This is a genomic window from Streptomyces sp. NPDC050732 (assembly GCF_040654255.1).
Classification (GTDB): domain Bacteria; phylum Actinomycetota; class Actinomycetes; order Streptomycetales; family Streptomycetaceae; genus Streptomyces.
Map to the genome: position 1 here is coordinate 1 of NZ_JBFAHP010000008.1, position 112,101 is coordinate 112,101.

Below are 112,101 nucleotides of genomic sequence, written 5' to 3' on the forward strand. Positions count from 1 at the left end.
ACCTGCCCGCAAGGTCCGAATCGGGGCCATGATCTTAGAGGCTCGCCCCAAAGTGGCTGCCTAAAGCCGTGGAGCCGACCGCCCCAGCCCCCACCTTCCCCACCCCCACCCCACCTCATCCTCTCCCCGCCTCCTGCTCACCGCGGCGAGTGGTGGTCCACGGTCGGCAGGGCGCTCCGGTGTCGGCGCGCTGGAAGCTCCCGCGGGGCTCGGCTGGCGGTCGGTCCTGCCCGGGTGCGGAACCGGGGGTGGTCTTCCTACTGCCTTCGAGGCGTGCGACAGGGGGCCGGCCACTGCCTTGTGGGGGTCGGCCATCCCGGCTTGGGGCCGTGGCCACGGGTAGTGGGTTAGCCCGCTGTGTGCCGCCGCCGCGATCCGGCCTATTCGGTAACCCAAAGCTTCTGTGACCTGCTGTGCGGCTCTCCCCTGTGCCCTATGGCCCGGTGCTGGGTTTTTGGCCGCTTGTGGGTGGTGACGGGCGGACGCCGCCACGCAGCCGGTGGCGGAGACATGGAGGCAGCGGGGCGGCGGCCGCCCGGCGCCGCCCCGCTGATGTGTGGCCCTCGGTCCTTGGATTGATCCCCTTTGGGGGCTGCTCGGGTCTGTGGTCTTGATGGGGTGTTTGTGTCCGTGCGTGCGTTTGAGGTCCTACGGCTCTTGAGGTCTTCCCCCTACAAGGCCGGATCGCGGCGGCGGTGCGCGGTGGGCTCACCCGCGTCACCAGGTGCCGAAGCCCCGGCCAAGGGATGGTTGGCGCTCGCGGCTGGCCATGGACGGCCGCGAGCGCAGCGAGCCTTGATGAAGTAGGGAAAGTTCTACCGCGCGGTTCCCCTGAAGAGCCTGCTAGAGGGCTGACATCGCCCCCACCAGCACGTTTATGTTCGTCCCGAACTGGCATATGCGTCTCTGGATGGAAGCATTGTCCCACTTGGGACATCAGTGGAGTATCGAGTCATGTCCACTCGACGAAGTAGGCAGCGGCGCAAGCCCGAAGCGCCGCAATCTCGATCTGGGCGCAACACCCCTACCAGTGCACCCCCATTGGCGTCCGGTGCCACCCCTGAGGAACGGCGAGCGGAGGCAGTGCGACGGATCATCGGCCCCGGCGAGCGTCGCCGCCTGCTGACAAAGGAGCTCCGGCAGGTGGAGGCCGAACTGCGCCCCGCGGTAGTTGATGCAGTCAGCGTCGGTCTCCCCTACCGCCGCATCGAAGAGCTGACAGGCATCCCACGGGCCACGGTCGCGCGTTGGGCGAAGCCGGATGAGTCCGCGAGTAACTGAACAAGCAGCAAGCGGGCCGTGCCCGATTGGAGCGGACACGGCCCGACCGATTCGAAGGAGTCCTAGCCATGTCGAATCGACCTGCCTCAATTCTGACAGAAGACCATGCGCCGGCGAACGAGCGTCTTCGTAACGCAATGATCGCCGCTAACCTCACCGTGGAGGGACTGGCATCCCACTTGGGGATCGATCCGAAGAGTGTCGACCGGTGGATCGCGACTACCCGCACCCCGCATGCGCGCAACGCTCATGCTGCGGCAAAGGCGCTCCGCACCGATCCGTACTACTTGTGGCCGATGCTGGATGAGCGGCATCGTTCCAGTGTGAGCCCACGCGATGAGTTGCTGGCCTGCTACCCAAGCCGTGGCGCAGTCCCGTACGACCTATGGCGTGCGACGCTGCTAGGCGCCACAAGCGTGATTGATCTCGTGTCTGCCAACGTGGTCTTCCTCGCCGATGCCGTCTGGGATCTCCGCAAGGTGCTGACCGAGAAGGCGGAGACCGGTGTACGCGTCCGCTTGGCCGCCTCGGCTTCCGACTCGAAGCGACTGGCCACGGTAGCGGACGTCTTCCCATCGCTATTCGAGGTCCCGGGCATCAAGGTTGTGGCGCACCCAGAGTTGCGGGCCGACCTGGTCCGAGCCGATGACGACATGTTGGTCACGACTCCGGTTGATGGGCTCGCACCTGCTCTCTCCCCTCTGCTGCACCTGCGCCGGATCGGCCCCGCACCGCTCATGGCGGGCTACCTGACAGCCCTGGATCACATCTTTGCCACGGCCACCCCGTGGCCACAGGAGCCGTGAACCGGCGACGGCCCAGAGACGGCCCGAGTCACCACCCTGACGGGAGCCGTAGTCACTCAGTTAGACACTCACAGGACGTCAGAGGCCCGATCCCACAGGAGGACCGGGCCTCTGACGTGCGCCAACCGCTCACCGGGTCGTACCAATCCGTTTATCGGATTGGTAATTGGGGGCGGAGGGTCGGCCCTCGCTGGCCCCTGCTTGGCCAGTACGTCAGTTGTGGGGCGGTCCGGGTGAGTCCGCCAGTGTCCGCAGCGAGCCACCCCGTCTGGCTCCCCATCTGGCTCCCTGTGTAGGCAGCGTCAGTTGCCGAGGGGCGTTAGTGCACTCTGATGCCCGCCTCACCGCACATTCACCGAAGGGGTGCATTCGGCATCCCGGGTAACGACGGGGGGCTGCTGACTGTAGCGGCCTGTGCTGCCGGATCCCTGCGCGCCCCCACCCGTCGGCACTGCACCCGTGCGCTGACTGGACCGTAACGCTGAAGGCATGCTGTCGCTGGCGACCTGGATCATGGCACACTACTCCTGGCTAATTGGGGTGACACTGTCTGTAGCCGGGGGGCTGCTGTGAGGGTTTCCGAGTATTACCGTCTTGGTCGCAACCAGGGGTCGCTTGACTTTGTCGATGTGGACACTGTGAACGACCTGCGAGCTTATGTTGATCCAAGTGCTATCCGCTACCTTCAGGATGACTGGGGATTGGACTGCATGCGGATGCTCACAACTTTCTTCGACAGTGTCCTGGACTCAGTGAAGGCGGGTGACAAGCGAAGGACGTCAGCTCTCCTGTCACGATTGAGCGAGCCCAACGAAACTCATCTCGGCATTTCGCGAGGGAAGAGCGCTGGACGAGGGTTCGGTCGCCAAATGGGACAGGATTTCGCTGAAAAACTCGCGGAGAGCGAGGCTGCCAGGTCCGGCCTCATTGAAGATCTTGAGGATACGGCTTTTTTCATTGGTGGCGTAGATAAAGATATCGTCTCAGATATCACCACCAATATCATTCGCGGTCCACTGATTGCGTATACGCAGCAGATGGCCAGTATGCTGGGCATTCGCCTTGAAGACGGTGTTGACAGTGGGCCCGTATGGAACCCGGATGTGCTTGAATGGGAACACGACTTCACTTCGCTTCCGATGCCTGATGGAGAAAAGCTCCTACTCGTTCCGAAGGCCATTGTGCGGCGCGATATGCACATGTCGCGTGGGGAGTACTACCGTCATCATCTCGCTCCGGTTCTTCAGAGTGAGGTGGCCGGCGGCGCAGCGCAGGGACTCCTCGAAGCTGTTCGCGCAGGTAAGAGAAAGTCTAAGAACCCCTACCCCACGAAAAAAGAGATCGGTTATATGTTCGGGAGTACCAAGCCCGACATTACCCGCGAAACGCTTAAGCGTCCTGGTGTTTACGAAAACTATCGTGATGTGAAAAAGCAAATCAAGCCGGCACCGCTTGGGCACACCGAATTGGCTGAATTGGCCGAAAGTCAAGGCGTACTTCCAGATTTCGACGCCCTTCTCAACTCCGTGCTACAGGTCCCCACTGGGTTTGAGAGCGCGAACGTATACCACAAGAAAACCGAAGCGTTGCTTACTGCCTTGTTTTATCCATCCCTGATTATGCCGGAGATGGAAGAGGATCTGCATGACGGCCGTAAGCGCGTGGATATCTCCTACACGAATAACGCTAAGGAAGGATTCTTCACTTTCCTGATCAGCCACAAAATTCCGTCAAAATACGTATTCGTGGAATGTAAAAACTACGGCAACGACATCAAGAATCCAGAGCTAGATCAGATCTCATCTCGCTTCTCACCGCTTCGGGGAAAGTTCGGGATTCTCGCGTGTCGTCGTTTTCAAGATAAGGAGCTATTTCTCCGACGCTGTCGCGACACTGCTCAGGATCGACGGGGTTTCGTCATTCCGTTGGACGATGAAGACCTCAAGATGCTAGTCAATGACGCACTTCATGCACTCAACTGGAAGCCTTCCGACCCGGCCCCCGAAGAGCCTGAGATCCCTCCTAGGGTGTCTGAATTCCCGTTGCTGCACCGTCGGCTGAAGTACCTGCACAGCTAAGCAGTCGCCATGCACCCCAGTCGCCCCCTAAGTCTCTTGCGCAGTGTCCCCCCCACGTGCGGTTGCTGGCGTGCAAGTGGATCGTGCCGCGGTGGGAACGGTCTCGTTGCCACGAGGTTTGCCACCCCTTGGCTTCGCTTGGGTTGGTGGCAGACGGGATGGGAGCTCCTGTATCTAGTCCCTCTGCCAGGGCTGGTGAGCAGGGACTGTCGACCCGGCGACGGTTGCTGTGTCAGGAGAAGGGAAAACCGCTCCTTAGCCCTGCGCGAGTGACGACCGCTACGCTGGTACGCACCACTTCAGGATGGAGAGTGCTCTGCGGATGGGCCCGAAGACAGCGAAGGTCTACGAGACGATTCGTGCACGGCTCGCTTCTGGCGAGTACGCCCCCGGTGACAAGATGCCCTCGGAGCGGATGCTCTCGGAGGAACTTGGCATCGGCCGGACGGCACTTCGGCAGGTGCTGGCCCGACTTCTGGCCGAAGGTGCTCTGGAGGTTCGCGGCAGAAGTTCATACCGTGTACCCGGCGCTGTGAGCGTCGAGAGGCCTGAGGGGTTGGAACCGTGGCGCATCCACGGGGAGCGGGATCTCTACGACAACCGCTGGGTCAAACTACAGCTCTGGGACGTGGAGCCGCCCGGAGTGGAGCGCTTCGAGCATCACGTGGTGAAGCTTCACCGCGTGGCTATCACAGCAATTCTGGACGACCAAGACCGCGTACTGATGATGTGGCGGTACCGCTTCGTTCCTCGGCAATGGGGTTGGGAGCTACCCGGCGGCATCGTGGATGAGGGAGAGACCCCCTCAGAAACAGCGCTCCGAGAAGTCGTGGAGGAGACGGGTTGGCGGCCGAAGTCCGTAGAGCACGTCGTCACATTTCAGCCCATGGTCGGCATGGTCGACTCGCCTCATGAGATCTTCGTGGGTCATGGAGCCGAACAAGTCGGTGCGCCCACCGACTTGGAGGAAGCGGGGCACATCGAATGGGTTCCTCTTGCCGACATTCCAGGGCTGATGGCCCGTGGTGAGCTGATGGGCTCTGGCACCCTCGTAGCGCTCCTCCACATCCTGGCGAGCCGCGGCAAGCAGGGAGCTACATCCGCGCGCTGAGCTTGTCGACGCGGCGTCGCTGCCGCACTGAACCAGTGCGGCTTGCCAGTAAACGCGCCTGCCGAAGATGGGTGTTCGCGTCGTCGTACTCGGATCGCGTCAGATGCGCTTGCGCGAGGTCTGCGTGAAGTCCGGCTTTTGCCCGCACAAAGGATGGGTCCGCCACCTCAAGTGCGTCGTACAGGCTGGTGACGGCCTCTTCGTCGCCAAGTAGAGCGAGGACGTTGCCGCGCCACCGGGTGAGGTGGGCGCCGTCGAGGAAGATGCTCAGCATGTCCGGGTCGCGGTCCTCGGAGCCCGGCGGAATGCTCGTCGTGGCTGCATCGAGCGCGCGCCGGCAGTCGTTCGGCATGCCGGCATGCGCGCACAATTCCGCTTCAGCCGCGAGCAACCACGCACGTAGACGTGGGGAACCCGCCTGGCCAAGGGTGCGTTGCGCGTCGCGGACCAAGTCGACACCGAGCGCCGGCCGACCTGCCTCGCAGAGGACGTAGGCCTGCTCTGCCATTGCGTGTGCGAGGTACATCGGAGCCTCAGCATCCCGTGCCGCGCGCTTCGCAAGTTCGTAGTGTCGCCACGCCCGCTCGACCGCCCCCGAGTCGATTGCCTGCCATGCGGCAAGGGTCGATGCCCCCGCGAGAGCAAGAGCTACGGGCCGACGTGCACTCGGTAGCACCGCGAAGTTCAGGGCGTCTTCGAGTGCTCCAAGGTGCCCCGTCATCTGGTCTACGAGCCCGGACGCGCCCATCTGGCGATCCATAGTGCGCAGTAGCTCAGTCTGATCATTGAACGTTTTCACCATGGATTTGCCCACGCTGCTGGCCGAGTCGATCCTGTTCAGCAGGTCGTCGTACCCATCGGCCATCGGCGGACCGGCCACAGGCGAACTACCGCGCAACTCCCTGTCTGTGACTCCGAGAAGCTGGCGGAGCATCGCCGCATAGCGGTCCGAGATGGTGCGCTTGCCGTTCTCCCACTCGGACACGTACACCCGCAAACTCGCGGTCGAGGCCACGTCGGTGACGTGACGTCGGGCATATTGCTCGATCTCGCGAACCAGTCGCTCCTGAGACCAACTGCGCGCCTTCCGCGCGTCCCGAAGTCCTGTGCTCACGGCCACCGCCTGGCGATAGGTCCACTCACTGGCCCCCCCAGCATGCCTCACATCGACGCAGGTCAACAGGGGTTAACAAGACCGGAGTTAAGCCTTGTTGGCTACCGGCTTGCCTGCCCGGAGCGGTGTTCTAGAGGTACACCGCGGAGGGCAAACGCCGCTCGATTCGGCGAACGCCCCTTGACGCTGGTGCGCACCAGATGCTTACCTACTGGTGCGCACCAGATCAAGGGATCGTCTCTGATCCGTAGTGCACAGAGCAAAGGGCGGGGACGCTGCAATCCCGCTAAAGGCCAGGGGTACTGGGCTTTGGCCCTACTGGCGAGGTGGCCCGGTGACCGCGAGCAACGGCCGGAGAGTGGGGACGAGATCCCCCTTGCAGTGCGTATCCCCTGTTCAGCCGCTTGAAGGAGTGGCAGTGAGTCGACGAAAGCGATGGGCGCGGCCGTGATTGACCGTCGCGGCGGCGCCGTTCCACCTCGGGTCCGTGAGCGCGAACCAGCGCTGCGGACAACCGGTCATCTTCGACCGCTTCGCGGCGGCTAGCGCCGCGCCGGTTGCCTCCCCCGTCCGTCCGGGCGCCCTGCGGGGCGAGCCCGTACGGACGGGGCTGAGGGGAGCCGGAATCTCTTCGCTCCACAACGGCGCGCGGCCCCGGGTGGCTAGACCCGGGGCCGCTGTTTGGGCCGTTCGCATCCCATCTGACCTCAGAGGAGTACGACCCATGAAGTGCATCGTTGCTGGTCATACCGCCGTTACCGCGAAGGAGTTCGCGGAGTTGGCGTTGGGCTTTGCCGAGTGTGCGGCGGGTTTCGACCCGGAGCTGTTCACCGGGGTTGCCGAGGAGTCCGCGGAGGAGCGGGCGGCGCGGTTGACGGTGGCCCGTGACGTGATTGCGGAGCTGCGGGAGGTCGACCCGGTGGCCGCGGCCTACGCCCGCGCGCTGCTGAAGGCGAGCGACCTGCCCAGGCAGGCGCCGCGGTCCCGGCGGGCGCGTAAGGCGTCGGTGCGGCGGTCGGGCGTCTGTAGCGGGCAGTTCGGGGCGGTGGCCGCATGATTCGCATCGTCACCGCTGCCCGGCTGGAACAGCTCGACTTCGACGCCCGTGCGGCTCACGAGCGCGCCCGGCAGGCGAACGGTGCCGCGAACGCCGCATTCGCCCGGCACGCCCGGGAGCTGTACGCGGCCACCGACCGTGCGGAGTGCGCGGACGCCTCGGCAGCGGAGTTGGGCAAGCTCCTGGCCGGCGCACTCGCGGAGCTGGCCGTGGCGCAGGAGGAACTGCTCCTGAAGGACATCGAGATCCGTCGGCTGCGTGAAGAGCTGGAGGCCGACCCTGTGGAGGGGCAGGCGCTCACGGTGCTGCTCCACTACGGCGAGCCCCACATGATCTACCGCTCGCGCAAGGATGCTCACGCCGACACCTCGACTCACGGTGTGGCACCGGGCAGTTGGGAGCCGGCCGGTGAACGCCCCCCGGCCGCGTGCACGTGGCGCTGCGAGGCGTTCATCTACGACGCCGGCTCGAACGGGTTCCGCCGGGCGTTCCTGCCTGCGCCGGAACCGGTGGGGGGTGCGGCGTGAACAGTGTTCAGACCCGTTCAGCCGAGCGCGCGCTGTCGGGCGGCACCTGGTTGATCGTGTGCGGGGCGATGCTCTATTCCATCCTCACCGTCACGCCGTTGATGGCCGCGCACACGGCCGCGGAGTGGGATTGGACGGCTCCGATCCTGCCGTTGGTGGTGGATGCCGCGGTCGTCATCGTGGTCAAGCTCGATGACGTGCTGGCCCGGTTGGGCGGGCACGGCGGGCGGTGGCCGACGGTGCTGCGGTGGATGACCGGCCTGATGACGCTCGCCCTGAACACCGCCGACTCCGCACTGAAGAAAGACCTGGTCGGCGTGGCGGTCCACGCGGTCGCCCCGCTCCTGCTCATCGTGACCGCGGAAACGAGCCTGGCCTACCGGCGCGCTCTCGCCGCCGCTGCGGCGGCCCTGAACGCCGCGCAGCAAGCCGAGCGCGAGCAGGCCGAACAGGCGGCCCGGGAACGGGCCGAACGGGCCCGGCAGGACGCCCGGGAGGAGCGCGAGCACGCCGCGGCACTCGCGCGTGAACAGCGCGAGCACGAAGCGGCCTTGGTCCGCGAACGAGCTGAGCGCGAAGAATGTCGGCTACGCGAAGAGCGCGCGGCACGCGAGCGAGCAGAAGCGGCCGAGCGGGAGCTCCGTGAACGCCGTGAACGCGAGCGTGAACAACGTGAACACGATCTCCTCGCCCGTGAACAGGCGGCCCGAGAGCGGGCGGAAGCAGAACAGCGGGAGCGCGTGGAGGCCGCCGCGCGTGAACAGCGTGAACAAGCCGAGCGACGCGCCCGTGAACGCGAGACGCTGCTGGCTCGCGGTCCCGCCCCGGGCAAGCTGCCCGAGGATGAGGCCCGCCGGCTCGTGGCCGCGGCATTCGAGGCGGGGGTCAAGGTGCGCGAGGCCGCAGAGCTGTGCGGCTGGTCGGTGGGCTGGGTCTCGACCCGCTTCGCCGAACTCCGCGACCCCGCCGCCGCTGCTGGTGGTGCCGCGCTGGCCATAGCGGGCCGCTGATGAGCACCGCGTTTGGCAAGTGCTTCGACCCCACCGGCGCCCGCTATGGCATCCCCACCTACCCCTGGCAATACGCCCCCGCCGGCCTGGCCACGCGCCGGCAGCTGCGGGCACGCGGGCTGCGGCCCGGCGGGCAGCCGATCGCCGGGCAGGTGATGCTGCGCCACCGCGGCCGCAAAAGCGGCGCCAAGGTCGCCTTCCTCTACCGCGTGGACCGCGCGGCGCTGGTACGGCCGATGACCTCCCGCAAGTGGGGTGCGCTCGCGCTGGCCATGCTCGCCCGGCGCACCTGCCCGGTCTGCGGCGTGATCTACAGCTACTGCCTGCCCACCTCACTCGGCATGTGCGTCCTGTGCGCGGATGCCGACCGGCAGCGCACCGCCTGATCTCTTCGACCCTGGAGCTTCGCCGTGAACATCACGCAATTTCGGCGTCAATGCGCCCTTTGGCTGCTCGCGCTGGCCTCCTCGTTGGGCCTGGCGGTATGGGTCAGTATCCGGCTCGCCTCCTACGACGTGCCGCTCACGCTGATCACCGCATGCGGCCTGTGCGTGGCCGCATGCACGCTGAACCTGCTGGAACGCCTCGCGGAAGCTCGCTCCACCACCCACCGGTGTCCCGCGGCCGGATGCACCTTCAAGGTCACCGTCCGTGGTGTGGATGCGGCAGAGAACCGCCGGTGGCAGGAGATCGCCGCCACCCACCCCACCCACGACGCCTGACCTGCACAGCACCCCTATTCGATCCCTCACTGTGAGGAGCTTTTGCTGTGTCCAGTCGTACCCGTACCCGCCGCGCCGTGAAGGTGCCCGCCGGGGCCACCACCATCCGTATCCCGCGCCAGCGCGGCCGCCGCCGCTCCGGTCAGCCGTTCATCGTCGTCCTGCCCGAACAGCGCTCTCTGACGCGCGAGTTACTCGGTTCGCTGGCCGGCGTGGTGTGGGCGCACCGCCGCCCGCTCGCCCCGACCGCTATCGCCCTGGTCGCCCTGCCGGCCACCGCGCTCCTGCACGTGCTGGTGTGGTGGTCGGGCCTGGCCCTGGCCCCGCTGGCGGTGGGCCCGCTGGTGTGGCTGCTGATCACCCAGCGCCGCCGCCCCGCCACCGGCAGCGTGCTGGGCTGGCGCATCGGCCTGGTCCTGCTCGCCTCGCTGGCCGCGGGCTGGGCCGCGCTGGCCGCGGCCTTCGGCCCGCTGGCCGGCCCGCTGGAGCTGGTCTGGCTGTTCACCCTGATCGCCGCACAGACCGTGTGGTTCATCGTCCGCCGCACGCACTGACCTGAGGGGGCCCTACATGGCACGCAACCGAGTCCACAACTTCCGCACTCAGCAGGCCCAACAGCCCTACCGGCCGCGCGGTAACACCAACGGCAGCTCCGGCGACAAGTCCAACAAGTTCGCCAACGCCGGAGCGGCCGCAGGCGGCTTCGTCGGCGCGATGGGCGGCTCCTTCGTCCCGCCGATCAACGTCACCGTGAACAACAACAAGAACGCTGCCCGCTCCGGCGGGGCTCGCTCCGACTCTCTGTTGCCGGCCCCGGAGTTCACCTCCCCGGCGCAGGTGCGCAACTACTGCAACACCCTGCGGGCGGCCGCGGTGACGCTGTCCATCGAGGTATCCATGGGCGCTGAAATCCTCAAAGGCGTGCTCGCCGCGGTGCCGGACCCCGAGGGCCGGGCGTTTGGCTCCCGGCTGCGGGCGGCGAAGGTGGCACGGAAGATGAACAAGGCTGCCGACGATCTGAAGTCCGCGGCCAAGAACGCCGCTGCCTGCTACTCCGCGTTCCAGCAGGAGTACGAGGAAGAGATCAACCGCGTCCGTCACCGTGCCCGCAAGCCCGCGCAGCCGGTCATGAACTGGGCCCAGCAGTAAGGAGACAGGCCGATGATGCGGCGTAGCGACAACGATGAACAACAGCAGCTCATGCAGCTGCTCGAAGCTCAGCGAGGCAATGCCGACGGTGGCGGCATGGGTGCCTATCTGGTGCACCGGGCCAAGCCGCACGTTCCGCCGTGGCTGGGGGTGGGCGGCATCGGCCTGGCCGGCTTCCTGGGCCACCTGCGGTGGGCGGACAGCACCGCCGCCGGCGTCGGCCTGACCCTGTCCTCGGTGGCGCTGTCCGCTGGCGCCTACGCCATCGGGAAGACGACCAGTAAGCAGCGTCGGCTGCACTCGGCGCTGACTACGGGGATGGCTTCGGCGTGGCTGACGGCCGCGTGCCTGGCCGGCCCCGCCGCCGGGCCGCTGGATGACCTCTACCTGATGGGCGGCCCGGCGGCCGCCCTGTCGTGGAACATCCGCATGCTTATGCGGCACAACCCCGACGGGTCCGGGGACGGCTCGGATGCTGGTCTGCTGGAAAAGGTGGGGTTGGCCCGCACGAAGCTGGGGGCGGGCAAGGTGGAGGCGAACCGGGTCACCGTGCCCTACTCGCTGCCCGCCGGGGAGGCGACCAACGAGGACGTGGGCAAGGCGCTGCCCAAGCTCGCGGGCGCGTTGGACGTGCCGCCCAACGCGGTGCGCTACCGGCCCAGCCCCGACTCCGCGCGCCGCGGTGAACTGGTCGTCGTCCCCGAGGACATGCTCAAGCAGGTCACCTGGTATCCGGGGCCGTCCAAGCCGGGCGGCTCGATTGCTGAGCCGCTGGTCATCGGCCTGTACGACGATGGGTCGATGCTCCTGCTCACGCTGCCGCAGGCGATCCACCTGCTCATCATGGGCGTGACCGGCGCCGGCAAGACGGAGGGTGCCCTGGACATCCTGGCGGAAGTCCTCACCCGTCGGGACGTGGCGGTGTGGCTGTCCGACCACGTCAAGAAGGGCCAGGATCTCGGGGAGGTCTTCCCGGCCTGCGACTGGGTGGCCACCACCCCGCAAGACACCGAGATCATGATTGAGGCGGTCAAGGCCGCCATTCCCGCCCGTACCGCCTGGCTGGGGGCGCACGGCTACCGCTCGTGGTGCCCCGAGGCCGCTGAGGTGCAAAAGGACCCGGCGCACTCATGCCGCAAGGACAAGGCTGCGTGCGGCTGCGAGGGTATGGCCTACCTGCTGGCCTGGTTCGAGGAGGCCGCCAACACCCTGGCGCGGTTGGACGACGACGTGTTCACCACGATCGCGCAGGAGGCCCGCTCCGCGGGGATCTCGCTGATCATTTCCATGCAGCGGGCCAGCGGCTACCAGATCAGCACCGACACCCGCGCCTCCCTGCCGTCCTCGCTGTGCTTCGGCGTGGACGAGAAAGACGCCAGCTTCGCCCTGCCCAGTGAGGTGCTGGATGCGGGCGCGAACCCCGGGGCGTGGAAAAACCGCAGGCCCGGCTACTGCTATCTCGTGGCCGCGGCCATCGAGGAAGAGCTGTATGCCAATCCGGCCCGCACCTTCCGCAACGACCCCGTGACCCTGGAATGGATCAGCCGGGAGTTCGCCGACCACCGCATGCCCCTGGACGCGGTGACCACCAGCGCGGCCGCCAGCGTGGCCGGCCGCGCCTACACCGACCGCGCCCGCCCGGAAAACCCGCTCGACGTTCTGCAGGAGGACGACATGAACGAGGAGCAGGCTTCCGGAGTGGACCCCGAGGACGAGCACATCGACCCCGAAGCGGAGCTGCCTGACAATCAGCCGGGCGACGACCAGCCGCTGTTCGGGCAGGAGCCCGGGCGTAAGCCCGACCCCGAGGAAGCCCGCCGACTGTTCGCCGACGCGCTCGCACAGTTCGAGTCTGAGGGCCGCATGATCGTGGGCCCGAAGGACTTCACCGACTGGTGCGACGCCCACCACCTGTCCCGCTCCTGGGTGTCCCTGCGGCTGAAGGACGCTGCTCTGGACGGCCGTCTGGAGCCGACCAACACCACCGGCCGGTGGCGCATCGTTCCTGCCTTGGCAGCGGCGTAACACCTCGTAACGCGTTACGGCCGCCTAACACCCAAACCCCTAGGCAGACGCGGTGTTACGCACCCCTCACACCACGCCGTAACGCCTCGTAACGCTGCCTCAATCTGCCATCACACCCACCCTCGGGGCCCCGCGTCACACCCTGACGCAGGGCCCCGTGGTCCACCCTCAGGGAGGGCCCGTGAACCACCCCGAGCGGCCCACGGCCGTGGAAGTCCACCACCCCATTCCCCTTACGCCGAACGACCCGTACGCGGCGCCGCTGGTTCCCGTGCAGCCGCACTTCGAGCGTCAGCCGGTGGTGTGGGTGCCCGACGCCTACGGGCGAATGGTCCCCATGCCCAAACACCTGGCCCCGCCCCCGGTCGCGCCCACCGAACCGCGCGACCTGTCCCCCCTGCCGCTGCTCGACCCCACCGCGCAACGCTTCATCGGCGCCGGCATCGGCGGGGGCGCGCTATCTGCCGGCCTCGGCTACGCCACCGGCCAAGTCCTCACCGCCGCCGCTGGCTTCACTTCCGGCGCCGGCATGTGGCTGCTCATCCTGGTCGTCGTCGTCCTGCGCGCCCCGGCCCGCGCCGCGTCCGGCGGGAGCACGGTCAACATCCGTAAGGCCGTGATTAAACGCAACCGCATCTACGGCTGACCGGCGGGGCTGACCGATGGCATACCGCGGAAAGATGCCCACCGCCTTCCTGGCCAGTGGGCAGATCCAGCCGACGGAATACCGGCGCTGGGCCGACGCCCGCCGACGCTTCGCCCACCGTGAGAAGGACCGCAAAAAGGTCGAAAAGCTGAAGGAATCCATCCCCCTGCACGGCCTCACAGAGCCGATCTTGCTCGGGGTCAGCGACCGCTACCCGGACGTGTACGTCGGGGACGGACACCACCGGGCCGTGGCCCTGATGGACCTGCGCATCTGCTCTTTCCCGTTCCGCTGGTACTGGATCAGGGACTTCGGCGTCCACATCGAACACGAGCCCTTCCCCTTCCACCTCCTGCACGACCCAGTGAAGGAGTAGCGCCATGACCTGCCGCTACTGCACCGGACACCACCCCACCCGCATCGACGCCTACCCCGCCGGTAACCCCCGCGCCTCTCTCGTGGCCGCCCACCGCGCCACCAAGGCCCGCACGGAAGCTCCCGGCTCGGTGCACGTCCACTACGACCTGATCACCGACACCTTCGCCGTCATCCGCACCGACCCCCGGGAGACCCGCACGTGAGCGCTTCAGTGATCGCCGACGGAACGCACAGCCCCGCCGACGAACTGCGGGCAGCAGCCCAGAAGCTGCGCGCCCTCGCCCTCGCCGCCAGCACCGCCACCGACGGGGCCCCTACCGCGAATTGGAACGTCAAGTACGAGGAGTTCCACCCTGGGCGCGGCCTCCTCTGCGGTGACTACATCATCAACGGGCGTGGTGAGCGCGTCGGCTGGCCGCTCCTGCACCGAGGTGGCAGCCAGTTCCGGACGACCTGCATGGCGCCGCAGCACGCCGAGTACGCAGCCGCCATGGGGCCCTCCGTCGGCCTGGCCCTCGCTGGCTGGCTCACCGAGGCCAGCACGACACCGTCCTGCATGTCTGACGGCGCCCTGGCCCTGGCCCGCGCTATCAACCATCCCGCCACCTGAACGATCAGGAAGGACACCGAACATGTCGTTCGGAGAGACCCCGATCACCGTCATCGGCAACCTGACCGCGGACCCGGAACTGAAGTTCACCGACAATGGCGCCGCCCTCGCGAAGTTCACGATCGCGGCCACCCCGCGCACCTTCGACAAGGCCACCAACCAGTGGAAAGACGGCACCACCACGTTCTTCCGCTGCGCCGCCTGGCGCACCCTGGCCGAACACATCGCGGACTCCCTGACCAAGGGCTCCCACGTGGTCGCCTTCGGCCGCATCCGCCAGCACAACTGGCAGACCCCCGAGGGCGAAAACCGCTCCATGCTCGCCCTCGAAGTCGACGAGATCGGCGCCAGCCTGCGCTTCACCAACGTCGCCATCCAAGCCAAGAACACCGCCCCCGCCGACGGTGCGGACGACGCGTGGAGCACCGACAAGCCCCCGTTCTAGCTACGCCAAGGACGGCCCCCTACGTCTCGCCAAAGCCGCGGGGCCGCCCTTGCCTACCTGCCTTCGCACAAGGCGGGAGCAGGGAAATACCAGCCTAGGCCGTTGCTGCCGGCGCGGGCAGACCCACAAAGCTCCCATCCGGCGTCCGGGTCACGAGCGCGATATCCAGCGATTCGAGCAGTGCCCGGACGTCCGCGGTGGGCTCATCCGGCAGCAACACGGCCAGCCGTAGGCCGGCCGGCACCTCCAGGTGGCGCTTGTAGTCGAGCAGCTGCCCGATCGCGGTGCGGACGTTGTTGCGTGTGGCCAAGCCCTTGGCCTCGTACAGGACGTTGTCCGTGGCGTCGTACAGGTCCGGCGTGAACGTGCTCGGTTCGCCCGGCACGGTGATCTGGAAGCTCTTGCACACATGTCCCTGGGCTTCCAAGAAGGCCTCGAAGGCGGTGCACAGCAGGCCTTCGCGGCGGTGCACCGTGCGGGGTCCACCGGGAATGTTCGCGGTGGTCTGCGGCGTGGTGTGCTGCTCGGTCTCCTTGTCCTTCGCACCGGGCTGCGCGGGGACCTTGGGCATCTTGGGCAGCTCGATCTGGGAGAACTTCTGTGCAGGCGCCTGCACGTCGCTCTCGATCACGTTCAGCACGTCCTCGGTGGCCGGCCGCAGCCGAAAGACGAAGACCCGACGCATCTGCTTCTCACTGTCGGGCGCCTGCCGCTCCACGTACGGCTCGGTCTCATCGAGCTTGACCTGGCCGACGTAGCGCTGCAGCACCAACTTCTTGCCCTTGACGCGGCCGTTGGAGACGAACAGGTGGACGCTGCGCCCGTTGGTGAGGGTGTCCATCAGGTACTTGTTGCCCCGCACCATCTCCTGATGCCCGGTGTGGCCGGCACCGGTGTAGAGGAACAGCGGGCCCACCTCATCGTCTTCGGCCCAACCGTCAAAGGTGTAGCCGTGCTTCGCGCCGGCCGCCGGGTCGGAGAAGACGAACACGGCATTCGACTTCGGCGCCGGCACCATGCCGCCGCTGTAGATCGATCCGCCGTAGGTCGCGGCGATCTCTTCGCGCGTCGTGATCTGGCCCGGCACAAGGTCAACAGAGGTCATGCGGCGAATCTAGCCGCTGCCACTGACACCCCGAACGCCAAGAGCGGCCCCCGCATCTCGCCAAAGAACCGGGGCCGCCCTTGCCAACCAGTCCGCAACAGACCTGTTGGAGGCATCCAGCATGACCGAACCCGCTGCCATTCCGCGAGGGGGCGCCTGCGGCTCGATGAAGCCGCCGTTCCCGTACTACGGCGCCAAGGCCCGCCTTGCCCCGTGGATCGCCGGCCTGATGCCCCGTGAACACCGCGTCTACGTGGAGCCGTTCGCCGGTTCCGCCGCGGTGCTCTTCGCCCGGACCCGCCCCGCCGCTCACGAGGTCCTCAACGATCTGGACGGCAACGTCACCACGTTCTTCCGCGTGCTGCGCGACCGTGAACAAGACCTCGTGCGCGCCCTGGCCCTCACCCCCTATAGCCGCCAGGAGTACCGCGCGGCCGCGCTGAGCGCCGTGAACCTCGATGACGTGGAGCGCGCACGCCGGTTCTTCGTCAGGACCTCGCAGAGCTTCAACGCGGCTGGCGCCGCCAACGGCAAGCGCGCCTCGTGGTCCAACGGCATGCGCCGCGGTTCTTCGCAAGCGGTCACCGTGGCCGACCTGGTGGAGCGGCTCTACGCCGCGGCGGAACGTCTACGCCGCGTGGTCATCGAAAACCGGCCCGCGCACGGGGTCATCTGCGCCTACGACGCACCGGACGCCGTGTTCTACTGCGACCCGCCCTACCTCGACTCCACCCGCACTGGGCTCGCGCGCAGCTGCGGTGGTGACTACGCGCACGACACCAACACCGAAGCCGACCATCGCGCGCTCGCCGAGGTCCTGACCAAGGTCAAGGCGACGGTGCTGCTGTCCGGGTACGACAGCCCGCTGTATGGCGAGCTGTATGAGGGCTGGTGGCGGGCCGCCATCACCGTGCAGCGGCCCACCAGCAACCGTAAGGGCCATACCGGGCCCTCTGCGGTCGAAGTCGTCTGGTCCAATCGGCCGCTCTCCCACCAGCCGGACCTTTTTGGGGAGGCGGCATGACCTGCAACCTTGCCCTGTACGCGTGGGCCCTGGAAGCCGTCCGCCGCGGCTGGTACGTCCTGCCACTGCGGCCGGGCGGCAAACGCCCTGCCCTGCACGGGGAAGCCGCCTGCCCTGGCACTGGCGAGTGCGCGCCCGGGCACCGCAAGTGGGAACAGCGCGCCACCACCGACCCCGACCGCATCCGTACCGCATGGGCCGCGGGTGCGTTCAACGTCGGGATCGCCACCGGCCCCTCCCGCCTGGTCGTCATCGACCTGGACCTGCCCAAGCAGGAGAAGGACAAGGGCTGTTCGGACGCGCCTAGCGGCGCGACGACCTTTACGGCGCTCTGCGAGCGCGCCGGCCAGCCGATGCCCACCACCTACACGGTGCGGACCGCCAGCGGCGGCCTGCACCTGTACTTCACCGCCCCCGACCACGGTCGGCTGACCAACACCGCCCGCACCCTGGCCCCGCTGGTCGACACCCGGGCGTGGGGCGGCTACGTCGTCGCCGCAGGCAGCACCGTCGGCGGCCGCACCTACGAGGTCACCGATCCGGCCCCGGTCGCGGAGCTGCCCGACTGGCTGCACCGGGCCCTCACCCCCGCGCCGCGGCCCGGACCGGCGCCGGCCATCGCGGCGGCCCGCAACGCCACCCGCTGCGCGCAGGTCGCCCTGGAACGCGAGCAGGCCGCCATCGCGACGGCCTGCGAGGGGGAGCGGGAACACCGGCTGTTCACCGCCGCCCGCTCGATGGGGCGCTTCGTGGCATGGGGCGACATCCCCCGCCACGTGGTGGAGGAGGCTTTTCAGGCAGCGGGGGAGGCGGCCGGCCTCAAAGCGTACGAGTGCCGCTCGACGCTGCGCAGCGCGCTGAACTGGTCGATTCGCACCGCGCGCCCGCGGGAGACGGCATGACCCCCGCCGCCCCCGCCACTGAAAAGCCCCTCCCCACCACCGCACCACGCTGTGCGCGCCCGTATCCGGCTGACCCCGACCGCAGGCGTGGCACGAAGAGCGATGCCGCAGGCGTCCTTTCAGCTCTTCCCCCCACGCCGCCGGCGCCCGCCACCTGCGGGGATAGCCGGTATCCCGTGGCGTGGCTGCTCATCACCGCACCCCGCGGCGTCACCCCCACCGCCACCTCCGTGTGCTGGTGCGGCCGTGACCGGTCCGCGGTCGGCCGCCACAAGGTGCTCGCCCTGATCACCGACCACGCCTACCACCGCACCGTCTGCCCGCTCCGTGCTCCCCAGGAAGGGAGGAACGCCGCATGACCAGCCCCAACCCGCCCGCGCCGTCCATCGACGGGGCGGCGCTGCTCGATGAGGTCGAAGCGTTCCACCGCCGCTTCAACATCTTTCCCACCGAACACGCCTACGTCGCCGTCACGCTGTGGGACGCGCACGCCCACCTCATGGACGCGCTCGATGGCACCGCCCGCCTGGCTTTCTTGAGCCCTGAACCGGGGTCGGGGAAGTCCCGGGCGCTGGAGATCGTGGAAACCCTCACCCCGCGCGCGGCGACCACTGTCAACGCCTCCGCGAACGCGTTGTTCCGGCTGGTTGCGGCCGACGGGGGCACCCCCACGATCCTCTTCGACGAGATCGACACCGTGTTCGGCCCCAAGGCCGGTGGGAATGAAGAGGTCCGCGGGTTCCTCAACTCCGGCTACCGGCGCGGCGCCAAATCGCTGCGCTGCGTCGGGGACGGCTCGAACCAGACCACGGAATGGTTCTCCTCGTTCTGCGCGGTCGCCATGGCCGGACTCGGCTCGCTGCCGGACACGATCCTGACCCGCTCAGTCATCATCCGCATGCGCAAAAAGGCCCCCAACGAGATGTGCGAGCCCTACCGGCGCCGCACCCACGAGAAGCAGGGCCACGCCCTGCGCGACCGGCTCGCCGAATGGACCGCCACCCTGCACGAGCAGATCGCCGAGGCGTGGCCTGAGATGCCCGAAGGCGTCTCGGACCGGCCGGCCGACGTGTGGGAGCCGCTGCTTGCGGTCGCGGATGCGGCCGGCGGGCACTGGCCCGAGCGGGCCCGCGCTGCCTGCGTCGCGCTCATCAAGGCCGCCACGGAAGGCAACGAAGCCTCTCTCGGGGTGCGGCTGCTGACCGACCTGCGCGACCAGGTGTTCGGCGGTGCCGACCGGATGCCCACCGCCGCCATTCTCGAAGTCCTCCACGGACTCGACGACGCCCCGTGGGCGGACATGAGCGACGACGGGCACACCAGCAAGCCACTCACTGCCCGTGCCCTATCCAAGCTCCTGAGCCAGTACGTGCGCCCCGACAACACCCCGATCCGGCCCCGCGGTATCCGGGTGGGCAGCGGCACCCCCAAGGGCTACTACGCGGAAGACCTGAGCGATGCGTGGGCGCGCTATTGCCCCCCTGCCCCCGGAGAATCCGCAACAGCCGAAACATCCGCAACACCGCAGGTCAACGGGGGTGAATCTGTGGCGGAAGGCCTCTTCGAGAGCCGCCACATGTCCGCGGAAAGCGACACACGCCCCCTCCGCAGCGTCGGCTGACCAACCGCAACCTGCCCGGTGCCACCGCGTTCGCGCGTGGCGGCACCTATCCGCAACACAACCGGCATCCGCCACAGATACAAGCCGCTGACCTGCAATGTTGCGGCGTGGCGGATGTTGCGGATCCCAGAGAAGGACCAGACGACACCGACCGCCTGCTTGGCAAGGAGGCACGTTGCGATGGGCACCAATGGCGCACCTGTTACGAGGCTCCTCTACACCCCGGAAGAGGCAGCCGAAGCTCTCGCGATAGGGCGCTCACTGATCTATGAGGAGATCCGACTGGGACGGCTTCAGACGGTCCGTATCGGCCGTCGGCGGCTCGTGCCCCCCGATTACGTCACTGCCTACATCGACCTCCTGAAGCGAGAGTCAGAGGCAGCTGCATAACTAACCAGGAAGGGCCACGCCAGGGCGTGGCCCTTCCTTCGTTTCTGAGAGGTATCAGGAATGACGGACGCGGACCGGAGGCGTAGAGCCGGCAACGGCGAGGACTCAATCTACTGGGACAAGGCGAAGGGGCGCTACATCGGTGCCATTTCGCTGGGATACACCCCATCCGGCACTCGTCGGCGCCCGAAAGTGTCGGGTAAGACCAAGACAGAAGTGCGCCGCAAGCTGCGCGAGCTACGTAAAGAGCTGGTCAACGGCGCGAAGGCTCCCGCCAACTACACCGTCACGCAGGCTGTCAACGACTGGCTCTCGCAGGGACTCAAAGGAAAGGAAGAGGGGAGTATCGGCACGTACCGGAGCCTGGCTAATAACCACGTCATCCCTTATCTGGGGAAAGCCAGGCTGCGGGACCTCGAAGCCGATGATGTTGACGAGTGGCTGGAGGACCGTGCGGAAGTGCTCGCGACTCAAACTCTTCGGATGGTGCGCTCGCTCCTCCGTCGGGCCATTACGCACGCGCAGAAACGTGGCAAGGCAGTAAGAAACGTGGCTCAGCTTGTCGAACTGCCGCAGGGGCAACCGGGACGACCGAGCAAGTCCCTCTCCCTTGAGCAGGGCGAGGCTGCGCTGCGTGCGATGGTTGGTACCTGGATTCACACATACGTAGTGCTGTCTCTCCTGGTGGGAGTACGTCCGGAAGAGGCGCGACCCCTCGCTTGGACACATGTCCAGCTGTCCGAGTCCACCAAGGGCAAGCCGCACGTAGACGTGTGGCGTTCCGTGCGCCGACATGGCGACACAAAGACACACAAGAGCCGCCGATCGCTGGCCATGCCGCGGCAGGTAGCTCTCGTGATGAAAGCGCACAAGGCCAGAGAGAAGGCCGCGTGCCGCGCTGCAGGGGAGGAGTGGACGGACGATCGGCTCGTCTTCCCGACAGCGACCGGGAAGCAACGGGACGCCGCGAGCGTGCGCAAGAGCTTGCGCGCGCTACTGAGGGAAGCCGGCTTCGAGAACCCAGGGGAGTGGACCACGCGTGAGCTACGGACGAGCTTCGTGTCCCTCCTGTCGGACCACGGGATCCCAATCGAAGTGATCGCACGGGTGATCGGCCACGCGGGAGGCAGCGTGACGACGGAGCGGGTCTATCGCAAGCAACTACGTCCCGTCATCGCTGACGGGGCGGAGGCCATGGACGAGATCTTCGGGGGTGACACGACAGAGGCGGACGTGCAGGACTATGAGCGCGAGTGATCCGAGTGCCGTGGCTCCCTAATTGGCTCCCCTCGCGCGAGGGGAGCCCCCCGAAAGTTCAGGCTGACGTGCACGAACCGCTCACCGGGTCGTACCAATCCGTTTATCGGATTGGTAAAGAACCCCCGCCGCGTCTGTCCCCGGCGCCCCCCAGGCGCAAAGATCCCCGTACCGATCGACAGTGTTCGAATCTATGTGCGGGAGGCCTCACTTGAGAAGGACCCCAGGGAGCAGGCGGCGGACGGCGGTGCTCGGATCCGCGGGTGGTCTCGTCGTGGCGACGCTGATAGCGGCCGGCGTCGCCGCCCCCACGGCGAACGCCGACGTCGACGCGGACACCGCAGCCGCCGCGGCCCCCTCCGGCAAGGACCGTGAGGCCCGCGGCGCCGCCATCGCCGCGCAGCGTGCCGCGAAGGCCGGGATCGACTGGCGGGACTGCCCCGCCGACTGGGGTCTGGAGAAGCCCATCCAGTGCGGCTGGGTCACCGTCCCGCTCGACTACGCCAAGCCGGACGGCCGGAAGATCAAGCTCGCCGTCGACCGCATCGGCAGCACCGGCACCAAGGACGAGCGCCAGGGCGCGCTCCTCTACAACCCGGGCGGCCCCGGCGCCTCCGGCCTGCGCTTCCCGCGTCGCGTCGTCACCAAGAGCAAGCTCTGGGAGAAGACGGCGAAGGCGTACGACTTCGTGGGCTTCGAGCCGCGCGGCGTCGGCCACTCGGCGCCCGTCTCCTGCGTGGACCCGCAGGAGTTCGTCAAGGCGCCCAAGCTGGACCCGATCCCTGACAGCGAGGCCGACAAGCGCGCCCAGCGCAAGCTCGCCGCCGAGTACGCGGACGGCTGCCAGGAGCGCAGCGGTGACCTCCTCCCGCACATGACCACGCCCAACACGGCCCGCGACCTGGACGTCATCCGCGCCGCGCTCGGCGAGAAGAAGCTGAACTTCCTCGGCGTCTCCTACGGCACCTACCTGGGCGCGGTCTACAGCACCCTCTACCCGACGCACGTGCGCCGCATGATCTTCGACTCCGTGGTCAACCCGCGTACGGACAAGATCTGGTACGAGGTCAACCTCGACCAGGACGTCGCCTTCGAGAAGCGCCTCATCGACTGGATGACGTGGGTCGCGAAGAACGACGCCGCCTTCCACCTCGGCGACACCTACGACAAGGTCCGCGCCCAGTGGGACAAGCTGCGCGCCACCGCGAAGAAGCAGCCCCTGGACGGCGTCGTCGGCCCGGCCGAGCTGCACTCCTACTTCCAGAACGCGCCGTACTACGACTCGTACTGGGTCGAGATCGCCACGAACTGGAGCAAGTACGTCGCCGGCGACCCGAAGCCCCTCGTCGAGGCGGCGAGCCCCGACATGGCCGACACCGCGGGCAACATCGCCCAGGAGAACAGCAACGCGGTCTACACGGCCGTCGAGTGCGCCGACGCCAAGTGGCCCCGCAGCTGGAAGAAGTGGGACCGCGACAACACCCGCATCCACCGGACCAGCCCCTTCTTCACCTGGGGCAACGCCTGGATGAACCTGCCGTGCGCGACCTGGTCGAGCAAGCAGCAGCGCCCGCTGGAGATCCGGACTCACAAGGGCCTGCCGCAGACGCTGATCGTCCAGTCCACCCGTGACGCCGCCACGCCCTACCCCGGCGCCGTCGAACTGCACAAGCGCCTGAAGGGCTCGCGCCTGGTCACGGAGAAGGACGCCGGTTCGCACGGCATCACCAACATCGCCAACCCGTGCCTCAACGACCGCGTCGACAGCTACCTGTTGACCGGCAAGCTCGACGCCTCCGACGTGACCTGCGCCCCGCACGCCACGCCGAAGCCGTAACGCGTACGACGCGGAGACGGACGGGCCGCCACCGGGGCGATTCCCAGTGGCGGCCCGTCGCTCGGGTCCATGACTCCGGACAGGCCCCGGAAAGCCCTCTCCTCGCAACGCTCCAGCACGGCAGACCCTTCACCGGACCTACCTGATCCTCGCCCGGACCAATCCGGTCGGCATGTCCAGTACGCGTCCGCCGGCCCCGGCCGGGGCGGCCTCGACATGGTTCTCCTCGACCAGGGTGCGAGGGCGGGGGAGCGGCGCTCAGCTCAGAGGCAGCTTCGGGAACTTGCGGCGCTCCCTCGCGCCCGCCGCCGCGCGCTCGCGCTCGGCCTCCGCCGCCTCCTCCGCCTTCACGACGGCCGCGTACTTGTCGACGTACTCCTGCCCGGAGAGCCCGAGGATCGCGTACATGATCTCGTCGGTGACGGCCCGGAGGACGGCCTTCTCGTTGTCCATCCCCACGTACCGGGAGAAGTCGAGGGGCTCGCCGAAGCGGATCGTCACCCGCTTGAGGTTCGGGACCTTCTGGCCCGGCGGCTGCGCCTCGAACGTGCCGATCATGGCGCACGGAACGACCGGCACCTGAGCCTTCAGCGCCATCGCCGCGACGCCGACCTTGCCCTTGTACAGCCGGCCGTCGTGCGAGCGCGTGCCCTCCGGGTAGATGCCGAGCAGCTCGCCCTTGCGCAGGACGCCGAGGCCCTCACGGATCGCCGCCTGCCCCGCCTCCTTGCCGGACCTGTCCACCGGGATCTGCCCGGCGCTGCGGAAGAACGCGGCCGTCAGCCGGCCCTTGATGCCCGGTCCCGTGAAGTACTCGGCCTTCGCGAGGAACGTGATGCGGCGCTTGATGATCGCCGGCATCAGGAAGTGGTCGGAGAACGACAGGTGGTTGCCGGCGACGATCGCCGCGCCGGAGTCCGGCACATGCTCAAGGCCCTCGATTCTGGGCCGGAACATCAGCCGGAGGAGTGGGCCGAGGATCACGTGCTTGAGCAGTAGGTAGAACATGGCGTCAGCCTTCCCCCTGGTCCCGGTGCCGACGCACAGTAGTCAATCGGTGGCGCGGATGCGAGAGCCCGTTCGGGCCCTTGCGCGGGGCCGAGCGGGGGAACGAGCGGCGCGGCGACTCGCCGGGCGACACGTACGAAAGGTGCCCTGGGCTCTCCCCGGCGTCGCCGACGCCACGGAACGTCACCGCCTCAGTCGGCACAGCAGTCGACGTCGCAGTCGTCGTCGCATCCGACCTGTATCTCGGAGGTTCCCCATGCGCCCGTTCGCCCTCGCCGCCGCCCTCCTCTCCCTCGGCTCCCTCGGCGCGCTCGCTCCCGCCCACGCGGCGGACGCGCCCGAAGCCCCGAAACGCGGCCTCTTCCTCACCGTCACGGGCGCCCAGAACACCTGGATCCGCGGTGTGCTGCTGCGCTGCGAGCCCGGGGCGACGGGGCCCCACCCGCAGGCGGCCAAGGCCTGCGAGGCGATCGCTCGGGCGAAGGGGGACTTCGACGCGCTGCCCGACGACCCGCACGCGTGCACGAAGGAGTACGAGCCGGTCAGCGTGAGGGTGACCGGCTCGTACAAGGGTCGGCCGGTCGGCTGGCGCAAGACGTACCCGAACGCGTGCGCCCTCGACGCGGACACCGGCCACGTCTTCCGCTTCTGAGCCCTCTGTTCTCGCGCTCCGCGCTTCGTGGCGGCTGTCGCGCGGGACCGCGCTCATGTGGCGCGCGACAGCACCATCGCCAGTGTGATCAGACCGAGCACGACCCAGCCGAACCACAACCAGCCGTTGCTTCCGAGCGCCGCTGTATAGGCCGTCACCATGACCAGGCCTCCGATGGTGAACCCACCCATGGTCTTCGTGGAACCGGGCATCGCTCAGCCTCCTCCCGGCAGTCCGCGGCGCCGACGCGCCCGGACCGCGGTCCGAAGACCATCGTGACCCGGGAAGACCCTCTGGCGCTAGCGTCCGCGAGCGGCCAGTGAGGCCAGATAGGCGTTGTACGCCTCCAGCTCCTTGTCACCGTCGCGGTCCGCGGCACGGTCCTTGCGGCGCGCCTCACGGTCCTCGGAGCGCCGCCACTGGAAGAGCAGGGCGACCAGGACCACCACGGACGGGATCTCGCTGAACGCCCAGGCGATGCCGCCCGCCGCCTCCTGGTCCTCCAGCGCGTCGATGCCGAGCGAGGCGGGCGGGTGCATGTACGTGCCGATCATCGGCTGCGTCGCCATCATCAGCGCGATGCCGAAGAACGCGTGGAACGGCATGCCCGCGAACAGCTCCAGCATCCGCATGATGTAGCCGGGCCGGTGCGGCCCCGGGTCGACGCCCATGATCGGCCAGAAGAAGACCAGGCCGACGGCGAGGAAGTGGACCATCATGCCGATGTGGCCCGGCTTGGAGCCCATCAGCGTGTCGAAGAGCGGCGTGAAGTAGAGCGCGTACAGGCTCGCGATGAACAGCGGGATCGTGAACGCGGGATGCGTGATGATCTTGATGTAGCGGCTGTGCAGCAGCCAGAGCAGCCACTCGCGCGGGCCCTTGCTGCCGCGGGAGGCGACCGGCAGGGCGCGCAGCGCCAGCGTGATCGGCGCGCCGAGCAGCAGCAGGATCGGCGACAGCATGCTGATCACCATGTGCTGCACCATGTGCACGCTGAACATGACCATGCCGTAGTCGTTGAGCTTGGTGCACATCACGAGCAGCACGGTCAGGATGCCGAGCACGAACGCGATCGTGCGGCCCACCGGCCACTTGTCGCCGCGCCGCACGAGCCGCGCCACACCCCACCCGTACAGGGCGAGCGCCACCAGGCAGCCGATGAGGAAGAAGGGGTCGGCCGACAGTTCGAGGCCTCGCCCCAGCGTGAACGGCGGCAGATCCATGTTCATGCCGTGCCCGCTGTGATCCATCCAGTGGCTCCTGATTCGTGCGGATTGTGCGACGTGTGTCCGCACCAGAGTAGAACCGCCCCCGGCCGCTGGTGCGACCGGGGGCGAGTAATACGCGGGTGACCGCGCTAGAGCACGCACTCCGCTTCGGCGTACCGCTCCTCGGGCACGGTCTTCAGCGTCTCGACGGCCTCGGCCAGCGGCACCATCGTGATGTCCGTGCCGCGCAGCGCGGTCATCCTGCCGAACTCGCCGCGGTGCACGGCCTCCACGGCGTGCCAGCCGAAGCGGGTCGCGAGGACGCGGTCGTACGCGGTGGGGGTGCCGCCGCGCTGGACGTGGCCGAGGATGACCGGGCGGGCCTCCTTGCCGAGGCGCTGCTCCAGTTCGAGGGAGAGCTGCCGGGCGATGCCCGCGAACCGTTCGTGGCCGTAGACGTCCTTGTCGCCCTCGTCGAACTTCATGGAGCCCGCGCGGGGCTTGGCGCCCTCGGCGGCCACGACGATCGCGAACTTCTTGCCCGCGGAGAAGCGTTCGCCGACCTTCCGCGCCAGTTCCTCGATGTCGAAGGGGCGCTCCGGGACGACGATGGCGTGCGCGCCCGCCGCCATGCCCGAGTGCAGGGCGATCCAGCCGGTGTGCCGCCCCATCACCTCGACGATGAGCACACGCTGGTGCGACTCCGCGGTGGTCTTGAGGCGGTCGAGGGCCTCGGTCGCGACGCCGACGGCCGTGTCGAAGCCGAAGGTGACGTCCGTGACCGCGATGTCGTTGTCGATGGTCTTCGGCACGCCGACGATGGGCAGGCCCGCGTCGGACAGCAGCCGGGCCGCCTTGAGCGTGCCCTCGCCGCCGATGGGGATGATCGCGTCGAGGCCGAGCTCGGCGACGTGCCCCCTGGCGCGCTCCACGCCGTCCCGCAGGTGCGCGGGCTGGACGCGCGAGGAGCCGAGGATCGTTCCGCCGCGGGCGAGGATGCCGCCCACCGCGTCGAGGTCCAGCTTGCGGTAGTCGCATTCCAGGAGGCCTTTCCAGCCGTCGTGGAAGCCGATGACCTCGTCGCCGTGGTCCACCACCGCGCGGTGCACGACGGAGCGGATGACGGCGTTCAGACCGGGGCAGTCGCCGCCGGAGGTCAGGACACCAATGCGCATGGCCCGGAATACCTTTGCAACGTGGGTCGGTGACCGGACCACGTCGTCCGGCTGGATCCCCGCCACCCTATAGGCGCCGGGGGGCGGGGCCGCACCTCGCGTCCGAAGGCTGGACGGCCCCGCTCACATGTGCGGGCGGGGCGTCAAGCGGGCTTCGTGCCGGGGTGTTACGCGGGCTGCTGCGCGGCGTTGATGCGCTCGGAGCGCAGCGCCTCGTACCAGCGGTCGTCCGTCGGCGGCAGCGCGTTCACATCGAGGGCCAGCTTGAGCAGCAGGTCCGCGATGAGCGGGTTGCGGGCGAGGACGGGGCCGTGCATGTACGTCCCGAAGACCGTGCCGTTGTACGCGCCCTCGGTGCCGTCGCCCGTGCCGTTGCCCCGGCCGAGGGTGACGCGGGCGAACGGACGCGCGGCCGGGCCGACGTGCGTGATGCCCTGGTGGTTCTCGAAGCCGGTCAGCGGGGGCAGGCCCAGCTGCGGGTCGATGTCGGCGAGCACGTCGCCGACGCACCGGTCGCCCTCGCCGCGGGTGGAGACCACGTCGAGGAGACCGAGGCCGGGCTCGCGCTGGCCGAGGTCGTTGATGAACTCGTTGCCCAGGATCTGGTAGCCGGCGCAGACCGAGAAGACGATCGCTCCGTTGCCCACCGCGCGCTGCAGGCCGCCGTCGCGGCGCAGCCGCTCGGCCGCGAGCCGCTGCGGGCGGTCCTCACCGCCACCGATCAGGTAGATGTCGCCGGAGGTGGGCACCGGCTGGTCGCTGCGCACGTCGTAGCGCTCGACCGCGAGGCCGCGCTGGTGGGCGCGGCGCTCCACGACCAGGGCGTTGCCTTGGTCTCCGTACGTGCTCAGCAGGTCGGGGTAGACCCACACCAGCCGCAGGCTGTTGTCGCTCATGCTCATGTCCTTATCCGGGCGGGTCAGTTGCCGACGCGGCGGCGCAGGTCCTGGAACGCGGTGTAGTTCGCGATCGTCTCGATGCGTCCCGGCGGGGCGAACTGCACCGCCTCGTCGACGCTGTCGCAGACGCGGAAGTCCAGGTTCGCGACCTCCAGGCGGACGGCGAGGTCCAGCTTGCGGTCGCCGAGCACGAAGATCGGGTGACCGGCGAGGCGGGTGTAGTCGACGTCCCAGAGCCAGGAGGTGTCCGTGCCGTCCGCCCCCCGGGCGTTCACGGAGAGGATCACCGGGGTCGGCGGCGGGTCGATCAGCGAAAACGTTTCGAGCCAGCCCGCCGGGTTCTTCGCGAGGAGCAGGCGCAGGTCGCGGCCCTGGAACTGCACCACGTCGTAGCGTCCGGCGACCGCCTGCACCTGGTACATCCGCTCCAGGGCGACCTGGGGCGGCACGCCGAAGACGGCGGCGACGGCGGCCGAGGTGGCGGCGTTGGCCTTGTTGGCGCGGCCGGGGAGCTGGAGGTGGATCGGCCAGGCCGAGCCGTGCGGGTCCAGGACGTGGTCGCCGGAGAGCACCCAGCTGGGCGCCGGTCGGCGGAAACCGCACTCGCCGCAGAACCAGTCGTCCCCGGGGCGCTGCATGACGCCACCGCAGGACGGGCACGACCAGGCGTCGTCCTTCCACTCCTGGCCGGCGGCCACCCACACCACGTTCGGCGAGGAGGAGGCCGCCCAGACGACCAGCGGGTCGTCCGCGTTGGCGATGACGACGGCCTTGGAACCGGCCAGGCCCTCGCGCCACTTCTCGGCGAGCATGCGGGTCTCAGCGGCGCGGTCGAGCTGGTCGCGCGAGAGGTTCAGCAGGGCGATCGCCTTGGGGTCGACGTCACGGGCGACGCCCGCGAGGTACTTCTCGTCGACCTCGATCACGCCGAACCTGGCGTCGGACCCGCCGGCGAGCGCCGAGGTGATTCCGGCGGGCATGTTCGCACCGAGCGCGTTCGAGACGACCGGGCCGCTGGCCCGCAGCGCCTCGGCGATCAGACGCGTGGTGGTCGTCTTGCCGTTGGTGGCCGACACGAGGACCACGTCCAGGTGCGTGGCGAGCCGCCCGAGCAGCTCGGGGTCGAGCTTGAGCGCGACCTTGCCGCCGATCACCGATCCGCTGCCGCGGCCGGCAGCCCGCGACACCGCCGCGGCCGCCTTGCCCGCCGTCACGGCCAGCTTGGCCCGCGGCGACAGCGGGTCCGTGTTGCCTGACATCTGTCGAGATCCTCCTTGCGTACGGCGCCGCGCCTGCCCCCGGCATCGTTTCGCTGCTCAGCCTATCGAGATCCACTGACAAGCCCGAATCACGGCACCACCTCGGCACCTCGGCGGTGCCGCTCCGTCCCCTGGACCGTACTCTTGCCGCCATGCGACACGGCACGATCCCGGGCGCCTCGGGGCGCGTACGACCTCTGACCCTGCTCGGTGACCCCGTGCTGCACACGGCCTGCGAGGAGGTCACCGACTTCGGCCCCGAACTGGCGCGCCTCGTCGAGGACATGTTCGCGACGATGTACGCCGCGCGCGGCGTGGGACTCGCCGCGAACCAGATCGGCGTGGGTCGGCGGGTCTTCGTCTACGACTGCCCTGACGACGAGGACGTCCGGCACCTCGGGCACGTGGTCAACCCGAGACTCGTCGAGGTCGACGGCGTGACGGTGCGCGGCCCGGAGGGCTGTCTTTCGCTGCCGGGACTCGAAGCGGGCACGCCGCGTTTCGACCACGCCGTGGTCGAGGGCGTCGATGTGCGGGGGGAGCCGGTGCGGGTGCACGGGACGGGCTGGTTCGCGCGCTGTCTCCAGCACGAGTGCGACCACTTGGACGGCGGTGTCTACACCGACCGCGTCACGGGCTGGCGGCGCCGCAGGGTGCTGCGGGCCGCCGCCAAGGCCTCCTGGAACTCCTGAGGGACTCGGGACCTGTCTCAGAACCCGGGACCGCCGACACGGTTGCCCGCCGCCGCGAGCCGCCCCCACAGCAGGTCGGCGAGGCTGCGCACCAACTGGGCGCGTGAGCACGGCCGTTCGCCGAGCCACCAGTCGCCCGCCGCGTGCATCATGCCGACGATGCCGTGCCCCCACACGCGGGCGAGCTGGGCGCTCTCCGGGCCGAGGTCGACGCGCTCCTCGATGACCTCGGCGAGCTCCTCGCCGAGGCGGCGCAGCAGGGGGGCCGAGTGCAGGCCGACGTCGAAGCCCTGCTCGCCGGGGGAGGGGGCCTCCGACGGATGCATGAGGAAGCGGTAGACCTGGGGGCGTGCCTCGATCGCCGAGAGGTAGGTGTCGAGCGTCGCCTCGACCCGCTCCCTGCGCTCGGCGGGCGCGTCGAGGGCGGCGCGCAGGGCTTCGAGGAGTGCGTCGGTGTGCCGCTTGGCGAGCGCGGCGTAGAGGCCGCCCTTGTCGCCGAAGTGGCGGTAGAGGATCGGCTTGGTGATGCCCGCCTCGGCGGCGATGGCGTTCATCGAGGCGCCGGGGCCGTCGCGGAGCACGACCCGGTCGGCGGCCTCCAGCAGCTCTCGCCGACGCCGCTGATGATCCGCGGACCGTGGCTGATCGGTCCGCTGCGTGGTCTCCATCGTTTCTCCCCGCCCGTGCTGAATCGGTGACGCACGCGCAACGTAACACCCGGCCGTCCGGGGGCACCGAACGGGCCGCCGGAGGTTGACATGGACTACTGGCCGGTAACAGACTGCGGTTACCGCAAGTAACGTCCCAGTCGATCGCACGTCGCGGTTGATCGCAGGTCCTGGAGGGGTCATGGCCGAGTTCACCATGGAGCTCAACGACGAACAGAAGGAAGTCCGGGACTGGCTCCACGGATTCGCCGCCGAGGTGATCCGCCCCGCGGCCGCCGAATGGGACGAGCGCGAAGAGACCCCGTGGCCCATCATCCAGGAAGCGGCCAAGATAGGGATCTACTCGCTCGATTTCTACGCCCAGCAGTTCTTCGACCCCACCGGCCTCGGCATCCCGATGGCCACCGAGGAGATCTTCTGGGGCGACGCGGGCATCGGCCTGTCCATCATGGGCACCGGCCTGGCCGCCGTCGGCGTGCTCGCCAACGGCACCGAGGAGCAGATCGGCACCTGGATCCCGCAGATGTACGGCGACGTGAACGACGTCAAGGTCGCCGCCTTCTGCTCCTCCGAGCCCGACGCGGGCTCTGACGTGGCGGCCATGCGCACCCGCGCCGTCCACGACGAGGCCAAGGACGAGTGGGTCCTCAACGGCACGAAGACCTGGGCGACCAACGGCGGCATCGCCAACGTCCACGTCGTCGTCGCGGTCGTCGACCCCGAGCTCGGCTCGAAGGGCCACGCCTCCTTCATCGTCCCGCCGGACACCCCGGGACTCTCCCAGGGCCAGAAGTTCAAGAAGCACGGCATCCGCGCCTCGCACACCGCCGAGGTCGTCCTGGAGGACGTCCGCGTCCCCGGCCACTGCCTGCTCGGCGGCAAGGAGAAGCTCGACGAGCGCCTCGCCCGCGCCCGCGAGCGCGCCAGGACCGGCGGCGAGCGCGTGAAGAACGCCGCGATGGCCACGTTCGAGGCGTCCCGCCCGGCGGTCGGCGCCATGGCGGTGGGCACGGCCCGCGCCGCGTACGAGGAGGCCCTGGAGTACGCCAAGACGCGCACCCAGTTCGGCCGCCCCATCATCGACAACCAGGGCGTCGCCTTCCAGCTCGCCGACATGCGCACCCAGATCGACGCGGCCCGCCTCCTGGTGTGGCGCGCCTCCTGGATGGCCACGACCGGCAAGAAGTTCGAGTCGGCCGAGGGCTCCATGTCCAAGCTGTACGCGAGCGAGGTCGCCAAGAAGGTCACCGCGCAGGCCGTGCAGATCCTCGGCGGCAACGGCTACACCCGCGAGTACCCGGTGGAGCGCATGCACCGCGACGCCGCGATCTACACCATCTTCGAGGGCACGAGCGAGATCCAGCGCCTGGTCATCGCGCGGACGCTGTCGGGGATGCCGATCCGCTAGCCCGCCGCGCGGGCGCGGACCGAGTAGATACCCTTACGGCTGGTACACATACGGCGTCGTCGTGCAGAGCGTGGTGAAGCCGAGGCGGTCCAGGATCGGGCGGCTGTCGGCGGAGGCGTCGACCTGGAGGTAGCGGTAGCCGCGCTCCACGGCGATCCGGGCGCGGTGGGCCACCGTCGCGCGGTAGATGCCCTTGCCGCGCCACCGAGGGTCGGTGCCGCCGCCCCAGAGGCCGGCGAAGTCGGTGCCGGGGCGGAACTCCATCCGGGCTCCGCACACCGGTCGGTCACCGGCCATGGCGACGACCGCGACGATGTCGTCGGGCGCCTCGGCGAGCTGGGCGAGCACGCGCCGGGCGAGGTGCTCGCTCAGCGCGGCGTCGCCCTCCCCGAAGGCCGCGAGGTGGGCTTCGGCCATGAGACGCACGCCCTCGGCGTCCGTCACCGGGAGCAGCCGCACGCCGTCGGGCAGTTCGGGTCCCGCGGGCAGCGAGGCGGCCTCGGCGACCATCACGGTCTCCACGGGGTCGGCCTCGAAGCCGGCCGCGAGGAGGCGCTCGGCGAGGTCGGCGGGCCGGTCGTAGGAGTGCAGCTTCCACTCGAACTCGCGGCCGACCTCGGTGTAGTGGCGCACCTGCTCCGCTATCACGGCGTCCGCGGTCGACGCGTCGATGTCGGCCCACAGGACGCCGTTCCAGTCGTGTGCCGAGCCGGTCACCCGCACGACACCGCCGGTCCGCTCGACCCGCGTGTCGCCGCCCTCGCCCTGCGTGTCGTGCCGAATCTGCCGGTCGTACGCGGTGAGTACCGCTCCATGATCCATGGGGTCACCTCAGCAGGGCGGTGGGGCGGCGGCAAGCGATTTAGAAGGCGCTAGGCCCGCCAGCGGCAGCGTGCGGCCGCTGTGGCGAAGCCGGGGCCGAAGGCGATGGCCGCGCCGGGTGCGCCGTCGTGCGGGGGATCGGCGTGGGTGCGTTCCAGGACGCGCAGAACGCTCACGCCACCGAGGTTTCCCTCGTGGCTGAGGGTGTCCGTGGAGTGCCGCGCGGCGTGTTCGTCCAGGCGCAGGGCCTCCGCCGTGTCGGCGATGATGCGGGGGCTGCCGGGGTGGATGACGGCGAAGTCGGGCTGCCGCGGCCCGAGCCACTCCAGGAGCGGGGGCAGCACGTCGGTGACGGCGGCCAGGACCTGTTTCGTGGAGTCGAAGTGGATGCCGTCCGCGGAGAGCCGGCCGCGCTGCCGTTCGAGACTGTCCGGCAGGACGTACTCGAAGGTGTCCTCGATGGTCAGTCCGGGGCCCAGCGGTGTGCCGGTGACGACCGTCGCGGCGGCCGCGTCCCCGAACAGCGCCTTGTAGATCATCGATTCGATGGTGGTGTCGCTGTGGTGGTAGATGCTGGACAGCACCTCGGCGGCCACCACGAGGACCTTGCTGCCCGGTCGCGCGGCGACGAGGTCGGCGGCGCGGGTGAGCGCCTGGATGCCGCCCGTGCAGGCCACCGTGGCGAGTGCGACGCGACGCAGGTCGGGGCGGAGGCCGAGCCGTGAGACCAGGCTGATGTCGAGGTGGGGGACGGCCCAGCTCGTGGTGTGCGTGGTGACGATCGCGTCGATGTCCCGTGCGGCGAGCCCCGCGTCGTCCAGGGCCGCGAGCGCGGCCCGTTCCGCCATGGCGAGCGCGTCGTCGAAGGCGGTGCGGACGCGCTCCCCGACGTCGGCGGTGCCGGAGACGGTGGGGGAGTCGAGGGGGCGGGTGAAGTGGCGGGTCCGCACACCGCTGTTGCCGATGACGCGGAGTATCGCCCGGAGGCGCGGGTGGTCGGCGTGGTGCGTGCTCACATCGTCGGCTATCTCGGCCGTGGTGACCTTGTGGTCGCCGACGACGGTACGGGGTCTGAGTACGTGAGCGGTCACGAGGCGGCTCCCCGAGGATCGGCAGAGCGGGTGGGGATGTGGCCAACGTACTGCAATGTGGTGAGATTGCCCTGTTGGGCGGAGTTTGCGCGGTGGGCCGGTCGGGGCCGGACGCGTCAGTCCGAGCGGAGAATGGACGCGCGCGAGTGGGTGCGCTGCGTCCCGCGGTGGAACACCAGGATCATCAGCCGGGAGCCGGGCGCCGTGAGGGGCTGGGCGGCACACATGGTGACCCAGCCGGGGCCTTCCAGGGCGTGCAGCAGGGGGCGCTCGTCCCCGTCGGGGTGCGGGTGGGAGTTGCCCGCGGTGTAGAGGTCGGCGATCTCGGGATCGGCGAGGATCTCCTTCTCGATCTGCCGCAGTATGTCGTCGTCGGGCCTGGTGGCGAGCGCCGCCCGCAGCTGCGGCAGCACCATCGGGGCCCAGGCGGTGTGCCAGTTGGTCAGCGTCTCGCGGCCGTGCGGGTCGAGGAGCATCCAGCGCAGTGTGTTACCCGGCACCTTGCCGTTCGGGAACATGCCCGCGAAGGCCGTGTTGCAGGCGAGCATCTCCCAGGACGCGTCCGTCACGTAGGCCATGTGCCCGATCCCGTCGACGGCCTCCTGCCAGACTCCGGGCACCTCCTTGCCGGAGGAGAGGTGGAGCGGTCCCGGCGGGTCCTGAAGCAGTGCGTAGCGGCAGAGGGAGACCCACTCCTGTTCGTTGAGCCCGAAGAGGCGGGCCACGTCCCGGAGCAGCGAGGTCGGCGGATTGGGGTAATTGCCGGACTCCAGGCGGTGATACGTCCCGAACGTGCGGTGGAGCAGCTGGTCGACCTGGTGCTGGGACAGGCCCGGGGCGCGTCGGCCCTGACCTGTGGGGCGGGCGAAGCCGTGCGATTCGGGGGCTATGAGGGCGCGTCGTTCGCGGAGCAGAGCGCGGAGCGCCGTCTTGTTCATGGTGGGTAATCCCTCTTGGTGCACGCCGAGTTGGAGCGTGATCAGTCTAAATATTCACATCGGCTTTGGTAGTAAACATTGCCCGAAGAAAACGATCAGTCGCTGGGGCATCATGGAGCGTGCGGGGTCACCGACCTGCAGGTTTGATCGTCGGGTGGCGCCCGTGCGCAACAGCGGGGCATCTTGTCCGGGGAGCCTGAGAATGGCTGAAATTCCCCGGCATTGGGTACCCCCTAGGCCTACTGGGGCCGATGCGGGAAGCGTGTGGGACAACTGTTCGTATTTCGGCCCGAACCGAGTCGTCGGAGTGGTCGGAATCGGAGCAGCGCAGGACCGCACGGCTCCACTTTCCGCGCTGGTTCCGTAGGATCCCGGCTGCGGTCGGTGCCGTCACTCGCCATTACGTAGCGGCCACGGTACCGGCCGCCCGTGGGTGTTCCCGGGCGGATGCCGTGGCCGCTCTCGCCGCAACTCCGTGGCCGCTCCCGGCCGGACCCGGTGGCCGGACTCGGCCGGATCCGCTCACATCGAGCGTGATCCCGGCATCCCGGCTCACCTCGATCGTGCCGGGCGGATCACGCGGCCGTGATGTGCTCCTCCGCCTGCGCCAGGATCTCCGTGACCCGCAGGCCGAACCTGACGTCGCACGGGTGCGCCGTGCCGCTGCCCGCGGACTCGACGAGCTCGTCGACCGCCGTCCGGAACGCCTCGCCCGGCTCCCACGTCGGCAGCACGACGGTGCCGCTCTCGCCGCGCAGTTCCACGGTCAGTCCCGCGCACTTCGCGGGCGCCGTCAGGCTCAGCGTCGCGGTGCTGGACGCGCCGCCGGTGTGCCGCAGGATCAGGTGGGCCGTGTCCCCGGGCCCCGGCGCGGCCGTCACGGCGCTCACGTCGCCCAGTACGGGCATCAGCATCGACAGGGCATGCGGGCCCACGTCCCACAGGCCGCCCCGGCTCGCCCGCCACGGCGACGAGAAGGCCTCGGTGCCGTCCGGGCCGTAGAACGAGCCGTACCAGTCGGCGCGGCCCGTGAACCAGCCGCCCGTGGAGACCTGTTCGGACAGCCAGGCCGACGTCTCGGAGGCGAAGCGCAGCGTGAAGAAGACCACGGACGCCACCCCGGCCCGCTCCACCGCCGCGGCGAGGTCGCGTGCCCCGTCGACGGTTGTGGCCACCGGTTTGTCGAGCAGCAGATGGCAGCCCGCCGCCGCGGCCCGCGCGGCGAGCGGCGCCTGTACGTCGGGCGGTACCGCGAACGCCACCGCGTCGCTGGCGGCGAACAACTCGTCCACGTCCGTGTACGCCGTCGTCTTGTGCGCGCCGGCGAGCGTGGCCGCCGCCTCGGGCCGGCGTCCCCAGACGCCGCTGAGGTCGACGCCCGGGTGCCGGGCCAGCGCGGGGGCGTGCGTGGCGGAGGCCCAGGGGCCCGTGCCCACCAGGCCGATACGGAGTCGATTCATGGGCGGCAGTATGACTGAAGCCGCTCCACGTGACCTCCCGCGGCGGGGGCCGCCCGTCCGGCGAGGCGGTTCACGGCCATGCCGGGGGCGATCCCGGGGCACTCCGGGCGGGACAACGGAATCTCCGATTCCATCGGCCGCGGGCCGAACTCCCGGCGGTGAATTGTAATTCACCTAATACTGCCCACCCCTATGGGGAATTTGAATTCACCATAGGGGTGGGGCCGGAGAGGCGATGGGATGGTGGGGGGAGATGCCATGGGCGCCATGAGGCCTGTTCCGGCACCGCCGGGTGACGTGCGAGGACCGCGCGTCACCCGGCTGACCGTTCCTGTCCTGGCCTTCGGTGGCATCCTCATGGCCGTCACGCAGACCGTGGTCGTGCCGCTGCTGCCCGATCTGCCCCGGCTGACCGGCAGCTCGGCCGGGGCCGTGTCCTGGCTGGTCACCGCGACGCTGCTGGCCGGTGCGGTCCTCACGCCCGTCCTCGGCCGGGCCGGCGACATGTACGGCAAGCGCCGCGTCCTGCTGCTCTCCCTCGGCCTGATGGCCGCGGGTTCGGTGCTCTGCGCGCTCACGTCCGACATCCGGCTGCTGATCGCGGCGCGCGCCCTGCAAGGCGCCTCCGCCGCGGGCCGAGCTCGCCGCGGGCATGTTGCTCGGGCTCGGCGTGATGTATGGCATCGCACGCGGCCCGCACCTGCGCGCTGCGGAGATCGACGAGATCACCGACCGGTACGCGCCCGCGGTGCAGGCGTTCCCGACCCCGCCCTGACCCCGGCCTTCGGCGCGACGGCGGCAGACCGGTTCGCGCCCCGTCGTACGACGACGACCGCCGCGAGCCCGACGGCCAGACCCGAGACCGTCTGCGGGCCGAAGGGCTCACCGAACATCAGGGCACCCCAGAGCGCGGTCACCGGAGCCATGAGGAACATCAGGGTGTTGACCTGGGTGACCCCGGAGCGCCGCAGGATCAGCCAGTACAGGCCGTATCCGCCGAAGGTGGAGAGCGCCACCAGCCATCCGATCGCCGTCCAGAACGACGCTTCGGCCGGCGGCGTCGCGGCCCCCGCCGCCAGCGCGAGCCCCGTGAAGACCACGGCACTGGTGACGCAGTGGACGGTCATCGCCACCGAAGGGCCGACCGGGCGGGGCGCGCGCCGGTCCAGGAACGTCGCCGCCACCAGCGAGAACATGCCGAGGAACGGCACGAGATACGCCCACCACGGGGCGTCGCCACCGCCGGCGAAGTCGGCGGCCGTGACGATGACGACTCCGCTCACGCCGAGGCCGAGCCCGATCCACTGGGTGCGGGAGACGTACTGGCCGAGCAGCGGCCCGGCGAGGGCTCCCGCGACCAGCGGCTGGGTGCCGTCGATCAGCGCGGTCGTCCCGCTGGAGACGCCGAGCTGGATGGCGTAGTACACGGTGAGGAGATAGCCGCTCTGCGACAGTGCGCCGACAGCCGCCTGCCGTCCGAGGTCACGCGCCGTCAGGCCCCGCCAGGAGGCGCGCGCGAGGACCAGGGCGACGAGCCCGAGGACCACGGCCAGGGGCAGGAAGCGCCACATCAGGACCGTCACCGCGGACGCGCTGCCGGCGCCCAGCTTGGCGCCGATGAACCCGGAACTCCAGGTGAGTACGAATGCGGCCGACAGCAGGACGTTCATGGATTCCTCCCCGTCGTGTCATGCGGCTGGGTGAGCCATGAGTAAACCGATCTGTATACCTCGCTCCGAAAGTGAGTATACAGATCGGTTTACTTTGGGCCTACTATGGATTCATGGGCGACGACAGACACGGAACGGAAGAAGGCGGAGCGGTGGCGGCGCCGCGGCGCATCGTCATGACGCCGGGCGCACGCCGCGCACTCGACGCCGCGGGGCGGCTCTTCTACCAGCGAGGCATCCATGCCGTGGGGGTGGATCTGATCGCCGCCGAGGCCGGGGTGACGAAGAAGACCCTGTACGACCGCTTCGGATCCAAGGAGCAGATCGTCGTCGAGTACCTCGCCGGGCGGGACGAGCGCTGGCGGGCCTTCCTCACCCCGTATCTGGAGGCCGCGACCTCGCCGGGCGACCGGATCCTCGCCGTCTTCGACGCTTCGCGGGACTGGGCCGATGAGTTCTCGGGCAAGGGTTGCAGCATGGTCAACGCGCACGCCGAGATCAGTGACCCCGCCCACCCCGCGTACCCGATCATCACCGGCCAGAAGGCCTGGATGCTCGCGCTCTTCACCGGGCTGGCGGGGGAGATCGCGCCGCGCGGGGCGGCGCGCCTGGGGCGGACGCTGATGCTGCTGCACGAGGGCGCGCTCGTGGCGCACGGGCTCCAGGTGTTCCCCGCCGCGGTCGAGCAGGCGCGCGAGGATGCCGCGAGGCTCCTGAAGGCGGCCGAAGGGGATCGTTGAGGATCGTTGACAAGTTTTTGCCGATGGCCGGAATGTTTCGTTCCGTCGCATGGGCAGCCCGCGTGCGGGGGCGGGCTGGACGGGCGGCGCTCCCGCTCGGCGCCCTCGACGCGGCTCTGGCCTTGGTAAAGAGCGGCTGGAATGGCCGGGGTCGGTGAGGTAGCCGCGCCCTCCGACGCATTGACCGTACGCAATCGGAGGCGCACGCTGCACACATAGGTGCTAGTTACACCTAGTTCGGCGAACGGAAGGAATGCGCATGTGCGGCATCACCGGCTGGGTCTCCTTCGACCGTGATCTGACGGCCGAGTCCACCACCCTGGACGCCATGACGGAGACGATGTCCTGTCGTGGACCCGACGACCGCGGCACGTGGACCGGCGGCCCCGCCGGGCTCGGACACCGCCGGCTCGCGATCATCGACCTGCCGGGCGGGCGCCAGCCCATGACCGTCGAGACACCGACGGGCACCGTCGCCCTGGTCTACTCCGGGGAGACCTACAACTTCACCGAGCTCCGCCGCGAACTGACGGGCCGCGGCCACCGGTTCACCACCGAGTCCGACACCGAGGTCGTGCTGCGCGGTTACCTCGAATGGGGCGAGGCCCTAGCCGAGCGGCTGAACGGCATGTACGCCTTCGCGATCTGGGACGCGCGGCACGACAGGCTCGTCATGATCCGGGACCGCATGGGCATCAAGCCCTTCTACTACTACGAGACAACTGACGGCGTCCTGTTCGGCTCCGAACCCAAGGCGATCCTCGCCAACCCGCTGGCCCGGCGCCGCGTCACCCTGGACGGCCTGCGGGAGATCTTCACGGTCGTCAAGACGCCCGGTCACGCCGTGTGGGACGGCATGCGCGAGGTCGAGCCGGGCACCGTCGTCACGGTCGACCGCGGAGGGCTGCGCCGGTACGTCTACTGGTCGCTGGAGACGCGTCCGCACACCGACGGCCGCGACGCGTCCGTCGCGAAGGTGCGGGAGCTCCTCGACGACATCGTGCGCCGCCAGCTCGTCTCCGACGTGCCGCGCTGCACGCTGCTCTCCGGCGGCCTCGACTCCTCGGCGATGACGGCGCTCGCGGCGCGTCAGCTGGCCGAGGCGGGCGAGACGGTACGGAGTTTCGCCGTCGACTTCGTCGGCCAGGCCGACAACTTCGTCGCCGACGAGCTGCGCTCCACGCCCGACACGCCCTTCGTGCACGACGTGGCGAAGTCGGCCGGCACCGAGCACCGCGACATCGTCCTGGACTCGCACGCCCTGGCCGACCCGGACGTGCGCGCCAAGATGATCCGGGCGCGGGACATCCCCATGGGCTTCGGCGACATGGACGCCTCCCTCTACCTGCTCTTCCGCGCCATCCGCGAGCACTCCACGGTGGCGCTGTCGGGGGAGTCCGCGGACGAGGTCTTCGGCGGCTATCTGCAGTTCTTCGACGAGACGGCGAGGACGGCCGACACCTTCCCCTGGCTGGTGCGGTTCGCCGACCACTTCGGGGACGACGCAGGCGTCCTGCGCCCCGACCTGACCGCCGCGCTCGACCTCCCCGGCTACATCAAGGAGAGCTACGCGACAGCCGTCGCCGGTATCCAACGCCTGGACGGCGAGAGTGACTTCGAGTACCAAATGCGGAAGATCTGCCATCTGCACCTGACGCGATTCGTCCGCGTCCTGCTGGACCGCAAGGATCGTGCGAGCATGGCCGTCGGACTGGAGGTGCGGGTCCCGTTCTGCGACCACAGGCTGGTCGAGTACGTGTACAACACGCCGTGGGCGCTGAAGTCCTTCGACGGCAGGGAGAAGAGCCTGCTGCGCGAGGCGACGGCCGATGTGCTGCCGCGGTCGGTCTACGACCGGGTGAAGAGCCCGTACCCGTCCACGCAGGACCCCAAGTACGCGGTCGCGCTCCAGGGCCACGTCAAGGAACTGCTCGCCCGGCCGGGCCACCCGGTCTTCGAACTGGTGGACCGGGAGCGCGCCGCGCGGGCCGCCGAGCGGGAGGCGCCGCAGATCACGCAGGCCTCGCGCCGCGACCTGGAGCGGACGCTCGACCTGGCGCTCTGGCTGGACCTCTACACCCCGGAGATCACCCTCACCTGACCCCCACGCCCCTGACCTCCACACCCCCGCCCCCCCACACCCCTGCCCCTCACCGGTCCCGCTCGCCTCCCCTGGCCTTCGGCTCCGCCGAGGCGGCGAGGGTGTCGAGGAACCGCTTGAGCGCCGGCGTCCCGTCCCTCCCCAGCCCCCGCTGGACCGGCGGAACGGTCGCTCCGCGCCGGCTGTCGGACGCCTGGCACGGGCCGGGCCGCTCCTCGGTCCGGACGGTCACGGCGCGGCGGACGAACTCGGCCACCGGCATCCCGAGGCGATCCGCGTGACGCACGATCGCGGCGTACTCATCGGGCGTGAACAAGACCTGCACAGGCTTGGCACCGTCCATGGACGCATGATGCCGCCCGGGCGTGTGTGACGCGGCGCGGTTGGCATATTCGCCCTCGAAGGCGTGAAAACAGGGGAAGACGCCCCCATGAATGGAGTGTGACCCCGACCGGACGGGGGAATCTCGGTCGGGGTCACAACATGTTCAACGATAAACCATGGATCGGCGTTCCTTGACCCGGGGGTCGGGGCTGTGACCTGCGTTACGCCAGGAACCGCCCCACTCACCGCCGTTGCGCGTCAATGCCCCGGCCTATCGTGGCGCCATGGTGCTCAGTGGCATAGGCAGGTCGGACGTTCTGCGCGCGGTCGAGGAGTGCGACCGACGCGGTCGGGACGTGTTTCTTCGCCGGTACGGCTTCAAGCCGTCCCGCAGCTATCTGCTGGTGGTCGACGGTCGGTACTACGACTCGAAGGCCATCGTCGGGGTCGCTCACGGCTACCTCCCGGGAGAGAAACCGCTGACCGCCTCGGAGTTCTCAGGCGGCCGCGATCACGCGGCGAAGCTGCTCGGTGCACTCGGATTCCAGGTGGTGACCCAGGAGGCGGTCGGTGAGATCACCGTCGATCGCTTCGTCGACCACATCACCGGCCTGCGCGTCGCCCACGCGGAGACGGGCCCGCGCCTCTACCAGCCGGTCGTCCTGCTGTGGGCCATCGGGCGAGCGTTCCACGGGGAGCCGCGCACGCTGCCCTGGAGCGAAACGAGCGCGGCCCTGAGCGGGCTGCTGCGGAACCACGGACTTCGAGGCGAGCGCGTCCGTCCCGACTATCCGGTCCTGGCCCTCTTCCACGCCGGGCTGTGGACGCTGGACGAGTACGAAGGGACGGTCCCGCCGGCGCACGGTGATGCCGTGCCCCGTCGTTGGTTTGCCGAACAGCGGCCGGTCGGAGGTCTGGTCCCACCCGCGTACGAGCTGATGTGCGCCTCGGGGCAGGCCCGCGTCGCGGCGGTTCAGGCGATCACGGACCGGTTCTTCGGCGGCCTCGACGAGGGTCCGCTGCTCGCCGATGTCGGCCTCTACGAGGAGTCGGTGGCGGACGACCGGCCCGGTGGCCGGGGCGCCGCCCCCGTGGCCGCGGCGCCTTCGTCGGCGGTGGATCCTGTCTCGTCGGCCGCGCAGTACGAACGGTTGTGCACTCTCGTGGAGCGGCGGGAAGCGTCACGTCACCAGCGGCGCCGTGAAGGCGTGTCCCGGGACCCGATCCGGTCGGGGTCCGCCCGGCGGGCGGTGCTCATCAGGAGCGAGGGGCGATGCGAGAACCCGGTGTGCGGCGGTCAGCCCGACGACGTGACGGACGCGGGCGATCCAATACTGGAGATCGACCACATCGAGGAGATCGCGGGAGGCGGCCGCGATCACCCGAGTCGGATGATCGCCCTGTGCCCGAACTGCCACGCCGTCAAAACCCGTGGCCGAACGCGGGCGGAACTGCGCGAGGCCTTTCTCGAAGTGGTGCGCGAACGGCACCGGGCCGTGCGGGAACGTCACCAGCGGGAGGGCGGACCGACCGCTACTGCATGAGCATGATCGCCGAAGCCGTCGTCCCCACGATGACGATGAACGTGCGCATCGCCAGGGGCGGGAGCTTGCGGCCGAAGCGGGCGCCGATCAGGCCGCCGACCGTGGAACCCGCGGCGATCAAGCCGGCCGCCGTCCAGTCGATGTCCGCGACGGCGATGAACACGACGGCCGCGACACCGTTCACGAGGGAGGCGAGTACGTTCTTCGCGGCGTTGAGGCGTTGCAGGTCGTCCGGGAGGAAGGTGCCGAAGAGGGCCATGAGCAGGACGCCCTGGGCCGCGCCGAAGTAGCCGCCGTAGACGCCGGTGACGAGGACCCCGCACCACATGGGGGCGCCGCCGTCGCTCTTCGCTTCGCCCCGGCGGTTCTTGAGTCTGCGGTTCAGCCAGGGTTGCAGCAGGACCAGGAGGCACGCGGTCAGGATGAGTGCGGGGACCACCGCCTGGAAGGCGTCCGCGGGGAGCCGCAGGAGCAGCAGGGCGCCGATGAGGCCGCCGATGAGAGAGGCTGCTCCGAATCGCAGTAGGCGTCTGAGCTGGCCTTTCATCTCGCGGCGGTAGCCGTACGCGGCGCTCAGCGTGCCCGGCACCAGGCCGAGGTTGTTCGACACGTTGGCGAGCACCGGCGGGAGGCCGAACGCCAGCAGGGTGGGGAAGGTGATGAGGGTGCCGGACCCGACCACCGCGTTGAGCCCGCCGGCCGCGACACCGGCGGCCCCGACGGCCACCATTTCGAGCGCTTCCACACGTCACCTTTCCCGAGTCGATGGCCCGCGCCCCGGGACTCCGTGAACCCCGGGTCGACGCCCGTCGCCGGGTCGCCGCCCGGGCCATCAACGATCTTGGTGCACGGTGAAAACCCAAGTCAATCCTCGGGTTTCCTTGTAGCCGTCCAAGGGATAGCTTCGCCCTCGTGACCCTCGACGACCTTCGCATCTTCATCGCCGTGTGCCGAGCCGGCAGCCTCAGCGCCGTGGCCCGCGACCTCTCCTGTACGCAGTCGGCGGTGAGCCAGCACGTCAAACGTCTGGAGCGGGAGCTCGGCGTCAGTCTCCTGGAGCGGCACGCCCGGGGTGTCGTGCCCACCTCGGCCGGGCGCACCCTGCGGGCGGCCGCCGCCGACGGGATCGGCGGCATTGACCTCGCCGTGCGCCGGCTGCGCGAGCAGGCGCGCGGCGACGGCGGCGCGGTGCGGATCACCACGGGGGCCACCTCCGTACGGCACTTCATGGCCGAAGCCGTCGTCGGCTTCCGGGACCGCTATCCGCGTGTCAGCCTGGAGTTTCAGACCGTGAGCTCCAGTCGCGGCTGCTTCGACGCGCTCGCCGCCGACGACCTGGACCTCGCCTGGATCACTCTCGGCGAACCCGTGCGCGGCATCGAGCAGCGGCCCGTCGTGGAGCTGCCCTGGGTCCTCGCCGTCCGCGCCGACGACCCGCTGGCCGGCCGCCGTCGCGTCGAGCCCGCGGAGCTGGCCGCGGCACAGCTCATCACGCCCCCGGAAGGCTCGACCTCGCGCGGCCGACTCGATGCGCACCTCGGCGAGTTGGATGTGGTGCTGCCGACCGTCACCAGCGTCGCCGACTGGGACACCGCCGTCCTTCTGGCCGAGCTCGGGCTCGGCCAGGCCGTGGTGCCCGCGTTGCCCGGCTGGCGCGAGAGCGGCCCCGCCGGGCTCTGTCTCGTCCCGGTCCCGGAGCTGCCGCCGCTCTCGGTGGGCTGGGCGGTGCGCCGCTGGGACGCGCTGAGCCCGCTGGCCCGCGCCTTCGCCGACACCGTCGCCGAGCACTGCGCGCCGCTCGGCGCGGCCCCCGCTCAGGGGGCGAGTCCGGCGGCGCGCGTCTGAAGGTAGTGGGCCTCGGGGCGGCTGAGGGTGCCCCGGGCCGCCAACTGGTAGGCGGCGCGCGCCTCTTCGGTGTCGCCCGCCTTCTCCAGCAGGTGGGCGCGTACGGCCGCCAGGCGGTAACGGCCCCTCAGGCGGCCCTCCAGCGCCGTCAGTTCGCCGAGTCCGGCCCGGGGCCTGTGCACCATCGCGTAGGCCACAGCCCGCCCCAGCTCGGCCATCGGCTCGGCGGCGAGGCGGACGAGGCGGACGAGGCGGACGAGAACGTCGTACAGGGCGAGGGTCTGCGGCCAGTCGGTGGCGTCCGCGTGTTCCGCCTCGTCGTGCAGCGCCGCGATCGCCGCCTGCACCTGGTAGGCGCCGGGCGGCCCTTGGGAGAGCGCCTCCTCGACGAGCGCCGTGCCCTCGGCGATCGCCCGCCGGTCCCAGCGGGTGCGGTCCTGCTCGTCGAGCGGGATCAGCTCACCGTGCGGCCCCGTTCTCGCCGCGCCACGGGCCTCGGTGAGCAGCATCAGCGCCAACAGGCTTGTCACCGCGCCCTCGTGGGGCAGCAGACGGCGTACCAACGTGTCAGGCGGATCGCCTCGCGGGCGAGCTCCGCGTGGTGCAGGGCCTCGCCGAGCGTCAGCCGCGCGAAGGCCAGGATCAAGGGAACGCCGCTCCGCCAGCCGGGGCCCGAGAACCGCGACGCGCGGCTCGCCGTGGTCCTCCAGGTGCTCTACCTGATCTTCAACGAGGGGCGATCCCGGCCGTGGTCAGCCCGCCGACGGCGCGCAGGGTCAGGGCGACCTGCGCGGCCGGCGTCAGCTCCGGATGACAGCACAGGAACAGCAGCGTGAGCGTGTCGTCGTCGGCCGGGGCGCGGCTCTCGCCCGGCGGGGGAGCGGTGAACGCGTCCCGGGGCGTGAGGCGCACCGCGTCCTCCTACCCGTCACCGATTCGTAGTCGGCCTGCGAGCCCTGGACCATCACCAGGTACTTAAAGAATTTTATCGGCGGGCAACCTTCTGTGCCTTCGGCGGCGACTGCTCAGCGGCCCGTTCCACCGGATACGGGCGTCCCCCCACGTACGGACAGATGGGAAGCGACGCATGACTGAGTTGCACGGCCACGGCAAGGCGCGGCACCGGAGAAAGAAGACGGCCCTCGTGGTGGGTACGCCGCTGGCCGTCGTCGCCGCGGGGGCCATGGCCTACGGCGCGGCTTTCGGAGTGTTCGGAGAGGACGCGCAGCCGCGGGCCGCGGCGGCCGCCCCCGTGCCGGCCTGGGCCGACGACACCGCCGACGGCTTCGCGTCGGTCCACGCACTGGGGCAGAAGGGGACGTACGGCGGCCGGGACGGGAAGACCGTCACCGTGCGGACCCTCGCCGACCTGGAGAAGTACGCGACCGCCCCGGAGCCGTACGTCATCGTCGTGGCCGCGACGATCACCATGGACCCCAAGGGCAAGGAGATCAAGGTCGCATCGGACAAGACGATCGTGGGCGCGGGCACCTCCGGGCAGATCGTCGGCGGCGGTTTCTTCCTCGGGCAGGGCGTCCACAACGTGATCATCCGGAACTTGACGATCCGGGACTCGTACCACGGCACCTGGAACGACAAGGAGCACGACTGGGACGCCATCCAGATGGACGGCGCGCACCACGTGTGGATCGACCACAACGATCTGCGGCACATGGCCGACGGCCTGATCGACAGCCGCAAGGACACCACCAACGTGACGGTGTCCTGGAACAAGCTGAGCGACAACAACAAGACCTTCGGCATCGGCTGGACCGAGAACGCCACCGCCGACCTCACGATCCACCACAACTGGTTCCGCGAGACCGAGCAGCGCAACCCGTCGACCGACAACGTCGCCCACGCCCACCTCTACAACAACTACCTGCAGGACGACCCGGGCACCGACATCACCTCGTCGTACGGCAACTACTCGCGCGGCAGGACGAAGATGGTCCTGGAGAACAGCTATTTCCAGGGCATCAACAACCCCGTCATCAAGGACGCGACAGCCGCTCTCGTCCAGCGCGGCAACGTCTTCGCCAAGACCAACGGCCGCAACGAGAGCGGCGGTACGGCGTTCGACCCGAAGGCGTACTACAAGTACAAGCTCGACAAGGCGGCCGACGTCCCCGCGCTCCTCAAGTCCGGCGCGGGCCCCCGGAGTTCCCTCGGCACGACGGCCGGCGTGCGTGCCGACCGCACCCTCACCGTCGCCAAGGACGGCAGCGGCCAGTACACGAGCGTGCAGAAGGCCGTCGACGCCGTCCCCGCGGGCAACACCTCGCGCGTCGTGATCCGGATCGCCCCCGGCACGTACCGCGAGACGGTGAAGATCCCGGCGAACAAGCCGCACGTCACGGTCGAAGGCACCGGCACCAGCCGCAAGGACACCGTCATCGTCTTCGACAACGCGGCCGGAACGCCGAAGCCGGACGGCTCGGGGAAGTACGGCACGAGCGGCAGCGCGACCTTCGCCGCCGAGGCCGACGACTTCCGGGCCCGCAACCTCACCATCTCCAACGACTTCGACGAGGCACGGAACCAGGGCCTGGAAGGACAGCAGGCGGTGGCGCTGCGCACCGCGGCCGACCGGGTCCGCCTCGACTCCCTCATCGTCAGCGGCGACCAGGACACGCTGCTCCTCGACACGGCCGCCAAGGACAAAGTGGGCCGGGTCTACATGACCAACTCCTACGTCGTCGGCAACACCGACTTCGTCTTCGGCCGCGCCACCGCGGTGATCGACAAGTCCGTCCTCACCCTGAAGAAGCGCTGGAACGGCACCTCGGCCGGATACGTGACCGCGCCCAGCACGACCGCCGGCCGCAAGGGCTTCCTCATCACGCGCTCGACGGTGAACGGCGACGTCTCCGCCGGCAGCTTCTACCTCGGCCGCCCCTGGCACGCGGGCGGTGACGCGAGCCTCGACCCGCAGACCACCGTCCGTGACACCAGTCTCAGCGCCGCCGTGAAGTCGGCGCCCTGGACCGACATGGGCGGCTTCTCCTGGAAGGACGACCGCTTCGCCGAGTACAGGAACACCGGCCCCGGCGCGGGCGGCCCCACCGGGGACCGCCCGCACCTCACGGACGCCCAGGCCGCGAACCAGGAGACCGGCGACTGGCTCGGCGACTGGAAGCCCTAGCCCCCGGGCGGCGTTGCAGGGCGCGGGTTCAGCCCATGTGGACGGGCGCCGCGCCCTCGGCCGTCTCCTGCTTCCGGGCGTTGATGGCGAGCGCGGTGACGGCGAGGCCCGCCAGGAACATGACGCCCGCGCCCACGAAGGCCAGCGTGTAGCCGTGGGTCAGCGCGTCGGCCGCCTCGGCCACCAGGCCGTGGTCCTTCGTGGCCATGCCCCGGTAGAACGAGGCGGCGGCTTCGGGCAGCCGGTCGTTGGCCGCCGAGGTGGAGATGGTCGCGAGGACGGCGAGGCCCAGGGCGCCGCCGATCTGCTGAGCGGTGTTCAGGAGCGCGGAGGCGATGCCCGTCTCCTGGTGGTCGACGCCGCTGACGGCGCCCAGCGTCATCGGGACGAAGCCCATGCCGAGGCCGAGCGCGGTCACGAACATCGCCGGCATCAGATGTCCCGCGTACGACGAGTCCGGGGTCAGCGTGGCGAACCAGAACATGCCCCCCGCCGCCACCAGCAGACCGGGCCCGGCGATCACCCGGGGAGCGAGGCGGGTGACCAGCTTGGCGCTGAGGGCCGCCGCGACACCCATGCCGAGGCTGAACGGCAGGTTGGCGAAGCCGGTCTTGACCGCGCTGTAGCCCAGGATCAGCTGCATGTACAGGGTGAGGAAGTAGAAGGTGGCCATCATGCCGGCGCCGATGAACAGCATCGTGGCGAAGGAGCCGGAGCGGTTGCGGTCCCTGAAGAGCCGCAGCGGCATCATCGGGTGCGGGGTCCGGCTCTGGATGAGCAGGAAGGCGCTGAGCAGGACGGCGGCGACGGCGAAGCAGGACAGCGTCAGGCTGTCGGTCCAGCCGTGTTCGCCGCCGCGCGTGATGCCGTAGACCAGGGCGATCAGGCCGCCCGTGCCGGTGACGGTGCCCGGCAGGTCGAGGCGGCCCGGGTGGCGTTCGGCCTCGACGAGCGTCCGGGTCCCGGCGAGCACGGCCAGGCCGATGGGTATGTTCACGAAGAACACCCAGCGCCAGTCCAGGACATCGGTGAGGACGCCGCCGAGCAGCAGGCCGACGGTGGCGCCGATGCCGGCCATCGCGGCGTAGACCCCCATCGCCTTGTTGCGCGGCTTGCCCTCGGGGAACGTCGTGGCGATCAGCGAGAGGGCGCTGGGCGCCGCGACCGCCGCGCCGACACCCTGCAGGATGCGCGCGCCGATGAGCAGGCCCTCGTTCGGGGCGAGTCCGCCGAGCAGCGACGCCAGGGTGAACACGGCGATGCCCACCTGGAACATCCGCCGCCGGCCGAAGAGGTCTCCCGCCCGGCCGCCGAGGAGCAGCAGCCCGCCGAAGGCCAGCGCGTAGGAGTTGACGATCCACGCGAGGTTCGCGTCGGACACCTCCAGCGCGGTCTGGATGCTGGGCAGCGCGATGTTGGTGATCGTGCCGTCGAGCACCACCATCAGCTGGGCCGCGGCGATCACGAACAGGGCGAGGCCAAGGTGCCGGCCGGCGCCGGGTGCGCCACCGGCCGTGCCCGCCGGTGAGGAAGTGGTGACAGCCGTGCTGTCAGCAGACATGAAAGAGCTCCAGAACGAGGCGTGGACACATTCCGCCGGAACGGGAATCAGGCGCGGAAGGCCTTCTCCCATTCCGGTGTGAGGGGCTGCGACGACCGGCCGCAAAGGACCGGATCACCGCTGCGCAAGCCGAGCGGTGCGCCGACGAAAAGACGGCCCGGCTCGGGACAAGAGGAAACCCTAACACTCAAAAGCCGCTGGTAGAGGACGTGAGAGCGAAATGCAAGCGCAGTCGGCAACGGACTTGACATTTCTCGCGCTTTCCTAGGCCACCGACTTTTTCGGGCCTTATTGATTCCACTTGCATTTTCGTCCGAGCTGTGAGCAATGAGGGCGCTGGGCGCCTCGGTTCGTGCTCACACTTTCCGAGAAATGGCAACTTGCACTAACGTGCACGTCCGGGTCGAGGGAGGGGAGGAGCAGTGACCACCGACGTCGGGGTCTCCCTGTGGCGGAACCGCGACTACCGCGTCTTCCTCCTCATCCAGACCTGCTCCGCCCTCGGCGACTCGTTCTCGTTCGTGGCGATACCGCTCCTCGTGCTGCACAGCACGGGCTCGGTCGTCCAGATGGGCCTGGTCACCGGGATGACGGGCGTCGCGTCGATCGTCACCGGCCTCTTCGCCGGTGTGATCGCCGACCGGTTCGACCGGCGCGGGCTCCTGATGCTCTCCGACGTGGCGCGCTGTCTGCTGTACGCGCTGATCCCGCTGGTGTGGCTCTTCGCGACACCGATGTGGCTGATCTACACGGTCGTTCCGCTCGCCGGCGGCTTCGCGATGCTCTTCCAGGTGACGTACGTGGCCGTGGTGCCCGCCATCGTCGAACCGGACCAGATCACCAGGGCCAACGCCCACCTCTTCGGCTCCTACGCGGTGGCGACGGTCGGCGGGCCCACCCTGGCGGGCTTCGTCGCGGCGGCGTTCGGTCCCGTGGCCGCCATCGGCATCGACGCCGCCACCTTCGCCGTGTCCGCCGCCGGACTCCTTCTCGTCCGGCTGAGGCCGACGCCGCCACCCGACGGCGACGAGGAGAAGGCGTCCGGCGGGGCGGCGGGCGGGGACGTGCGTGGGGAGTTCCTCGCCGGTATCCGCTTCCTGTGGGCGCACCCCGTCCTGCGCCCGCTGACCGTGCTGCTGTCCCTGGTCATCTTCCTCACGCACGGCATGACCGACGTCATCGTCTTCCGCGTCAAGAAGGACCTCGGGCACGGGGACGGCACGGTGGGCTATGTGCTGAGCGCGGGGACCGTCGGCACCTTCCTCGCCTCGTTCGTGGTCACCCGGGTGCGCAAGGGCTTCGGGTTCGGGCCGAGTTGGGTCGGCGCCACCGCGCTGGGCGGAGTCGCCGTCGGCTGTCTCGGACTGACCGACAGCGTGCCGGTGATCGGCGCGCTCTCGGCGGGCATGCTGCTCGCCACCGGCGTCGCCGGCATCTGCTCCATGTCCCTGCGCCAGGAGGTGACGCCCGGTCACCTCCTCGGGCGGGTCACGGCCGCGTTCTGGACGACGCACTATTCGCTCGGCCCGCTGGGAGCCGCCGCCGTCACCGCGGGAGCGGCCGGGTTCGGGGTCGCCCGGGTGTGCCTCGCCGTCGGTGCGGGCGTGGTGTGCGTGGCGCTGGGCGGGATGCTGACGGGGGTCGTGCGGGCCGAGGGGGCCGCGTGACGGCCGCGGCGTCCGCGTGATGGCGGGGCGGTCTCACCGGCTGCGTGTCGCGCCTCCGAGGCGCTCCTCGTCCGGGTCCGGCGGCGTCGATCCGCTGCGCCCGTTCCGCTTCTCGTCGCCGTGGCCGGGCCACCAGGCCGCGTGTCCGATGAGCGCGGTCAGCGCCGGGGTGAAGATCAGCGCCATGACGAACGCGGCGATGAGGATGCCGAAGGAGAGCGAGAAGCCCATCTGGGAGAGCGTCGAGTTGCCGGCGAGCATCAGCGTCGCGAACGTACCCGCGAGGATCACGCCCGCCGAGCCGATCGTCGGCCCCGAGTGCCGCACCGCCGTGCCTGCGGCGTCGTGCGGGCCGCGGCCCTCGCGGGCCTCCTCGCGCAGCCGCGACACCATGAGGATGTTGTAGTCCGTGCCGAGCGCGACCACGAACAAGTACATGATCACCGGCAGCATGAACATCAACCCCGGCTGGCTGCCGAGCTGCTGGAAGAGCAGGGAGGTCGCGCCGAGGGTCGCGCCGAAGCCGAGCGCGACGGACAGCATCAGGTACCAGGGCGCCACCAGGCTGCGCAGCAGCAGACCGAGGATCACCATGATGGCGAGCGCCGCCACGGGGAAGACCACCGAATAGTCGCGGTCCACCGCCCTGTTGATGTCGACGTACACCGCGGTGGTGCCGCCGACGAGCGCCTTCGTGCCGGCCGGCGCGTCCTCGTGAGCGGCGGGCCGCAGCCGGTCCTTGACGGTGTCGAGCGCCTTGTCGGAGGCCGGCGGGTCCGCGAGGATCACGGAGTACGAGGCGGTCGTACGGTCCGGACTCAGCCGCGGCGCCCCGACTTCTCCCACGCCCCGGACACCGGAGATCCGCTCGCGGAAGGCGTCGGCCTGCGGCTTCGTCACGGGCCTGTCGGCCGTGGAGGTGAGGTAGACGGAGGTCGGGTCGGTGGTGCCCGCGGGGAAGCCCTTCTGGAGGTTGTCCAGGGCGACCATCGACTCCTTGTCCTTGGGGAGCGACGACCCGGCCAGGTCGAAGTTGGCCTTGTAGCCGAGCGCGCCGAGGGTGAGCGCCCCCATGAACACCGCGGAGACCAGCGCCCACACGGCCGGCTTGCGGGCGATGGACGCGCCGAGCCTGGCGAACCCCGTACCGTGCGGCTCCTGCTGCCAGGACTTCGACGGCCAGAACACCTTCGTACCGAGGAGCGACACCACCGCGGGGACGAGCGTGAGTCCGGCGAGCAGCGTCACGAACACCGCGATGGCGAGGGCCGGGCCCATCGACTGCAGCATGCCGAGCGAGGACAGCGTCAGCGCGGCGAAGGCGACGATGACGGCGCCCGCCGCCGACGTGATGGCCTCACCGACCCGCTCGACGGCGTGCACCATGCCGCCCTTCGGGTCCTCGCCCGCGCGCAGGGCCTCGCGGTAGCGGAAGAGCAGGAACAGGATGTAGTCGGTGCCGACGCCGAACAGGACGACGGTCAGGAGCTCCTGGATGGAGGAGTCCGCCTTCATGTCGAAGGCCTTGTTCGCGGAGGCGATCAGGCCGGTCGCCATCGGCGAGATCAGCCCGATGAGGACGACGGGCAGCAGCGCGATGATGGGGCTGCGGAAGATCACAAGCAGCAGCACGATGATGATCACGATCGTGCCGACGCCGACGAGCAGCCCCGCCCGCTCGGACGCGTCGCTCTCGTCGAGCGCCTGCGCCGCCGAGCCGGTGATCCCGGCCGACAGGTCCGTGCCCTTCAACTCCGGCTTCAGATCGTCCCGGAGCTCCTTCACGGCGTCCTGCTGCGAGGTGTCCTCGGGGTCGGTGATCTTCGGCATCGCGACGACGGACGTCTGCACCCGTTTGTTGGGCGAGACCTCGCCGGGCACGACGGCCTGCACCTCGGGGATCTTCCGGCTCTGCAGGTCCTTCGATATGCGGCGCACTTCGGCGGAGTCGGCGGCCGTCAGCTTCTCACCGTCGGAGCGCTGGAAGACGATGATCGCGCCGATGTTCTGCTGCTTGGGGAATTCCTTTTCCTGTACGTCGGAGGCGCGAATGGACTCGTAGTGATCGGGCAGGAAACTCGCCTCGTCGCTGCTGGAGGTGAGTTTCGGCGCCAGTGAGATCACGGCGCCGGCCGCCACCACCCACGCCAGGATGATCCACCAGGGGCGGCGCACCACGAATCGACCCAGGCCAGAGAACATCGGCTACTGCCTCTCCTCGCCCCCGAGGCATAACAGTCGTGTTCCGCCCAGCATCGGCCCGACCGGGCGGCCCCGCCACTCGAACGACACACTTTCGGTCACTCGTGTCGCGGCGGGGCGCTCGGGGGCACCGCTGGACCGTCAGAAGTTGATCATGTGCCCGGCCAGGCCGTGCACCGCTTCCTTGACGGCCTCGCCCAGGGTCGGGTGCGCGTGGACGTTGCGCGCGACCTCGTGGACGGTGAGGTCCCACTGCTGGGCCAGCGTGAGCTCGGGCAGCAGCTCGGTGACGTCCGGGCCGATCAGGTGGGCGCCGATGATCTCGCCGTACTTCGCGTCGCTGATGATCTTCACGAAGCCGACGGTGTCGCCGAGGCCGTGCGCCTTGCCGTTGGCCTGGAACGGGAACTTCGCGACCTTGACGTCGAAGCCCTTCTCCTTGGCCTGCGCCTCCGTCCAGCCGAAGCTGGCGATCTGCGGCTGGGAGTAGGTGGCGCGCGGAATCATCGGGTAGTCGAGTTCCATCGTCTCGGCGTCCGCGAGGGTCTCCGCCGCCACGACGCCCATGGCCTCGGCGGTGTGCGCCAGCATCAGCTTCGCGGTGACGTCGCCGATGGCGTAGATGTGCGGGACGTTCGTGCGGCAGCGGCCGTCGACGTCGATCGCGCCGCGCTCGGTGAGTGCCACGCCCGTCGCCTCCAGGCCGAAACCGGAGACGTTCGGCGCGAAACCGATGGCCTGAAGGACCTTGTCGGCCTCCAGGATCTGCTGCTTGCCGTCCTTGCCGGTGACCGTCACCCGGACCTGCTCGCCGGACTCGTCGATCGACTCGACGCGCGTCGAGGTGAGCACGTCGATCCCGAGCTTGCGGTACTGCTTGGCCAGCTCCTTCGAGACGTCCGCGTCCTCCAGCGGCGCCACGCGGTCCAGGAACTCGACGATCGTGACCTTCACGCCGTAGTTGTGCAGGACGTACGCGAACTCGATGCCGATGGCGCCGGCGCCCGCGATCACGATGGAGCGTGGCAGCGAGTCGGCGAGGATCTGCTCCTCGTACGTCACCACGCGCTCGCTGCGGCTCGTGCCGGGAAGCAGCCGGGGGGTGGCGCCGGTGGCGATGATGCAGTTGTCGAAGCCGATCGTGGCGGTCGTGCCGTCGGACTTCGCGACCTGCAGCGTGTTCGCGTCCAGGAACGTGCCCCGGCCGTCGAACTCCGTGATGCCGTTCTTCTTCATCAGGAAGTGGACGCCCTTGACCCGGCCGTCCGCGACCGTGCGGCTGCGGTTGAACGCCTCGCCGTAGTCGAAGGACACCTGCCCGTCGACCTTGATGCCGTACGTCTTCTGCTCGTGCGTGAAGAGGTGGGCCAGCTCGGCGTTGCGCAGCAGGGCCTTCGTCGGGATGCAGCCGACGTTGAGGCAGACACCGCCCCAGTACTTCTCCTCGACGACCGCTACCCGCTTGCCCAGCTGGGCGGCGCGGATGGCGGCGACATAGCCGCCGGGTCCTGCTCCGAGCACGACGACGTCGAAGCGGTCTTCCATGGGGAGGTCCTCTCTGGGTGGTACGGATCCGGTGGTGCGGATGGCTCTCTGCCCCGATCATCCGCCATGGGGACGCCCGCGCGGTCAGCGGGTGAGACACACCACAGCCCCCACGGCCGGTCCACCGCGCGAGCACACCCCGGTGAACCCGGCAACCGCCGCGCGGCACAAGGCGGTTGAAGTTTCCGAAGTTCGTTCACTCGAACGTGGATCACCGGCTACTGTCGCGACAAGGAACACGTTCCGTGAATCCCGCGGGAGAGGTGGAGAGCGCGCTGTGGCGAGTGACAAACAGTCCGAGACGGTGGCCGGGCCGTCCATTCCCTACGACGTCCCCACTTCGGCCCGCGGCTACGGCTGGATGCTGGGCGGCAAGGACAACTACGAGATCGACCGGAAGTTCGTCCTCTCCACCGTGCCCTCGTTCCCCGAGGTCGTCGACATCTGCCGGCAGAACCGCCAGTTCCTCTACCGCGCGGTGCGCCATCTGACGCGCGAGGAGGGCATCCGCCAGTTCATCGACATGGGCTGCGGGCTGCCCACCGACAACAACGTCCACCAGGTCGCCCAGCGCTTCGCCCCCGACGCCCGCGTCGTCTATGTCGACGTCGACCCGATCGTCCTCGCGCACGGCCGCGCGCTGCTCGCCGACGACTCCTCCACGACGGTCATCATGGGGGACATGCGGGACCAGGACGCGATCCTGGACCACCCCGACGTGGTGCGCCTCATCGACTTCGACGAGCCGGTCGCCGTCCTCTTCCTCTCCGTGGGCCACCACCTCGTCGACGCGGACGACCCGCACCGGATCCTGCGCACGATCATCGACCGGGCGGCCCCCGGCAGCTTCGTGAGCTTCTCGCAGGTCGTCTGCGACGACCCCGAGCGCGGCGCGCGGATGACCGAGCACATCGCCGGCGGCGGTGTGCCGTGGCAGACCCGCACGCCCGCCGAAGTCGACGTCCTGCTCGAAGGCCTCGAACCCGTGGCGCCCGGCGTGGTCAACCTCGTCGACTGGCGGCCCGACCCCGACCAGCCCGCCCTCGCGCCGGTCGACCCCGATCTCGTGCCCTACCTCGGCGTGACCGAAGCCAACAAGGGGATCTACGAGTACGGGGGAGTGCTGCGCAAGCCGTAACGGAACGGTTGACCCGGCGAGACCGACGTCCCACAATGACGACCATGATCCAGCGCCTGACCGCCGCCACCCGGACGTTCGGCGTCCCGTGGCGGCGCGGGTGCGAGCGATCGGGCCGCTAGCTGTCCGGAGTCCGCTCCGCACGCCCGCCTGCCCGATTCCGCGTCGAAGGATCATCCCCATGACTGTCTCGTCCGCCGCGCCGCAGCCCCCCGTCACCGCCGCCCTGCGCGAAGCACGCGTTCCCGCCGACGGCATGTACGAGGGCCGCCGCACCCTGCGCCGCCTGCCCGACGACCGGCAGGAACGCCCCTACGAACTCTTCGACGTCGTGCCCCAGGGCCGCGTCATCGGCGCCGAGATCCGCGGCGTCGACCTCGCGCGACCGCTGACCCCCGCCCTGCGCGACGAGTTGAACCGCGCACTGCTGGAGTGGAAGGTGCTGTTCTTCCGCGGTGCCCGCATCACCTCCGAGCAGCAGCGCGCCTTCGCCCTCAACTGGGGCGACCTGGAGACCAATCCGCTGCTCGCGCGCGGCTCCGCCGACGACGTCGTCCGCTTCGACAAGGGCGGCAGCGCCACACCCACGTACGAGAACGTCTGGCACGCCGACGTCACCTTCCGCGAACGCCCGGCCCTCGGCGCGGTGTTGCAGCTGCACGAGGTGCCGCCGTTCGGCGGTGACACGATGTGGGCGGACATGGCGGCCGCCTACGACAACCTTCCCGACACCGTCAAGGCGCGCATCGACGGGGCGCACGCCGTGCACGACTTCATCCCCGGCTTCGCCCGCTTCTACGGTCCCGAGAAGCTCGCCCCGCTCCAGGAGGAGTTCCCGCCCGTCACCCACCCGGTGGTGCGCACCCACCCGGAGACCGGGCGGCGGATGCTCTTCGTCAACACCTCCTTCACCACGCACATCGTCGGCATGGAGCGCGAGGAGAGCGACCGGCTGCTCGGCCACCTCGTGCGGCAGGCCCATGTGCCGGAGTACCAGGTGCGGTTCCACTGGCAGGAGGGTGACGTCGCGTTCTGGGACAACCGCGCCACGCAGCACTACGCCGTCGACGACTACGCCCCGCACCGGCGGGTCGCGGAGCGCGTCGCGATCGCGGGCGACCGGCCGTACTGACCGAGGCTGCTCAGACCCTGAGCGCCGCCTCCCAGCGGATCTCGCCGTCCTGGACGACGTCCGTGGCGGCGAGGCCCGCGGCTCGCGCGACGGCCGCGGACGCCCCGTGGCCGGGATGGACATGCGCGACGACCGTACGCACGCCGTGCCTCGCCAGCCAGTCCACCAGGCCGCGGGCCGCCTCCGACGCGAAGCCGCGCCCCTGCCAGGGCGTCCCGACCACCCAGGCGATCTCCGCGCACCCCGCCGGAGCGACGGTCGCCTGCACCGTCCCGATCAGAACCGGGCGTTCCCCCGCACGGAGCCGCAGCACCCAGTTGCACCAGGAGACGCCGGGGTCAGGGGAGCCGGCGACCATGCGCCGGTAGCGTGCGCGCAGCGCGTCGACGTCGTCGGGGGCACCGCCGATGAAGGTGTGCAGCGCCGGGTCGCCGAGCACGCCGGCCAGGTCGGCGGCGTGCTCGACGCGGAGCGGTTCGAGGTCGAGCCGGGGCGTGCGGATGCCGGTGGGGATCATAGGTGCATTGTGCCGACCGGCCGGTCCGCGATGCGGCGCACGCACAGACGACTTCGACCGACGGCGCACGCACAGACGACCTCGACCGAACTGGGAGCAGTTGATGACACTTTCCCCCGGCACGCACGGCGGCGCCCTCGCCGGACTCAAGGTGCTCGACCTGTCCCGGGTCCTCGCCGGGCCCTACTGCGCGCAACTGCTCGCCGACCACGGGGCCGACGTCATCAAGGTCGAACCCCCGGCCGGTGACGAGACCCGGGGCTGGGGCCCGCCGTTCGTCGCGCCGCACACCTCCGCGTACTACCAGAACCTCAACCGCGGCAAGAAGAACATCGTCGTCGACCTCTCCGCGCCCGAGGGACGCGACATCCTCGACACCCTCCTGCGCGGCACCGACGTCCTCATCGAGAACTTCAAGGCGGGCACCCTCGCCAAGTGGGGTTACGCCGACGAGGAGTTGCGGCGCCGCTTCCCGGCCCTCGTCCACTGCCGCGTCACCGGCTTCGGCACCGACGGGCCGCTCGGCGGGCAACCGGGTTACGACGCGGTGCTGCAGGCCTACGGCGGCCTGATGAGCGTCAACGGCGAGGCGGACGGGCCGCCGCTGCGCGTGGGCGTCCCGGTCGTCGACCAGGTCACCGGCATCCTCGCCTTCTCCGGCATCCTGCTGGCTCTCCACGAACGGCACCGCTCCGGACTCGGCCAGCTCGTCGACTGCACCCTCCTGGACACCGCCGTCAGCCTGCTCCACCCGCACTCGGCGTCCTGGCTCGCCGACGGCACCGTCCCGCGCCGCACCGGCTCCGCGCACCCCACCATCGCTCCCTACGACTCGTTCGCCGCCGCCGACGGGCCGCTGTTCATCGCGGTCGGCAACGACCGGCAGTTCGCCGCGCTCACGGACGTACTGGAGGTGCCCGCGCTGGCCGAGGACCCGCGCTTCCGCACCAACCCGGACCGCGTGCGCCACCAGCGGGAGCTGCGCGCCGAGTTGGAGGAGGCCGTCGCGGCCCGGCCGCGGGCCGAACTCACCGCGCTCCTGACGGCGCGGGGCATCCCGGCCTCGCCCGTGCACGATGTCGCCGAGGCGCTGACCGCACCCCAGGTGCGCCACCGCGGCCTCGTCGTCGAGGACGGCGACTACCGCGGCCTCGCCTCGCCCGTCACCCTCTCCCGCACACCGGCGCGGATCCGGACGGAGGTGCGGGCCGCGGGCGCGGACACGCGGGAGGTGCTCGCGGCCGGCGGACTCGACGACGAGGCGATCGACGGGGCGGTCGGGCGAGGGGTGGTGCGGTCGGCCGCGACCCGGGACGACGCGTGATTGTCAGTGGCGGGTGCGAGGGTTGCCGGCATGACACCACTGGGACTCGCCGACATCGAGGCGGCGCTGCGGGACAGTTGGGGTGCGGACACCGCCGATCCGCGCTCCGGCGAGACGTGGTCGCAGGACAACCCGGAGCGGGACCAGTGCGGCGTCACCGCGCTCGTCCTGAACGACCTGCTGGGTGGTGAGCTGATACTGGGCGAGGTCCACGTCGACGGCGAGCGGACGGGCTATCACTGGTGGAACCGGCTGGCCCTCGGGGTCGAGATAGACCTCACCCGTGGCCAGTTCCTCCCGGGTGAGACCGTTGTCGGCGGCACCGCCGTCACCCGGCCGCCCGAGATCCGCCACTGCCGCGAGGAGTACGAGCTGTTGCGCGCCAGGGTCCTGCGGCGGCTGGACGAACTGGCCGGGGGCAGGGCGACGGTGAGCGCTCACGCCACGTCGTAGACGTCGAGCCGCCCGCACCTTCCGATGGCCGGCGGCGCCGTGCACACTACGGCCCCCGGTGTCACCCGACACCGGGGGCCGCCCCGCGTCCCGGCCGCCTTCCCCCACGAAAGGTCACCGGGACTCCCTTGAGTGTGGTTCAGGGATCCCGTCAGAAGGACAGTGCGACGCCCTCCCCGAGACCAGCCTTCATCTCACACCGATTGGCGAAGGTGGTGGACCAATTGACCTGCTTGCCGTTCCAGACGCCGGCGACCGTCACCGTGTACGGCTGCCACTCCTTGGTACAGATGGCGTCGGAAGTGGTGGCCAGGAGTTCGGTGAACCGGCCGTTGACCTCGGCGAGTTCGGCGCACGCGGCCGCCGGGGCGGGGTGGCTGCCCGCGGGGCGCGGCGCGCAGGTGAGTGTCACGGCGCGCTCCACCGCGGCGGAGCCGGCGTCCTCGCCCTGGCCGACCGTCAACACCAGGGCGGACGGCGCGTAGAGGCTCTTGGTCTGCGGGGCCTCGGCGTGCGCGGTGCCTGCTGTCGCGGCGAGGACGCAGGTGGCCGCTGCTGCGGCTGCTCCCACGGCCTTGAGGGTGCGACGCATGGTGGACTCTCCTTCGATCGTTGCGGTTGGTGACTGCGGTGAGGAGTCTTGCCGGTGCGGAGAGTGAGTGCCATCCGGATGGTCGATTTCCGGATGTGCTGCCCCGGTGAGCGGTGACCGTACGAACGTTCGGGCAGCTCAGGGGCGGTGGGAGCGGTTCCGTTCGGTGTGTCCAACATGTGGACGAACGGTGTTGGTATAACCGAGAACCAACGCCTGACCTGCGCAAATCAAAAATTGGTTCCGCATTAGACGATCTGTATCGTCCGGAAATCATCGTTGAACGCCATCACCTTTCGAATCGTTGGTTTTTCGGAGTCGAATCCCATGATTCGCGGACGCGTCCGAGGACTCTTCAACCGACGTGCCTGCGAAGGCTGATGGCGCGGTGGGTCAGCCCCGCGAGAACGCCAGCACGGCGGCCAGGTTCATCGGCTGTCGCGTCGACACGTACACGTAGGGCGCGCCTCCCCAGGAGTTGCGCAACTCGATGCGCAGCGCGGTGGGGACGTAGGACCGCAGGAGCAGCATCGCGTACGGATTCGCCCTGACCGTGCGCCACTCGAAGGCCTCACGCTCGTCGAGGATCTCCGTCGCGCCCAGCGCCTCGATGGGGATGACGCGCTTGCCGACGACGAGGGAGCCGGGCGTCACCAGGATGCGCACGCTGCCGTGCAGGTGCACGAGCGCGGCGGACACCGCCATGCCGACCGTGGCCGCCGTCACCGCGGCGAGCACGCCGAGGGGGATGGCCGCGACGGCCAGCCCGGCTCCACCCAGCGCCACGAGGCCCCACCAGGAGCGGGGGACGCTCAGCCGCTCTTCGTAGATGTGCATGACCGCATCCTGGCAGGCAGGCGCGCGGGTGGGGGCGGGGGGCCCGGCTCTTGCGGCCCGTGCGTACCGCGAGGCAACGCGTGGCCATTGATTTCCGTCATCGAAAGCGTAAGCGGGGCACGTGAGTTCGAACGCGTGCTCTGAGGTGCGTGATGACGAGGAGAACCACGTTGAGACGTGTCGCACGAGCGGCGACCGCGGCATTGGCGGTGCTCGCCCTCGCGGCGGTGTCGCCGGGTGCCGCCCAGGCGCTGCCGTCCGCCGACCCGCCGGTGCCCGGGCCGCCCCCGGCGCCCGCGTCGGCCGGAGACGACGGCAAGGGCCTGCCGGAAGGCTGGCGGCTCGCCGGGGAAGGCGCGGGAAAGGAACTCGTGTGGGCCTCGCCCGACCCGGTCCCCATGGGGGACGCGCGGGTCGAGTTCTACGCCGGGGACAAGCTCCTCGGCCGGCCGGTGGCGGCGCAGGACAGGCGCTCCTTCCGGCTGCCGCTGAACGGCGCGCGCATCGGCCCGGCGAAGCAGCTGAAGGTGCTGGCCGCCGGCCGCCGCCTGGACGAGGCCGGGACCGGCGCCGAGTTGCGCGGACCGCGCCCCGACCCCGTCGTCCGGCCCCCGGCACCCGCGCCCGCCAACGGCGTCGACCCCGGAAAGCCGGGCCGCTACCGCACTGTCACGGGCACGTACACGCTCGATTCGGTACGGCTGCCGGGCTTCCCGGCGCCCGTGGAGATGAAGGCCGACGTGATCGGCCCGGCCGACGCCCCGGGGAAGCGGCCGCTGGCCCTGTTCCTGCACGGCCGCCACTACACCTGCTACGGCGCCGGAGACCAGCAGGGCATGGGGTGGCCCTGCAAGCCCGGCACGAAGCCGGTGCCGAGTGAGAAGGGCTATCACCGCGCGCAGAAGCTCCTGGCCTCCCAGGGCTACGTGACCGTGTCCATCGCCGCCAACGGCATCAACGGCCAGGACGACCTCGCCGAGGACGGCGGCGCGCAGGCCCGTTCCTCGCTGGTGCGGCTGCACCTCGCCCGCTGGGCGGACTGGGCGGAGAAGCGGTCCACCGCCCCCGCCGCGGTGCGCGGCGTCGCACCGGCCGATCTGTCCCGCGTCCTGCTCGTCGGGCACTCCCGGGGCGGCGAGGGCGTCAACCGCGCCGCGCTGGACAGCCTTTCCCGGCCGCCCGCCGACCAGGACGGCCACCGCGGCCCGGTCCGCTGGAAGATCCGCGGCAATGTGCTGATAGGCCCCACCGTCTTCGGCCAGAACCCGGTCCCCGACGTGCCCTCCACGACGATCCTGCCGGGCTGCGACGGAGACGTGTCCGACCTCCAGGGCGAGATCTACGTCGACGGAACGCGCGGCGTCAGCCGTGGCGCCGCCCTCCACAGCGCGGTGTACATGGTCGGCGCCAACCACAACTTCTTCAACAGCGAGTGGACTCCGGGCCAGGCCACCGCACCCGCCGAGGACGACTTCCCGTCCGACGGCACCTCCGACCCGGTCTGCTCGAAGGGTGCGGGCACCCGGCTGACCGCGTCGCGGCAGCAGGCCGCGGGGGCCACGTACATAGCCGCCTCGGCCCGGCTGTTCGTCGCGGGCGACGACCGGGTGCGGCCCCTCCTCGACGGCTCCGGCCGGCGTGCCCCCTCCGCGGACCCCGCGCGGGTGCTGACCCACGCCGTCGGCGGGCACCGCACCCAGGCGCTGCTGCCCGGCGCCTCCACGAAGGTCAAGGGCGGACGCCTGTGCGCCCAGGTGGCCGCCGCGGACGCCGAGGCCTGCCTGCCGTCGCGAACGGCCGGAAGCTCACCGCACTTCGCCCCCTGGGAGGTCGCGCCGGAACCCGGCCGTGACGCGGTGGCGATGCGCTGGTCGCGGGCCGGGGACCCGGTGCGGGTGAGCCCCGCACGTCCCGTGTCGCTCGCGGGCGCCAAGGACGTGGCGCTGCGGGTGATCGTGCCGCCCAACACCACCGGGACCCGGTTCGACGTCTCCCTCGCCGACGCGTCGGGCCACCGGGCGAAGCTCGGCCGGATCAGCGTCGACGGACTGCCGGGCAGCGGCCGGACCGCTTCCTACTGGGGGCGCGAGGTCCGCGTACCGCTGTCGTCGGCGGCCCGGAACACGCTGGACCTCAAGCACATCACGACCCTGGAGCTCACCCCGCGCACCCGCTCGGGCAAGGCGTGGCTGATGGACGCCTGGGGCTGGCGCCCGGGCACCCCCGCCGTGCGCCCGGCCGAACTGGCGCGCGTCGACATGGGCCGGCTGACCGTCGACGAAGGCGACTCCGGTGTCCGCACCTACCACGTCCCGGTGCGCGTCTCGGGCCAGGGCAGCGGCAAGGTCCGGCTGTCCGTGCCCAAGCCCGGCACGGACGGATTCACGCACCGGACGGTGACCGTGCGACCCGGTGACAGCGTCGACGTGCCGGTCGAGGTGCGCGGCGACACCCGCTACGGCTACGACGTCACGCACGACGCGTACGTCAAGGCGGTACGCGGCGCGGTGGTGGGCTCCCACCACGGCGGGGTGACGGCACGCAACGACGACCCCATGCCGAAGATCACGCTCGAACCCGTCAAGGACCGGGTGACCGAGGGCAAGCCGCTGACGTGGCGGATGACGCTCTCGGAGCCCGTCGACGTGGACGTGATGGCCGAGCTCTCCTTCCTGCCCGTCGACCGCGGCACGGAGCTGTCCACCCTGGACGTGGACCCGCGCTGGCTGGAGTCCGAGTTCGGCGCGCGGCCCCGCCCGGCGCGGCCGCTGTCCACAATGGCGGAGGGCCAGGGCCTGTACATCTCGGTGCCCGCGGGCAAGAAGACCGCCGAAGTGCGCGTGCCCACCGTCAAGGACCGGGCGAGCGAACCGGACGAATCCCTGAAGGCCCAGCTCCACGTCTACGACGAGAACTGGGAGCCGCAGCCGGGCCCGGTGGTCACCGGAACGGTGCGCGACGCCTCGTAGGGCGGCACGCATGCGGTCAACCCAGCGGCGGGTCCGCCGGGTCGGCCGCCCGTGGGCGCGGCTCGGCGCCCCGTGCGTCGAGCCGCGCCAGCGCCAGTGCACGGGCCCGGTCACGGGCGTCGGAGGCGGCGCAGGGCACGTCCGGACGTACGCCCGTGCCCTCCCAATTGGTGCCCGACACGGGATTGACGGCCCTGCCCACCGGGACGGTCGCCTCCAGGTGCGGATGCACCGTCCACCCCTCGCGCGGATGCGCCCCGCCACCGGTCGTCTCGCCGACGACGACCGCCCGGCCCAACTGCTGGAGGTCGTACGCGAGTTCCTCAGCGGCGGAGAAGGTGTGGCCGCTGGTCAGTACGTAGAGCGGCTTGCTGCCGCCGAAGCGGGCGCCCGGCACGTGCGCGGGACTCCAGGACTGTTCGAGTCGCTCGCCCTCGCGCCAGTACATGGAGTTGAGGTGGGTGCGCCGGTCCAGCAGATGCGCGCAGACGAACGCGACCGTGTCCGGGGCCCCTCCCGTGTTGGCGCGCAGATCGAGGATCAGGGCGTCGGCCGGGGCGACCAGCGTGAGCGCGGCCCCCAGGGGCCCGGCGGACCAGGACAGCGGGAACAGGGCCGGAGCCAGTTCGAGCAGCGCGACCCGGCCGTCCAGGAGCTCCACGCGGGGCGCGCCGCCCAGCGAGGAGTCGAACTTCTCGCGCATCGCCGACAGGGCGGCCGCGCCCTGCTCGACGGGCACCTGCCGGGCGTGGTGTTTGAGGCGCAGGTGAAGGTCGCCGTTGAGGGACTGGAGGTCCGTGGTGACCAGGCGGGCCAGGTCGGCGGGGTCCTCGACGTCGTACGCGCCGTCGGCGAGACGGGTCCGCAACAAGGCGCCAAGACGCTCGGCGAGCTCGGGGAACACATAGTGGCTGTGGACGAGTTGGGCGGTCGCCTCGACGACGGGTGCGACGCTGAGCCGCTGGGTGACGGTGGTCATGGCAGGGGAGTAGAACAGCCCTCTTCCGAAAGCGTCAAGAACATTGGACACTTGACGCATGTCCGATCAGCCCCAGCAGTGCCCGCCGCATCGACAGCCCCCGCCGCGCCAGGTCGTCGAGATCGAGTCACCGGAGCAGCACGCCGCGCTGGCGCACCCCCTGCGGCAGCGGCTGCTCTTCTCGCTGGGACACGAGCCCGCCACCATCAGCCAGTTGGCGACACGCCTGGACACCGGCAAGGGCAACGTGGCGCACCACCTCAAGGTGCTGCGCACCGCCGGGCTTGTCCGTGTGGCCGAGACCCGCAAGGTCAGGGGCGGCACCGAGCAGTACTACCAGCGGGTCGCCGAACGCATGGCCGTCGCCGAGCCGCGGACGGAGGGGACCGCCGCCATGCTCGGCGCCGTGGCCCAGGAGCTGGGGCGGTCCCCGCGGACCACCCTGTCCCTGCGGCATGTGCGGCTCAGTCCCGACAAGGCCAGGGAACTCGCCGACACCCTCGCCCGGTTGGTCGACGAGACCGAGGACGACGCGGCCGAACAGCCCGTGCACGGCGTGCTGGTGGCGATGTACGAGCAGGTACGGCCGGGCGGGAGCCCTGCGTAGAGTTCTCGCATCCCCCGCACTCTCAGCCGCCCCCGAGCTCCAGCTCCTCCGGGCCGATCACGCCTGCTGGTGGACGACGGCGGCGAGATCGTCGGGCGGGTCAACCTCGTCGACGTCGCGGACGGCAGCGCCGAACTCGGCTACCGCGTCGCGGAGAAGGCCGCGGGCGGGGGACTGGCGACCCGGGCCGTCCGCCGGGTCCGCGACCTCGCTGTCACCGCGTACGGCCTGACCGTGCTGCGTGCCGCCACGACGCTCGACAACCCGGGCTCACGGGCCGTGCTCATCCGCGCCGGCTTCGTGCCCGTCGGGGAGGTCCCGCTCGACGGCCGCCCGGGGACCGGCTACGCCCTGACGCTCTGAAGCCCGCCGGGCGGGAGCGGCGGCCGGGTCAGTCGCCGCGCGGGCGCGACTCGTGCAGCCGCGTGTGATAGCGGCCCTCCGACTCGTACCCCTCGGGATCCTCACCCGCCAGGATCACTTGACGGATGGCGTCGCGACGCTCCTCGGGGCTGGTGAAGAGCCGCTGCGTATAGGTCCGTGAGAAGTCCGTCGCGGTGTCGAGGCCGTGCGCGGCCAGCGTCTCGGCGATGCGCCCATAGGGCACCGTCCGCAGCACGAACGCGCTCACCCAGACCGGCAGCCGAGCGCAGTCGAGCAGCGCGTCGAAAGTGCGGTGCGAGATGTAGCCGATGCCGCCGGTGACCGTGATCAGACCGGTGCGGGCGACCGCCTGGCGCAGCTGCTGGCTGGGCGGGTGCCGCTCCAGGTTCTCGGCATACGCCTCGTCGAGGAGGCCCGCGTCCAGCGCGTACCGTGTGGCGTTCTCCGCCAGGTCGAGCCCGATGACCGGGGTGGCGTCGGGGCGCCGCCGCGAGGCGTAGAACTCCTTGTCACGCTCGATGAGTTCGTGCGGCGTGAGGGCGGCGGCCTCGTCCGACGTGTAGTGCGCGTACAGGTCGGCGAGCGTCAGGTCGTGGTTGAGCAGGGCCGCGTTGATGCCGTACGAGCAGCACAGGTCCAGGACCGTCACCGGGCCCTCGCCGCCGGACAGCCGTGCCCGCAGCTCGCGGGTGCGGCGGAAGACCGCCTGGGCGTGCTGCGGGATCTCGTACTCGTAGGGCGCCAGCGTCCGGAAGTAGGCCCGCGGGTCCGGCCGGTCGTAGATGTCGTCGAACCGGGTCTTGCCCGATGCGGTCCTTGTCCTGTGCCGGTCTGTGGCCATGGGGCACCTCCGGGAGCGGTGAACGGGTCTGGGGCAGACGTGCACCTCTACCCGACCTCTGCCACCCCCCGGTAGACCTCGTGGCGGTATCCGGCCACGTCGCCGCTCCGCCGTGGACCCGTGCGCCGCCCCCGCTGACTACCCTGGTGCCGATGTTCTCCTCCGAGGGTCCCACGCTGCGTGAACTCGCCGTTCAGGCGTTCTCGTCCACCGAGCACGGATACGACCTGCTCGCCCCCAAATTCGACCGCACGCCCTTCCGCACGCCTGGCCGATTCCTGCGGGCGACAGCCGACGCGCTGCGCCCCCTCGGCCCCTTCGACGCGGGCCTCGACGTGTGCTGCGGAACCGGCGCCGGCGTCGGGACGCTGCTGCCGCTGTGCCGCGAGCGGGTCACCGGCGTGGACTTCAGCGCGGGCATGCTGGCGGCCGCCGCGGACACCGTCCCGGAACCGGGTCCCGGCGGGCCCGCGGTCGACTGGGTGCGGGCCGACGCCCGCGCCCTGCCGTTCTCCGAGGGCTTCGACCTCGCCGTCAGCTTCGGGGCGTTCGGTCACTTCCTGCCCACCGAGCGGCCCGCCCTCTTCGCGGGCGTCCACCGGGCGCTGCGCCCCGGCGGCCTCTTCGCGTTCCCCGTCGGCGCCCCGCAGCCCTTCACCTCGCCCTGGTACTGGGCGCTGCTCGGCTTCGACGGTGTGATGCGCGTGCGGAACCGCCTGTGGCGGCCGCCGTTCGTCATGTACTACCGGACCTTCCCGCTCGGCGGAGTGCGCGAGGACCTCGCCGACGCGGGCTTCGACGTGCGGCTGCGCCCCCTGGAGGAGTTCGGGCGGCGTCCCGACGGCAGCCCCCGCTGGCGCCTGGTGGTGGCCAGGAAGGCGTAGCCGCGCGATCCGCTACGCCTTGCCGTCGGCCGCCGCGCGGAGCGCCGCCACATCGAGCTTCCCCATGCCGAGCATCGCCCGCATGGCGCGCTGTGCCCGCTCTGCGTCCGGGTCGGCGAGGAGCTCGCCGAGCGCGGTGGGTACGACCTGCCAGGACAGGCCGTACTTGTCCTTGAGCCACCCGCAGGGACCCTCCTGGCCGCCCGCGGAGAGCTTCGTCCAGTAGTGGTCGACCTCTGCCTGGTCGGCGCAGTCGATCTGGAAGGAGACGGCCTCGTCGAACGTGAACTCCGGGCCGCCGTTGAGCGCCGTGAACGCCCGGCCGTCGAGGGAGAACTCCACGGTCAGGACGGTGCCTGCGGGGCGCGGGCCGCCTTCCCCGTAGTACGTCACGTTCGTGATCTCCGAGTTCGGGAAGACCGAGACGTAGAACTTCGCCGCTTCCTCGCTCTGCAGGTCGAACCAGAGGCTGGGCGTGATCCTGGGCATGGTGCTCTCCTGTCGGTACGCGGCGGTCCTGCCCGCTCCTGATGTCTGCCTATGTGGACCGTCACACCGCCCGGAACTCATCGCCACCCGCCGAGATCATGTCCTCTCCGACGGGCGCAGCTGCGGCTCCCGTTCCAGCACGATGCCGAAATGCCGGTCGTACGCCGCGAGCACCTCCGCCTCCGTGGTCAGCTCGGCCGTGCGCCGCTCGCCGTCCACGGTCGTGGTGAGGGTGCGCCCGCCGAGGGTGATCCGGCCGCCGCTCCCGGTGATGCGGGAGCAGACCAGGGAGCGCGTGAAGTGGGAGTCCGGTGAGGTCCGGTGGTACCAGGCACCCACCTTGAAGTCGGCCAGCGCGCGCGGGCGCCGGTCGACCAGGTACTGCGGCTTGCCGTCCTTGAGGACCTGAAGGTCGCCCTCCGCAGCCTCCGCGATGCGGAACGTCCCGCCGGGGTCGGCCTGCTCGCCCCGGTCGGCGAAGGCGAGCGGCAGATGGCTGTGGGCACCGAAGCCGATGTCGGCCAGCCAGTCCCCGCCGTCCTCGGTGCGCACGCGGAGAGCGAGGTGGTCGTAGGGGATGCCGGGCTCTCCGGTGTCGTCGTACACCCGGGCCTGCAGCAGCGCGACGTCGAAGCCGAGGGCCCTCAGGAGGGCGGCGAAGGCGCCGTTGAGCTCGTAGCAGAAGCCGCCCCTGCGCGCGTCCACCACCTTCGCCACCAGGGCCTTGTCGGTGAGCTCGATGTCCTCGCCGAGGTGGATCGAGAGGTTCTCGAAGGGAACGCTGCGCAGATGCGCCAGATGCAGGTCGCGGAGGGCTCGCGTCGTGGGGCCCGCGGGGCGTTCGATGCCGATGCGCCGCAGGTAGGCGTCGGTCTGTTCGGTGTCCATGGGCACCAGTGTCGCCGGATGGACGCCGCCAGGGCCATGACGTTAATGGCGGGTGCCGCGCGGCGGTACGTGTGTATGCTCACCGGCGAAGCGCGCGCCCCGCCCGGCGCCGTGCCGCACGAGAGACGCGAGGAGGTGAGCCCGATGACCGCGCGACACAGCACGCGCCACCCCGCCCGGGCCCTCCTGACCGCAGTCCGCGTCCCCAGCCCCGTCTGACGTCCCATCGCCTGACGTCCCACGTCACGGGCTCGACGCCACCGCCAGGAGCGCCCCGCTGCGATCGAGACATCGACATCGCATCCTCATCGCATCCTCCTGAGCGAAGGAACCGAACCACCGTGAACGCCACGCCCTTCCAGGTCTCCGTCCCGGACGACGTCCTCGACGACCTGCGCACGCGCCTTCGGCGCACCCTCTTCACCGCGGCCTCCGATCCCACCTACTGGGCCGCGGGCACCGACCCCGGCTATCTGAGCGAGCTCGTCTCCTACTGGGCGGACGGCTTCGACTGGCGTGCCGCCGAGGCCGCGCTCAACTCCTTCCCACACCGCGTCGCCGACGTCGCGGGCACCCGCGTGCACTTCGTGCACCTGCGCGGAGTGCGGCCCGAGGGCGCGCCCGCGCCGCTGCCGCTGATCCTGAGCCACGGCTGGCCGAGCAGCTACGTCGAGATGCTGCCCCTCGCACGGCGGCTCGCCGACCCGGCCGGCCACGGCGGCGACCCCGCCGACGCGTTCGACGTGGTCGTGCCCTCCCTGCCCGGGTTCCTCCACTCCGGGCTGCCGCAAGGCCCCTTCACCCGCCGAGGCGTCGCGGGGATCTGGCACGAGCTGATGACGAAGACCCTCGGCCACCGCCGCTTCGGCGCCTTCGGCGGGGACATCGGGGGAGGCGTCACCCAGTGGCTCGGCGCCCTGTACCCCGGCGAGGTCGTGGGCGTGCACATCACCTCCGCGGTGGTCTCCGCCGACTTCGACGCGCGACCGCCGACCGCCGAGGAGCGGGCCTACCTCGACCACCTCGACGCGTACGACGCCGAGGACCAGGGCTACAGCGAGATCATGTGCACCCGGCCCGACACGATCGCCGCCGCGCTGCGGGACTCCCCGGCCGGCCTGCTCGCCTGGATCATCGACAAGTACCGCGACTGGAGCGACTGCGACGGCGATCTGGAGGCGCGCTGGAACAAGGACACCCTGCTGACCGTCGCCACCCTCTACTGGGCCACCGGCAGCATCGGCTCCTCCTTCCGCCAGTACTACGACTACGTACGGCACAACACGCCCGTGCCGCCCATCACGGTGCCCGGCGCCGTCACCCTCAGCCACGAACCGGCCTTCGCGCACTACCCGAAGAGCCTCGCCGAGCGCGTCTTCACGGACCTGCGCCACTGGAGCACCCCGCACAACGGAGGCCACTTCATGGCACACGAGGAACCGGACCAGGTGGCACGCGAACTGCGCGAGTTCTTCCGCCCCTTGCGGCCCACGGCCTGACAGGGGCGGAAGAACGCACTGTCAGCGGCCGCCCTTCCTCACCAGCGCGCAGGTGGCCTCGGCCGTCTTGTGCGGGTCGCTCACCGAGCGGGCGGTGAGGGTGAGGCGGCCCTGCGGGCGGGCGTCCGGCTTCGCGGCGACGGCGACGTCCACATCGACCGTGGAGCCCGCCCTGGCGGTGGTCAGCTTGTTGGGCAGCCAGGCGGACCAGCCGCGGCCGGCGGCCTTCGCGGACAGCCGGTAGACGTCGGAATCGAGGTAGCGGGCCACGTCCTCGGGGTGGTCGCCCGGCGGATCGGCCATCGCGCGGCCGGTGTTGGTCAGCGGGAAGGTGCAGGTCGCGCGGCTCTTGACGGGGTCGCCCGCCGCCTTGCCGCGGCCCAGCGCGGTGCCGCGGCGCTGCGGGCCCGCGCCGTCCAGGGACTTCACGGCGAGCGTGTAGGAGAGCACGCCCGAGCGGGTGCGGTGGATGTCGGTGACGAAGAAGTGCAGGCGGTTGGCACGGTCGACGTACTCGTAGGAACTGCCGGAGTCCGCACCGGCGTGGAAGAGGGCGTCGCTGAGCTGGCGGTAGTCGCCCATGGTGATCTTCTGCGGGGTGCCGTCGGGGCGTATGAAGTCCACCATGTCGATGTCCTCGGGGTGGGCGTCGATCACCCAGGCGAACGGGGCCTTGTCCTCGTTCTTGGTCTTGGTGATCAGCACGCCGTTGTCCGGGGTGAAGGAGTCCATGCCCATGCGGTCCACGACCTCAAGGGTGTAGTTCTGGTAGCCGCCGCCGTCGCACAGCGGGTCCGTGTCGCGGTCGCAGGCGGGGGACAGGTCGCGCGACATGGCGATGTTGACGCCGGCCAGGCCCTTCGCGCCGGGCGGCGCGGAGCGGGCGGTGACCTTGGCGACGGCCACGCCGGATTCGTCGAGCGCGTCGCGGTCCAGGCGCAGCACGTTCTTCTCGTCGACGATGTCGAGCTGGAGCTTGTCCCGCAGGATGTGCTGGGAGCCCATCGAGCCGCCTTCGGTGGCCGGGATCTTCCAGCGGGTGTGCGGCCCGCCCGGTCCGTTGAACGAGCCGCGCGAGAGCATGCTCCAGATGCCGGTGTAGGCGCGGCTCAGGGGCTTGCCGTAGGGGTTGTTGTAGTTGTCGCCGATGCCCAGGATGTGGCTGAGCTCATGGGCATACACCCCCATGCCGGAGCTCTCGGCCTGGGTGGAGGAGCCTGCGGTGGCGTTGGGCCAGATCCGGGCCGCGGCCTGCCAGGAGGTCCATGGCACATAGCGGGTGGCGGCGGAGTTGCCGCCGGAGGCGATGGGGGAGGGCGGCCCCCAGGCGGCCGGTACCTGTCCCTCGGAGCCGAACTTCATCTGGCCGAACTCCTGCCAGGTGGAGGACTCGTCCTGCCCTGCGGTGAGATAGAAGACGAAGTCGAACCCGGCGGCCTTCTCCTCGCCGACCTCGGCGACCCAGGCCGCCCTGCCGTTGGCGCGGATGTCCTTGCCGCAGGTGGTGACGGTCGGGCAGGCACCGGGGTTCATGCCGGGCTCGATGCCGTACTGGAAGGACTTGAACGGCATGCGGTACACGCCGAAGGCCTCCAGGTCGACTCCGACGCGGCCGCCGGAGTCCTCCATCCAGTACTCGTTGATGGTGTGGCCGCGGTTCAGCGCGCCCGGCTTGTTGAGGAAGTCCTCGTAGAACTGGGGCAGTTGACCGCGCGGGACGTTGGCGGCGGTGGGCTGGGGGTTGCCGAAGACGGTCGAGCCGGGCGGTCTGCTGACGGTGAACTCCTCGTCGGGGTAGTCGAGGAGTACCAGTGCGCCCCTGACGGTCCGATCGGTGGGTTCGAGGCCGGGGTCGGCCCAGTCCGTGCCGGGCACGGAGCGGTACTCGCGCCAGGTCATGTCGTCGGGGTTGCGCCAGTTCTGCGGGTCGATGGGCCGGGTCAGGGAGGGCCGTGCCTCGCCGGCCCGGCCGGTGTCGTCGGGCGTCGCCCGGGCGGTGCCGACGGCGGCGGCCGCCAGCGTGGCGAGGACGGCGGCGACGACGGTGGTGCGCCGGGCCGGGCGTCCGTGTGCGGAGCGCGTGTGCGCGCGGGATCTGTGCCGGAGGAACATGGCTCACCTCGTGCCTCTTGCCGGGACAAAATGGACAAGTGCATGACAAGCCGTTCGAGTGGTGCGTCCACCGCTGCCAAGGTAGGCCGCGCGCAGCGGTGATGCCAGAGTGCCTGCCGAGACCGCCCCCCGTGGCGTGCCACGCACCGGTCACGGTGCGTCAAGCGCCGCCGAGGCGGGCAGGATGGGGTTCCTGTCGCCGGGCGGACCGCCCACCGGGCCGCCCGGCGCCTCCCCGCGGAAGGAGCCGACCATGGCAGGCGACCGGCACGGTCACCCGATGTCACGCACCAGCACCGAGGCCGCCGGCCACTACGAGCAAGCCCTGGAACACCTGTTGTTCTTCCGCGCCGAGGTGGCCGACGCGGCCGACCGGGTCCTTTCCGCCGCGCCGCGCTCGGTCATGGGCCATGTCCTCGCCGCCCACCTCGGACTGCTCGGCACCGAGGAGAAGGACGCCGCCGACGCCCGCGACACCTTCGAGCGCTTCAAGGAACACGCCCACCGCGGCGAGATGACACCGCGCGAACGCATGCATGTCGCCGCCGCCACCGCCTGGCTCAAGGGCGACCTCCACCGGGCGGGCCGGGTGCTCGGCGAGATCTCCGTGGAGTACCCGCGCGACGTGCTCGCCCTGGCGGTCGGTCACCAGATCGACTTCTTCACCGGCAACGCGCCACGGCTGCGCGACCGCATCGGCGGCGCGCTCTCCGCCTGGGACACGACGGACCCGCACTACGGCCCCGTCCTCGGCATGTACGCCTTCGGCCTGGAGGAAGCCGGCCACTACGAACAGGCCAGGGAGACGGGCCTGGCGGCCGTCGACCGGCGGCCGCGCGACGTGTGGGCCATCCACGCCGTGGTGCACACCTACGAGATGCAGGGCCGGTTCGCCGACGGCATCCGCTATCTGGACGCGCGCGCCGCGGACTGGGCGGCGGGCAACTACCTGAACGTGCACAACTGGTGGCACTACTGCCTCTACGCCCTGGAGGCCGGCGACGTCTCCCGCGTACTGGACATCTACGACAGCGCCCTGCACCACGCCGGATCGACGGGCGCGGCGATGGAACTCCTGGACGCCGCGGCGCTCCTGTGGCGGCTGCACCTGGCGGGCCGGGACGCGGGGGACCGGTGGCAGCGGCTCGCCGACGCCTGGGCCGCCCGCCACGACGGCGCGTACTACGCCTTCAACGACGTGCACGCGGTGATGGCGTACACCGGCGCGGGCCGCACCGCGGAAGCCGAACGCCTGGTGCGCGACCGCGAGCGATATGTCGCGGGCGGACCGCGCCTGTCGAACCACGCCATGACCGCGGACGTCGGACTGCCCGTCTGCCGCGCGCTGATCGCCTTCGGAAACCAGCACTACGACCGGGCCGTGGACCTCCTGGTCCCCGTCCGGCACCGCCTGGGCGAGTACGGCGGAAGCCACGCCCAGCGCGACGCCGTGCACAAGACCCTGCTGGAGGCCGCCCTGCGCGCGGGCCGCCACGAACTGGCCCGCACCCTGCTGAGCGAGCGCGTCAACCTGCGCCCCGTCTGCCCGTACAACTGGCTGGCGCGGGCGCGTCTCGCCGACGCGCTGGGCGAGGGCGCGCAGGCCGCCGCGGCCCGCGCCACGGCGGCGGACCAGGCGGCCGAGGGCATGGCGGCCCTCAAGCGCTGAGGCGGAATCCGGCCATCAGCGGATTCCGCCGCCTCCCGGCACCGATGCGTGTGTGGTGCAGACATACCGGCCGAGCTGGGCCGGGACAAAAGGGGAGTCGAACGTTCCGCGCCAATGATGAAGAAACCGTTGACACGTGACTGCACCCTGTGGCCTAGAAAGGGAGATCCGCTCTCCTCCCATGGGATGACACCGCGTGCAGTGCAGTACAGCGACCGTGGGCCGATAGTCCGGCTTGCAGGCGGACTTGCGGCCCCCATTCGGCAGTGAGGATGGAGAGGAAATCCTGCTGGACCCGCTGACGTGCGCCGATCGCACCGGCAGAGGGTCGTCCACGCCTGCCGAACTCGACGGGAGTCCCTTTCGCCGTGGCTACGTTCCTGTACAAACTAGGCCGCCTTGCCTTCCGGCGACGCCGCTATGTGGCGTTGCTCTGGGTAGGGCTGATGGCCGGTGCCATCTTCGCCGCCTCGGCCGCCCCTGCCGCACCCGAAGACTCCTTCTCGATGCCGGGAACGGAATCGCAGAAGGCCTTCGACCTGCTGGAGAAGCGCTTCCCCGACGCCAGTGCCGACGGCGCGAGCGCCCGTGTCGTCATCCGCGCCCCCGAGGGCGAGAAGATCGACTCCGCCAAGCCCAAGGCCGAGGTCGAGAAGATGGTCGCGGCCATCGGCAAGGGCCCGCAGGTCGGCTCGGTCGACGACCCGTTCAAGGCCAAGACCGTCAGCAAGGACGGCTCCACCGCCTACGCGTCGGTCACCTACAAGGTGCCCGCCACCGAGCTCACCGACGAGGCCAGGGACGCGCTCACCAAGGCCACCGACCAGACCCGCGACGCGGGCCTGACGGTCGAGACCGGCGGTGACGCCGTCATGGCCGAGCAGGAGATGGGCGGCAGCGCCGAGCTCATCGGCATCGCGATATCCGCGATCGTCCTGATCCTCACCTTCGGGTCGCTGGTCGCCGCGGGCATGCCGCTGCTGACCGCGATCATCGGCGTGACCATCGGCATCTCCGGCATCGCGGCGCTCGGCAGCACCCTCGACCTCTCCGCCACGACCTCCACGCTCGCGATGATGATCGGCCTCGCCGTCGGCATCGACTACGCCCTCTTCATCGTCTCCCGCTACCGAGCGGAGATAGCCGAGGGCCGCGAACCCGAGGAAGCGGCGGGCCGGGCCACCGGAACCGCGGGCTCCGCCGTGGTGTTCGCCGGCCTCACCGTCGTCGTCGCCCTCTCGGGCCTCGCCATCGTCAACATCCCCATCCTCACCAAGATGGGCCTGGCCGCGGCGGCCACCGTCGTGATCGCCGTCCTCATCGCGCTCACCATGATCCCCGCGCTGCTCGGCTTCGCGGGCCGCAAGGTACTGCGCCGCAAGGACCGCAAGAAGTCCGCGAGCGAGCTCCAGGACCCGAACGCCAAGCCGAAGCTCGGCACCCGCTGGGCGCGCTTCGTACTGCGCCACCCGCTCTCCGTGCTCCTCGTCGCCGTCATCGGCCTCGGTGCCGTGGCCGTCCCGGCCGCCAGCCTGGAACTCGGCCTGCCCGACGAGGGCTCGTCCGCGCCGGACACCACCCAGCGCAAGGCGTACGACATGCTGTCGGAGTCCTTCGGCGCCGGCTTCAACGGCCCGCTGATGGTCACCATCAGCAAGGACGCCGACGTGGCGGGAGCCGCCAAGACCGTCGGCGACTCGATCGCCAAGATCGACGGCGTCGCCGCGGTGACGCCCGCCCAGCCCAACAAGGCCGGGGACACCGCGATCATGAACGTCGTCCCGGAGACCGGACCGAGCGACCACGACACCGAGGAACTGGTCAAGACGATCCGCTCGACCGCCGACGGCATCGGGTCCGACACCGGCTCCGAGATCCTGGTCACCGGCCAGACCGCGATGACCATCGACTTCTCGCAGACCCTGGACGACGCACTCCTGCCCTACCTCGGTCTCGTCGTCGGCCTGGCCTTCCTGCTCCTGATGCTGGTCTTCCGCTCGATCCTGGTCCCGCTCAAGGCGGCGCTCGGCTTCCTGCTCTCGGTGGCCGCCGCCCTCGGCGCCGTCGTCGCGGTCTTCCAGTGGGGCTGGCTCGCGGACGTCGTGGGCGTCGACCAGCCGGGCCCGATCATGAGCATGATGCCGATCTTCATGATCGGTGTGGTCTTCGGCCTGGCGATGGACTACGAGGTCTTCCTCGTGACGCGGATGCGCGAGGCGTACGTCCACGGGGCGCGCCCAGGCGAGTCGGTCGTCACCGGCTTCACCCACGGCGGACGGGTCGTGGCCGCGGCCGCGGTCATCATGATCAGCGTCTTCTCCGGCTTCATCATGGAGAACGACGACATGATCAAGATGATGGGCTTCGGCCTGGCCGTCGCCGTCCTCTTCGACGCCTTCGTCGTCCGCATGGCGATCGTGCCGGCGGTCCTCGCGCTGCTCGGCAAGGCCGCCTGGTGGCTGCCGCGCTGGCTGGACAAGGCGCTGCCGAACGTGGACGTGGAGGGCGAGAAGCTCCACAAGAACCTCGGTGACACCGGTTCGCCGGACGCCGAGACGGACCGGGAGCTCGCACCCGTGGGCCGGTGACACACCGCCGCCCCGCACGGGCGGGCCGGCCGGGACACCCCCACTGACCAGTGGGGGAGCGTCCCGGCCGGCCCGCCCGGTTCTTTTTCCCCGCGTCCGCCGACGGGTCCCGCCGGTTGCGCCGACTGCCGCAGCCGTCCGGGCGCGCCGGCCGGAAGCTGACACCATGTGTGTCCTCCCCGCGCGGTCCGCGTCGCGGGTGCCCCACGCCCTGCGCGGCGCGCTGGGGGTGCTGCCCGGTGCGACGGCCGTCGGCCTGCTGCTGGCCTGCGCGGCAGGCGTCGACCCCGCGGTGCCCGCCGACGACCGCGGAACCTCCCTCCGACGACCGTCCCCGGACACCGCTCCGTCATGCCCGCCGCCGCTCGGCCCGCGCGCCCGGTGCCCTCGTCGTACGCGGCGTTCCGCGCGGCGCCCCCGCGCAGCGCGCGGGCGGCATCGACAAGCCTGTCGTCGGGGCGCACGCGCGGGGCTTCAACCGGGGTTCGACGGGCGTCGCGGCGCTCGCTGGCTGGAAGCTCGGCCTCGCGGGCGTCGACCCAGGCGGTCTTCCACACGGTCGCGGCCCACAAGGACGGCTACGCCACGTTCTGCCCCGGCGTGCCCCTGAGCGCCGAGATGCCGGCGACCAGAGAAGCCGCCGCCCGGCTCCAGGGGAGATGACCTTCGCCGCGAACCGTTGACGTTCGCATCGGCAATGGAGCAACGCCCCCCCGAAATATCGAGTGGGAGCCGCGGGGAGCCGCCTGCCATGATGCCGATCATGAGCAGCGAGCTGCGGCGGAGGTACGCCGCGTACCGATGGACCCCCGCGACGGACGGCGCGTCGGGCGCCGAGGTGCACCACCTCACCGGAACGGGCGCGAGCGAACCCGAGTTGTACGTGAAGACCGCCCCGGTCACGTACGACGGCTCGCCCTCCGACCTGCCGGGCGAGGCCGACCGCCTGGCCTGGCTCGCCGGCCGGGGCATCCCCGTGCCGCGCATCGTCGAGCGGGGCGCCGACGACCACGTGGCATGGCTGGTGACGGAGGCGGTGCCCGGCAGGCCGGCCGCCGACGAGTGGCCACCGGAGCAGCGGTTCGCGGTGGCCGAGTCGCTCGCCGACCTCGCCGTGGCCCTGCACCGACTGCCCCCGGAGGGCTGCCCGTTCGACCGCACCCTGCCGGTCACCATGGAGCAGGCCGCCCGCAATGTGGCCGAGAACCTCCTGGACCTGGACGACCTCGACGAGGATCGCGCCGGCTGGACCGGGCAGCGCCTCCTCGACGAGCTGCGCCGCACCCGCCCGGCGGCGGAGGACCCGGTCGTCACCCACGGCGACCTCACCCCGGAGAACGTCCTGCTCGACCCCGGCACCTGCCGCGTCACCGGAGTCATCGACGTCGCCCGGCTCGGCAGGGCGGACCGGCACACCGATCTCGCCATCCTGCTGCGGGAGTTGACGCACGAGGAGGACCCCTGGTTCGGGCCCGGGTGTGCCGAACGGTTCCTGCGGCGGTACGAGGAGCGGGCGGCGGTCGAGGCCGACAAGGGGAAACTGGACTTCTACCGGCTGCTCGACGAATTCTTCTGACCGGGCGGACGGCCTCTGAGCAGGGGCGTACGCGGTGGTGGTGTGCGCTCGGGTGTGCCACCGCCGCGACCACCGCGCAAGTTGTCAGGCAGATCTTTGCGCACTAGTGTCACCACGCCTTGGTGCTCGGGAAATCCGGTGTGATGCCGGTGCGGCCCTCGCCACTGTGATCGGGAAGTCCGGCTCCAGCCCTAGCGGCAGCCACTGGGTGCACACGTACCCGGGAAGGCGGAGTCCGGTCGGTACGACCCGTCAGCCAGGAGACCGGCCAAGGCACGTTGTCCATCCACGAGGTGCTGGAGAGGGTCTGCTGAGCCATGCACATAGCCGAGGGTTTCCTCCCGCCGGCGCACGCGATCGCCTGGGGCGTAGCGTCCGCGCCGTTCGTCGTCCACGGAGTCCGCTCCCTGACCCGTGAAGTCAAGGAGCACCCGGAGAGCACACTGCTCCTCGGTGCCTCCGGGGCCTTCACGTTCGTCCTTTCCGCGTTGAAGATCCCCTCGGTGACGGGCAGTTGCTCGCACCCGACGGGGACCGGGCTCGGGGCGATCCTGTTCCGGCCACCGATCATGACGGTGCTCGGCACCATCACCCTGCTCTTCCAGGCACTGCTGCTCGCCCACGGCGGACTCACCACCCTGGGCGCCAACGTGTTCTCCATGGCGATCATCGGCCCCTGGGCGGGTTACGCGGTCTACCGGCTCCTCAGGCGGTACGACGTGCCGCTCATGGTCACCGTGTTCTTCGGGGCGTTCGTCGCCGACCTGACCACGTACTGCGTCACCAGCGTCCAGCTGGCCCTGGCGTTCCCCGACCCCGGCAGCGGATTCCTGGGCGCCCTGGGCAAGTTCGGCGGCATCTTCGCCGTCACCCAGATCCCCCTGGCGGTCAGCGAGGGCCTGCTCACCGTCCTGGTGATGCGCCTGCTCGTGCAGTCCAGCAAGGGCGAACTCACCCGCCTCGGCGTACTGCTGCGGGGCAAGCGAAGCGCCACGACGCCCGAGACGCCCGACACGACCGGGACGCCGAAGACCACCGAGACGTCCAAGACATCCGAGACGTCCGAGACGCAGACGGGGGCCAGCGCCTGATGAGCCGGAACGCGAAGATCAACACATTGCTGCTCCTCATCGTCGCCGCGCTCGCGGTGCTGCCCCTGGCGCTCGGCCTCGGCGACGACGAGGAAGAGCCGTTCGCCGGTGCCGACGCCCAGGCCGAGACGGCGATCACCGAGATCGAACCGGACTACGAACCGTGGTTCTCACCGCTGTACGAACCCCCGTCCGGCGAAGTCGAGTCGGCGCTGTTCGCCCTCCAGGCGGCCATCGGCGCGGGCGTCCTCGCCTACTACTTCGGGCTGCGCAAGGGCCGCCGCCAGGGCGCGGAACAGGCGCGCACGGAAGCGGACCAGCCGGAGGCGGCAAGGCTGGAGGCGTCGGACGGCTCCGACGAGCCGGTCGACGCGGGCGGCCCCCGGCCCGGGACCGAGCGGGTCTGACCCGGCGTGCTGCCCATCGACGCGGCGGCGCACAGCAGTCGCTGGCGCCGCCGGCATCCCGTGGACAAGGCCGTGCTCGGTATCGGCCTCACCGTCCTGGCGATCTCGCTGCCGCCCTGGCCGGGCGCCGTCCTGGTGCTGGTCGCCGCGCTCGCCCTGCTGCTCGGCCCGGCGGGCGTGCCGCCCGGCAAGCTGTGGCGCGCCTACCGCGTGCCGCTCGGCTTCTGCGTGACCGGCGCACTGACCCTGCTCGTCCAGGTCGGCGGCCCCGACGGGTTCGTGGCGTTCGCGGACGGCGGCCCGGCGCGCGCGGGCGGTCTGCTCCTGCGGACCTCCGCGGCCTCGCTCGGCGTGCTCCTGTTCGCCTTCACCACACCCATGTCGGACCTGCTGCCCCGCCTGGTGAAGGCGGGGGTGCCCGCGCCGGTCGTGGACGTGGCACTCGTCACGTACCGGATGAGCTTCCTGCTCCTGGACTCCATGGGCCGGATCCGGCAGGCGCAGGCCGCCCGGCTCGGCCACACCACGCGTGCCGCCACCTGGCGCTCGCTCGCCGGTCTCGGCGCCACCGCGTTCGTGCGCGCCTTCGACCGGGCGAGCCGGCTGCAGGCCGGGCTCGCCGGGCGCGGCTACGACGGCACCCTGCGCGTCCTCGTGCCCGAGGCCCGCATCTCCCGGCCCTTCATCGCCGCGGGCGCGGCACTCCTCATGGGCCTGGTGGCCCTGACCCTCGTACTGGAAAGGTTCCTTCCATGAGCACCACGGGTGCCACGAGTGCCACGAGCACCCCGGGTCGGCCCTTGGTCGCTCTCCGCGCGGTGTCCTACGCGTACGAGGACGGGCCCACCGTGCTCAGCGGCCTGGACTTCGATGTCGTCGAGGGCCGTGCCCTCGCCCTGCTCGGCCGCAACGGCAGCGGCAAGACCACCCTCATGCGACTGCTCAGCGGCGGCCTGCGGCCCGCCTCCGGCGAGTTGACGGTCGAGGGCGTCCCCGTCACGTACGGCCGCAAGGGCCTGACCCGGCTGCGCACGACCGTGCAGCTGGTGGTGCAGGACCCGGACGACCAGCTGTTCGCCGCCTCGGTCGAACAGGACGTCTCCTTCGGCCCCTTGAACCTCGGCCTGTCCGACACCGAGGTCCGGGCCCGGGTCGCCGAGGCGCTCGCCGCCCTCGACATCGCCGCCCTCGCCGACCGGCCCACCCATCTGCTCTCCTACGGCCAGCGGAAGCGGACCGCCATCGCCGGAGCCGTGGCGATGCGCCCCCGCGTGCTCATCCTCGACGAGCCGACCGCGGGCCTCGACCCCGACGGCCAGGAACGCCTCCTCGCCACCCTGCGGCGGCTGCGGGACGCCGGGACGACCGTGGTCATGGCGACCCATGACGTCGATCTGGCCCTGCGCTGGGCCGACGACGCGGCGCTGCTCACACCCTCCGGGGTGCGGACGGGACCGGTGGCCGAGACGCTGGCCCGGCGGGACCTCCTGGCCGCGGCCGGGCTGCACCTGCCGTGGGGCATCGCCGTCGGCGAGCTGCTGCGCACGTGCGGCCTCGCGGGGGAGGCGGAGGCGGGGAAGGCGCCGCGTACGGCGGAGGAGTTGGCGGCCCTGGCTGCCGGAGCCCGCGGCCGGGGCTCTCAGCAGTGCCGGTACACGTAGCCGTCCTCGCCGGCGGCCAGGACATCGCGGTCGCGCAGTGTCACGGACAGCTTCTCGCCCCAGGTGCGGCAGGCGGTGTCGAAGTCCTTCGTCACGTACTCGATGTCGAAGACCTTCCCGTCGTACGCGGACGCGAAGTCCTGGCACTCCTTGTAGCGCGCGCACTCCTCGGTCACGGCGAAGTCGAAGCCGATCCGCTCGCGGCGGTCCAGCAGGTCGGTGGTGTTCTTCTGGGCGATGGCCAGGCCCTGCCGGTGCGCGCGCTGGGCGAGGAGGCGGGCGAACGCGGCCGCGTCGTCGGTGGTGAGCAGGCCGTCCGAGCGTTCGTAGGAGTCGAGGTTGTCGGGCTCCACCGCGTCGAAGCCCGCCTTCGCGCAGCCGTCGATCCACGAGCCGACGATCTCGGCGAGGGCCGCGCGCTTCTTCTCCGTGGAGATGTCGAGCAGAGGCTCCTGCCAGTCCTCGTCGACGACCTTGCGGCCCCCCTCGTCGCGCAGGAGAAGAGAACCGTGCTCGCGCTGCCACCAGCGCGCCGCCTCCTTGCCCGGCTGGGCCTGGAAGGCGTTGACGTAACAGATGTTGTAGCGGCCCGGAACGGGGTCGGCGGTGCGGTCGCGCGAGACGGCGCGCACCTTCGGCGGCGGCGCGTACGGGCCGCCCAACTGGTAGTCGAAGGCCGCGTCGACCGGCGGCTGTCGGACGCGGTCGCGGCCGGAGGTGCCGGACGTGCCGGACCCGCCGGTGTCACCCGAACCGCCGGAGCCGCCGGGTGTGTCCGAACCACCGGTCGAGCACCCGGCGAGGAGGGCGAGGAGCAGCGCGCCGCCCACACCGGCCCGCACGCGTCCGCTCCTGCCGCCCCGGCCGCGCGGGGCGCCCGACGCGCCTGCCGACCGCCGCGCGGAAGGGGTCCCGCCGCTCCGCGCGGAGCGGTTCCTGCTGGTACGCCACTTGATCCCGTTCACCCGAACAGGATCGCAGCCCCCGCGCTCGGCCCGTGCGCCGGGCGGCCGGTCAGGACAGGTTCAGTGCCTTGGCCGCCTCCTTGGCCATTCCGGCCTCGCCGAGGGCGTTGGGGTGCACGGGCACGAAGTTCGTGCCGAAGAGGACCGGCTCGATCCAGCGCTGACCGACCGGGCGGCAGGCGTCGTGCGCGTCGGACGCGGCGGCCAGGTCGACGAACGTGGCGCCGGTCTCGTGGGCGGCCCGCTGCGCCGCACCGTTCAAGTGCGTCTGCAGGTCCCGGAGGTAGGGGACGTCACCGTCCGCGATGGGCAGCTTGGCGAAGCAGCCGGGCACGGCCTTGGCGGGGGTGATCCACGGGTAGCCGAGGATCGCGACCTCGGCCTTCGGCGATCTGGCCTTGATCTGGTTGAGGGAGGCCTTGATCGCCGGGTATGTCTTCGTCTCGATCTCGTCCTTGAACTTGTCGCCGTAGGTGTCCTTGCAGGGGCTGCCCTTGCCGCCCGAGAGGATGCCCGCGCTGCCGCAGGCGAGGATCGAGTTGATGAACGTGTTGTTGTCGTTGCCGCCGATGGTGAGCGTCACCAGCTCCGTGTCGCTCTTCAGCGCGTCGAACTGCGGGGGGACGCCCGGGTACTGGGACGTGGTGAAGTCCTTGGTCTGCGCACCGCCACAGGTCACGTCGGTCAGCTGGGCGCCGGTCGACGCGGCGAGCAGGTGCGGATAGTTCAGCGAGGTGCGGGCGCACACGAGAGGAGCGCCTTGATCGAGGGGCAACACGCCCGAACCGGCGCTGTAGCTGTCGCCGAGGGCGACGTAGCGCAACGGAGCCTTGGTGTCGGCGGCCGCGGGTCCGGCGCCGAGACCGAGAGCGGCGATTCCCGTGACGGCGGCCAGGGCCGCCACTGTGCGACGCGGGGCGGGCATGCGCATGGGGTTCTCCTGAGGGAGGGGGGAGTGGGGGTGCGAGGCACGAGTGCGTGAGGGGGTGCTCAGGAAAGGCTTGTGCAAGATAGAGCACGATTCTGCGGTGCACTACGCGTACGCATGCGCATCCACGCCCGTGGCCTTGGCACTTGGGTGACAAACTCACCACTCGGCCGGCCCCGGACATGCCGATGGGGGCGAGTAGCGGCCTGGCTGCTCGCCCCCATGGGCATCGATGTCCGGAATTCAGTCCTTGTTGCGGATCAGTCCATGCGGATCAGACCTCGCGGATCAGTCCTTGAGGATGCGGCGGATGTTGTCCACGCTGCCGCAGTGCGCGGACAGTTGCTTGTCGCGCTCCTTGAGGAACGCCACGCCGAGTTCCTCCCGCCGTTCCATGGCGACGTTCTCGCGGGCGCCGTTGAGGATCGTGCGCTCTTCCTCGTCCGTGTGGTGGTTCACGGCCTCGACGAGGTTCTCCAGCTTCTCGTCCCACTCGTCCGAACCGACGTCCTCGACCTCAAGCAGTTCGAGGAGTGCCTTGTTGCCCTCCTCGTGCTCCTCCTCGCCGTGCTCGACCTCTTCGTCGTCGATGTTCTTGAACCGGCGCAGCGCCGGATACACCTCGGCTTCCTCCGCCAGGGCGTGCGCGATCAGCAGGTCCGCGAACTCGCTGAGCGCGGCGGCCCGGTCGGCCTCCACGCTGCGCATGTCGCGGAAGAGGTCCTCCATCGTGCGGTGGTCCTGGAGGATCAGCTCGACGACGTCGTGCGTTGGAGTCATGGGGTCTGCCTTTCCTGGAGGGAGGGGTCTCTGGGGTCTCCCGTTACGGAAGCCGGGTACCCCGTGCGCGCGGCTCACCCGTGGCGGCACCGCGGACAGGGCCGCCGCTGCTCACGGGGCGGTGGTGACGGCGTCGAGGCCGCCGGTCCGCCGGGTTCCGTTACGTGCTGTGCTGTTGACCATGGCTTCATCCTGGCCAGCGGGTGGGGTATCCGCCTCTCGTCGGGCGCGGAGGGAGTATGCGGAGGGGCGAAGGGGCCGACCAGTTTTTGTGAGCGCTTCCGGGGCAAGCGACGGTGGTAAGGCTGTGTGGCGACACATGGCAATTGACCGCTATTGAGCTCACGCTCTTTGGAGGCCCGATCATGCTGAAGGCCATTGCAGACGTTCTCCGAGCCATCGGTGGAGCCATCGCCACGGTGGTCACCCTGCCGTTCCGCGCGGTCGCGCGGCTCTTCGGTGGAGCTTCCGACACCGCTCACGGCCACCACTGAGTAACTGAGAAAAGCGGAATCGGGCTGCTGAGCACTCGAAGCACTCGAAGCACTCGAAAAAAGGGGCACGGGAAGGGGGCCGGAGTATTCACTCCGGCCCCCTTCCCGTGCCCCTGTGGGATCTGGTGTGCCTATTCGGCTACGGCGCTACGGCTACCAGTAATGCTTCCGTCCGCCCACCGAGTGTCCCACTGCCCCGAGAACCCACAGGACCGCACCGATGACGACGAGTACGACGCCAATGGTCCAGAGGATGGAAACACCGGTCAGCAGACCGAGGACGAGCAGGATGAGGCCGAGTGCGATCATGGATCCTCCAACCCTCAGAACAATTCAAGTGTACGCCTGTCGAGCGCCCGCTGACCGGTGAGACAGAGCTCTGACCGGCGAGTCGGCGCGGCTCTGACCTGGCTCAGTGGCCCGAACCGCCGTAGTACCCGCCGAGCTGGTCGCGATAGGCGGGGTCGCCCAGGTGCTTTTCCTTGTCGAACTCCGGCGCGTTCTTGATCTGCTCCTTGGTGAGCGAGACCAGGATCCGCCGCTCCTCGTTGTCGACGGCCGTCACGGTGCCTGCGGGCAGCAGGACTTCCTTGCCGAAGATCCATACACCGGTGTCGACGACGATGTACTGGTCGGCGACCTCGTTGGAATGCTTGTCGACCTTGCCGATGTGGCCGTCGGCGGCTTCGACCTTGTACCCCGTGAGGTCACTGTCGGGGCTGTGACCGGCGGTCGGAACGTAGCTCCACATTTCGTTGCTCATTCAGGACTCCTTAGTCGATACCTGTAGTGCGGAATCTGAATACCGGAGGGAGTCGTCATGATCAACCGCTCCTGCACACCGAGTGTCCTGTCGGAGCGCCGCCAAACAAAAATCAAAAGTTATGTGTGCCGTCGGCGAAGTGCTGCGGCGGAAGTTGCGTATGCGCCCATTCCCGGGCCAGTCCGGTGAAAGCGCGCGCGGCGGCGGTCCGGTAGCCGCTCTCGCGGTGCAGCAGCGTGACCGTCCGCGCGGGCAGGGCGGGGGAGAGCGGGACGGTGTGCAGGCCGGGGCGGTCGCGCGTGAGGGCGTCGGGCAGCACGGTGGCCAGCGGGGTGTGCCGGACGATCTCGGTGAGCGCGATGATCGAGGTGGCCTCCACGGCGACGTCCGGGCGTACCGCGTGCCCGGAGAGGTGGGCGTCGATCTGCACGCGCGTGGCGAAGTCGGCGCTGAGCAGGGCGAGCCGGGTCGCGGCGAGCTCGTCGAGGGACAGGGGGTCGGTGCGCCCGGCGTGCGGGTGGAGATCGCCCACCACGAGGCTGAGCCGCTCCGTGAACAGGTCCGTCGCGGCCAGGCCCGGCAGATGGGCGCCGTGGAAGGCGATGCCGAGATCGAGCTCGTCGGCCAGCAGGCCGGCTTCGACACGGTCCTGCGGCAGCTCCCGGAGAAACAGGGTGATGCCGGGGTGGCGGGCGCGCAGCAGTGCGGTGAGCGGCCCGACGAGATAGGCGGTGAACGTCGGTGTCACGGCCAGCCGCAGACTGCCGCGGGACAGGTCCGTCACGTCGTGCACGGCCCGTTCGGCGGCGGCCAGGTCCTGCAGGGCGCGCCGCGCGTGCGGCAAGTAGGCGGCGCCGGCGTCCGTGAGCCGCACCGCGCGGCCGCTGCGGTCCAGGAGCGGGACGCCGACCGCGCGTTCCAGCTGCCGGATCTGCTGGGACAGCGTCGGCTGGGAGATGTGCAGCTCCTCGGCCGCGCGCGTGAAGTTGCCGTGCTCGGCGACGGCGAGCAGATAACGCAGGTGACGCAGTTCGGGTGCCATACCAGAACTATAGATGCCATCGATGGCAGGCATGGCTACTGCGTCTTGGACTCTATAGGTGCAGGTCGTGCAGGGTTGTTTGCACCGGCTCCCCGGGGCTACCGACCCCCGGGGTCGTCCGCCCACCGGGCGGGCCACCGGAATGCGAAAGGGAGTGACCATGCGAGACCTCACGGCGGGAGTGAAACGCTTCCAGCGGGACGTCTTCCCGGCCAAGGCGGAGCTCTTCGCGGGCCTGGCCGCCCGCCATGCGCCGGACACGCTGTTCATCGGCTGTTCCGACGCGCGTGTCGTGCCCGAACTGATCACCCAGCGCGAGCCGGGCGAGCTGTTCGTCGTCCGCACGGCAGGCAACCTCGTACCGGCTCACTCGCCGTACGCGGCCGACGGAGTCGCCGCCGGTGTCGAGTACGCGGTCGCCGTCCTCGGCGTCAGGGATGTCGTGGTGTGCGGCCACTCGGCCTGCGGCGCCATGACCGCCCTCGCCGAGCGCCACGATCTCGGCGACGCCCCGGCGGTCGCCGACTGGCTGCGCCACGCGGACGCCGCCGTGGCCCGTACGTCCGACTCCGTGACCGGCGCGGACCGGGTGGCGGCCCTCGTCCGCGAGAACGTCCTGGCCCAGCTGACCCACCTGGCCACCCACCCCTCCGTGGCACGCGCCCTCGCCCGCGGCGAGCTGACGCTGCACGGCTGGGTCTACGACATCGCCACCGGCGCCGTCGACGACCTCACCCAGGCCGCCACCGCGGCAGCCTGACCCCTCTGCCCCCCTGACCTGACCTCCCTGAAAGGGAAACCCCTCATGATCCACGCCCAGTTCGACCCCACCGCCCGCGAGCGCCTCGCCGTCCTCGCCGTGGAGGCCAAGACGCGCAAGGACCTGTCCTGGCAGCAGATCGCCGACGCCGCCGGCCTGTCCGTCGCCTTCGTCACCGCGGCCGTGCTCGGTCAGCACGCCCTGCCCGAGCCCGCCGCGAAGGCCGTCGCCGCCCTGCTCGACCTGGACGACGAGGCGGCGGCGCTGCTGCGGACCATCCCGACCCGCGGCTCGATCCCCGGCGGCATACCGACCGACCCGACCATCTACCGCTTCCACGAGATGCTCCTGGTCTACGGCACCACTCTGAAGGCTCTGGTCCACGAGCAGTTCGGCGACGGCATCATCAGCGCGATCAACTTCAAGCTCGACGTGAAGAAGGTCGCCGACCCCGAGGGCGGCGAGCGCGCGGTGATCACTCTGGACGGCAAGTACCTGCCCACCAAGCCGTTCTGACCCGTCCGGCGGCCGGGCGCGCCGGGTGTCTACGATGCGTGGCGACGATGAAGCGACACGGCACGAGCCGACCGACACGGAACGAGGGGAGCGGCGAGTGACGCAGACCGACGACGTGGTCCGCCTGATCCGCGACGTGTTCGCCGCGGGGGACATCGCCGGTGTCTACGCGCACGGCTCGGCCGTCCTCGGCGGGCTGCGCCCGCACAGCGACATCGACGTCCTCGTCGTGGTGCGGCGGCGCACCACGGCCGGGCAGCGCCAGGCCCTGACCGACGGTCTGCTCGCGCTGTCCGGCGGCGGCGCCCCGGGCGAGGCCCTGCGCCCCGTCGAGCTGACCGTCGTCGTCCAGGACGACGTCCGCCCCTGGACGTATCCGCCCCGCTGCGAGTTCCAGTACGGGGAGTGGCTGCGCGACGCGTACCTGCGCGGCCGGACGCCGGAGCCCGGGCCGAGCCCCGATCTCGCGCTCCTCGTCACGATGGTGCTGCGGGGGCGGGCGCCTCTGCTGGGGCCGGAGCCGGGCCGGGTCCTTGACCCGGTCCCGGCCGCGGACGTCACCCGTGCGATGGTCGCCGGCGTCCCCGAACTGCTCGCCGAACTCGACACCGACACCCGCAACGTCCTGCTCACCCTCGCCCGCGTCTGGACCACCCTGGCCACCGGCGACATCACCTCCAAGGACGGCGCGGCCGACTGGGCCCTGGCCCGCCTGCCCGCCGAGCACCGGCCCGTTCTCGTACGCGCCCGCGCCGTCTACCTCGGCGAGGAAGAGGAGTGCTGGGACGACCTCCTCCCGCAGGTGAAGCCGCACGCCCAGTACGTCGTCCGGGAGATCGACCGACTGGCACCGCGCACCTGAACGGCCTTGGCGGGCAAGGGAGTTCGACGCATGGACGGTTCGAGACCCATTGACATCCGCCGCCCCTGAGGTGAAGCTCCAAGACGCCCGTGTTAACGCTAACAACGGGCTGAGGCACACCTGAGGGAGTCATCCATGTCAGGTCGTCGTCACAGTCTTCACAGCCGTCGTCCCACGGCGAGAGCGCCCTGGGCGCCGAGCCCGCCCCTGGAACGCCGCACCCTGCTCCGGGCCGCCGCGACCGGCGCCCTCGCCGCCACGTGTGCCACGGCCTGCGGCTCCGCCGAGGGCCGGCCGCCGGGCGAGGTCGCCGTCCTCGGCGACAGCGCGGCGTGGGAGAAGCCGATGGCCGCCGCGGGCTCGGCGATGAAGTCGGTGGCGGACCTGCGACTGGTGCCCGAGGTCAACCCCTCCCTGGAGTCGTTCGAGCAGATCGTGAAGTCCTCGCTGCGGACCCGCAGGACCCCGGACATGCTCAAGTACTGGTCGGGCTACCGTCTGCAGGACCTGGCCCGCACCGGCGGCATCGTCGACCTGACCCGGCAGTGGGACGCCGCCGTCGCCAGGGGCTGGGTCGACGCCTCCCTCCGCGGGGCGTTCACGTATCGGCGACGCGTCTACGGCCTGCCGATGAACCTGGCGTACTGGGTGTTCTTCTACAACCCCGACGTCTTCCGGGAGCACCGCCTCGAACCCCCGGCGACCTGGGACGACTTCCTCTCCGCCTGCGCACGCCTGAAGAAGGGCGGCATCACCCCGCTGCACGGCACGGCCGACGGGCGCTGGCCGTCCTTCATCTGGTTCCAGGAGATCCTCAGCCGCCAGGACCCGGTCTTCTACCAGGACCTGATGGGCGGCCGCGAGCGCTACACCGACCCACGGGCGGAACGCGCGCTGCGCACCATCGCGTCGTTCTTCGACAAGGACTGGTTCACGCCCATGGACATGAACCACACCGACGCGGCCGCCGCCATGCTGCGCGGCAAGGTCGGCATGGTGCCCTGCGGGACCTGGCTCGGCTCCACCCTCGCGGCCTCCGGCGGCAAGCCGGGCAAGAACCTCCAGGCGTTCGTGCTGCCCATGGCCGACCCGAAGGCACGCCCCAGCGTCATCTTCGAGTCCAGCGCCCTCGTCGCCACCGTCAAGGGCCCCGACAGGACCGAGGCGCTGAAGGCCACCAGGAACTGGCTGCACCCCACCGTCATGAAGGCGTTCACGCACACCCTCCAGGACGGCTGCCCCAACCCGCGGGTCGAGGCCGCGAATCCGATGATCGGCTCCCTCGCGGGCAAGGTGCGCGGCGACAAGCTGTGGCTCCTGAACCGCTTCTGGGAACAGGGGCCGCCCGAACTCGTCGAGGCGACCGTCGACGACCTCGCCGGATTCCTCCTGGACCCGTCCTCGTACCGCAAGACGCTGCGCACCATGCAGGACCGTGCCGACGACGCCTGGCAGGTGTGGCGGGAGGCGGAGGAGACATGACCGGAACCGCGACCCCCGCGCAGGGCGCCGCACGGACCGTACGCACACGCCGCAGGGTTCCCACCCGCACCCCGCACCAGGCCGCGAAGGCGGGTGGCGGCAGGCTCGGCGGCCCTCTCGCCGCCCTGCCCTGGGCGCTGCCCGCCTTCGCCTTCGTCGGCGTCCTCCTCGTCTACCCCTTCTTCCGCAGCGTCTACGGCAGCTTCTTCGAGGACAACGGCTTCACCAGCAGCTTCACCGGACTCGACAACTACGCGCGCCTCGCCGACGACCCGGTCTTCGGCCGGTCGGTGCTCAACACCCTGATGTGGGTGGCCGGCACGTTGCTGCTGCCGGTCCTCGTGGGACTCCTCATGGCCGTCGCCACCCACCGGACGCGGTTCGGCGGCATCGCGCAGCTGATCATCGTCCTGCCGTTCGCGATCTCGGCCGCCGCCACCGCCGTCCTGTGGAACTTCATGCTGACGTCGGACGGCGCGGTCAACCAGGTGCTGCGCGGCGTCGGCCTGGACGGCTTGGCCCAGCCGTGGCTCCTGGAATGGCCCCAGAACACCCTCGCCATGATCGTCGCGAGTACCTGGCAGGCGACCGGCCTGAACGTGGTCCTCTTCGCAATCGGACTGCGCGCCATCCCGCGCGAGACCGTGGAGGCCGCCGAACTGGACGGCGCGAGCGGCTGGCGCATGTTCCGGCACATCACCCTGCCCGGGCTGCGCGCCGTGACCGTCGTGGTGGTCGGCATGGCCATCGTGAACAGCCTCAAGGCGTTCGACATGATCTGGATCCTCACCAAGGGCGGCCCGTCCCGCTCCTCGGAGACCCTCGCGCTGAGCATGTACCGCGAGGCGTTCCGGCTGTTCCACGTGGGCTACGGCTCGGCGATCGCACTCGTCCTCTCCGTGATCGTCGTCGCCTCGTCCTGGATGTACCTGCGCCGCCAGATGCCCGACACCGGCACGGCGAAGAGCTGAGGAGGGCGGACCATGGGACGCGCGGTGCGCACTGTCTTCGTCGCCGGATGCGTGGTGCTCTGGCTGATCCCGCTGTACCTCCTGATCGTCAACGCGCTGACGCCGGTGGCCGAGTACGAGGGCAAGCCCGACTGGGCCTTCCAGGGCTTCGACCTGTGGCGGAACACGAAGACCGCCTGGGACGTGGCGGGCATCGGCGACAGCTTCCAGGCCTCGCTCCTGTACGCCGTCGTGTGCGGTCTCGTCGCCGTCCTGGTGGCGGCCATGGCGGCGTTCGCCGTCGTCGTCCTGCCCATCCCGAGGCCCGCGTTCTGGTTCTGGCTGATCTACTCCGGCACGCTCTTCCCGCTGCAGATGTTCCTCGCCCCGCTCTTCGGCTTGTACGCGGACGCCGACCTGTACGACACCAGGCTCGGCCTGATGCTCGTGTACACGGCGTGGGCGGTGCCCTTCGCGTTCTTCCTGATCCGCAACCAGCTGACGACGATGCCGCCCGAGCTGACGGAGGCGGCGCTGATCGACGGCGCGTCCTTCCCGCGGATCTTCTGGCGCATCCACGTGCCGCTGATGAAGGCCGGGCTCGGCGCGGCGTTCATCTTCCAGTTCACGGCCGTCTGGAACGACCTGCTCCTCGGCATCACCCTCAGCCGCAGCCCCGACGTCCAGCCGGTCATGGCCGCCCTGACCACCTTGAACAACGCCTACGCCTCGACCGGCCCGCCCGTCATCCTGGCCGGCGCGCTGATCGTGTCCGTGCCGACCCTCGTCCTCTTCCTGCTGTTCCGCGGCCTGTTCCTGCGCGGCATCACCGCATCCGCCCGCTGACCCGACACCCGACACACCCTTTCCGGGAGAGATCCGCATGACGACACGGGCTCTGGTCCGCACCACCGACTGGGACAACGACCGGATCCGCGCCAGCCTGCGTGCCGGCGTGGTCGGCGCGGAGGGCACGCTCACTGACGGCGCCGCCCTGCGGCTCACCGAGGAACCCCTCCTGCGCCACGCGGACGACGGCACGCTGCTCCAGTCGTTGCGCGTCGAACCCGTCAACGGGGCTTCTCTGCCCGAGGCGTTGAGCGTACGTACGGAGTCCGGTGCCGCCCTGCGCTGTGAGCGCGTCGCCGGACCCGGGCGGTCCGTGCGGCTGCTGCTGCCCGCCGTCGACGCGGCGACCCGCGTCACCGTCGGCCTTCCCGACGGGCGCGACGGCATCGACGTCCAGCTCACCCCGCAGCGCCGCTGGACCCTGCACCTGATCCACCACTCCCACCTGGACATCGGCTACACCGACCCCCAGGGCACGGTCCTCGCCGAGCACCTGTCCTTCCTCGACTCCTGCCTGGAGCTCACCCGCGCCACCGACGACTGGCCCGCCGACTCCCGGTTCCGCTGGTGCGTCGAGTCGCTGTGGTCCTTCCAGCAGTGGGCGAGGGCCCGGCCCGCCGAGCAGGTCGACGAGTTCGTGCGCAGGGTCCGCGAGGGCCGCATCGAGTTGACCGCGCTCCCCTTCAACCTGCACACCGAGACCTGCTCCACGGACGAACTGCACGAACTCCTGCGCCCGGCCCGCACCGTGCGCGACGCACACGGCGTCGCGTTCACCTCCGCCATGCAGACCGACGTGCCGGGGGCCGTCGTCGGCCTCGTCGACGCCCTCGCCGCCGCGGGTGTCAAGTACCTCTCCGTCGCCCACAACTGGGCCGGACGCTCCGTCCCCCACCTGGTCGGCGGCGAGAAGCTGCCCCGCCTCTTCCGCTGGCGCGCGCCGAGCGGCAACAGCGTCCTGGTGTGGGTCACCGACACCCCGCACGGCCTCGCCTACATGGAAGGCCCGCTCCTCGGCTTCGACACGGACTACGCGGACGTCGACGACCTGCTGCCCGCCTACCTGACCTCCCTCGCCACGAACCCCTACCCCTACCGCGGCGGCATCTTCGGCTGGGCCATGGACCGGACGGAGGTCAAACGCGAGCCCTACCCCTGGGACGTGCTCCACCTGCGCGTCCAGGGCAAGTTCGGCGACAACGCGCCGCCCCGCCGCGTCATCGCCGACACCGTCCGCCGCTGGAACGACACCTGGGCCTTCCCCCGGCTGCGGCTCTCCCGCAACGAGGACTTCTTCACCGACGCCGAGGCCCGGCTCGGCGACGAGATCCGCACCTTCGAGGGCGACTGGACCGACTGGTGGGTCGACGGGGTCGGGTCGGGGGCGCGCCCGCTGTCCCTGGCCAGGACCGCCCAGTCCGTGGTCGCCGACGCCCAGACCATCGGCACGTTCGCCGCCCTCCTCGGCGCCACGGGGGCCGAGGACGACAGCAGGGACGCCGCCGGGGTCTACGAAGCGGTGTCGCTCTTCGACGAGCACACCTGGGGCGCCGGCGACCCGTGGACCCACGGCGACGAGGGCGGCCACTCCGGAGAACACCAGTGGCACTGGAAGTACGGGCAGGCGCTGCGCGCCCACGACGACGGCAACGCGCTTCTCGCCCGCGCGAGCGCCCGCCTCGGACAGCGGCTCGCCGCCTCGCCGGACGCGGCGGCCACGTACCACGTCGTCAACACCTGCTCATGGCAGCGCACCGACGTCGTCCGCGTCTTCCTGCCCGAGAGCACCGTGCCCTTGGAGCGGCCGGTCACCGTCCGCGATGCCCGCGACGGGCGGCGACTCGCCCACGAGGAGGAGCGGCAGACCAACGACGACCACCGCGACGCGGGACGCTTCCTCCTCGTCCGCGTCGACGACGTGCCGCCCACCGGATCGGTCCGCCTGGACATCGTCGCCGCCGCCACCGAGACCGCCGGGGAGCCGGAGGAGGCGACGGTGAAGGCCGCCACCGGCTGGAACCCGACCGGCGGCACCGAACGCGAGGACCCCGCCGAGTCCGCGGCGGAAGCGCTTGCCCACCCCGACCCGACCCTCCTGGAGAACGAGCACCTCGCCGTCCGCGTGGACCTCGCGCACGCCTGCGTCGCGTCGGTCACCGACAAGAGGACCGGCCGCGAACTCGTCCGCGCCGACGCCGTCGTCGGCTTCAACGGCTACCTCCACGACAGCTACACCACCGCGGGCGCCTTCAACCACAACTCCAGCCGCACCACGGCATCCGACCGCCTCGAACACCTCGGCGCCCGCGCCGTCGCCCCGCCCGCCGCGCTCATCGCCCGCCGCTCCACGGCCACCGCGGAGACGATCACGTACGAGACCTGCCCGGCCGGCGCCAACCGGCTGCGCACCACGCTCACCCTCCCGCACGGCGTGCCCCGCCTCGACATCGAGAACCGCCTCGACAAGGACGCCCGGCTCGGTAAGGAGAGCGCCTACTTCGCCTTCCCGTTCGCCTTCGAGAACCCGGTCGTCCGCATGGAGGCCTCGGGCGGCGCCACGGGCAGCGGACTGCCGGTGGTGCCGGGCTCCGCCCTGCACATGAGGGCCGTGCGCCGCTGGGTGACCCTGGGCGACGCCGACCTGACGGTGGCCTGGTCCACGCAGGACGCGCCGCTCGTGCAGTTCGGCAACATCGCCCTGCCCTACGCTCCGTTCCCGAAGACCATGGGCCACGACGAGCCCGCCACCGTCTTCTCCTGGATCCACAACAACCTGTGGGACACCAATTTCCCCAGCGAGCAGGGCTTCGAGTTCACCTACCGCTACAGCCTCGCCTGCGGCTCAGGTACCAGCGGCGCCGGTGCCGGCGGCCTCGGTCCGCGAACGGCCGCCGCCTGGAGCCGCCCGATGCGCGCCGTCCGGGCCAGGGGGAGCTCGGACGGCGCGCCGGACCCCCACGACAGCCACTGCTTCGTGGAGATCGACGACCCGCGTGTCCGCCTCGTCGGCGCCACCACACCGCGCCCCGGCCACGTCCTGCTGCGCCTCCAGTCGTTCGCGGAGCAGCCGGTGGCCTGCCGGATCCGTGCCCGCTTCCCGGTCGCCGCCGCACACCGGGCGGACTTCCTCGGCACCCCCGCCGATGAACTGCCGTGCAGCGGCGGTGCGGTGACGCTGGAGGTGCCGACGCTCGGCACGACGGCCGTGCTCTTCGAGCGGACCACCCTCCGCGCCGGACGCACCGGCGACGCCTCGCCTCCCGATCCCTCCGTACGCCCCTGAAGACCGCCCCCGAGCGTTGTTCCCGTACATCCGCGCGAAGGAGAACGTGTGTACCGGCTCGACCCGCGCTACGCCCCCGCGCCCGGGGCCGTCCTCGCCACCGGCTGGCAGGCCGTCGCCGCGCAACTGCCCCCGGGCCCCGTCACCGTCGCCGTGGACGGGCCGCCGACGGTGGACTGGGACGCCCTCGCCACCGGCCTGACGGCGGGACTGGCCGCTCGCGGCAGCGCCGTGCGGGCCCTGGACCTGCGCGCCCACCACGCCCCGCCCACCGCCGTGCGCCACCGCACCGAGTCCGCGCAGGACGCCGCGGACCCCTACTACAGCAAGCTCGCGGAAACCCCTCTCCGCGACTTCTTCGACGACCTTCCGCGGCTGCACCTGCCCACCGGCCGCGACGTGCTGCTCGTCCACGGCCCGGGCGCCGCGCTCCTCCCGCACGACCTGCTCTGGTACGCCGACCTGCCCAAGCGCCACGCCGAGGCGGCCGTCGCCACGGGCACCGGCCACAACCTCGGACTCCCGTACGAGAAAGGGGAGCTGAGGCGGCTCTTCTTCATCGACTGGCCCGTCATCGACCGCCACCGGGACGCCCTCGCGCCCCGTCTCGACGCCTGGCTCGACGTTCAGGACCCGCAACGGCCCACCTACATCGACGGCACCGGCCTGCGCACCACCCTCACGAGGATCGCTCACCACCCCGTACGCACCCGCCCCTATTTCAACTCCACGCCCTGGGGCGGCCACTGGGCCCAGCGCCGGCTCGGCTTCGACGCCACGGCCCGCAACACCGCCCTCGGCTACGAACTCATCGCCCCGGAGGCGGGCGTCCTCATCGGCACACATCCCGGCCGGCAAGCCGAGATCCCCTTCCAACTGCTGTGCGTGCTGCACCCCGAAGAGATGCTCGGTCCCCAGGTGAAGGACCGCTTCGGCACCTCCTTCCCGATCCGCTTCGACTACCTCGACACCGTCGACGGCGGCAACCTCTCCGTGCACTGCCACCCCAAGGAGCGGTACATGAGGGAACGGTTCGGCTGGTCCTACACGCAGCACGAGACGTACTACATGACCCTCGGCAGCCCGGACACCCGCGTCTTCCTCGGCCTGCGCGAGGACGCCGACCCGGACCGCTTCCGCAAGGAGATCGAGGAAGCCGCACACGACGGGGTCCCCATGGACCCCGAGGACCACGTCATGACCTTCCCCGCCGAACAGGGCCGCCTCTTCATGATCCCGGCAGGCACCCCGCACGCGAGCGGCGCAGGCAACGTCGTCCTGGAAATCAGCGCCACCCCCTACCTCTACTCCCTCCGCTTCTACGACTGGCTGCGCCCCGACGCCGACGGCCGCCCGCGCCCACTCCCTTACGAACACGGCCTCGCCAACCTGGAGACCGAACGCCGCGGCGACGCCGTCGCCCACGACCTGGTCCAGGAACCCCGCACCCTGCGCACCGGAAGCGGCTGGCGCGAGGAACTCCTCGGCGCGCTGGACGAGATGTTCTACGAAGTGCGGCGTTACGCCCTCGACGCGGACGCCGAGGCCGACGACGACACGGCGGGCCGCTTCCACGTCCTGAACGTGGTGGAGGGTGAGGGCGTCCTGCTGAGCACGGCGGCGGGGGAGCGGCACGCCCTCTCCTGGGCGGAGACGCTGACGGTGCCCGCGGCGGTCGGGCCCTACCGGCTGGCGGCGGTCGGCGACGCCCCGGTCAAGGTCGTCAAGGCGCTGGTGCGCCCATGAGGCCGTCGCAGGGCAGACCCGTCCTCGAACTCGGCGGCACCCACGTGGCCGCCGCCCTCGTGGACCCCGGCACGGCGACCGTGACCCGGCGCGTGCGCAGGCCCGTCCACGCCCGGGGATCCGCGGAGCACATACTCGGCGGCCTCGTCCGCTGCGCCGGAGAACTGGACGCCCCGGGCGGACAGGTGTGGGGCGTCGCCGTGCCCGGCCCCTTCGACTACGACAAGGGCATCGCGCGCTTCGAGGGCGTCGGCAAGTTCGACGACCTGTACGGCATCGACGTACGCGCGGTACTCCTCGACGGGGTGTGGCCGCGCCCCGCCGAAACGGTCTTCCTCAACGACGCGCACGCCTTCCTCCTCGGCGAGTGGCTGGCGGGCGCCGCACGCGGCCACCACCGCTGCGTGGGCATCACCCTCGGGACAGGGGTGGGCTCCGCCTTCCTCTCGGCCGGCGACCTGCGACACGAAGGTCCTGGCGTACCGCCGCAGGGCCGCATCGACCTCGTCGAGGCGAGCGGCAGACCGCTGGAGGACTCGGTGTCCCGGCGCGCGATCCTGACACGCTACGCACACGACGACGCGGACCACCGGGACGGCCATCACGTGCCCCCGGACCTGGACGTGCGGGAGATCGCGGCGCGGGCGCGGGCCGGGGAACGGCGTGCCCGGCGCGTGCTCGACGAGGCCTTCACGACCCTCGGCACCGTCCTCGCCCCGCGCCTGCGCGACTTCGACGCGAGCGTGCTCGTCGTCGGCGGCGCCGTGGCCACGTCCTGGGACCTGCTCCGTCCCGCGCTGCGCCGCGGGCTGGGGGATACTCCCGTCACACTGCGGCCCGCGGGGCTCGGCGGGGAGGCGGCGCTCGTCGGGGCGGCGGCACACGCGGCCGCCGCGCCCTGACCCGTCGCGCCCCGAACCGCCGTGCCCGAGCCACCGCGTTCGGGCAGCGCGCCGAACGGAACGGAAGGACGTCCGCACCATGCCCGGACCGCACGACCCGCCCAGCGGCCGGTCACCGCGCGACCTCCACCGCGGCCAGCCGACCCTGCGGGACGTCGCCGAACGCGCCGGGGTCAGTGCGATGACGGCGTCCCGAGTCCTCCGTGACGACCCGCAGGTGCTGCCCGCCACCCGCGAGCGGGTCAGGGCGGCCGCCGAAGCCCTCGGCTACCGGCCCAACGAGGTCGCCCGCAGCCTCCGGCTCGGCCGCGGCACCGGCCTGGTCGGCCTCGTCGTCACCAACCTCGCCAACCCCTTCTACTCACGCCTCGCGCTGGGCGTCGACTCCGTGGTCGCCGAACACGGCCTCAAGACGGTCATCGGCAACACGGGCCAGGACGCCGATGTCGAACGGGGCCTGGTCGCCGACCTGCTGGCCCGCCGTGTCGACGGCATCATCGCCGTGCCCGCGGGCGCCGACCAGCGCCACCTCGCCGCGGCGGTGGCCGACGGCGTGCCGGTGGTCCTCGCCAGCCGCCCGCCCGAGGGCTTCGCGGCGGACTGCGTCCTGGTCGACGACTTCGGCGGCGCCCGCGACGCCACCACCCGCCTCCTGGAGCGCGGCCACCGCCGCATCGGCTTCCTCGGCTCCCCGCCCGCCGTCCACACCGGCACTGAACGGCTCCGCGGCTACGCGGCGGCCCTCGCCTCGGCGGGCCTCACCGTCGACCCACGCCTCGTACGCCAGGGCCAGACGGAACCGCACGAGGCCACGCGCGCCGCGGCCGAACTCCTCGCACTTCCCGACCCGCCGACCGCGCTGTTCTGCTCCAACAACCGCAACACCATAGGGGCGTTCCGCGCGCTGCGGGCCACCGACATGCGGGCGCGGGGCGACGCGCACGTCGCCCTCGCCGGATTCGACGACTTCGAACTGGCCGACGCGCTCGGGCTGCCCCTGACACTCGTCGCGTACGACAGCGACGAAGTCGGCCGTGCGGCGGGCCGCCTCCTCGCCGACCGACTGCACGCCGCGGCCGCGGCACCACCGCGGCAGATCGTGGTGCCCACCAGCCTCGTGGAGTACGGAACTTGATGCCGTAGGGCGGAACGGTTCCGGGTGGGCCGTACGTTGAGCAGGGCGGTGCCACACCGTGCGCACCCGAGCGGGACATCCGGTGAGAGCCGACGGGACGGGGGCACGCGTGGCGCAGCAGAGCCGTTCCGCGCGCGTGGCCGCGTCCGCGCTGTCCCTCGTCGTCACGGTCCTCGCCCTCTTCGTCCCCTCCGCCGCGGCGTACGGGACATCGGCCGACGCGCCGCCCGCCCGGCACACCGTGGCGGCCCACGCCGGCAAGCCGACCGGACCGCACGACGTCCCGGCACTCCACATCGCCCCCGCACACCGGCCGGACGCCCACATTCCGGGCCCGCAGCCGGCCGGCCCGGCGCACACCGCCGTCGACACGGCGCCGCACCGCGCCCTGGGCGGGCCCGACGCCCGCGCCGCCACCGCGCCCGCCCCACCGCGACGGCCCCTCGCCGCCGCCGCCCCGCGCGCCCCGCCCCACCGATGAGCACGCAGACCGTCCCCGGCGCCCGACCCGGCGCACCGCACCCGCGGAGCCCGGTCACGCGCCCCTCCGACCTGCCCTCATCGTGGAGAACCCATGTCCCGCCCAGCCCTGTGGCGGGCGATGGTCGCGCTCGCGGTCGTCGCCCTGTCCCTGTACATCGCCCTCACCCAATCCGCTCGCCTCGGCCTCGATCTGCGCGGCGGCACCCAGATCGTCCTGGAGACCAAGGACTCACCCACCGTCAAGGCGGACGCCGCGTCCACCGACCGCGCCCTGGAGGTCCTCAGGCAGCGCGTCGACGCCCTCGGCGTCTCCGAACCCGGCATCGCGCGCTCCGGCGAGAAACGCATCATCGTCGAACTGCCCGGCGTACAGGACCCGCGGAAGGCGGCCGACGTCATCGGCCGCACCGCCCAGCTGACGGTCCACCCGGTGACGGGGGAGTCCGCCGGGAAGGGCACGGCGAAGCCCGCCGCCGACGGCTCGCGCACCCTCCCCGACCCCGACCGGCCCGGCAGCCACCTCACGCTCGGCCCGACCGCGCTGACCGGCGAGGGCGTCAAGGACGCCGAGGCCACCCTCGACCAGCAGACACTCTCCGGGTGGCTCGTCACGCTCGACTTCCGCAAGGACGCGGGCGACACCTGGGCGCGGCTCACCGGTGAGGCGGCCTGCGCGCCGCAGGGCGCCCCCGAGCGGCGCGTCGCCATCACCCTCGACGGCAAGATCATCTCCGCGCCCGGCGTCAACGAGGGCGTGGCCTGCAAGACCGGCATCACCGGCGGGACCACGCAGATCACCGGCGGCTTCGACCAGTCCGAGGCCCGCGACCTCGCCGCCCTCGTCAAGGGCGGCGCCCTGCCCGTGCCCGTGGACATCGTCGAGCAGCGCACGGTCGGCCCGACGCTCGGCGCCGACGCCATCGAGGCCAGCACCTGGGCCGCCCTCATCGGCATCGCCCTGACCGCGCTGTTCATCACCGTGATCTACCGGCTCCTGGGCGCTCTCGCGGCCGTCGCCCTCGCGCTGTACGGCCTCATCTCGTACGCCGCCCTGGTGGCGCTCGGCGCGACGCTCACCCTGCCGGGGCTCGCCGGGTTCGTCCTCGCCATCGGCATGGCCGTCGACGCCAACGTGCTCGTCTTCGAACGCGCCAGGGAGGACTACCTCGCCGTCCGCTCGACCGACCTGGGCAAGCCCGTCCGCACGGGCTTCGCGAAGGCGTGGAGCGCGGTCGTCGACTCGAACGTGACGACGCTGCTCGCCGCCGGCCTGCTGTTCTTCTTCGCCACAGGACCGGTCAAGGGCTTCGGCGTCACCCTGTGCATCGGCGTCCTCGCGTCGATGGTCACCGCGCTCGTCATCACCCGGGTCCTCGCCGACTTCGCCGTGGCCCGCAGCTTCGTGCGCAAGCGGCCCGCCCTGACGGGCATCGCCTCCATGGGCCGCGTCCGCAGCTGGCTGGCCCGCCGCAACCCGAACCTGGTGCGCCACCGCCGCCGCTGGCTCGGTGTGAGCGCCCTGCTGGTCGTCGTGGCCGTCGCGGGCATCGTGCTGCGCGGCCTGGAGTTCGGTGTCGAGTTCACCGGCGGCCGTCTCGTCGAGTACAGCACCAGCAGGCCCGTCGACGCCGACACCGCCCGTGGCGCCGTGTCCGACGCGGGCTTCCCGCGCGCGGTGGTGCAGGAGTCCGGCGAGGGCGACATCACCGTCCGCACCGAACGGCTGACCGACGCCGAGCAGCAGCGCGTGAAGGAGGCCCTGGCAGGACCGGGCGGCACGGTCACCGTCGAGCGCGACGAGATGATCGGCCCGAGCCTCGGCAGCGAGCTGCGCCAGAAGGCGCTGATCGCGCTGGGCATCGCCGTCGCCGCCCAGCTGATCTATCTGAGCGTACGTTTCCGCTGGACCCTCGCGGCGGCGGCCGTGTCGGCGATGGTCCATGACGTGCTGCTCGTGGTGGGCCTCTTCGCCTGGCTCGGCAAGCCCGTCGACAGCGTCTTCCTCGCCGCTCTGCTCACCGTCATCGGTTACTCGGTCAACGACACGGTGGTCGTCTTCGACCGCGTGCGCGAGGCACGCCGCCGCGATCCGGGCGGCGATCTGGCGGCGCTCGCCAACCGGGCCGTCGTGCAGACACTGCCGCGCACCGTCAACACCGGCATGGGCGCGCTGTTCATCCTGACCGCCCTCGCGGTGCTCGGCGGCGACTCGCTCGCGGACTTCTCGCTGGCGCTGATCGCCGGGGTCCTGATCGGCATGGCCTCCACCGTCTTCACGGCCGTGCCGATCGCCCTCGCACTCGAACGTCGCAACCCGGCGCCGCCGCCCGTGCGAACGCGCCGACCGGGCGGTCCGGACGGCTCGGACGGGCCGGGAGAGACGCCGGACGGGTACAGCCCGCTGGAGGCGCGGCGGAGGAGGGAACGCGGTACGGGGGCGGTCGTGTAGCCGAACGTGTCTCTCCGTGTGAGGCGACCAGATATGACTTAATGTGGCCATATGGTCACAAAAAGGAATGCATCTGTAAGGCGGAGCCGCCTGTCGGCCTCGCGGGGCGCGACTCTCATGTGTGCCGCGGTCGCGGCGGGCGCCCTGCTCACCGGCTGCGGCAACGACGACGGCGACGCCGCGAAGACCGACGCTTCCGAGGCCGGTCGCGCGGCGTCGCCCAGCACTTCGGCGGACGGCACCCTCACGGACGACCAGGCCGAGCGGAAGGCCCTCGTCCCCAAGGCCAAGGTCAACTACGAGGACGCGCTGAAGAGCGCGCTGGCGACGGTCGACAACTCGAAGCCGGTCTCGATCGAGCTCAAGGGCACACCTGAGGCCCCCCGTTGGGAGGCCGAGGTGGCGACCGCCGACGGCACCCCGCACTCCGTGCGCGTCGACGCGGTCACCGGCAAGGCCGACAAGCCGAAGGCCGACACGGACCAGGACGCCGACGACAAGCGCGAGCTGGCGGACTGGCTGAAGAAGGCGACCGTGACGCCGGAGCAGGCCGTGGAGACCGCCACGAACAAGAAGAAGGGCACCGTCACCTCCGTCGAGCTCGACGACTCCGACAAGGGCCGCACGGTGCTGTGGTCCGTCGACGTCGTGACCACCGACGACTGGAACAAGACGACCTTCGACGTCGACGCGACCGACCGCAAGATCCTCCGGGAGCACGTCGACAAGGACTGAACAAAGGACTGAACAGCTGAACGGGTGCCACGTGTGGAACTTCGCGGGCTGGTAAGGCGTTGGCAAAGTGGCGCGCGCCCGCGCGCCGACCAGCGAACAGCAGTCGAGGTGGCACGGATGGCGATGTGGGACCGGATCAAGGACCAGGCCAAGGGTCTGCAGCAGTCGCAGGGGACGCGGAGCTCCGGCGGCCACGGACGGCCGGGTTCTGGATCCGGCGGGGGATCGAAGGCTCAGCTCGTGGGTGTGCTCAAGACCCAGCTCGCCTCGCTCAAGACGGAGCTCAAGAGCGGCGCCTACCGTGACGCCAGCATGGCCATGTGCGCCCTGGTCGCGGCCGCGGACGGGTCGGTCGACCCGGCCGAGCGCCAGCACGTCGAGTCACTGATCGTGCAGAACGACGTTCTGCAGAACTTCCCGCCGGACCAGCTGCGTCAGCGGTTCAACAAGCACGTCGACCAGCTGGCGGTCAACTTCCAGCAGGGCAAGACCGAGGCCATGCAGGAGATCGCCAAGGCCGCCAAGAAGCCGATGGAGGCCAAGGCGGTCGTGCAGACGGGCTTCGTCGTCGCCGGCGCCGACGGGTACATCGCCCCGGCCGAGGAGCAGGTCCTGCGGGAAGCGTGCGCGGCGCTCGGCGTGTCACCGCAGGAGTTCGGTCTCTGACCGGTTCGCGGTGAGGGCGGCCCGCCCGCCGCAGGGGTTACGCCGCCTCGACCGCGTCCAGCGCCGGGGCGATCATCTCGAAGGCCCGGTCGAGCAGCTCGGCCGGGTCCTCGGCGCCGTCGCTGCCGCTCCACCGCTGCAGCACGGCGTCGAACGCCGTCAGGGCCATCCCCGCGGCCAGCCGCGGATACAGGTCGGTCTCGGGGGCGCGCCCGGTGCGGCGCCCCATCTCCGCCGTCAGATCGCCGCGCCACTGCTCCTGCCGCTCCAGGAAGCGGGCCAGCAGGGCCGGGGTCCGCAGGATCAGCTGCACCACGCTCAGCGCGCGCTCGAAGTGGTCGGAGCAGGCGGCGAGAGGAACCTTGACGGCGTGCAGCAGCGCCACCGAGGGGCGCTCCCCGGCGGGGCGGTCCGCCAGCTCCCCGCGCATACCGGCGCCCATGTCGGCGAGGAACTGGACGACCACGTCCTCCTTGGACGCGAAGTACCGGAAGAACGTGCGCCGGGACACGCCTGCGGTGGTCACGATCTCGTCGATGGTGACCGCGTCGTACCCCTTCCGTGCCAGCAACTGCAGCGCGGACTCGGTCAGTTCGTCCGAGACGAGCCGGCGCTTGCGCTCGGCCATGCTCAGGGGAGGGCGGGAAGTCACCACGTCATCGTACCTCTCGGGCGTTCGAATGCCCTCTATGGCGCCCAAGCGCCGCCATGGCATCCCATGCCACTTCTGGCAGGGTATGCGGCATGGCGGCACGTGAGTCCGTGAGCCGGTGGACCGGTGGGCCCGTCAGAGCTTGCGCCAGCGGGCGTTCGCCCACGAGAACAGACCGAAGGCGGCGAGGCCGACCGCGATCAGCGCGAGCAGCCAGGGCCCGGCGGCGGTGTCGGCGAAGGAGCGCAGGGTGTTGTCGATGCCCTTGGCCTCGCCCGGCTTGTGGCGCAGTGCGGCCGCGATGGCGAAGCCGCCCGCGACGGCGAACACCACGCCTCGCGTCGTGCCGCCCGCGATGCCGACGAGGTCGACGCCCCGGCGCACCTGCCGGGACATCTCGCCCATGCGCAGCCGGTCGTGGAACTTGCGCAGCAGAGCGCGGCCGGCGATCCAGAGCCCCGCCACGATGACGCCCGCGCCCGCGGCGGCGACGATCCACTTCCCGGCGGGCCAGTCGAGCACCTTCGCCGTGGCGTCCTGCGTCTGCCGGTCGCTGGAGCCGCTGCCGCTGCCCTTGTCGCCCGCGGCGTAGGCGAGGATGGAGTACGCGACGAAGGTGTAGAAGAGGAAGCGCGCGCCCGCCAGCGCCCGCTTGCGCGCGGTGTCGCCGTCCGGCCCCGCCTGCCCGAAGAAGACCTCGGAGAGCCGCCACAGCGCCATGCCCGCGAGGGCGATGCCGAGCAGCCACAGGAGTACGTTCCCGAACGGCTTCTCCGCGAGCTCCGCCAGGGCGCCGCCGCGGTCGGCCTGGCGCCCGCCGCCGTCGGAGAAGGCGATGCGCAGGGCCAGCGCACCGACGAGGAGATACAGCACGCCGCGCCCGATGAACCCGGCACGTGCCACCGCAGCTACGCCACGCCCCTTGGCCGCCCGCCGTGCCTTGCTCTTGCCGCGTGTCGCGGCCGACGGGAGACGCATGTCGGGGAGACGTATGGAGGGAAGATGCATGCCCTCCGAATGCCCAGGTCGCCCCGACTCATGCCCTGGACCGCATCAGCGGAAGCCGCTTCGGGCGCCGGCCCGCGTGCAGGGGACCGGCGCGCCGGCCGGGATCGTGAAGACGCGGTCGAGGGAGGTGATGCGCAGCAGCCGTCGGTTGCGCGGGCTGCCGGGCACGAGCCACAAGGTGCCACGGTCGAGGATCACTTGGTTCCGGATGCGCACCAGCAGCCGCAGGCCGCCGGCGTCCATGAACGTCACTCCCCGGAGGTCCGCGACGACCCGCGGGCCGGCCCGGTCGAGGAGTGCCGTGACGCGGGGGGAGAGCTCCTGGTCGGCCCAGGCGTCCAGCTCGCCCCAAAACGCAAGGACATCAGTGCCGTTCACCACGCGGTGACGCAGGCCGAAGGTGAAGTCGGCGGTGCCCGTATCCCAGTCCAGCAGTGTCTCTTTCCCTTCACGGAGAGTAGCCATGGTGGCGATGGCGTGGCGTGCGATGACCGGCGCCGGACGCCATCGAGTCCTGGGCGGCACCGAGGTCACGAGTCAATCGTTCCCGCTCAGAGCCGTTCTTACCCTCATAGGACGATAGGATTAGCAAGCGGGGGAAACTGATGGAGCGTCAAATCAATGACTACGGAGAGTAGTCATCGTGGTGGGTTTACTTATGGAGTCGCGCGGAAGGCCCGGCGGTAGCCGCCAGGTGTCGTCCCCAGGGCCCGCAGGAAGCGCCTGCGGAGATTGGTCGCCGAGGAGAGTCCGGCGCGCCGGGCCACCGCGTCGAGCGGGAGATCGGTGGACTCCAGCAACTCTCGCGCGGCGCCGACGCGTTGGCTCAGCAGCCACTGACCGGGGCTGACGCCCAGCTGATCGGCGAAACGGCGGGCCAGCGTGCGCACCGAGACACCGGCGTGCGCGGCCAGCTCCTCGACGCCGACCGGCTCGGCGAGGCGCTCCGAAGCCCACGCGAGGAGCGGCGCCAGCGAACCGTCGAACTGCGCGGGGTGCGGGGGCGCCGCGTACTGCAGCTGTCCGCCCTCCCGATGGGGTGGCATCACCATGTTCCGCGCGACGTGCGCGGCGTACCGGGCGCCCTGGTCGGTGCGGACCAGGTGCAGGCACAGGTCGATGCCCGCGCCGGACCCCGCGCTGGTGGCCACGTCCCCGTGATCCACGTAGAGCACGTCGGGGTCGAGCCGGACGGCCGGGAAGCGCGCGGCCAGTTCGTCCGCGAGGGCCCAGTGCGTGGTCGCGCGCCGGCCGTCGAGGAGTCCCGCGTGTGCCAGCGCGAAGGCGCCCGAGCAGATGCTGACGATCCGCGCCCCGCGGCCGTGCGCGCCGCGCAGCGCACGCAGCACGGCGGGGGAGGGGGTCTCGGCGGTGGGCTGCCAGCCGGGGACGACCACGGTGTCGGCCCGTTCGAGCGCGCCCAGGCCGTCGGTCACGACCATGTCGTACCCGGCGCGCGTGCCCACAGGGCCGGGGCGCTCGGCGCACACCCCGAACGAGTACCGCCTTGCGATCCCGCGCCGCTCGATGCCGAACACCTCGGCCGCACAGGCGAGTTCGAACGTCGACTGCGGAGCGTGCACGAGTGCGACGACATGATGCATGGCAGAAAAATACCTCGCCATGACTATCCAGACACTCGGCGGGACGGTGACGGCCGGGAAGGCTGGTGCCATGACGACAGAACAGAACTCCGCACCGAATACCGCACCGAACGCGACGCCCGGCTACGTCTGGTCGGCGGTGCACGACGCCCCCACCCGCGAACTCTTCCCCGGCATCCGCCTGCGCCCCCTGTGGAAGGGCGGCAACGGCGCGAGCGCCCAGGTCCTGGAGATGGACCCGCACTCCTGCTGGCAGGGCATCGACGTGCACGAGCCGGGCCCCGAGGAGGTATACGTCGTCTCCGGGGTCTTCAACGACGGTGAACGCGACTACCCCGCGGGCTCGTTCATCCACGCGCCCGCCGGTTCCTCGCACATACCGCAGACGACCACCGGCTGCACACTCTTCGTCTTCTACCCTGAGGGGTAGCCCAGGCCGGCTGAGCCGCGGTCCCGCTCCACCGGGAGCCACAGCTCGGCGTCCGCCACGGACTTGTCCGGCGACAGCCGCGTGCGCAGAATCTCGGGGCCGGGACGGCTGCGGTACGGATTCGACGGAAACCACTCCATGAAGACGTCCCGCCACAGGTGCTGGATGGCCTCCGGGACGGGGCCCGACGCCGAGAACACCGCCCACGTCCCGGCCGGGACGGGCAGTACGGCCGCGCCCTCGGGAGCGGCCGCGGACGTGATCACCCCGTGGTAGTAGTCGAGTTCGGTGCCCTCGGCGCGGCTCGGGTCCAGGTCGTCGCAGACGGCGAGGATGCCCCGCGGCTCGTGGTCCGACAGCTTCTCCAGAAGCTCCACGTCCGCCGCCGGGATCCCGCGAACGAAGTCGACGATCGCCTGGTTGGGACCCGAGTGCACCAGCGGCACCCGGGTCTTCCGGCCGACGACGGTGAAGGCCGCCTTGTCCACCACGCGATAGCGGATGTCGCCGCTCCCCTCGATGGTGAGGCGGAAGGTCATCCGGGACTGGGAGCTGAGCGTCGCTCCGGTGCGCCGGGCCTCGCCGGGCCCGATGCCGTGCATGGCGCGGAACGCCCGGGCGAACGCCTCGCCCGAGCCATAGCCGTACCGCACCGCGATCTCCAGCAGCGTGTCCCGCCCCGCGAGCACCTCGGCGCCCGCGAGGGTGAGTCGCCTGCGCCTGATGTACTCCGCCAGCGGCATGCCCGCGAGAGCGGAGAACATCCGGCGCAGGTGGTACTCCGAAGTGGCCGCGATACGGGCCGTCTCCGCCACGTCGACGGTCTCGCCGAGGTGGCGCTCGACGTACTCCATGGCTTCGTTGAGCCGCTCCAGCACTCCCGGTTCTCCTTCCTCTGTCAGCGCACGAGATCCGGGGGCAGCTCCACCCAGCGTCGCGGCAGGGTGTCGTCCACGGCGGGCCGGGCGTCGGTGACGCGGAGCCCGGCCGCCGCACAGGCGTAGGCGAGATCGTGCGCGTCGTACGGGACGCCGTGGCCCGACCGCCAGAACCGGAAGTGCCAGTGCGCGGCCGGTTCGGTCTCGTCCGGGGAGAGGCCGATCTCCTCGTGCTGCACGAGGCGGCCGTCCCTGGCCAGTGTGCCGTGGGTGCCGCCCTTGGGGTTGAAGTACAGCCCATAGACGGTCGTCCCCGCCGATATCGCGCGCAGCACGCCGTCGTCGCTCGGCATGTACCCGTCCTGCGTGATGACGCAGCCGCCGGGGGTGCCGGGCAACTCGGCCACCCCGACGAAGCGGAGGGACGTGTCGTAGTCGTTCTCGTCGAACGGGGCGTGTTCCACGGGGACTTCGGGGCAGCGCGCCGGGTCCCCGCCCAGCCGTCGGACGACTTCCTCGGCGTCCAGGTCGCGCACGAAGGCGATACCGAGCCCTTCCGTCCACAGCTGCGGATCGTCGAAGGCCTCGATGAGCGCGTCCGCGGCGCGGAAGGCGGCCAGTTCCTCGGGCTGCAGGGCCACCGCCCCCGGCAGGCCGGCGACGAGCGGGGCGAGCGGCGTCGTCAGCAGCAGTCGGCCCGGCGACCAGGGGCCGGTCTGCGGGGTCCAGACATCCGCGCCGGCTTGGATCAGCGCACGGATGCTGCCCTCGTCGCCGGTGCAGGCGGCGTGCCACAGCGCGGTGTGCCCCTCCTCGTCGGGCGCGTCGATCCGCTCGACGTGTGGCAGCAGCGCGGCCACGGATTCGGCGCTGCCCCGCTCCGCCGCCAGGTGCAGGGGAGTGGAGCCCGACCATACGACGGCGTCGGCGGGCGCACCGCCCTCCAGTCGGGTCCGGATCAGCGCGGCGTCGTCCCAGTCCTCGTAGGCCATGCGCTCCCAGTCGCTCCGTGGCACATACCGCTGCTCCGCCTCCTCCCGCTCGCGCAGCACGCCGCGCTCGTGCGCGGACATCGACCTGGCGAGGAAGTCGGGCGGCCCGCCATGCCGGGCGACGGTGATGAACTCGGGACCCGTGTCCGGAGGCGTCGGCAGGTCCGGCCACACCTCGACGGCGTGCGCGGACGCGGCGCGCAGGGCGGCGGCGTCGACCGGCGTGGCCGTCTCCGGAATGTGCTCGTCCGGCCACTCCACCACCAGCCGCGTCTCGCCGGGCGGGGGCAGCTCCGGCAGATACAGGTCGACGCAGGTCCTGAACAAGGAGTCGCCCGGGCCACCGGGGTCCAGCGGGATCAGCCCGGTCGGCACGGTCCGCGACGCGTACGCCCGCAGCTCCGGCGGTCCGACCACCGGCACGGTCTCCTCGCTCGTCGCGTCGAGCGAGGTCACCCGCCGACCGTCACCGAGCAGCAGCCCCACCCGCAGCCCGGACTGCCGCCGGTCCCCGCCGCTGTGCCGGTGGACCGGCCGGTGCACGGTGAGGTGCAAGGTGACCGAGCCCGGCCACACGGACCAGCCGGTCACCATCACCTTGGCCTCCGGCCCCTCACCGGCCACCGCGAGCTGCGGCACCGGCGCCGGCTCGAACCAGTCGACCGGCGGCCGGTCCCGGGCCGCGTCCTCCCCAGGAGGACCCAGCCTGACCACCTCGCCCCGCGGCTCGGCCGGTTCCGCGGGCTGCACCAAGTCGTCGAAGAATCCCATGCCTTCATGCTGTCAGGAGGGTCTGACAACAGAGGCGGCGCTCTTGTCGCGGCTGCGCTCCGCGCAGTCGAGCAGCGTCGGAAGCGCCCGTTCCAGCTTGTCGACGCCGTGCGCGTACGGCAGCCGCAGCCGGTCCCGGAAGCCGTCCACGGCGGAGAACGCGGAACCCGGCACGACGGCCACCCCCTGGCGCCGCGCCAACTGCGCCAGCGCCTCCGTGTCGACACCCGGCACCCGGACCCACAGGGCGGGACCGCCGGCCGGCCGGTCCCACTCCCAGTGCGGGGCACGGGCCGCCAACAACTTCTCCGCGCCCGCCAGCCGGTCGCGCAGCACCGCGCGGCGCGTCGCCCGCGCCTGCGGCAGCCCGGCCAGCAGCCGCACCGCCACCAGCTGGTCCACCACCGAACACGACAGGTCCACCGATGTCTTGATCTTCGCGAGATGCGCGACGATGTGCGGCGACGACCGCACCCAGCCCACCCGCACCCCACCCCAGAACAGCTTCGACAGCGTCCCCACCGTGATCGTGGACGCCATCGGGAGCCGCGCCGCCAACGGCACCGGAGCCCCGTCGCCCGCCAGGCCGAGCTCCGCACACGCGGTGTCCTCGACGGTGAACAGATCACGCTCGCCGAGCGCCGACGCCCACTCCCGCAGCGCCGCGCCGTCCAGACTGCGGCCCGTCGGATTGTGCACGGCCGGCTGTAGATAGACGAGCCGCGGCCGCACCGTCGCGCCCAGGCGCCGCAACGCCGCGGCGTCGGAGCCGTCACCGCCCGCCCCGGGCCGGTCGCCGCCGACCGGGACGAGCCGCGCGCCGCGCGACCGCAGCGCCTCCAGAGCCCCCCGGTACGTGGGGTTCTCCACCACGACGGTGTCGCCCGGGTCGACGAAGGCCTGCGCGACCAGCCACACGGCCTGCTGCGAACCGGAGGTGACGAGGATCTGCTCCGGTTCCGTGGGCACCCCCGCCTCGCGGTAGTACGCCGCGATGCCCTCACGCAACTCCGGCAGACCGTGCGGCAGATAGCCGTCGCCCCGCAACATCGGGGCGAGATCCTCCGCCGACAGCGCACCGACCGCGTCGCCCACCGCGCCGAGCCCGTCCAGCGCACCACTGGAGAGATCGGCCCCGCTCGTACGCGCGTCGAAGCTCGCGAGCCGCCCCTCACCCGCGTGCCGCTCCGGCGAACCCGAGCCGCGCAGCCGCGAACCGCTGCCGCGACGGCTCTCCAGCCAGCCCGCGTCCTCCAGGAGGCTGTACGCGGCGGTCACCGTGGAACGGCTCACCCCCAGGACACCGGCCAGTTCACGCTGGGACGGCAGAGTCGTGCCGGGCGCCACGTCCGCCCGCTCGGCCAACTCCCGCAGAGCATCCGCGAGACGCCGCGGCAGCGGCCCCGCCCCCTCGGACGACCAACCGGTGAGCAGCCGTGACAATCGGGCCGTCGGGATCTTCGCCATGCCCTCATCTTCGCCTACCCGCAGGCCAATCCGGCCCCACTGGTCGTTGTCACCGACCGGGACCGGCCACAGGATCAGCACCACTGGGCACATGAAGGAGAGTGAAGGACATGGCGACCGTGGTCCTCGTCGGAACGCTGGACACCAAGGGCGAGGAGTACGCCTGGTTGCGCGAACGGCTCCGCGAGTACGGCAGCGACGTCCTGCTGGTCGACGTCGGCGTGCTCCCGCCGCCCGCCCAGACACCCACGCCCGACATATCGGCCGAGACGGTGGCGCGCGCCGCCGGGCACGATCTCGCCGGTCTGCGGGTCGCGGGCGACCGCGGCGCGGCGGTCGCCGCCATGGCCGAAGGACTGACCCGGGTCGTCCTCGACCTGTACCGGCAGGGACGGCTCCACGCGGTGCTCGCGGCGGGCGGCAGCGGTGGCTCGGCGATCGCCGCGCAGGCCATGCGGGCCCTGCCCATCGGCGTACCGAAGGTGCTGGTCAGCACCATGGCGGGCGGTGACGTGGCACCGTACGTCGACAGCAGCGACCTCACGATGATGTACAGCGTCGTCGACGTCTCCGGCATCAACTCCGTCTCGCGCCACGTCCTCGGCAACGCGGCGGCCGCCGCGGCCGGCATGGCGCGCCGGCAGGAACGCAACCTGGAGGAGCTGGCGGGCCCCCGGCGCAAGGTCGTCGCCGCCACCATGTTCGGCGTGACGACACCCGCCGTCGACGCGGCCCGCACCCGCCTCACCGAACTCGGCTACGAGGTCCTCGTCTTCCACGCCACGGGCGCGGGCGGCCGCGCCGTGGAGAAGCTCGCCGCCGACGGTCTCCTCGACGGCGTGCTCGACCTGACCACCACCGAACTCGCCGACGAACTCGTCGGGGGAGTGCTCAGCGCGGGCCCCGACCGGCTCACCGCCGCGGGCGCCGCGGCCATCCCCCAGGTCGTCGCGCCCGGCGCCCTCGACATGGTCAACTTCGGCCCCGAGGCGAGCATCCCGGAACGCTTCGCCGGACGACGGTTCCTGGTCCACAACCCGACGGTCACGCTGATGCGGACGACCGCGCGGGAGATGGCCGCCCTGGGCGCCATGCTCGGCCACAAGCTCGCCGCGGCCCGCGGGCCCGCCGAACTCTTCTGGCCCCTGCGCGG

104 protein-coding genes, 5 pseudogenes and 1 riboswitch (1 of these 110 only partly in view) are annotated in these 112,101 nt (G+C 70.8%); of the genes and pseudogenes, 68 read left to right on the plus strand and 41 right to left on the minus strand.

What is annotated here, in order from left to right:
- The first annotated feature begins 1,349 nt into the window (after positions 1–1,349).
- From AB0H82_RS09095 to AB0H82_RS09105, 3 genes are all read left to right on the plus strand, one after another.
- Complete coding sequence (locus AB0H82_RS09095) at positions 1,350–2,087, plus strand: hypothetical protein (protein WP_362990445.1); 738 nt, start codon at positions 1,350–1,352, stop codon at positions 2,085–2,087.
- Between the two features lie 869 nt (positions 2,088–2,956).
- Positions 2,957–4,165 carry a hypothetical protein gene (locus AB0H82_RS09100; protein ID WP_362990447.1) on the plus strand — a complete coding sequence of 403 codons (1,209 nt, stop codon included), beginning with the start codon at positions 2,957–2,959 and terminating at the stop codon, positions 4,163–4,165.
- A gap of 322 nt (positions 4,166–4,487) precedes the next feature.
- Positions 4,488–5,276: an NUDIX domain-containing protein gene (locus tag AB0H82_RS09105; protein WP_362990781.1), complete on the plus strand. Its 789-nt coding sequence runs from the start codon at positions 4,488–4,490 to the stop codon at positions 5,274–5,276.
- Here the strand turns inward: AB0H82_RS09105 and AB0H82_RS09110 are convergent.
- Entirely contained in the window at positions 5,260–6,390 is a 1,131-nt protein-coding gene (locus AB0H82_RS09110; protein WP_362990448.1) for a helix-turn-helix transcriptional regulator, read from the minus strand. The two genes, AB0H82_RS09105 and AB0H82_RS09110, sit on opposite strands and share 17 nt — an antisense overlap.
- 724 nt (positions 6,391–7,114) lie before the next feature.
- Between AB0H82_RS09110 and AB0H82_RS09115 the strand changes: the two genes are divergently transcribed.
- From AB0H82_RS09115 to ssb, 13 genes are all read left to right on the plus strand, one after another.
- Entirely contained in the window at positions 7,115–7,447 is a 333-nt protein-coding gene (locus AB0H82_RS09115) for a hypothetical protein (RefSeq protein ID WP_362990450.1), read from the plus strand.
- Positions 7,444–7,974, plus strand: a complete 531-nt coding sequence (locus AB0H82_RS09120; RefSeq protein WP_362990452.1) for a hypothetical protein — start codon at positions 7,444–7,446, stop codon at positions 7,972–7,974. Before AB0H82_RS09115 ends, AB0H82_RS09120 begins: the two co-directional genes overlap by 4 nt.
- A complete protein-coding gene (locus AB0H82_RS09125) occupies positions 7,971–8,984 on the plus strand; it encodes a DUF2637 domain-containing protein (RefSeq protein ID WP_362990454.1) in 1,014 nt (337 codons plus the stop codon). Before AB0H82_RS09120 ends, AB0H82_RS09125 begins: the two co-directional genes overlap by 4 nt.
- The gene (locus AB0H82_RS09130; protein ID WP_362990455.1) at positions 8,984–9,370 is read left to right on the plus strand and encodes an RRQRL motif-containing zinc-binding protein; all 387 of its coding nucleotides are present in this window, start codon (positions 8,984–8,986) and stop codon (positions 9,368–9,370) included. Before AB0H82_RS09125 ends, AB0H82_RS09130 begins: the two co-directional genes overlap by 1 nt.
- Positions 9,371–9,394: 24 nt before the next feature.
- Positions 9,395–9,706, plus strand: coding sequence for a hypothetical protein (locus AB0H82_RS09135; protein ID WP_362990456.1), 312 nt, complete (start codon positions 9,395–9,397; stop codon positions 9,704–9,706).
- Between the two features lie 47 nt (positions 9,707–9,753).
- Complete coding sequence (locus tag AB0H82_RS09140) at positions 9,754–10,260, plus strand: hypothetical protein (RefSeq protein ID WP_362990457.1); 507 nt, start codon at positions 9,754–9,756, stop codon at positions 10,258–10,260.
- A gap of 16 nt (positions 10,261–10,276) precedes the next feature.
- The gene (traA, locus tag AB0H82_RS09145; protein WP_362990458.1) at positions 10,277–10,855 is read left to right on the plus strand and encodes a plasmid transfer protein TraA; all 579 of its coding nucleotides are present in this window, start codon (positions 10,277–10,279) and stop codon (positions 10,853–10,855) included.
- Between the two features lie 51 nt (positions 10,856–10,906).
- Positions 10,907–12,880, plus strand: a complete 1,974-nt coding sequence (traB, locus tag AB0H82_RS09150; protein ID WP_362990783.1) for a plasmid transfer protein TraB — start codon at positions 10,907–10,909, stop codon at positions 12,878–12,880.
- 181 nt (positions 12,881–13,061) lie between these two features.
- Positions 13,062–13,526 (plus strand): hypothetical protein, encoded by a 465-nt coding sequence (locus AB0H82_RS09155; protein ID WP_362990459.1) that lies wholly within the window; start codon positions 13,062–13,064, stop codon positions 13,524–13,526.
- Positions 13,527–13,560: 34 nt separating this feature from the next.
- Positions 13,561–13,902: a ParB N-terminal domain-containing protein gene (locus AB0H82_RS09160; protein WP_362990460.1), complete on the plus strand. Its 342-nt coding sequence runs from the start codon at positions 13,561–13,563 to the stop codon at positions 13,900–13,902.
- A gap of 4 nt (positions 13,903–13,906) precedes the next feature.
- Positions 13,907–14,107: a hypothetical protein gene (locus AB0H82_RS09165; RefSeq protein WP_362990461.1), complete on the plus strand. Its 201-nt coding sequence runs from the start codon at positions 13,907–13,909 to the stop codon at positions 14,105–14,107.
- Positions 14,104–14,514, plus strand: a complete 411-nt coding sequence (locus tag AB0H82_RS09170) for a hypothetical protein (protein ID WP_362990462.1) — start codon at positions 14,104–14,106, stop codon at positions 14,512–14,514. Before AB0H82_RS09165 ends, AB0H82_RS09170 begins: the two co-directional genes overlap by 4 nt.
- A 22-nt stretch (positions 14,515–14,536) precedes the next feature.
- The gene (ssb, locus tag AB0H82_RS09175; protein ID WP_362990463.1) at positions 14,537–14,959 is read left to right on the plus strand and encodes a single-stranded DNA-binding protein; all 423 of its coding nucleotides are present in this window, start codon (positions 14,537–14,539) and stop codon (positions 14,957–14,959) included.
- Positions 14,960–15,053: 94 nt separating this feature from the next.
- Here ssb and AB0H82_RS09180 read toward each other — a convergent pair whose 3' ends face one another.
- Complete coding sequence (locus AB0H82_RS09180; RefSeq protein WP_362990464.1) at positions 15,054–16,064, minus strand: hypothetical protein; 1,011 nt, start codon at positions 16,062–16,064, stop codon at positions 15,054–15,056.
- A 121-nt stretch (positions 16,065–16,185) separates the two neighbouring features.
- Here AB0H82_RS09180 and AB0H82_RS09185 point away from each other — a divergent pair, with 121 nt between their 5' ends.
- From AB0H82_RS09185 to AB0H82_RS09215, 7 genes are all read left to right on the plus strand, one after another.
- Positions 16,186–17,088 (plus strand): DNA adenine methylase, encoded by a 903-nt coding sequence (locus AB0H82_RS09185; protein ID WP_362990465.1) that lies wholly within the window; start codon positions 16,186–16,188, stop codon positions 17,086–17,088.
- The gene (locus AB0H82_RS09190) at positions 17,085–17,990 is read left to right on the plus strand and encodes a bifunctional DNA primase/polymerase (RefSeq protein ID WP_362990466.1); all 906 of its coding nucleotides are present in this window, start codon (positions 17,085–17,087) and stop codon (positions 17,988–17,990) included. Before AB0H82_RS09185 ends, AB0H82_RS09190 begins: the two co-directional genes overlap by 4 nt.
- Positions 17,991–18,166: 176 nt before the next feature.
- A complete protein-coding gene (locus AB0H82_RS09195) occupies positions 18,167–18,349 on the plus strand; it encodes a hypothetical protein (RefSeq protein WP_362990467.1) in 183 nt (60 codons plus the stop codon).
- On the plus strand, positions 18,346–19,611 hold the full coding sequence (locus tag AB0H82_RS09200; RefSeq protein WP_362990468.1) for a DUF3631 domain-containing protein: 1,266 nt from the start codon (positions 18,346–18,348) through the stop codon (positions 19,609–19,611). Before AB0H82_RS09195 ends, AB0H82_RS09200 begins: the two co-directional genes overlap by 4 nt.
- A gap of 180 nt (positions 19,612–19,791) precedes the next feature.
- Complete coding sequence (locus tag AB0H82_RS09205) at positions 19,792–20,001, plus strand: helix-turn-helix domain-containing protein (protein WP_362990469.1); 210 nt, start codon at positions 19,792–19,794, stop codon at positions 19,999–20,001.
- 60 nt (positions 20,002–20,061) lie between these two features.
- On the plus strand, positions 20,062–21,258 hold the full coding sequence (locus tag AB0H82_RS09210; protein ID WP_362990470.1) for a tyrosine-type recombinase/integrase: 1,197 nt from the start codon (positions 20,062–20,064) through the stop codon (positions 21,256–21,258).
- 193 nt (positions 21,259–21,451) lie between these two features.
- Positions 21,452–23,095, plus strand: a complete 1,644-nt coding sequence (locus tag AB0H82_RS09215; RefSeq protein WP_362990471.1) for an alpha/beta hydrolase — start codon at positions 21,452–21,454, stop codon at positions 23,093–23,095.
- Between the two features lie 258 nt (positions 23,096–23,353).
- Here the strand turns inward: AB0H82_RS09215 and AB0H82_RS09220 are convergent, their stop codons facing one another.
- A complete protein-coding gene (locus tag AB0H82_RS09220) occupies positions 23,354–24,103 on the minus strand; it encodes a lysophospholipid acyltransferase family protein (RefSeq protein WP_362990472.1) in 750 nt (249 codons plus the stop codon).
- Positions 24,104–24,359: 256 nt separating this feature from the next.
- On the opposite strand from AB0H82_RS09220, the gene AB0H82_RS09225 reads away from it, so the two are divergent.
- The gene (locus tag AB0H82_RS09225) at positions 24,360–24,755 is read left to right on the plus strand and encodes an SSI family serine proteinase inhibitor (protein WP_362990473.1); all 396 of its coding nucleotides are present in this window, start codon (positions 24,360–24,362) and stop codon (positions 24,753–24,755) included.
- Between the two features lie 53 nt (positions 24,756–24,808).
- On the opposite strand, the gene AB0H82_RS09230 is transcribed toward AB0H82_RS09225, so the two are convergent.
- From AB0H82_RS09230 to AB0H82_RS09250, 5 genes are all read right to left on the minus strand, one after another.
- The gene (locus AB0H82_RS09230; protein ID WP_362990474.1) at positions 24,809–24,967 is read right to left on the minus strand and encodes a hypothetical protein; all 159 of its coding nucleotides are present in this window, start codon (positions 24,965–24,967) and stop codon (positions 24,809–24,811) included.
- An 87-nt stretch (positions 24,968–25,054) separates the two neighbouring features.
- Positions 25,055–26,005, minus strand: coding sequence for a cytochrome c oxidase assembly protein (locus AB0H82_RS09235; protein ID WP_362990475.1), 951 nt, complete (start codon positions 26,003–26,005; stop codon positions 25,055–25,057).
- A gap of 107 nt (positions 26,006–26,112) precedes the next feature.
- On the minus strand, positions 26,113–27,138 hold the full coding sequence (locus tag AB0H82_RS09240; RefSeq protein WP_362990476.1) for a 6-phosphofructokinase: 1,026 nt from the start codon (positions 27,136–27,138) through the stop codon (positions 26,113–26,115).
- Between the two features lie 167 nt (positions 27,139–27,305).
- On the minus strand, positions 27,306–28,034 hold the full coding sequence (locus tag AB0H82_RS09245; RefSeq protein ID WP_362990477.1) for a glutamine amidotransferase: 729 nt from the start codon (positions 28,032–28,034) through the stop codon (positions 27,306–27,308).
- A 23-nt stretch (positions 28,035–28,057) separates the two neighbouring features.
- Positions 28,058–29,296: a MurT ligase domain-containing protein gene (locus tag AB0H82_RS09250; RefSeq protein ID WP_362990478.1), complete on the minus strand. Its 1,239-nt coding sequence runs from the start codon at positions 29,294–29,296 to the stop codon at positions 28,058–28,060.
- A 152-nt stretch (positions 29,297–29,448) separates the two neighbouring features.
- Here AB0H82_RS09250 and def point away from each other — a divergent pair, with 152 nt between their 5' ends.
- Positions 29,449–29,988 (plus strand): peptide deformylase, encoded by a 540-nt coding sequence (gene def, locus AB0H82_RS09255; RefSeq protein ID WP_362990479.1) that lies wholly within the window; start codon positions 29,449–29,451, stop codon positions 29,986–29,988.
- Between the two features lie 17 nt (positions 29,989–30,005).
- Here the strand turns inward: def and AB0H82_RS09260 are convergent, their stop codons facing one another.
- Complete coding sequence (locus AB0H82_RS09260; RefSeq protein ID WP_362990480.1) at positions 30,006–30,656, minus strand: TetR family transcriptional regulator; 651 nt, start codon at positions 30,654–30,656, stop codon at positions 30,006–30,008.
- Between the two features lie 181 nt (positions 30,657–30,837).
- On the opposite strand from AB0H82_RS09260, the gene AB0H82_RS09265 reads away from it, so the two are divergent.
- Entirely contained in the window at positions 30,838–32,064 is a 1,227-nt protein-coding gene (locus AB0H82_RS09265) for an acyl-CoA dehydrogenase family protein (RefSeq protein WP_362990481.1), read from the plus strand.
- Positions 32,065–32,097: 33 nt separating this feature from the next.
- Here the strand turns inward: AB0H82_RS09265 and AB0H82_RS09270 are convergent, their stop codons facing one another.
- The 4 genes from AB0H82_RS09270 to AB0H82_RS09285 all read right to left on the minus strand — a co-directional run bounded on the left by AB0H82_RS09270 (position 32,098) and on the right by AB0H82_RS09285 (position 36,375).
- Complete coding sequence (locus tag AB0H82_RS09270; RefSeq protein WP_362990482.1) at positions 32,098–32,886, minus strand: GNAT family N-acetyltransferase; 789 nt, start codon at positions 32,884–32,886, stop codon at positions 32,098–32,100.
- 50 nt (positions 32,887–32,936) lie between these two features.
- A complete protein-coding gene (locus AB0H82_RS09275) occupies positions 32,937–33,977 on the minus strand; it encodes a PhlD (RefSeq protein ID WP_362990483.1) in 1,041 nt (346 codons plus the stop codon).
- A 116-nt stretch (positions 33,978–34,093) separates the two neighbouring features.
- Positions 34,094–34,915, minus strand: coding sequence for a helix-turn-helix domain-containing protein (locus AB0H82_RS09280; protein ID WP_362990484.1), 822 nt, complete (start codon positions 34,913–34,915; stop codon positions 34,094–34,096).
- Between the two features lie 575 nt (positions 34,916–35,490).
- Complete coding sequence (locus AB0H82_RS09285; protein ID WP_362990485.1) at positions 35,491–36,375, minus strand: Gfo/Idh/MocA family oxidoreductase; 885 nt, start codon at positions 36,373–36,375, stop codon at positions 35,491–35,493.
- Between the two features lie 267 nt (positions 36,376–36,642).
- Here AB0H82_RS09285 and AB0H82_RS09290 point away from each other — a divergent pair.
- Together AB0H82_RS09290 and AB0H82_RS09295 are read left to right on the plus strand one after the other, a co-directional pair.
- A pseudogene (locus AB0H82_RS09290) lies at positions 36,643–37,008 on the plus strand (MFS transporter); the annotation flags it as partial.
- Positions 37,007–37,150, plus strand: a pseudogene (locus AB0H82_RS09295) (TetR/AcrR family transcriptional regulator); the annotation flags it as partial. The pseudogenes AB0H82_RS09290 and AB0H82_RS09295, both read left to right, overlap by 2 nt.
- On the opposite strand, the gene AB0H82_RS09300 reads toward AB0H82_RS09295, so the two are convergent.
- Positions 37,101–38,045 (minus strand): DMT family transporter, encoded by a 945-nt coding sequence (locus AB0H82_RS09300; protein WP_362990487.1) that lies wholly within the window; start codon positions 38,043–38,045, stop codon positions 37,101–37,103. The pseudogene AB0H82_RS09295 and the gene AB0H82_RS09300 overlap by 50 nt on opposite strands.
- A gap of 176 nt (positions 38,046–38,221) precedes the next feature.
- Here AB0H82_RS09300 and AB0H82_RS09305 point away from each other — a divergent pair, with 176 nt between their 5' ends.
- Both AB0H82_RS09305 and asnB read left to right on the plus strand, forming a co-directional pair.
- Positions 38,222–38,785 carry a TetR/AcrR family transcriptional regulator gene (locus tag AB0H82_RS09305; protein WP_362990785.1) on the plus strand — a complete coding sequence of 188 codons (564 nt, stop codon included), beginning with the start codon at positions 38,222–38,224 and terminating at the stop codon, positions 38,783–38,785.
- 259 nt (positions 38,786–39,044) lie between these two features.
- Positions 39,045–40,886: an asparagine synthase (glutamine-hydrolyzing) gene (asnB, locus tag AB0H82_RS09310; RefSeq protein WP_362990489.1), complete on the plus strand. Its 1,842-nt coding sequence runs from the start codon at positions 39,045–39,047 to the stop codon at positions 40,884–40,886.
- A gap of 49 nt (positions 40,887–40,935) precedes the next feature.
- Here asnB and AB0H82_RS09315 read toward each other — a convergent pair whose 3' ends face one another.
- Positions 40,936–41,229 (minus strand): hypothetical protein, encoded by a 294-nt coding sequence (locus AB0H82_RS09315; protein ID WP_362990490.1) that lies wholly within the window; start codon positions 41,227–41,229, stop codon positions 40,936–40,938.
- A gap of 265 nt (positions 41,230–41,494) precedes the next feature.
- Between AB0H82_RS09315 and AB0H82_RS09320 the strand changes: the two genes are divergently transcribed.
- Positions 41,495–42,754 carry an HNH endonuclease signature motif containing protein gene (locus tag AB0H82_RS09320; protein ID WP_362990491.1) on the plus strand — a complete coding sequence of 420 codons (1,260 nt, stop codon included), beginning with the start codon at positions 41,495–41,497 and terminating at the stop codon, positions 42,752–42,754.
- Here AB0H82_RS09320 and AB0H82_RS09325 read toward each other — a convergent pair.
- Positions 42,744–43,499 (minus strand): sulfite exporter TauE/SafE family protein, encoded by a 756-nt coding sequence (locus AB0H82_RS09325; RefSeq protein ID WP_362990493.1) that lies wholly within the window; start codon positions 43,497–43,499, stop codon positions 42,744–42,746. The genes AB0H82_RS09320 and AB0H82_RS09325 overlap by 11 nt on opposite strands.
- Positions 43,500–43,666: 167 nt before the next feature.
- Here AB0H82_RS09325 and AB0H82_RS09330 point away from each other — a divergent pair, with 167 nt between their 5' ends.
- Positions 43,667–44,599: a LysR family transcriptional regulator gene (locus tag AB0H82_RS09330; protein ID WP_362990495.1), complete on the plus strand. Its 933-nt coding sequence runs from the start codon at positions 43,667–43,669 to the stop codon at positions 44,597–44,599.
- Here the strand turns inward: AB0H82_RS09330 and AB0H82_RS09335 are convergent.
- Positions 44,569–45,505, minus strand: a pseudogene (locus AB0H82_RS09335) (DUF6596 domain-containing protein); the annotation flags it as partial. The gene AB0H82_RS09330 and the pseudogene AB0H82_RS09335 overlap by 31 nt on opposite strands.
- 181 nt (positions 45,506–45,686) lie before the next feature.
- Here AB0H82_RS09335 and AB0H82_RS09340 point away from each other — a divergent pair.
- Positions 45,687–47,744: a pectinesterase family protein gene (locus AB0H82_RS09340; protein WP_362990497.1), complete on the plus strand. Its 2,058-nt coding sequence runs from the start codon at positions 45,687–45,689 to the stop codon at positions 47,742–47,744.
- A gap of 28 nt (positions 47,745–47,772) precedes the next feature.
- Here AB0H82_RS09340 and AB0H82_RS09345 read toward each other — a convergent pair whose 3' ends face one another.
- Complete coding sequence (locus AB0H82_RS09345; RefSeq protein ID WP_362990499.1) at positions 47,773–49,305, minus strand: MFS transporter; 1,533 nt, start codon at positions 49,303–49,305, stop codon at positions 47,773–47,775.
- Positions 49,306–49,727: 422 nt separating this feature from the next.
- On the opposite strand from AB0H82_RS09345, the gene AB0H82_RS09350 reads away from it, so the two are divergent.
- Positions 49,728–50,972 carry an MFS transporter gene (locus tag AB0H82_RS09350; RefSeq protein WP_362990501.1) on the plus strand — a complete coding sequence of 415 codons (1,245 nt, stop codon included), beginning with the start codon at positions 49,728–49,730 and terminating at the stop codon, positions 50,970–50,972.
- A 33-nt stretch (positions 50,973–51,005) separates the two neighbouring features.
- Here the strand turns inward: AB0H82_RS09350 and AB0H82_RS09355 are convergent, their stop codons facing one another.
- Together AB0H82_RS09355 and lpdA are read right to left on the minus strand one after the other, a co-directional pair.
- Positions 51,006–53,174, minus strand: coding sequence for an MMPL family transporter (locus AB0H82_RS09355; RefSeq protein WP_362990503.1), 2,169 nt, complete (start codon positions 53,172–53,174; stop codon positions 51,006–51,008).
- A 141-nt stretch (positions 53,175–53,315) separates the two neighbouring features.
- Positions 53,316–54,719 (minus strand): dihydrolipoyl dehydrogenase, encoded by a 1,404-nt coding sequence (lpdA, locus tag AB0H82_RS09360; protein ID WP_362990505.1) that lies wholly within the window; start codon positions 54,717–54,719, stop codon positions 53,316–53,318.
- Between the two features lie 277 nt (positions 54,720–54,996).
- Here lpdA and AB0H82_RS09365 point away from each other — a divergent pair, with 277 nt between their 5' ends.
- Both AB0H82_RS09365 and AB0H82_RS09370 read left to right on the plus strand, forming a co-directional pair.
- Positions 54,997–55,857 (plus strand): SAM-dependent methyltransferase, encoded by an 861-nt coding sequence (locus AB0H82_RS09365; RefSeq protein WP_362990507.1) that lies wholly within the window; start codon positions 54,997–54,999, stop codon positions 55,855–55,857.
- Between the two features lie 181 nt (positions 55,858–56,038).
- A complete protein-coding gene (locus AB0H82_RS09370; protein ID WP_362990509.1) occupies positions 56,039–56,989 on the plus strand; it encodes a TauD/TfdA family dioxygenase in 951 nt (316 codons plus the stop codon).
- A 10-nt stretch (positions 56,990–56,999) separates the two neighbouring features.
- Here the strand turns inward: AB0H82_RS09370 and AB0H82_RS09375 are convergent, their stop codons facing one another.
- Positions 57,000–57,506 (minus strand): GNAT family N-acetyltransferase, encoded by a 507-nt coding sequence (locus AB0H82_RS09375; protein WP_362990511.1) that lies wholly within the window; start codon positions 57,504–57,506, stop codon positions 57,000–57,002.
- A gap of 103 nt (positions 57,507–57,609) precedes the next feature.
- On the opposite strand from AB0H82_RS09375, the gene AB0H82_RS09380 reads away from it, so the two are divergent.
- Together AB0H82_RS09380 and AB0H82_RS09385 are read left to right on the plus strand one after the other, a co-directional pair.
- Positions 57,610–58,830, plus strand: a complete 1,221-nt coding sequence (locus AB0H82_RS09380) for a CoA transferase (RefSeq protein WP_362990513.1) — start codon at positions 57,610–57,612, stop codon at positions 58,828–58,830.
- 30 nt (positions 58,831–58,860) lie between these two features.
- Complete coding sequence (locus AB0H82_RS09385) at positions 58,861–59,283, plus strand: hypothetical protein (protein WP_362990515.1); 423 nt, start codon at positions 58,861–58,863, stop codon at positions 59,281–59,283.
- Positions 59,284–59,434: 151 nt separating this feature from the next.
- Here the strand turns inward: AB0H82_RS09385 and AB0H82_RS09390 are convergent, their stop codons facing one another.
- Positions 59,435–59,875: an SSI family serine proteinase inhibitor gene (locus AB0H82_RS09390; protein ID WP_362990517.1), complete on the minus strand. Its 441-nt coding sequence runs from the start codon at positions 59,873–59,875 to the stop codon at positions 59,435–59,437.
- A 393-nt stretch (positions 59,876–60,268) separates the two neighbouring features.
- Complete coding sequence (locus AB0H82_RS09395) at positions 60,269–60,712, minus strand: DUF3093 domain-containing protein (protein ID WP_362990519.1); 444 nt, start codon at positions 60,710–60,712, stop codon at positions 60,269–60,271.
- A gap of 152 nt (positions 60,713–60,864) precedes the next feature.
- On the opposite strand from AB0H82_RS09395, the gene AB0H82_RS09400 reads away from it, so the two are divergent.
- Positions 60,865–63,681 carry a hypothetical protein gene (locus AB0H82_RS09400; protein WP_362990521.1) on the plus strand — a complete coding sequence of 939 codons (2,817 nt, stop codon included), beginning with the start codon at positions 60,865–60,867 and terminating at the stop codon, positions 63,679–63,681.
- A 16-nt stretch (positions 63,682–63,697) separates the two neighbouring features.
- On the opposite strand, the gene AB0H82_RS09405 is transcribed toward AB0H82_RS09400, so the two are convergent.
- A complete protein-coding gene (locus AB0H82_RS09405) occupies positions 63,698–64,660 on the minus strand; it encodes a S41 family peptidase (RefSeq protein ID WP_362990523.1) in 963 nt (320 codons plus the stop codon).
- 58 nt (positions 64,661–64,718) lie between these two features.
- Between AB0H82_RS09405 and AB0H82_RS09410 the strand changes: the two genes are divergently transcribed.
- Together AB0H82_RS09410 and AB0H82_RS09415 are read left to right on the plus strand one after the other, a co-directional pair.
- Positions 64,719–65,267: a winged helix-turn-helix domain-containing protein gene (locus tag AB0H82_RS09410; RefSeq protein WP_362990525.1), complete on the plus strand. Its 549-nt coding sequence runs from the start codon at positions 64,719–64,721 to the stop codon at positions 65,265–65,267.
- A gap of 63 nt (positions 65,268–65,330) precedes the next feature.
- Positions 65,331–65,630, plus strand: a pseudogene (locus tag AB0H82_RS09415) (GNAT family N-acetyltransferase); the annotation flags it as partial.
- A gap of 28 nt (positions 65,631–65,658) precedes the next feature.
- Here the strand turns inward: AB0H82_RS09415 and AB0H82_RS09420 are convergent.
- Positions 65,659–66,492 carry a hypothetical protein gene (locus AB0H82_RS09420; protein WP_362990527.1) on the minus strand — a complete coding sequence of 278 codons (834 nt, stop codon included), beginning with the start codon at positions 66,490–66,492 and terminating at the stop codon, positions 65,659–65,661.
- Between the two features lie 152 nt (positions 66,493–66,644).
- On the opposite strand from AB0H82_RS09420, the gene AB0H82_RS09425 reads away from it, so the two are divergent.
- Complete coding sequence (locus tag AB0H82_RS09425) at positions 66,645–67,376, plus strand: class I SAM-dependent methyltransferase (protein WP_362990529.1); 732 nt, start codon at positions 66,645–66,647, stop codon at positions 67,374–67,376.
- 12 nt (positions 67,377–67,388) lie between these two features.
- On the opposite strand, the gene AB0H82_RS09430 is transcribed toward AB0H82_RS09425, so the two are convergent.
- Both AB0H82_RS09430 and AB0H82_RS09435 read right to left on the minus strand, forming a co-directional pair.
- Positions 67,389–67,865 (minus strand): VOC family protein, encoded by a 477-nt coding sequence (locus AB0H82_RS09430; RefSeq protein ID WP_362990531.1) that lies wholly within the window; start codon positions 67,863–67,865, stop codon positions 67,389–67,391.
- A gap of 96 nt (positions 67,866–67,961) precedes the next feature.
- The gene (locus AB0H82_RS09435) at positions 67,962–68,753 is read right to left on the minus strand and encodes an arylamine N-acetyltransferase (protein ID WP_362990533.1); all 792 of its coding nucleotides are present in this window, start codon (positions 68,751–68,753) and stop codon (positions 67,962–67,964) included.
- A gap of 341 nt (positions 68,754–69,094) precedes the next feature.
- Here AB0H82_RS09435 and AB0H82_RS09440 point away from each other — a divergent pair, with 341 nt between their 5' ends.
- Positions 69,095–70,252: an epoxide hydrolase family protein gene (locus AB0H82_RS09440; RefSeq protein WP_362990535.1), complete on the plus strand. Its 1,158-nt coding sequence runs from the start codon at positions 69,095–69,097 to the stop codon at positions 70,250–70,252.
- Between the two features lie 21 nt (positions 70,253–70,273).
- Here the strand turns inward: AB0H82_RS09440 and AB0H82_RS09445 are convergent, their stop codons facing one another.
- Positions 70,274–72,364, minus strand: coding sequence for a M6 family metalloprotease domain-containing protein (locus AB0H82_RS09445; protein ID WP_362990536.1), 2,091 nt, complete (start codon positions 72,362–72,364; stop codon positions 70,274–70,276).
- A 253-nt stretch (positions 72,365–72,617) separates the two neighbouring features.
- Between AB0H82_RS09445 and AB0H82_RS09450 the strand changes: the two genes are divergently transcribed.
- The 8 genes and pseudogenes from AB0H82_RS09450 (at position 72,618) to AB0H82_RS09485 (ending at position 81,356) form a co-directional block, all read left to right on the plus strand.
- The gene (locus AB0H82_RS09450; protein ID WP_362990538.1) at positions 72,618–74,033 is read left to right on the plus strand and encodes a tetratricopeptide repeat protein; all 1,416 of its coding nucleotides are present in this window, start codon (positions 72,618–72,620) and stop codon (positions 74,031–74,033) included.
- 368 nt (positions 74,034–74,401) lie between these two features.
- Positions 74,402–76,621: an MMPL family transporter gene (locus tag AB0H82_RS09455; RefSeq protein ID WP_362990540.1), complete on the plus strand. Its 2,220-nt coding sequence runs from the start codon at positions 74,402–74,404 to the stop codon at positions 76,619–76,621.
- A 425-nt stretch (positions 76,622–77,046) separates the two neighbouring features.
- Positions 77,047–77,284 (plus strand): annotated as a pseudogene (locus AB0H82_RS09460) (N-acetylmuramoyl-L-alanine amidase); the annotation flags it as partial.
- A gap of 97 nt (positions 77,285–77,381) precedes the next feature.
- Positions 77,382–78,197, plus strand: a complete 816-nt coding sequence (locus AB0H82_RS09465; RefSeq protein ID WP_362990787.1) for an APH(3') family aminoglycoside O-phosphotransferase — start codon at positions 77,382–77,384, stop codon at positions 78,195–78,197.
- Between the two features lie 103 nt (positions 78,198–78,300).
- Positions 78,301–78,485, plus strand: a riboswitch (cobalamin riboswitch).
- Positions 78,486–78,514: 29 nt separating this feature from the next.
- Positions 78,515–79,288 carry an energy-coupling factor ABC transporter permease gene (locus AB0H82_RS09470; RefSeq protein ID WP_362990542.1) on the plus strand — a complete coding sequence of 258 codons (774 nt, stop codon included), beginning with the start codon at positions 78,515–78,517 and terminating at the stop codon, positions 79,286–79,288.
- Positions 79,288–79,695, plus strand: coding sequence for an energy-coupling factor ABC transporter substrate-binding protein (locus AB0H82_RS09475; protein ID WP_362990544.1), 408 nt, complete (start codon positions 79,288–79,290; stop codon positions 79,693–79,695). The genes AB0H82_RS09470 and AB0H82_RS09475 overlap by 1 nt, the downstream gene beginning before the upstream one ends.
- 6 nt (positions 79,696–79,701) lie before the next feature.
- Positions 79,702–80,451, plus strand: coding sequence for a cobalt ECF transporter T component CbiQ (gene cbiQ, locus AB0H82_RS09480; protein WP_362990546.1), 750 nt, complete (start codon positions 79,702–79,704; stop codon positions 80,449–80,451).
- Positions 80,448–81,356: an ATP-binding cassette domain-containing protein gene (locus AB0H82_RS09485; protein WP_362990548.1), complete on the plus strand. Its 909-nt coding sequence runs from the start codon at positions 80,448–80,450 to the stop codon at positions 81,354–81,356. The genes cbiQ and AB0H82_RS09485 overlap by 4 nt, the downstream gene beginning before the upstream one ends.
- Here the strand turns inward: AB0H82_RS09485 and AB0H82_RS09490 are convergent.
- The 3 genes from AB0H82_RS09490 to AB0H82_RS09500 form a co-directional block, all read right to left on the minus strand.
- On the minus strand, positions 81,335–82,198 hold the full coding sequence (locus AB0H82_RS09490; RefSeq protein ID WP_362990550.1) for an endo alpha-1,4 polygalactosaminidase: 864 nt from the start codon (positions 82,196–82,198) through the stop codon (positions 81,335–81,337). The genes AB0H82_RS09485 and AB0H82_RS09490 overlap by 22 nt on opposite strands.
- A 172-nt stretch (positions 82,199–82,370) precedes the next feature.
- The gene (locus AB0H82_RS09495) at positions 82,371–83,252 is read right to left on the minus strand and encodes an SGNH/GDSL hydrolase family protein (RefSeq protein WP_362990552.1); all 882 of its coding nucleotides are present in this window, start codon (positions 83,250–83,252) and stop codon (positions 82,371–82,373) included.
- A 285-nt stretch (positions 83,253–83,537) separates the two neighbouring features.
- Entirely contained in the window at positions 83,538–84,029 is a 492-nt protein-coding gene (locus AB0H82_RS09500) for a hemerythrin domain-containing protein (protein WP_362990554.1), read from the minus strand.
- Positions 84,030–84,394: 365 nt separating this feature from the next.
- On the opposite strand from AB0H82_RS09500, the gene AB0H82_RS09505 reads away from it, so the two are divergent.
- Positions 84,395–84,523: an LPFR motif small protein gene (locus tag AB0H82_RS09505; protein WP_263398772.1), complete on the plus strand. Its 129-nt coding sequence runs from the start codon at positions 84,395–84,397 to the stop codon at positions 84,521–84,523.
- 153 nt (positions 84,524–84,676) lie between these two features.
- Here AB0H82_RS09505 and AB0H82_RS09510 read toward each other — a convergent pair whose 3' ends face one another.
- The 3 genes from AB0H82_RS09510 to cynR form a co-directional block, all read right to left on the minus strand.
- Positions 84,677–84,832 (minus strand): DUF6131 family protein, encoded by a 156-nt coding sequence (locus tag AB0H82_RS09510; RefSeq protein ID WP_362990556.1) that lies wholly within the window; start codon positions 84,830–84,832, stop codon positions 84,677–84,679.
- A gap of 103 nt (positions 84,833–84,935) precedes the next feature.
- Complete coding sequence (locus AB0H82_RS09515; RefSeq protein WP_362990558.1) at positions 84,936–85,286, minus strand: PRC-barrel domain-containing protein; 351 nt, start codon at positions 85,284–85,286, stop codon at positions 84,936–84,938.
- Between the two features lie 112 nt (positions 85,287–85,398).
- A complete protein-coding gene (cynR, locus tag AB0H82_RS09520) occupies positions 85,399–86,328 on the minus strand; it encodes a transcriptional regulator CynR (RefSeq protein ID WP_362990560.1) in 930 nt (309 codons plus the stop codon).
- Between the two features lie 160 nt (positions 86,329–86,488).
- On the opposite strand from cynR, the gene AB0H82_RS09525 reads away from it, so the two are divergent.
- The 14 genes from AB0H82_RS09525 to AB0H82_RS09590 all read left to right on the plus strand — a co-directional run bounded on the left by AB0H82_RS09525 (position 86,489) and on the right by AB0H82_RS09590 (position 103,146).
- Positions 86,489–87,088 (plus strand): carbonic anhydrase, encoded by a 600-nt coding sequence (locus AB0H82_RS09525; protein WP_362990562.1) that lies wholly within the window; start codon positions 86,489–86,491, stop codon positions 87,086–87,088.
- A gap of 45 nt (positions 87,089–87,133) precedes the next feature.
- Positions 87,134–87,604 (plus strand): cyanase, encoded by a 471-nt coding sequence (gene cynS / locus AB0H82_RS09530; RefSeq protein WP_362990564.1) that lies wholly within the window; start codon positions 87,134–87,136, stop codon positions 87,602–87,604.
- 97 nt (positions 87,605–87,701) lie between these two features.
- The gene (locus AB0H82_RS09535; protein ID WP_362990566.1) at positions 87,702–88,466 is read left to right on the plus strand and encodes an aminoglycoside adenylyltransferase family protein; all 765 of its coding nucleotides are present in this window, start codon (positions 87,702–87,704) and stop codon (positions 88,464–88,466) included.
- A 135-nt stretch (positions 88,467–88,601) separates the two neighbouring features.
- Positions 88,602–89,948 carry an extracellular solute-binding protein gene (locus AB0H82_RS09540; RefSeq protein ID WP_362990568.1) on the plus strand — a complete coding sequence of 449 codons (1,347 nt, stop codon included), beginning with the start codon at positions 88,602–88,604 and terminating at the stop codon, positions 89,946–89,948.
- Positions 89,945–90,919, plus strand: coding sequence for a sugar ABC transporter permease (locus tag AB0H82_RS09545; RefSeq protein WP_362990570.1), 975 nt, complete (start codon positions 89,945–89,947; stop codon positions 90,917–90,919). The genes AB0H82_RS09540 and AB0H82_RS09545 overlap by 4 nt, the downstream gene beginning before the upstream one ends.
- Positions 90,920–90,931: 12 nt before the next feature.
- The gene (locus tag AB0H82_RS09550) at positions 90,932–91,744 is read left to right on the plus strand and encodes a carbohydrate ABC transporter permease (RefSeq protein WP_362990572.1); all 813 of its coding nucleotides are present in this window, start codon (positions 90,932–90,934) and stop codon (positions 91,742–91,744) included.
- A gap of 37 nt (positions 91,745–91,781) precedes the next feature.
- Complete coding sequence (locus AB0H82_RS09555) at positions 91,782–95,030, plus strand: alpha-mannosidase (protein ID WP_362990574.1); 3,249 nt, start codon at positions 91,782–91,784, stop codon at positions 95,028–95,030.
- A gap of 48 nt (positions 95,031–95,078) precedes the next feature.
- Entirely contained in the window at positions 95,079–96,776 is a 1,698-nt protein-coding gene (locus tag AB0H82_RS09560) for a hypothetical protein (protein ID WP_362990576.1), read from the plus strand.
- Positions 96,773–97,678: an ROK family protein gene (locus AB0H82_RS09565; protein WP_362990578.1), complete on the plus strand. Its 906-nt coding sequence runs from the start codon at positions 96,773–96,775 to the stop codon at positions 97,676–97,678. The genes AB0H82_RS09560 and AB0H82_RS09565 overlap by 4 nt, the downstream gene beginning before the upstream one ends.
- A 79-nt stretch (positions 97,679–97,757) precedes the next feature.
- A complete protein-coding gene (locus AB0H82_RS09570; RefSeq protein ID WP_362990580.1) occupies positions 97,758–98,813 on the plus strand; it encodes a LacI family DNA-binding transcriptional regulator in 1,056 nt (351 codons plus the stop codon).
- A gap of 109 nt (positions 98,814–98,922) precedes the next feature.
- Positions 98,923–99,294, plus strand: coding sequence for a hypothetical protein (locus AB0H82_RS09575; protein ID WP_362990582.1), 372 nt, complete (start codon positions 98,923–98,925; stop codon positions 99,292–99,294).
- Positions 99,295–99,387: 93 nt separating this feature from the next.
- The gene (gene secD, locus AB0H82_RS09580; RefSeq protein ID WP_362990584.1) at positions 99,388–101,745 is read left to right on the plus strand and encodes a protein translocase subunit SecD; all 2,358 of its coding nucleotides are present in this window, start codon (positions 99,388–99,390) and stop codon (positions 101,743–101,745) included.
- A gap of 117 nt (positions 101,746–101,862) precedes the next feature.
- The gene (locus AB0H82_RS09585; protein WP_362990586.1) at positions 101,863–102,480 is read left to right on the plus strand and encodes a PepSY domain-containing protein; all 618 of its coding nucleotides are present in this window, start codon (positions 101,863–101,865) and stop codon (positions 102,478–102,480) included.
- A 117-nt stretch (positions 102,481–102,597) separates the two neighbouring features.
- Positions 102,598–103,146: a TerB family tellurite resistance protein gene (locus AB0H82_RS09590; RefSeq protein WP_362990588.1), complete on the plus strand. Its 549-nt coding sequence runs from the start codon at positions 102,598–102,600 to the stop codon at positions 103,144–103,146.
- Between the two features lie 37 nt (positions 103,147–103,183).
- On the opposite strand, the gene AB0H82_RS09595 is transcribed toward AB0H82_RS09590, so the two are convergent.
- The 4 genes from AB0H82_RS09595 to AB0H82_RS09610 all read right to left on the minus strand — a co-directional run bounded on the left by AB0H82_RS09595 (position 103,184) and on the right by AB0H82_RS09610 (position 106,410).
- Positions 103,184–103,774, minus strand: a complete 591-nt coding sequence (locus AB0H82_RS09595; protein ID WP_362990789.1) for a TetR family transcriptional regulator — start codon at positions 103,772–103,774, stop codon at positions 103,184–103,186.
- 159 nt (positions 103,775–103,933) lie between these two features.
- The gene (locus AB0H82_RS09600) at positions 103,934–104,776 is read right to left on the minus strand and encodes a DUF1206 domain-containing protein (protein WP_362990791.1); all 843 of its coding nucleotides are present in this window, start codon (positions 104,774–104,776) and stop codon (positions 103,934–103,936) included.
- A 75-nt stretch (positions 104,777–104,851) separates the two neighbouring features.
- Positions 104,852–105,271, minus strand: a complete 420-nt coding sequence (locus tag AB0H82_RS09605) for an STAS domain-containing protein (RefSeq protein ID WP_362990590.1) — start codon at positions 105,269–105,271, stop codon at positions 104,852–104,854.
- Between the two features lie 191 nt (positions 105,272–105,462).
- On the minus strand, positions 105,463–106,410 hold the full coding sequence (locus AB0H82_RS09610) for a helix-turn-helix domain-containing protein (RefSeq protein WP_362990592.1): 948 nt from the start codon (positions 106,408–106,410) through the stop codon (positions 105,463–105,465).
- A gap of 70 nt (positions 106,411–106,480) precedes the next feature.
- Between AB0H82_RS09610 and AB0H82_RS09615 the strand changes: the two genes are divergently transcribed.
- A complete protein-coding gene (locus tag AB0H82_RS09615) occupies positions 106,481–106,840 on the plus strand; it encodes a cupin domain-containing protein (protein ID WP_362990793.1) in 360 nt (119 codons plus the stop codon).
- Here AB0H82_RS09615 and AB0H82_RS09620 read toward each other — a convergent pair.
- The 3 genes from AB0H82_RS09620 to AB0H82_RS09630 are packed head-to-tail and all read right to left on the minus strand — an operon-like array spanning position 106,825 to position 110,948.
- Positions 106,825–107,718, minus strand: a complete 894-nt coding sequence (locus AB0H82_RS09620) for an AraC family transcriptional regulator (protein ID WP_362990594.1) — start codon at positions 107,716–107,718, stop codon at positions 106,825–106,827. The genes AB0H82_RS09615 and AB0H82_RS09620 overlap by 16 nt on opposite strands.
- 20 nt (positions 107,719–107,738) lie before the next feature.
- Positions 107,739–109,481 (minus strand): ankyrin repeat domain-containing protein, encoded by a 1,743-nt coding sequence (locus AB0H82_RS09625; protein WP_362990596.1) that lies wholly within the window; start codon positions 109,479–109,481, stop codon positions 107,739–107,741.
- 12 nt (positions 109,482–109,493) lie between these two features.
- On the minus strand, positions 109,494–110,948 hold the full coding sequence (locus tag AB0H82_RS09630) for a PLP-dependent aminotransferase family protein (RefSeq protein ID WP_362990598.1): 1,455 nt from the start codon (positions 110,946–110,948) through the stop codon (positions 109,494–109,496).
- 110 nt (positions 110,949–111,058) lie between these two features.
- On the opposite strand from AB0H82_RS09630, the gene AB0H82_RS09635 reads away from it, so the two are divergent.
- A protein-coding gene (locus tag AB0H82_RS09635) for a Tm-1-like ATP-binding domain-containing protein (protein ID WP_362990600.1) crosses the window boundary here: on the plus strand, positions 111,059–112,101 show its 5' portion. 211 nt of this gene lie beyond the right edge of the window; the window shows 1,043 of its 1,254 coding nt (coding positions 1–1,043); the start codon lies at positions 111,059–111,061; the stop codon falls past the right edge of the window.

Excerpts from the sequence above, each read along its gene's own strand:
- AB0H82_RS09320 (WP_362990491.1), top strand. The coding sequence starts at position 41,495 with ATGGTGCTCAGTGGCATAGGCAGGTCGGACGTTCTGCGCGCGGTCGAG.
- AB0H82_RS09565 (WP_362990578.1), top strand. The coding sequence starts at position 96,773 with ATGAGGCCGTCGCAGGGCAGACCCGTCCTCGAACTCGGCGGCACCCAC.
- AB0H82_RS09550 (WP_362990572.1), top strand. The coding sequence starts at position 90,932 with ATGGGACGCGCGGTGCGCACTGTCTTCGTCGCCGGATGCGTGGTGCTC.
- AB0H82_RS09500 (WP_362990554.1), bottom strand. The coding sequence starts at position 84,029 with ATGACTCCAACGCACGACGTCGTCGAGCTGATCCTCCAGGACCACCGC.
- AB0H82_RS09600 (WP_362990791.1), bottom strand. The coding sequence starts at position 104,776 with ATGCGTCTCCCGTCGGCCGCGACACGCGGCAAGAGCAAGGCACGGCGG.
- AB0H82_RS09245 (WP_362990477.1), bottom strand. The coding sequence starts at position 28,034 with ATGAGCGACAACAGCCTGCGGCTGGTGTGGGTCTACCCCGACCTGCTG.
- AB0H82_RS09210 (WP_362990470.1), top strand. The coding sequence starts at position 20,062 with ATGACGGACGCGGACCGGAGGCGTAGAGCCGGCAACGGCGAGGACTCA.
- ssb (WP_362990463.1), top strand. The coding sequence starts at position 14,537 with ATGTCGTTCGGAGAGACCCCGATCACCGTCATCGGCAACCTGACCGCG.
- AB0H82_RS09305 (WP_362990785.1), top strand. The coding sequence starts at position 38,222 with ATGACGCCGGGCGCACGCCGCGCACTCGACGCCGCGGGGCGGCTCTTC.
- traA (WP_362990458.1), top strand. The coding sequence starts at position 10,277 with ATGGCACGCAACCGAGTCCACAACTTCCGCACTCAGCAGGCCCAACAG.
- lpdA (WP_362990505.1), bottom strand. The coding sequence starts at position 54,719 with ATGGAAGACCGCTTCGACGTCGTCGTGCTCGGAGCAGGACCCGGCGGC.
- AB0H82_RS09610 (WP_362990592.1), bottom strand. The coding sequence starts at position 106,410 with ATGCATCATGTCGTCGCACTCGTGCACGCTCCGCAGTCGACGTTCGAA.
- AB0H82_RS09280 (WP_362990484.1), bottom strand. The coding sequence starts at position 34,915 with ATGAACAAGACGGCGCTCCGCGCTCTGCTCCGCGAACGACGCGCCCTC.
- def (WP_362990479.1), top strand. The coding sequence starts at position 29,449 with ATGCGACACGGCACGATCCCGGGCGCCTCGGGGCGCGTACGACCTCTG.
- AB0H82_RS09515 (WP_362990558.1), bottom strand. The coding sequence starts at position 85,286 with ATGAGCAACGAAATGTGGAGCTACGTTCCGACCGCCGGTCACAGCCCC.
- AB0H82_RS09510 (WP_362990556.1), bottom strand. The coding sequence starts at position 84,832 with ATGATCGCACTCGGCCTCATCCTGCTCGTCCTCGGTCTGCTGACCGGT.
- AB0H82_RS09370 (WP_362990509.1), top strand. The coding sequence starts at position 56,039 with ATGACTGTCTCGTCCGCCGCGCCGCAGCCCCCCGTCACCGCCGCCCTG.
- AB0H82_RS09505 (WP_263398772.1), top strand. The coding sequence starts at position 84,395 with ATGCTGAAGGCCATTGCAGACGTTCTCCGAGCCATCGGTGGAGCCATC.
- AB0H82_RS09215 (WP_362990471.1), top strand. The coding sequence starts at position 21,452 with ATGTGCGGGAGGCCTCACTTGAGAAGGACCCCAGGGAGCAGGCGGCGG.
- AB0H82_RS09105 (WP_362990781.1), top strand. The coding sequence starts at position 4,488 with ATGGGCCCGAAGACAGCGAAGGTCTACGAGACGATTCGTGCACGGCTC.
- AB0H82_RS09340 (WP_362990497.1), top strand. The coding sequence starts at position 45,687 with ATGACTGAGTTGCACGGCCACGGCAAGGCGCGGCACCGGAGAAAGAAG.
- AB0H82_RS09435 (WP_362990533.1), bottom strand. The coding sequence starts at position 68,753 with ATGGACACCGAACAGACCGACGCCTACCTGCGGCGCATCGGCATCGAA.
- AB0H82_RS09265 (WP_362990481.1), top strand. The coding sequence starts at position 30,838 with ATGGCCGAGTTCACCATGGAGCTCAACGACGAACAGAAGGAAGTCCGG.
- AB0H82_RS09485 (WP_362990548.1), top strand. The coding sequence starts at position 80,448 with ATGAGCACCACGGGTGCCACGAGTGCCACGAGCACCCCGGGTCGGCCC.
- AB0H82_RS09605 (WP_362990590.1), bottom strand. The coding sequence starts at position 105,271 with ATGGCTACTCTCCGTGAAGGGAAAGAGACACTGCTGGACTGGGATACG.
- cynS (WP_362990564.1), top strand. The coding sequence starts at position 87,134 with ATGATCCACGCCCAGTTCGACCCCACCGCCCGCGAGCGCCTCGCCGTC.
- AB0H82_RS09250 (WP_362990478.1), bottom strand. The coding sequence starts at position 29,296 with ATGTCAGGCAACACGGACCCGCTGTCGCCGCGGGCCAAGCTGGCCGTG.
- AB0H82_RS09355 (WP_362990503.1), bottom strand. The coding sequence starts at position 53,174 with ATGTTCTCTGGCCTGGGTCGATTCGTGGTGCGCCGCCCCTGGTGGATC.
- AB0H82_RS09115 (WP_362990450.1), top strand. The coding sequence starts at position 7,115 with ATGAAGTGCATCGTTGCTGGTCATACCGCCGTTACCGCGAAGGAGTTC.
- AB0H82_RS09315 (WP_362990490.1), bottom strand. The coding sequence starts at position 41,229 with ATGGACGGTGCCAAGCCTGTGCAGGTCTTGTTCACGCCCGATGAGTAC.
- AB0H82_RS09190 (WP_362990466.1), top strand. The coding sequence starts at position 17,085 with ATGACCTGCAACCTTGCCCTGTACGCGTGGGCCCTGGAAGCCGTCCGC.
- AB0H82_RS09200 (WP_362990468.1), top strand. The coding sequence starts at position 18,346 with ATGACCAGCCCCAACCCGCCCGCGCCGTCCATCGACGGGGCGGCGCTG.
- AB0H82_RS09400 (WP_362990521.1), top strand. The coding sequence starts at position 60,865 with ATGACGAGGAGAACCACGTTGAGACGTGTCGCACGAGCGGCGACCGCG.
- AB0H82_RS09380 (WP_362990513.1), top strand. The coding sequence starts at position 57,610 with ATGACACTTTCCCCCGGCACGCACGGCGGCGCCCTCGCCGGACTCAAG.
- AB0H82_RS09570 (WP_362990580.1), top strand. The coding sequence starts at position 97,758 with ATGCCCGGACCGCACGACCCGCCCAGCGGCCGGTCACCGCGCGACCTC.
- AB0H82_RS09595 (WP_362990789.1), bottom strand. The coding sequence starts at position 103,774 with ATGGCCGAGCGCAAGCGCCGGCTCGTCTCGGACGAACTGACCGAGTCC.
- AB0H82_RS09165 (WP_362990461.1), top strand. The coding sequence starts at position 13,907 with ATGACCTGCCGCTACTGCACCGGACACCACCCCACCCGCATCGACGCC.
- AB0H82_RS09300 (WP_362990487.1), bottom strand. The coding sequence starts at position 38,045 with ATGAACGTCCTGCTGTCGGCCGCATTCGTACTCACCTGGAGTTCCGGG.
- AB0H82_RS09260 (WP_362990480.1), bottom strand. The coding sequence starts at position 30,656 with ATGGAGACCACGCAGCGGACCGATCAGCCACGGTCCGCGGATCATCAG.
- AB0H82_RS09425 (WP_362990529.1), top strand. The coding sequence starts at position 66,645 with ATGTTCTCCTCCGAGGGTCCCACGCTGCGTGAACTCGCCGTTCAGGCG.
- AB0H82_RS09120 (WP_362990452.1), top strand. The coding sequence starts at position 7,444 with ATGATTCGCATCGTCACCGCTGCCCGGCTGGAACAGCTCGACTTCGAC.
- AB0H82_RS09540 (WP_362990568.1), top strand. The coding sequence starts at position 88,602 with ATGTCAGGTCGTCGTCACAGTCTTCACAGCCGTCGTCCCACGGCGAGA.
- AB0H82_RS09375 (WP_362990511.1), bottom strand. The coding sequence starts at position 57,506 with ATGATCCCCACCGGCATCCGCACGCCCCGGCTCGACCTCGAACCGCTC.
- AB0H82_RS09390 (WP_362990517.1), bottom strand. The coding sequence starts at position 59,875 with ATGCGTCGCACCCTCAAGGCCGTGGGAGCAGCCGCAGCAGCGGCCACC.
- AB0H82_RS09615 (WP_362990793.1), top strand. The coding sequence starts at position 106,481 with ATGACGACAGAACAGAACTCCGCACCGAATACCGCACCGAACGCGACG.
- AB0H82_RS09235 (WP_362990475.1), bottom strand. The coding sequence starts at position 26,005 with ATGGATCACAGCGGGCACGGCATGAACATGGATCTGCCGCCGTTCACG.
- AB0H82_RS09385 (WP_362990515.1), top strand. The coding sequence starts at position 58,861 with ATGACACCACTGGGACTCGCCGACATCGAGGCGGCGCTGCGGGACAGT.
- AB0H82_RS09095 (WP_362990445.1), top strand. The coding sequence starts at position 1,350 with ATGTCGAATCGACCTGCCTCAATTCTGACAGAAGACCATGCGCCGGCG.
- AB0H82_RS09585 (WP_362990586.1), top strand. The coding sequence starts at position 101,863 with ATGTGTGCCGCGGTCGCGGCGGGCGCCCTGCTCACCGGCTGCGGCAAC.
- cynR (WP_362990560.1), bottom strand. The coding sequence starts at position 86,328 with ATGGCACCCGAACTGCGTCACCTGCGTTATCTGCTCGCCGTCGCCGAG.
- traB (WP_362990783.1), top strand. The coding sequence starts at position 10,907 with ATGCAGCTGCTCGAAGCTCAGCGAGGCAATGCCGACGGTGGCGGCATG.
- AB0H82_RS09590 (WP_362990588.1), top strand. The coding sequence starts at position 102,598 with ATGGCGATGTGGGACCGGATCAAGGACCAGGCCAAGGGTCTGCAGCAG.
- AB0H82_RS09630 (WP_362990598.1), bottom strand. The coding sequence starts at position 110,948 with ATGGCGAAGATCCCGACGGCCCGATTGTCACGGCTGCTCACCGGTTGG.
- AB0H82_RS09545 (WP_362990570.1), top strand. The coding sequence starts at position 89,945 with ATGACCGGAACCGCGACCCCCGCGCAGGGCGCCGCACGGACCGTACGC.
- AB0H82_RS09220 (WP_362990472.1), bottom strand. The coding sequence starts at position 24,103 with ATGTTCTACCTACTGCTCAAGCACGTGATCCTCGGCCCACTCCTCCGG.
- AB0H82_RS09420 (WP_362990527.1), bottom strand. The coding sequence starts at position 66,492 with ATGGCCACAGACCGGCACAGGACAAGGACCGCATCGGGCAAGACCCGG.
- AB0H82_RS09395 (WP_362990519.1), bottom strand. The coding sequence starts at position 60,712 with ATGCACATCTACGAAGAGCGGCTGAGCGTCCCCCGCTCCTGGTGGGGC.
- AB0H82_RS09495 (WP_362990552.1), bottom strand. The coding sequence starts at position 83,252 with ATGCGCATGCCCGCCCCGCGTCGCACAGTGGCGGCCCTGGCCGCCGTC.
- AB0H82_RS09270 (WP_362990482.1), bottom strand. The coding sequence starts at position 32,886 with ATGGATCATGGAGCGGTACTCACCGCGTACGACCGGCAGATTCGGCAC.
- AB0H82_RS09185 (WP_362990465.1), top strand. The coding sequence starts at position 16,186 with ATGACCGAACCCGCTGCCATTCCGCGAGGGGGCGCCTGCGGCTCGATG.
- AB0H82_RS09450 (WP_362990538.1), top strand. The coding sequence starts at position 72,618 with ATGGCAGGCGACCGGCACGGTCACCCGATGTCACGCACCAGCACCGAG.
- AB0H82_RS09405 (WP_362990523.1), bottom strand. The coding sequence starts at position 64,660 with ATGACCACCGTCACCCAGCGGCTCAGCGTCGCACCCGTCGTCGAGGCG.
- AB0H82_RS09555 (WP_362990574.1), top strand. The coding sequence starts at position 91,782 with ATGACGACACGGGCTCTGGTCCGCACCACCGACTGGGACAACGACCGG.
- AB0H82_RS09445 (WP_362990536.1), bottom strand. The coding sequence starts at position 72,364 with ATGTTCCTCCGGCACAGATCCCGCGCGCACACGCGCTCCGCACACGGA.
- AB0H82_RS09430 (WP_362990531.1), bottom strand. The coding sequence starts at position 67,865 with ATGCCCAGGATCACGCCCAGCCTCTGGTTCGACCTGCAGAGCGAGGAA.
- AB0H82_RS09205 (WP_362990469.1), top strand. The coding sequence starts at position 19,792 with ATGGGCACCAATGGCGCACCTGTTACGAGGCTCCTCTACACCCCGGAA.
- AB0H82_RS09160 (WP_362990460.1), top strand. The coding sequence starts at position 13,561 with ATGCCCACCGCCTTCCTGGCCAGTGGGCAGATCCAGCCGACGGAATAC.
- AB0H82_RS09410 (WP_362990525.1), top strand. The coding sequence starts at position 64,719 with ATGTCCGATCAGCCCCAGCAGTGCCCGCCGCATCGACAGCCCCCGCCG.
- AB0H82_RS09475 (WP_362990544.1), top strand. The coding sequence starts at position 79,288 with ATGAGCCGGAACGCGAAGATCAACACATTGCTGCTCCTCATCGTCGCC.
- AB0H82_RS09625 (WP_362990596.1), bottom strand. The coding sequence starts at position 109,481 with ATGGGATTCTTCGACGACTTGGTGCAGCCCGCGGAACCGGCCGAGCCG.
- asnB (WP_362990489.1), top strand. The coding sequence starts at position 39,045 with ATGTGCGGCATCACCGGCTGGGTCTCCTTCGACCGTGATCTGACGGCC.
- AB0H82_RS09225 (WP_362990473.1), top strand. The coding sequence starts at position 24,360 with ATGCGCCCGTTCGCCCTCGCCGCCGCCCTCCTCTCCCTCGGCTCCCTC.
- AB0H82_RS09470 (WP_362990542.1), top strand. The coding sequence starts at position 78,515 with ATGCACATAGCCGAGGGTTTCCTCCCGCCGGCGCACGCGATCGCCTGG.
- AB0H82_RS09180 (WP_362990464.1), bottom strand. The coding sequence starts at position 16,064 with ATGACCTCTGTTGACCTTGTGCCGGGCCAGATCACGACGCGCGAAGAG.
- AB0H82_RS09285 (WP_362990485.1), bottom strand. The coding sequence starts at position 36,375 with ATGAATCGACTCCGTATCGGCCTGGTGGGCACGGGCCCCTGGGCCTCC.
- AB0H82_RS09130 (WP_362990455.1), top strand. The coding sequence starts at position 8,984 with ATGAGCACCGCGTTTGGCAAGTGCTTCGACCCCACCGGCGCCCGCTAT.
- secD (WP_362990584.1), top strand. The coding sequence starts at position 99,388 with ATGTCCCGCCCAGCCCTGTGGCGGGCGATGGTCGCGCTCGCGGTCGTC.
- AB0H82_RS09100 (WP_362990447.1), top strand. The coding sequence starts at position 2,957 with ATGGGACAGGATTTCGCTGAAAAACTCGCGGAGAGCGAGGCTGCCAGG.
- AB0H82_RS09230 (WP_362990474.1), bottom strand. The coding sequence starts at position 24,967 with ATGCCCGGTTCCACGAAGACCATGGGTGGGTTCACCATCGGAGGCCTG.
- AB0H82_RS09525 (WP_362990562.1), top strand. The coding sequence starts at position 86,489 with ATGCGAGACCTCACGGCGGGAGTGAAACGCTTCCAGCGGGACGTCTTC.
- AB0H82_RS09345 (WP_362990499.1), bottom strand. The coding sequence starts at position 49,305 with ATGTCTGCTGACAGCACGGCTGTCACCACTTCCTCACCGGCGGGCACG.
- AB0H82_RS09240 (WP_362990476.1), bottom strand. The coding sequence starts at position 27,138 with ATGCGCATTGGTGTCCTGACCTCCGGCGGCGACTGCCCCGGTCTGAAC.